This is a genomic window from Psychromonas sp. SA13A (genome assembly GCF_011378715.1).
Taxonomy (GTDB): domain Bacteria; phylum Pseudomonadota; class Gammaproteobacteria; order Enterobacterales; family Psychromonadaceae; genus Psychromonas.
This window is the reverse complement of record NZ_WTKU01000004.1, coordinates 57,672-173,014: the sequence shown is the minus strand read 5'-3', so window position 1 is coordinate 173,014 and position 115,343 is coordinate 57,672. Positions and strand designations below refer to the sequence as shown.

Here is a 115,343-nt window from a genome sequence, read left to right as displayed (position 1 = left end):
GCGACGGTTTGGCCCACCACTGGTATTAAAAATAGAATTAAACAACCTAAAATACGAGGCAAGAAATATAGCCATTTTTGGCATTCTCGTTTAAATATTCTTGGTAAATCTTTAAATAAATCCTGCCAACCTTCATCATTGATAGGTTTATTGGTTAATAACATTTCAGTCTTTTCAGCTAACAAACCATTGAATGGTGCCGCAATTAAGTTGGCAATAGTCGAAAATATAAATGAGAATAAAAATAAAATAGAAAAAATAATGATTGGCCAAAGCACATAGGATAACCAAGTTAAAATAGATGGAAGCTCCTGCATGTAAGCATCTATCCAGTCGGTAATGCTAGAAAATAAAAACCAGAATGCACTGGCGAAGATCAATACATTAATAAATAATGGAATGAGTACAAACATTCTTAGTTGGGGATGACGAAGAAGTTGTACACCTTTAAATAAATACCCTATGCCGGATAATGGCTGATGAATTAAACGTTCATTGTTCATGATTAAACCTTGTCATTGTTATATCAGACGATATTACCTTGTATAGCGGTTATCATTCAAGATACAAAAATCAATGCTTGTTGATAGTAAATGGACATAAAGTGTAAATATTCGCTAATAATTGATCTCTTTTATAAATTCCTTAGCAGTTTTGCAAAAAATTAGTGGCAAATGATAGACGCACAGCTTGATACAAGGTAATTTAAGGGTCATAAAGTTATCTATGATCAATCAAGAGAATCAATAATGCAGCACTTTCAACCTATTCTTATTGCAATTGGTATTTTGGCTATTGCCGGCGTATTAATTCATGGTTTTTTACTCAACAGGAAAAACAAGTTAGCCTTGCTCGCGGAACAAGAAGAGAAATATGATGAATTGGAAGAAGGAGACGAATCCTTTAATGATCAAGATAAACAATCATCTAACTCATTCAATCGTGAACGTGACTTTGATTCAATGGCTTTTTCTTCACATCTTTCAGACGATAAAGATCAGTCAGAGGTGATCAATTTTAATATTGATGCACAAGAAGACAATAACGATACCGACCCTATTGTATTTCAAGACGAAAAAGATCAAGTGATTGATAAACTTGAGCCTGAAAGCAAACAACAGCCTGATGTAAATAACATCACCAGTGTTGATCAGATCATCAGTGATATTGAATTAGCAAATAAAGATGACATTAAAGCTACTGACCCTAAACAAGCTATCGACGCTAAGCAAGTAAGTGAAACTGCGCAAACTAGCCAAGTTGAACAAAAGCTGCCCGATGAATTATTTATTTTTAATATCGCTGCCAAACAAGGCGAACGTTTAGGTGGTCATGAGCTATTGCAATTCTTTTTAACATCGGGTTTTCGTTATGGAGATATGAATATCTTCCATCGACATGAGCATTCAGACGGTACTGGTGAAATATTATTTAGCATCGCTAATATGATGGCACCGGGCACCTTTGATTTAGATTATATGGAACAATTTAATTCTCCTGGTATTTCATTTTTCTTTACCGCCCCAAATGATAAAATTAGTGTAAATAAATCCTTCGATATGATGTTGCGGGCAGTAGAGCAAGCTGCAGAAGAATTTGACTGTGAAGTTTTAAATGAAAAAAGAGAGAAATTTACCCCTGAACAATTTATGGAGTATCGTCAGCGTTTACAACAATACCAATAACATTGAAAGGGCATTTACCACTTTCTAGAAGAACCTCGTTTACGAGGTTTTTTTATTAGTAAAAACAAATAAATAAGAGCAAAGATTGATGAGTGATAATAAGCAAACAGTAGAACAACAAATACAACAACTAAGCGAATTATTAGAGGAATATAATTATCAATATTACGTACAGGATGCTCCTTCGGTACCTGATGCGGAATATGATCGTGTTTTCCAAGCTTTACAAAAGCTTGAAATAGAAAATCCTGATTTAGTCTCGATCAATTCACCAACTCAAAAAGTAGGTGGTGCTGCTTTATCAAAGTTTGAACAGGTAACACATCAATTACCTATGTTGAGTTTAGATAATGTGTTTGATAGTGACTCATTAAATGATTTTATGCAGCGTGTGATGGATAAATCCCCTCTAGCTGAAACCGCTTTTTGTATTGAACCAAAACTAGATGGCTTAGCAGCTAGTATCATTTACGAAAATGGTGTATTGGTTCAAGCGGCAACTCGAGGTGATGGTCTAACTGGCGAAAATGTAACAGAAAATGTTAAAACCATTACTAATTTACCACTCAAGCTTCGAGGGGAGAATATACCCGCGGTGTTAGAAGTACGTGGTGAAGTCTTTATGTTAAAAGCCGGGTTCGACAAATTAAATAAAGGGTTGATTGCCGCAGGTGAAAAACCTTTTGTTAATCCTCGCAATGCCGCCGCCGGAAGCTTACGCCAGTTAGATTCAAAAATAGCTGCTGTACGTCCATTAGCTTTTTATTGTTATGCGGTTGGAGTTTTTGAAGGTGAGTTAGCGAACAGTCAATATCAACGTATTGAGCAACTAAAGGCTTGGGGCTTACCCGTTTCAAGCGAAGTAAAACGTGTTATAGGTAAAGATGCTTGCCATGATTTTTACGACAAGATTGCACAAAAAAGAGCGTCTTTAACTTATGAAATAGACGGTGTTGTTTATAAAGTGGATGATATTGCTCTACAACAAAAAATGGGGTTTGTTGCTCGTGCTCCGCGCTGGGCTACTGCCTATAAATTTCCGGCTGAGGAAGCTGTAACAGTTGTAGAGAATGTAGAATTTCAAGTCGGGCGTACTGGTGCTATTACGCCGGTTGCGAAGTTGAAGCCAGTTTTTGTTGGTGGTGTGACAGTCTCTAATGCAACGTTACATAATAAAGATGAAATTCAACGCTTAGGGATTTTGATTGGCGATGTTGTTGTTGTAAGACGAGCAGGTGATGTGAATGTCATGTTCCCTCATTCCTCCAATATTTCCTCAAGTAGAAACTCTTACTTTAATTCTTGTTCCGCTCATTAATAGGTATTGTTCCATGTCAGAAGTAAAATTAAATAAAGAACAATTATTAGTTATTGATAAACTGGATATTAATATTGAAGGCGAAATTAATTCTTTGGAATTACTGTTTGAGCGTTCGATGAATGATATTTCATTAGAAGATTTATTAATTATCCTTAAAGTATCAAATGCTCTATACCGTTCTAGTACTCGAATAATTGATGATGACGATTATGACTCATATATCGCAGAATTAAAGAATAGAGATCCTGATCATTCTTATTTATCAACTATTGAACCTGAAATATTAGTAGAAAGTAAAACAGTAGCTTTACCCGAGAAAATGTTATCTACAGATAAAGCATATTCATTTGAAGCAATAAGAAAATGGACTGATAGGTTCTTAAAAGCAGCAGAAGAAATTGGTGTTATGGAGTCTGAAATCCAAATAAGAGTAACGCCTAAGTTAGATGGGTATGCAGCATACGATGATGGAATATCTCTTTATACTCGTGGCGATGGAATTAGAGGCCAAGATATTACCCGAGCTTTTAATAAAGGACTTCAAGTTGCAAATTCGGGATCTAGAGGTTTAGGGCCTGGTGAAATAGTAATTAAGAAAAGTTATTTTGATTCAATTCTTAGTAAAAAATTTGAAAATTCAAGGAACATTCAAGCGGCTATAATTGCAGAGAAAAAAGTTGATGAATCTATCCAAAAAGCAATAGACGAAGGAGCTTGTGTTTTCTTTCCATTTTCACTAATTGAAAATTGGACTGGCCATTATAAAGAAATTTTAACCGATTTTGATAAAATCGTTGATAAAATTTGGACTTCTGTAGATTATGATATTGATGGAGTAATTCTAGAAGTAACAAATGAAACTCTAAAAGAGCATATGGGGGCTACTCGTCATCACCATAGATGGCAGATTGCCTTTAAAGTGAATGCAGAATCGGCAGAAGTTAAAGTATTAGAAGTAACTCCACAAACATCTAGAACGGGCCGGGTGACGCCAGTAGCTGAATTAGAGCCGACTAAGTTGAGTGGTGCAACGATTAGTCGAGCTACAGTGCATCACTATAATATGGTAAAAACTAATGGTGTTGGTCCAGGTGCAATTGTTCAATTGGTTAGAAGTGGACTGGTTATACCTAAAATTGAAAAAGTGCTTAAATCCGTTGCACCTCAATTAGCAGAAAGTTGCCCTAGTTGTGGAACCCATTTAATTTGGGAATCAGACCATTTGGTATGTCCTAATAAAACGGATTGCCCTGCTCAAACAGAAAATACACTGGTGCACTTCTTCAAAACGCTTGGCAATATTGATGGTTTTGGTCCAAAAGTAATTGAGAAGCTTCATGAGTCAGGAATAAAGAAAATCCATGAAATTTATGAGTTACAGCAATTCCAATTTATAAGTTTTGGCTTCGGTGATAAAACAGCTCAAAACTTAGTTGAACAGCTTAAAATTAGTCGTGAAGTTGAAATAGAAGACTGGAGGTTCCTAGCCGCTTTTGGTGTTAGTCGAATGGGAGGAGGTAATTGTGAAAAGTTATTGCATCACCATACTTTAGACTCTTTATTTGAAGCTACAATAGAAGATTTAGTGAAACTTGATGGATTTGCTTTGGTTAGTGCAGAGGCTGTTGTAGAAGGATTAGCCAATATAGAAGAAGAGTTTCGAAAAGTTCGAGCATTAGGTTTTAATTTGGCAATCACGCCGAAGGCTTCAGAACAATCAGAAGGTGAAACACCTATTTTTGGTAAAATAGTTGTATTTACTGGCTCGATGACTCAAGGCTCTAGAGGGGATATGGAAAAAGACGCTAAAGCATTAGGTGCTAAGGTCGCTAAATCAGTAACAGGAAAAACCTCATTACTTGTAACTGGTGATAAGGTCGGGGCAAATAAAATTAATGCTGCTCGGGACAAAGGGGTTCAAGTTTTATCAGAGTTGGAGTATTTAGATTTAATATCAAAAAAATAAAGAATTTATTTATCCCCTTAAAATATTTAAAGGGATAAATTTAGTTTTCGACTATGTGCGTTTTAGATATTTCAATGAAGATAAAAATTGGATTGTGGAATTTTAACTAGATATATAGCAATAGTATAATTCGATTATACTATTGCACTGAGTATTATTAAACAAGTTCATAATCGTAAATCCCCATCGTCACAATCTATGTAAATATCACCTTCTTAAAAAATCCAAATATAGCCGGAGCATAAGACACTCAATTGAATGTTATTTAAAAAGTAGTGAAAGCATTATTTTATTATGAGACTTAGTAGTAAGATATCAATTTTATTGATTTTAAAATACAATTACATGATGTAAGTTATTATTTATTTTGACTATTAAGGTATATTAGCATAGGTATGTGCTAGCTGTTTTTAGTTGGGTTTTTATATAGAAGGTTAAATATGGATAATGATTTTGTCTTTTTTCAACAACGTAAAAGCTGTAACAATTTGGTTTTGTTTGTGCATGGATTTACAGGCGATAGTCATAAAACGTGGACTAATAAAAGCGAAGTATCATTTCCAAACCTTCTGCTAAAAAATGACTATATCAGCGACCATTTTGACGTGGCTTCTTATGGATATTTTTCGACACTAGTTGATTTATTTGGTATCAATAAAGAAAAATTTCGACGCATAAAAAATTTTTTCAGGAAAAAAACTCATAAAAATGAAAGTAATTTAGAAATAAATGAGTTAGCTAAAAATTTAAGTGGTCATTTAAGAATAACATTATCCCAATATGACAATGTTTACATTATTGCTCATAGCATGGGAGGGTTATTAACTAAATGTCTTATAACAGATGAATTAAAAGAAAATGGTTGGACGAAAGTTAAATTATTTCTATCTCTAGCTGTACCTCATCAAGGTGCTGAGATGGCTGTGATTGGAGGGCTTTTCAGTAATAATTTACAGCTAGGTAACTTAAACCCTGTAAATAAGTTTATCAATAAGCTAAATCAAAAATGGGTAGACTTGGATAACAAACCTACTACAAAGTACTTTTATGGTAGTTATGATGTTGTTGTATCTCAATACAGTGCTGTTGCCATTGATAAAATAGAAAAAGATATAATTAGTGTTGCTGAAGATCATGTTTCAATATCAAAACCAGCGAGCGTTAATTCTATTGTTTATAATAGTGCTTGCCTATTTCTAACAGAATCACATAAGCATAATCATGTTGGAGAGGTCGGCTATCAGAAGTGTATTGAGGAAGATTCATATGATGAATACTTATTCCTTATAAAACTAATTATTGCTGACATAGCAAAAGAATCACAAGATAATGCAAAAGAATTGTTTTTCAATGCAGAATATATGTCGAAACACTTTAATTCACACCATGATAAAAAACAGTTGCAGAAACTTTTTGATAATATTCGTCAGTTATACAAAGATAGCTATGATAAGTACTTATCAGACGAAACTATGAATTCAGGTAAATTACTGGCTGAGGTACATACTAAAATAACATCTGAAGATTCCGGTTTACTCAAAAGCTTAATTTCTACACTTCAGCCTTATCATAAAAAAGGGATGTTGCATCAATTAGCAAATGATCAAAACTCTGATATTTGGTGGGCTTCGAATGAAGCGATTCAATTCAAAGGAATTGATAAATGAGATTACCATTCCTAGATGCTGATGATGATCTTTTTATTAACTTATCAATTGTACTTTTAATTATTACAGCGCTTGGGAAAACTAATAGAGGAGCTTTAAAAGTTAACAACGAAATGCTACATATTTTCTTATATTTGGTTAAAAACCCTATAGTATTAAATAAAGTTTTAATGATTTTAAATAAAAATACTATCCAACTTAATGAGTCTGACAGTTATTCAATCTCTTCAATTTCCCCTAATATTGATCTCTTGTTTGATAGAAATCTCATACAGTCTTTACTTACTATCTTGATATCTAAAAAGCTTATCGAAGTAATTTACAAAAAAAATGATGGTTTTTTTTATATTGCTAGTGAGCAAGGCGTTTTGCTTACATCAAAGTTACAAGATGAATACTTGTTAGATGTTTCTCACAGGTGCGAAAAATTGAAAGGTATTTTAAGTATTAGTAAATCTCTTTTGAATCAATCTATAAATAATACTCTCAGCAAGGAATCTTATTAATGGCAAGTAGCATATTGATAAACCAGCTCATTGTCGTAGGCATAAGAAAAAATTACACCGTTAATTTTCGTGCCGGGGTCAATATTATTTACGGGGATTCTGCGACAGGAAAATCCAGTATCTTAAATCTAATTGATTATTTATTAGGAGCTAAACGTTTTCTTTTGTATCCAGAGATTATATCTACAGGTAGATACGCAGTTCTTGATGTAACCTTAAATGACTTTAGATGCTCAATAAAAAGAGACATATTTGATCCAGCAAAACCAATTGAAGTTTACCCATGTTCATTTGATAAAATAGAACAATTTGCTGCAAATAAGTACTTGCCATCATTTAATCCTATTTCGAAATATCCAGAAATGGAATTTTTTTCGGAGTTTTTAATAAATTCATTAAATCTAACAAATCTAAAAATAAAGCAGTCTCCCAAAAAAGATGAATCATCGCTTGCTCGTTTGAGCTTTCGAGACTTAATTAAATATTGTTATGTTAATCAAGATGACCTAGGTAGCAAAAATTACTTAAATCCAGATAATTACGTATTACAAACCAGAAATGCAGAAGTATTTAAATACATTTTCAATGCATTAGACAGTCAAGTTTCAGAGCTGGAACAAAATATCTCAGAAAAAACTAAACAAATGAATATTCTAATTAGCAAATATACTACTGTTTCTGAGTTTCTAAGAGAATCTGAATTTGGAGATATGCAAAAGTTAGATAAGGATATTGATAAAATCGACGACGAAGTTATTTTAATTCAGGAGAGCATATCGGAGTTAAACAATAGGGTTATAGCTGATAATGATGTATTCAGAGCTATAAAGTCAGTAATGGCTGGAATGGAGTTAGATAAAAGTGTACTCAAGCAGAAAGCCATAGAAAATGAACAAAAAATTGAAAAGTTCTCTCGACTTCAAAATAATTACTTAGTTGATATTAAAAAATTTAATTCAACATTAGCATCTCGTGAATTCATAGGTGAAATACCTGATGAATTATCTTTGTGTCCTGTTTGTGATAATTCACTTGATTTAAAATCCGCTAAACAAAAATTTGAAATAGCTTCCGCTGAAAAAGTAAATCAAGAAATTAACTCCTTAAAAAGAAAAGTAAAAGATACTGAGCATTTAATTAATGAAAGCCGAAAGCAATGGGAATTTAATAAGTTAGATCTAAAGCAACTAGAAGTTAATGTGAGTAAAGCAAGAGAAGCGATCGAACTTAACACTAAGGAGTTAACATCACCTTATTTAGCAGAAAGAGATATGCACGTTAAACAATTGGGTGAAGTTCAACAAAGAAGAAAAGAATTTGTTTCTAGGCTAAAAGTTAGAAATCAACATAATTATTTGAGAACTAAAATCAAGTCTCTAGAAAGTGCCATTATTGAATTAAAAATAGACCTTGAGAAATTAACTGAAAATACTCCATCAATGGCTGATGTTATTTCTAATTTATCTGTCCATTTAAAAAATTATCTTCAGTTTATTAAAATAAAAGATCCTTCAGGAATAAGCCTTACTAGTGATAAGTTTGTCCCTGTAGTCAGGGGCGTCGAATATGGGAATATCCCGTCAGGGGGCCTAAGAACAATTGTAGGGATTGGTTATTTATGCTCATTAATGGAAGAAGCATTAGTAACTGAAATGAGCTATCCATCTTTCCTTATGATTGATACTGTTGGTAAGTATCTAGGGAAGACGAAAACTCATAGTAAATACACTGAAGAGACATCTCAAGGAGAAGACTCTCATGAAGGAGTTTCAGACCCTCTTAAATATCAAAATATTTTTGAATACATAATTAATATTTCAGACCAATATGAACAACAACAACGCATTTGCCAGTTTATTCTTGTAGATAATGATGTGCCGGACCACATTATAGATGAGTTGTCAGGTTTTATTGTGGCTCAGTTTAGCTCAGAAAGAATTGATGGTTTACCCGTTGGATTTATAGATGATGCAACTGTTTGATGTAGTTTACAGATATTTAACAATAAACTAAGTCTCGCACACTTAATGTTGCGCTGAGTTGCAGGGGGATTCAATGTGTTTTTACGTAGATGAAAGCGGTCAAACCGGACTAGAGTTATTTGATGAGAACCAACCTTCTTTATATTACGGAGTCTTAAGGTCAAAAGTAAATATTGATGTGTTAGCTTTATCAAAGGTAAAAAATAAGAAAATTATTACAAGTTTATAGATTACATGCAGCAGATTTAGGGAATGGAATGTTAATAAAAATTGTAGAAGATATTGCCTCTCTACAAAAAAGTATGATATGAAATTCGCTTTGCCAATTATCTATGATTTCATCTGATAACCAAATATCAATACGGCCACGATCACGTAGATTTTGGTTGTACTCGGCATAATTAGATTGTCGATAAGTGTGTTTTTGAAGTGGTGATGTTTGGATAAGTTGTGTTTCTGAGGCATGATTATTAGAACAATAATCGATGAAGTTTGACCATAATAAAGGAAGGTACGCGTCAGTCAATATTCATTATTAACTGAGCGCTTCAACAAAGCCAAGCAATCTAAGGAAACTCAATTTGACCTAAAAGCCAATCATTCAACTTATAATCCAGACAAGTAGGGGAATTAGCGTTTACTAAACGAAGCGTCTCTCGTGGAAAATGTATCGTATAAGGGCAATATTGCTGCTCCTAAAGCTGTTAAATGATCCAACCACTCACCAGCAACAAGCTTGCAAGGGTGGTGATGAATTGAAAAGTGTTTATCGACACTAAGGTTGACTCTGTCGCAAATCATTTGATTTATAAACTGAGGAAGTCTTCCACCTACCACAATTGTGTTTATGTCTAGAACGCTAATTGCCGTTATCAAGATAGGGGCTAATTTTCTTGCTGCGTCATCAACCCAATATTCAATCAGCTCTCTTTGGCGATCATCTATTGAGCTTAAATCAGTCAAGTTTACATCCGTGTCACCATTTGACACAGAAAGTACTTCTTGCAGATCCTGAAGAGAGCAGCAATCAACTAGGTTACGAAGCTTTCCGTTATCGTTAACAGAGGATAATGCCATATCACCAGCACGACCATTTGAACCACGGTACAACTCGCCGTTTAAAATAATTCCACCACCAAAATATAAACCTGTGTATAGGTAAATAAAGTTACTGGTAACCTTGCCGTAACCAAAGAAGTTTTCAGCAATTGTTGCCACTGTCGCCACTCTTTCAACAACGATAGGGCAGCCAACACATCCGATGAAGTAAGCTTTTACATCAATATTCTGCCAAGTGTTAAATTGCTTAGGAACATCTCCATGCTCTAAAGCGCCCATAAGGGAAGAGATGGCAATCCCACAACCTTTAATCCTATCTGCATTAGCGCTGAGTTTTGTTTTCATATCGGCAACAGTGGAGGATACGTAATCAAGGGCTTGCTCTGGGCTAGGGTACATTATCTCTATCGTCGCGCTGTTTAGCACTTCTCCACAGAAGTTAAGCAAAGCAATTGATATATTATCCCGTTCAATACTTACACCTAGCGTATAAAGCGCGTCGGGATTTAGTTTTAAGCTGATAGCAGGCTGACCACGTCGTCCCAACTTTTCTCGACCAGCGTTTAAAAGCAGACCTCTATCGATAAGTTCATCCGTTATCACAGACACTGCTGGGTGACTTAAATTGATAATCTTAGCCAGTTGAGGGCGAGCAATCGAAATGTGCTCTCTCACAATTTGAATAATTCTCTGCTCATTATGAGCTCTCACTAAGGTTGAGTCGGTTCCTTTCTTCACACAATTAATCCCATTGTTAAATTCAGCGATTTATGAGTTTGGCTTAATAGTGGTCGCCCCAACTAATAAGAATAAATGCAGCGTATTTCACCTAATTCACTGACTTATCATATCTTATTTTGAGTTGAAGTCGACCTTGTAAAATTATGATTGTGTAACAGTTTCAGTTTTAGTTTTAGTTTCAGTTTCAGTTTTTGCTTTTTTCATTTTGCTCAAAGTCCGAACCATTGGGTACACAATCGCTACGACGGTAAGTGTCAAGATTGTTAAAGTTATCGGTTGTCCCATTAAGTATTCCGAATAACCATCTCCTGCAAGCATTGATGTCCTTCTCAGATTGACTTCAAACACTGGCCCAAGAACAAAACCAATTGCAAGTGGTGACAAAGGTATATCAGCCTTTCTCATCAAATAACCAAGCACACCAAATATCCACAATTGCCATAAGTCGAGAGTGTATGATTGCACAAGGTACGTACCAACAGAGCAAAGGATTAAGACGGTCGCCAAAAGAGTTGCGTAGCGAACTTTAAGTAACTTAACAAAGATGGGCCCAAGAAAAAAACCAACTGGAAGAAGTATTAGCGCACCCATTAAAAATGCACCGAAAATACTATTTACAATTGCTGAATCGGTAACAAACAACCTCGGGCCAGGGTTTAAGCCTTGAATAAGCATACCTCCCATCATTGCAGCAGTCGTAGGATCTCCCGGTATACCAAGAGCCAACATCGGTATCATGGCACCACCACCTAGCGCAGAGTTTGAAGCTTCGCTAGCGACAATGCCCTCATCAGAACCTTTACCAAATTTTTCAGGCTCTTTGGAAAAATCTTTTGCCACTTTATAGCTCATAAATCCTGCTGTCACACCACCCACACCCGGGATAACGCCAACAAGAACGCCGATGATACTCGAACGTATTAGGCAGAGTTTATGGCGCAGCATTGTCGTTAATCCACTAATCTGAATACCCACCTTGCCAAGTGATTGACTAGCTCTTTTTGGTGACTCAAGTTGTATAATCAACTCAGATACAGCGAATATCCCCATCATAAGAGCAACTTCACTCACACCACCTTGAAGTTCAACATAACCAAAGGTGAATCGTTCAGTGCTGATAAGTGGGTCGTTCCCTATCGTTGCCAAAATTAACCCCAGTAATCCCGCTAGAATCCCCTTAGTAGTTGATCCTTCAGATAATGAAGCTATTCCTGTTAAGCCAAGTAAGGCAAGTGCGGCTGTTTCGGCGGGTCCAAAGTTCAATGCAAAGGATGCAAGCATTGGGGATATTATTATAAGCATAATTGCGCTTATAAAAGTGCCAGTAAAAGATGAAAAAAGTGAGATTGATATTGCTTCTGATGACTTACCCTTTAGAGCCATTGGGTAACCATCAAGTAAAGTTACTGCAGCCTGAGGTGTACCCGGAATACCAAGAAGTGTAGATGATATTGCTCCACCATAATTACCACCTATGAATATGCCAATCAATAAAGAAATAGATGGTAGTGGGTCAAGGTAAAACGTAAAAGGGATTGCCAGTACAACACCAAGTAGTGGACCCATCCCCGGAAGGACACCTACAATAACGCCAAAGGTGACACCTAAAGCAAGTATAAATAAAGAATGGGCATCAAATAGAATGGTAAAAACTTCTGCCAGAGTGGTTAATATGTCCATAATAATTACTCGTATAGAAAGTTAAGAAAGCCTAGTGGTAGGATGATATTGAACCCAAGGTAGACTAGTGTAAAAACAAAAACTGTTAAACCACTCGGTATAGCAAACAACCTAAATTTATTTCGTTCACCAGCCAGCAACATTATTGCGCAAAGTAGAATTGTGCACGAAAAAATAAACCCAAGTGAATCCAGGTTATATGTAAAAAGTGCAAATAGGATAAATGAAAGCGGTAGAAATCGTGAAACTGAGAAAGAGCTTGTTTTTGAGTTGAACATGGACTCAATAGCAATTATCAACCCAATGATAACCATCAAAATTCCAAGAAGTTGGGGGTAACCTTCAGAGGGCATCCCAACGCCCATAGAAAACGGACTTGCCAACTGAGAGCTTAGGTAATACAGCCCAATACCGAACAAAACTGCAATAACAGCGACGGCCAAATCAGTTCTATTTTTTAATTTCATCGTAGACTCCTGACTACTTATTGGCTACTGCTTTTACAGCAGTAGCCAATTTTAGGTTTATTTCTTTATTAGTTTTAGAATCTCAGGTTTCAAAAGGTTGTCGGTGTCTTCCCAAAGCTGCTGGAATTCTTTGTAATCACCATACAAAGGCGTCTGCTTTACTGACTTCATTTTATTAATGTATTCATCTGAGCGAACAGTTTCATCGAATACTTGACGTAAAAAATTAAGTCGCTCTTGTGGTAACCCTTTTGGCACAACGAGACCTGACCAACCTAGACCTGTAGTGCCAAGCCCTAACTCATACCCCTGTTCTTTTGCCGTAGGCAATTCAGGAAACAAGGCTGCTCGCTCAGGCATAAACAACGCAAGATACTTTAACTCATCGCCAAATGTATGTTTTGCACCAATGCCAGTGATTGCGTACTCTGTAACACCTCCAAGTAACGCTTTTAGGTTTTCAGCCTCACAATCGGAGAAGGGAATAGGGTTGAAGTCGTTCATCGTATCTGAAACTTCGTGGAACCTTCGTAAAACTATGTGCGCTAAACCAGTAAAGCCACACACACTCGCGTTTACCTTTTTATCCTTGTCTTTAAGCCACTGAACAAACTCTTGTGCATTGTTTGCGGGGTGATCGCTGCGAACAACAAGCATGAAAAGGTTTGCATTTGTTTGCACTATCGAATCAAAGTCATCGTAAGTGTAACCAATGTTTGGATTGAAAATTGGTGCCATTACTTGTGTTGCAACCCAAGCATTCATAACTGTGTAGCCATCTGGATCTGCCTTTAAAGCTGCAAGTTGAGCTGTCCCGCCGTTTCCACCTTGAATATTTTGCACAACAATCGGTTGACCAAAACGCTTCTCTGCCAATTCTGCAATTATTCGCATAGGTATGTCTCCAGCGCTCCCCGGAGCCCAAGGTTCGATAATTGTAAGGGGTTTTTCAGGGTAAGCTGCCATTGCAGTAACAGCGCTAGTTGCGATTACTGCACATATCGCGTTTCTAATGGTTTTTTTCATTTCAGATATCCTTTTGCTTAGTAGAGTGGTTTGAATGATTTTTATTATTAGTATGCTTAAAGTAATGACTAAGCAATAAATAAATCAACAAGATTTATTTATTGTGAGTGTCGTCTATATTTTAAACATAGTGGCTATTTTTCATCCGTCTATTTGATAAGTTGTGCGTTAACAATAACATTAAGGATTAGCCAATGAATAAGCCTAATATCATTTGGTACTGCACAGACCAACAGCGCTGGGACACTATCTCAGCATTAGGTAACAGTCAGATACGCACCCCAAACCTAGACAAACTAATAAAACGTGGTGTTGGCTTTAAAAACGCATATTGTCAAGCTCCAATTTGCACACCAAGTCGCGGTTCGATGCTAACTGGAAAGTACCCGAACTCAATACCGTTACATCGAAACGGGAATGAGTTTTTTCCTGATGGAGTCCCTCTAGTAACAAAGATTCTCGAAGAAAATGACTACGACTGTGGTCTTGTTGGGAAGCTCCATTTAAGTGCAGCTTTTAAAGACGAAAAAAGAGTCGACGATGGCTATAGGGTATTCCATTGGAGTCACCACCCTTACCCAGATTTTGAAGAAAACCACTCTTACGATGACTGGTTAAGACGTGAAAAAGGAATTGACCCCAAGGAGCTTTATGAGCAGTCAGCTACTTTCTGTGGAGAGGGTGTGCCAAGAGAATTTCACCAAACAAGATGGTGTACAGAGATGGCAATACGATTCATCGACGAAAAGAGAGATCGACCTTGGATGCTCAGTTTAAACCCTTTTGATCCTCATCCGCCATTTGATCCACCTGCAGAGTATTTGAATAAGTACAACCCGGAGGATTTAGATGAGCCACTTTTTCAACCAAGTGACATTGACCATCAAGAGTTGTTTAGATTTATAGATCAGCAAACTCAGGTAGCTGTTGATCCAAGGGGTGATGCATCGCAAGCAACGGAGCAAAAGCCTATAGACAAATCAGAGGCTTCGTATACACCTCCAGATGCCTACAATGGTCGCGAAGTAAAAGCTGCATACTACGCGATGATTGAACTTATCGATGATGAATTTGGGCTACTTGTTGAACATTTGGAAAAAATTGGAGAATTGGAGAATACAATTATCATTTTCCACAGTGACCACGGAGAATTACTTGGTGATCACGGGTTAATTTACAAAGGTGCACGTTTTTACGACGGGCTAGTTAAGGTGCCGTTAATAATCTCGTGGATGGGGAAAACTGTTGAAAATGTCCACAGTGATGCGCTCGTAGAATTGGTTGATTTAGCGCCTACAATCTTAGATTTAGCAGGAATAGACATTCCATACGATATGCAAGGTAAAAGCTTAAAAACTTTATTAACTGGCAACTCTGACGCCCAGTCACACAAACCTCACGTAATGTGTGAATACAATGACTGCCTCGACCTGCCGGATGCCACTCACGCAAGTATGTACTACGATGGTCGCTATAAATTGGTCGTTTACGCTAATCACGATATAGGAGAGCTTTACGATCACAAGTATGACAAAAATGAATTCAAAAACTTGTGGATCAGTGATGAGCACCAAGCGCTCAAAGGTCAACTACTCAAAAAACATTTCGATGCTTATTTAAACACCTCTACAGCTGGTATCAATCGAATTGCCCCATATTAAAAACTAAAAACGGGGGCACAAAGTAAATATTTGTGTGCCCGTAATCTTAGTTTCCAAAAAAATGCTCTTCCAATAAGGTCAACTTATGTACGCTGTAGATGCAAAAATTAAAATTAAAATTAAAATTAAAATTCAAGATGCAGGTCGCTTCCTTTCAAGTATGGTGATGCCAAATATCGCTGCTTTTATTACTTGGGGGCTGCTAAGCGCTTTATTTCTACCCAATGGCTGGATGCCAAATAACACAATTGCGTTGATGATACCGCCTATATCAAACTACCTTTTACCATTACTGCTTGGTTACACGGGTGGCAAGATGGTTGCAGGCGAGCGTGGGGCGATTGTGGGTGCCATTGCAACATTAGGAGTGGTCGTAGGTAGTAATACCCCTGTTTTTGTGGGAGCCATGATCATAGCGCCATCAAGTGCTTATACTATAAAAATTTTCGACTCAATGACTGATGGAAAGGTTAAAAGTGGTTTTGAAATTCTAGTTGGTAATTTTTCCGTTGGTATCATTGGGATGCTGTTTGCGATACTTGCCCTTTTTATCGCAGCACCAGCAACTGAGGCAATCACATTACAAGTGGCAAGTGGAATGGGTTACATAATAGATTCCGGTCTTTTACCTTTGATATCCATACTTGTCGAGCCAGCCAAACTACTATTTTTGAATAACGCTTTAAACCACGGAATTTTTACGCCACTTGGTATTGAGGAAGTAAACAATGTTGGTCAATCAATTTTATTTTTACTTGAGGCAAACCCCGGAGCTGGTTTAGGGATCCTTCTAGCTTACGTTCATGTTGGAGAGAAGCCTCAGAAAGCAACAGCTGGCGCAGCATCTATCGTCCATTTTTTCGGTGGTATACACGAAATATACTTTCCATATGTATTAATGAAACCAAAGCTAGTTGTTGCATTGATTTGCGGGAGCATGTCAGGAATTTGGATTTTAACTATTTTCAATGCAGGGGTTGTATCAATAGTTTCCCCCGGTTCAGCAATTGCAATTCTAATGATGACATCCAAGTCATCACTAGTTGGTGTGAGTTTATCTATTGCTGTATCTGCCGTAGTTTCGTTTGTGATTTCTCTTTTGATTATAATGAGCTCCAAAAAAAAGAATTAAGTTGATTTAATGTGGCTTTGTTTCAGTACTCAATGAATGCACTTTGTCTTTTGACGTAATTAAGCCACTCGTTAGTTATTGGTCATCAGTGGGACTATGAAAAATATTAAGTTAACTTCTCACAAAGTCAAAGGTCACAAGTTAAATGATAATAGCTTTACATTTTACACTTTACACTTTACAGACTATGATTATGTAAAGTGTAAAGTGTAAAGTTAATCTGAGGTGGAATCATGTCTAAAAATAGAAATGATATACAAGCAGTTGTATTTGTAGCTTGCGAGACAATGTTACGCGAGGGAATTAAAGCTAATAATATCACTGGACGAAAAATTTCTGCACAAGATGAAGTCGCATGGTCTCATACAACGGTTACCCCCTTCGTAAGAAAGTGGCATGAACACAGGGCAGAGAAAGAACGAGAAGCCATTAAACTGACACAGATGTCGCAGACTTTCGTAAAAGCTCTCCATAAAGAGGTCGAAGAGAGAGTTGTTGCCTTGCGAGAAATCGATACTGAACAGATGCAAATGCTACAGAATGAATTGCAAGACATGATCGAGACTAATGGAAATGTTGAGCATGAACTAACTGAGACTAAAGAAAGCCTTGCAAAGAAAACTGAAGTAGCATCACAAGCAACTGCACTGGCCGAACAGTGCAAGAAAGACAAGTCGAAATCTGATAATGAACACAAAGCAGCTATTGATGCACTTCAATCTCGCTACAATGAAGATGTAAAAGAGCTTAAGCAGACAATTGATAGTGATCAGTCGAAGTATATTTCTGAGCGTACAGAACTTAAAAATGAAAATAGAGATGCTATTCAAAAACTTACAAAACAGAACGATGAGTTGCATACAGATCTAAAAAACAAAACAGCCGAGTGTGCAGAGGCTAAAGTGAAGTCAGAAAGTTTTGAAAAAATAGCTTCAGAATTAGAAGTAGAGAAAAATAAAACCGACAAACTAAAAGAGGAAATGATAAGGCAGAAAGCAAGCATAGACATTAAGCAACAAGCCCTAACGTCAGCCGAACAAACAACTTTAGACTGCAAGAGCCAGCGAGACAAAGCTCAAGTCGCTAGAGAAACAGTAGCACTTGAGCTAAAAGAGCTACAGCACGTTTATCAAGAAGTTTTGATAAAAATAGCAACTACTAGCAACATACTAGATTCCGATAAAATTCCGAATAAATAAACTTACTAGTAGTAGCTTCTTCTGGGATAAAAGCTCATTGGAATGCCTTTACCCCTTGTAACCATAGGGTGTCTAAGAAATGCTATTGATTACGTTTCAATATTTGAGGAATACTACAGCCCAGGTTTTATAGCATGTTGCCTTGCAGTAGCTGGCTATTCACCATCTACATATTTATACCAGCCAGTGTAGCAATACCCGCATGGTTCATCATCAAACTTACGCATTGAAATAAGTTTTTCTTTTGTCCATTTTTCAAAGAGTGGATCTACATTTTCTGCAAGAAAAACATGTTCTTTTCAAAATGACCATCACTATTATAGTCATAAACATATGTTTCCGATGCAATAGGATCAATAACAATAAATTCATCGTCTTTTAACTTTGCAGTAATATCATCAATGCATAATTAGCGGATTTTAAAAGTGATTTTAATATGATTCATATTAACTCCGATTTTAGGTTATTGGCTACACTATATAACTTTAGTCTAATATAAATTAGAGATGATTCTTACACCACTTAAGCAGATTTAACATTAATTTTTAATGTTAAATAAATTCAATTCGATTGTTTCCAGCTTAAAGCGACCAAATATATTTACCATTTTGTCATAAGATTGAGTAAGCGGGTTTTTATGTTCTTGATGCTGAATTGAATCAAGTGAAGCTGTAAAATCATTAACTTCAAAAAATGTTGTATGTTTAACTTTGTTGTCCTCCAGTGATGCTTCATTGCAATTGTCATCAGGTGATTCACCATCTAGGCTAACATGCATTTTTTCAAATCTCACAATTCCGGCCTCCGCTGACACGTCTTCTCCAACACGATTTGCAAATTCAACAAGTTTAGGCTCAGCCGGCATATACATGACAGCTTCTTGATTAGCAGAACTTGTAATTCGCAATATACGCCCCAGTATTTGTCGATAATGCATTTCAGTTTTGATATTGGTTAGGTGGCAACAGACTTGAAGCCTCGGAATGTTAGTTCCTTCGCTAATCATGCCAACACTGATAATCCACCTTTCGCTACTACTACGATACTGTTTTATAAGATCTACTGATTCAGTTTCTCGGTAAGTAACAACAACTGCATTTTGATTAAAATTATTCGCTAATATGCCTTGTATTTGTTTGGCATGTAGTACAGAAGAGGCAACTATTAGCCCCCCGGCGTCAGGGTTTTCCAATCTTAATTCGTCTAACTTTCTATTTGCACTGGAAATGACATGCTCAATGACTTTTTCATTTTTAATAATGTCAGAGTATGGGAGGATTGAAGTGGATAACAAATCAAGGAAGCTAGTGAAATGCACTTTGTCTTCATTTTCTGTTACTGATATCTTGTCATTATCTATTGCTATAATTTGGGGGATGCGACAAACATTATCAGTTATTGCACTCTCCAGTCCATAGATGTAATCACATTCAATTTCATTCGTAATCCCGCAGTATTGGGATAATACAATTGGAGCAGCATCAGAACGCCATGGAGTACCTGTCAGTGCTATTGAATATTTTGCTTTATCTTGAATATTTAGAATTATTTGTTCACCCCAAGAATTAGCATCGTCAACACAAGATCCCTTGCAATGATGAATTTCATCAAAAATAACAAACACACGAAAACGTTTAAATAAAGACCAGAAATCATTATCTAGAAATTGCATATGTTGGTAGGTTAATGACTGCCCAATAGATCCTATTTTACCCTCAAAACATGCAAGGAATTTAGTTGATAATGACTCTTTAAAGTCATTGGCTACAATACTACTGGGCGAAAAGCAAATAACTAAGTCAATTTCATTATTGCTATACAATGTTTCACCTAGAGATGAAGCCATAAATGTTTTACCCGCCCCAGGCGTTGCTAATCCCAAAAAGTGTTTACCACCAGATTTAAATTTCTTTAAGGCTAGAGTAATACACTCTTGTTGCCATGTTCTTAACTTCATATAGGTAGCTCTATTTTTGTTGCTTAATTAAAATTTCGATGGCTTTTATTTTGCCTAACAAGCGAGCGTTTCTTTCTCTTACTACATTATATTTTTCTAATAATGAATCGTGCATTTTAGGGAACTCATTTCGTAAGTTCTTATATTCTTCAGCTTCCCCTAACCCCTCTAGTAAATCGGATTTATAACCATTTAAACGATTCGATAAATCATCAGAAACAGTATTAGCATTTTTCGTATTTACTGATTCAGCCTTATCAACTGCAACGTATTTGGTTTGTATATTTAATAACTCGACATCAAATAAGTCAGTTTTAACGTAGCTCGTGATACCTTTTTTAGTTGATACTAATTTTTTTAACCAACCCAGATTCACCAACTTTAATAATTCTGAATAAACAAACCGGCGTGCATCTGATTTATCCGTATCTTCATCATTTTTCAGTACTAGATATGCTGTTCGTATTTCAACAGCAGAAAAATGATCCATATTCGGGAAGGATAATATCTTTCCTATGTATTGGTCGAATACCACAATTTTATTCCTACACATTAAACAAAAAAGATAAGTTAAGTTAACAAATATAACACGAATTTACCATATATGAAAAGTTCTTTCCATATATGGTATCGTGGTGATTTCTTTTATATGAGATCATTTCCCTTTTCTGAGAGTCTTGTATAAATGGATGATTTTGCAAAAGTTTTAGGTACGCAGATAAAAATTATCAGGGTTAAAAAGGGGTTTACACAACAAGAAGTCGCTTTAAGAGCAGATCTTACTCCTAGTTATATGAGTAGAATTGAAAAAGGATCTGTATCTACATCGGTTGAAAAACTATGCAGAATTGCTCATGCAATGGAGTGCCTTCCGGCGGAGTTGTTGCCGAGTATTGAATTCACCATTGATAATTAGAATTACATATTTAGCTTATAGAAATTTGAATTCTGAATTATATTTTGGAATTGTTATTAGCGGTTGAAAAAAGATCGATGTGATTTTCACTAACCTTATAGATTTAAGGTATTAAACCCTTTAAAGGTGTGACTCTTTAGCTAAAAGTTTTATCGATGATTTTAGAAACATCTTGAGCAAACAGATCACTATCAATCATTCCTTGCTGGTAACTTTTTACTAGATTTACTACCCTCGTTAAAACCAACCTATGAGGCGAATTTATACCAAGTGGAATACTATATTTCTTGGAATTATATTCCGTTGCTAATTGCACATAAGTACTTAGTGTATCATTTGATGCATGCATTGTGAGTTTTCGCGTTGCATTCATTGCAACACTTAACATATTTGTCATTATTCCTAATTTTGCAATTTGTACTAATTTTTCTGCAACATTTAGTGTAATAAAGCGGTGACGAAATGAATGATTGGAAATATTTTTTAATAAAACACTGTATTTAGATTTATTAACTACGTTCGCGGTATAATTTTTAAGGTAATTTCTTTTTAAAGGTTTACCGTTCTTAATATTTACGAATAATTTATCATGTTTCATTTCTGGAAATTCTTCTTCTATGAAATTAATGTATGACATTAATATTTGAATCGTAGCATTTGGAATTTCTACAGCTCTACATTTGCCTTTATATTTCCCTTTGAGAATTGGTATATTTTCCAATTTAGTATATTCATCAGCATCCTTAAGGGGGCTGTAAATGCTTTTTATGCTTTCTCTACTTATGTCATAGAGTTCGTTGATTCTAGAACCTGTTGCATCTAAAAGGTAAGTTATTGCCTCCCAGCGTAAAATTATCCCTTCACTAGGATTTGGGTGCTCTTTTGTACAATGTATGGCATCTAACCAATGAAAAAGTTGGTCGTCGGATACCATTTCAACATCTGCATCATATGTTCCTAAATATTTAATAGAGTCATGTTCAATATACTCATTTATATATGTCGGAGTAGAATACTTTACAAATTTTATATGGACCTGATACTTTTTATCTGATTTTTCCTCAGATGTAATGAGAAAAAGTTCTTTGTGTTTTTCTTGGACAAATATTAAATATTGTAATGCAGAACGAACATGTTTTTTTATTGTAGCCTCATCGTTCGGGTAGTATTTTTGCAAATATTTAACATAGTTAAAAATTGTTGTATCTTCAATTTTTGTTAAAAGTATTGGCGTTTCAGCTTTGCTTTCAATGTAATTTAAAAATCTAGTTAGGCTTCTGGATTTAGCAACAATTGTTGAACAAACAGGCTTAATACCATAAATATTTACTCCACCAGAGTATTCCATCATAAATTCATTGGCTAACCAATCGAAGGAACCATCTTTATTGGTTATAAATGGATATTCTGAGTCAATAATGGGGCAGGTTATCTCTATAAGTGAAAGATCTGCTTTCTTAGCTCTATGGACCTTTCTCATTTGATAACCTTTAATCTTTTTTTATTAATAATAGATGATTGTTTTCTCAGTAGCTTATGGTAGGTGTCATTATCAAAGTCATTATTTTCAATGAATTGTTTTAATTGGCAGTAGCCTCTGTAGACTTCGACTACATTATTTTTTACTTCCTGTAACTCAATACTTAGTCTTAAATTTTTAGCCTTTAAGCTTTTTTTAGTTTCTTTACGAGAAGGTTGTTCATTTGATTCTAATTTACTTTGATCGTTAATTTCATTTTTTACTATTGCCTGATTTATATTCATAATAGCTTTTTTAAGATCTTCTGTGTAATCAGAGTTTGTAGATGAATTACCTGTAGTATAAGCGTACTTATAGACATAAAGTTCTTCGCATTCCCATTTGCAGACATTTCCTAGTGTTACATTATTATATTTATTCAACGATAGACCATAAGGCAGAACTTTATCCTTAATTGACTGATTAAGAATTTTAGTCTTATTAATTATGCTATTCGTTATTTTTTCTTTATTTTCGATGACTTCCGAAGAGGTTTCACCTTTAATATATTTAGCCATTTAAATTTCCTTCACTGAAATAAAAATAGATATTGTTGTTTGCTAACTTTTTAAAATGAACTTCTTCACCAGTATCCGCAATTCTTTTATTAATAGCTTCATATACAACGTCTTCAAGTTGCAAGTTAAGTTTTATTGAAGTTTTTTTGGACGTATCAATTATTTCTTTTAATTCACGATCCGTCTCAATTGATGACAGTAAAGCATTTGCTTGATTAACTAGATGTACTTTTGCAAGGTCTAACCAATGTTCGTCAGGAGACACTTCTGCATACGAAAAAGTGACCTTTAAAGAGTCTTGTCCAAGCATCCATGCTAATTCCTCAATACCACATTCATTAGTTAAATTGAAATACAAGACTGCAAATATTCTTCTAAGTTGATGTGGTGTACAGTACCAGCGCTCATCTGAAGATAGCGGGGTTTCACACCAATCAGAAAAAATATCTAGAAGTGTTTGGATGAAGTCTTTTCCTACTCCTTTAGAAATGCTGCCTTTTGAATTATTATTGTCAGTAGAAAAGAAACCAAATATGACCATGTTCTCTGTAAATAAGAATGAATCGCTTTCTGGTAGGTTTAAACCTCGTCTGCTATCTAGATAAAGAGATAGCTCTACCGCTTGAATTCCCCAATCATAGACTCTTTCGGGAATTGGCCTGCTAATGGTTTGTGATACTTGTGAATTTAAAGTTTTCATTTGTTCGAAAAATATCTCGTAAGAGTCATCCATTTCTGATGTCACAAAGGAGTTTTTCTTTAATAATTCGATAGATGCTTTTCTTGTAGCAAGAAAGGACGTTGAGAGAATGAAAATAGAAGCAAAACATAGCTGTATAGCTGTGATTAATGTCATGCCATTTCTATTAAATTCATCTTTAAAATCGTCGTTATCATAACGAAATCCAAGTTTTTTAATATTTAAAGGAATTAGTTCAATGGGTAATTTCACCGCATCCTGTATTATTTTATTTTTACTATCATTATTTAATCGGCTGTTTGACAACAATGTTGAATGTTTCAAAAAATACCCGTCAACTTCTTTTAAATATTCTAATAATGGTTTCGCGTAAACTGAATTGAATTCAGCTGCTTTAGCGATTAAATGAAATGCTGTGTCTAAAGGAATTATTGCTGTTTTTCTGAATGATTGAAAAATTTTGAACAATAGCGTTCCATCATTGAACATAGACAATGGAGAGAATGAAAATTTTGATTCTTGAATAACAGATGCTTTAAATAATAGTTCAATGTAATAAATAACATTATCGACAGTCTTGCTGTTTGGCAGATGAAGTTCTTCAATACCTCTTGTTTTATTTGCATCTGCAAACTCTCTTTTAGTAGTTGTTTTTGATATATATAAGGCTTTATTTTTGCTATTTGATATGCGTGACTTAAGTAGTGCAAGGTCTTGTTTAGTAAGACTTAGTTTTCGACGGAGTTTCTCCCAATTTTTTTTTGTTCCTAAAAAATTTGGGTTTGTAACTTCAGCCACAACTGCTGATGTCAGTTCAATTGTTGGAGCATAAGTTTTGATATAGTTAATAACATCATTTTGTGTTAATTGCGCCATACCAAGAATTGCAGGTTGTTTTTCAAGAGAGCGTTTTTCATTTATATAATAAATGAAATTTATTATATAATAATGTGATTGAACTAGTTGTCTGCTTTTTTTAATGTAACCTTGCTCAACGATAAACTTATAAGTTCTTTCTAGATCTTTTTTTAATAAGAGGAAATTATCATTGGTTAGCAAGCAGCCAGGAGCAATGGGTTTGTTGAAATACATTTTTGTAGTACCCGTTTGGGCATTCGATTCATTCTTTACGGTCCAATAATTAGGAGTTGATTCTATTAACCAAGTATAATTTTCAGACTCTTCAGTGCCTAGAACTTTATGTTCTTCATTGTTTTTTTCTGATTTATTAAGCATTATCAATATCCTGACCTAAAGTCCTTTTAGCATTTCTAAGCATTTTTTGAATTGCAATAGGGCCTCGGGCCGCTCTAGCTAAGGCATCTTTGCAAGTATTTATTACTCGTTCATCAGCTTTACATGAATAATTACTGTTTTTAATGAGGTTTATGGCATAAATAAAATTACTTTCAGAACAAATAAAAAACACTTCATTAGAATTTCCGGAACTACTCGGCTCTTTCTTTTTCATTAATTCAAATAACTCTCCTCCAAAATCTATATTTTCGAATATAGCTTGGACTCGGTTTTTATAGTCTTTTTCTGAAATATCTAGAATTTGTAATTTATCATCTAAGGTTGCAGTTGATAATATGAGGTACATTTCTTGAAAATTATTTATTTTTTTTCTATAAATAGCTTCTTGAAGGAACAAAGGGATGTATGTTGCTAATGCTGTTTTAACCTTGTTACCAAGGTATTGGCAAACTTGAATTATGTCACCATTTGTCGATAGATATATATCTACTGCTTTAGATGAACGAATCTTCATTAATGTAACTTTCGGTAGCTCTTCTACATCCGATAAATATCGAGAATAAAATAATGAAAAATTATGATCTGCGGATTTTGGTAGTTCTTTTATTCCATGATTACCTTCAAATAACCATAATCTATTGCTATTTAGATATTCAGAATGCTTAATTCGCGCTTTTAGTGCATATTGAAAACAAAAAGAAGCATTGATATCTTCCAAGTTGATTTTTTCAGGAGAGGCCATATTTGCTAGTTCAGAGGTTCTATTTTGAAGTTTTCGTTGGCGCCATTTTATTACTTTATATTCAACAGAACCGTCTGAAAGAACTCTTATATACTCTGTTTTTTTACCAGTAGGGTTAACTAAGGCTTTATAAAGAGAGGTTGGGTTTACGCCTTCTTCTTCAATAATTATCAGTTGCATAGCAGCACAAATCTCTGCTGTTAAACCATTGGCAAGTAATAGTTTTCTTCGCGTTATTCCACATTCTTTATCCGATTGCGTTATGTTGTAATTCGAAGCAAGGAGAGAAGATGTGGTATCAAATTTCTCTATTATTATCCTTAGACGATTATTCTCAGGAGAGTCATCAAGCATGGATATTTGTGTATGATAAAATATGTTGTAAGCACTTTTTACTACTTTTCTTGCGGTAGATAAGCAAATATCTAAGTTTCTCTTTAAGGACTCATGGTATTTTATTATATATTCTGAACTCGATATGATTTCTGTCTTGGAATGCATATTATGAATAGACAGAGAAGCGATTGTTGGATTGTTTTTTCTAGTTTTATTTGAATTTGCGGGTTTATCGAATCCTTTAGGTAATACGATGCTTTTGCTTATTATCTGGTTACGTTGTAATGCAGTAAATAGTTCTTTTGCTCTTTGGAATGAATGATATTCTGTCGTTGTTTGTTCTTTGTTAAGCGTTAATTCACTTTTGTAATTAAGCAAACCGTTCCTTATCGATTCATCAGTAAAACTTTCATTAATACAATTAATATTTTTTAGAGCTTTGACATAGATACTTAAATAGTTCTTTTCTATTTTTTTGCTAGATAAGTATGTTTTAACGAAAGAATAAAATTGCGTATTAGGACAGAACTTTTCAAGTAATATATGGTGAATCTTCGCTTTATCTTGAGGGGTCATTAAAAATAAATCGGACACATCATCCCAGTTTATCGTATTGCTGTTAAAGAAATACTTATAATCAAATAAAGTAAAAAAGAACACTTTAGCAATTTTAATTTTTGTTATTATCCTTTGTGAATTGGTCTCTTCAACCTCTAAATTATTAATATAGTTCTTTAGAGAATCTAATACAGTTAAATGGTTTGAATACTCATTTAATCTTAGCGTTAAATCGATTGATTTCAGTAAAACAATACACATAGATAATAAACATAGGGTATATGGATTGGATTTGACCGAGAAAAGGACATTACTGAGAAATAACTCTCCTATTTCTTTGTGAGGTATTAAAATAGAAACTTGGTTTTTTCTATTTTCAATATTACGTTTTACAGTTTCATTCTGAGGTGAATTCATCATATTTCCTATCAGTAATGTTTTTATCGAGTCTTAATACTGATAGTAAAAATGATCCTAATCGCCAACAACTTTTTAACAATATGCTGATTTGGCTTAAAATAACGTGATGCTAATCACGGTTTCCTTCTTGTTTTTTTTTGCAAATAGGTATATTTCGTTTTATCTTGAGGCTGGTCTACTTTTATTTGATTTATAAGGTTTTTAATTTCTTTTGTGTATAATCACGCCTATGTGAGGAAAAACGAACATGACATTCTGATGTGATCCCGCAGGTAGCAAGGGTGGTATTAGAACAACGTAATAGTGAGTTAACCCAAGAAATTATTTTTCCTGAAGCGTGTCCTGTTTGTGGCAGTGATGTTGAGCGTATTGAGGGAGAAGCGGTAACACGTTGTACAGGGGGCTTATTCTGCGAAGCGCAACGCAAACAAGCGATTAAACATTTTGCCTCTCGTAAGGCCTTGGATATTGATGGGTTGGGCGATAAATTAGTGGAATTGTTAGTTGACCATAATATGATCAAAGATCCTTCTCAGCTTTTTTCGTTAACCGCTCAACAGCTGGCTAGTTTGCCTCGAATGGGGGAAACCTCGGCGAAGAAACTAGTAAATAGTTTACAACTAAGCAAAAAAACTACACTCGCGCGTTTTTTATATTCCTTAGGCATTCGTGAAGTTGGAGAAGCAACGGCCGCTAATTTGGCTAATCATTATAAAACCTTACCCGCTATCATTGCCGCAGGTATTGAGTCATTAAAAAGTGTTAGCGATGTTGGAGAGATTGTCGCTAAACATCTTTACTATTTTTTCCGCGAAGAACATAACTTAACAGTTGTTGAGCAGTTATTAGCAGCCGGTGTACATTGGCCTAAGATACAAGAAGTTGATCAAAGTGAGTTATCTTTATTAGATAAAACCTTCGTTATTACGGGTAGCTTTGATGCTATTTCGCGCAATGATATTAAAGCGGCTTTACAAGCATTAGGCGCTAAAGTTGCTGGTAGTGTGTCCAAGAAAACAAATACTTTGGTTGCAGGGAGCGCTGCTGGATCTAAATTAACTAAAGCAACGGAATTAGGGATTGAAATTTTAGATGAAGCTGCAATATTAACGTTATTAGGTAAAACAGCCGATTAATAACATTATTTAATGAGAATCTTGTAACTCATTCACAAATAGAAGTTTTATTTGTGAATGATACTTTATATTAGTGTTTGTCGGTGTTAAATATAAAGAAAGGTTGGTTTACGGTAAGTAAAGGAATAAGTATGAAAAAGATTAAAAATGAATCTCAGTTATTACAACATGCCACCAAGCTTGGCGTCGCTTATGCCCTTAAACGAGGTTATGTGGGAATTGATAAAACAACCTCTGCAAAAGATAAGCAAGAATGTATTTACCGATTACTCGTACAAGATAAGCTAATTAACCCATTAAATGAAGGCGATGAAAACACAGCCAATATTCGTCACAAATTAGTGGTGTGGATAATGAAGAATTTGCCTGCAGATCATTCATTATTAAAATAATTATATACAGCATTCGTTGTCACTTGTAGATCATTAACAAGTGACAACAGGTGCTGCTTTTAAAGTGCTATTATCTTTTTATTTCACTTATATGACTTTTTATCTCTCTTATACGAAACGCATTACTTACAAAAAAAAGAGAACGTTATTTAATGGTTGATGCTTTTGCAGGTAAAATAGCAGTGACTGCGACCACTACGAAAATCACAACATAAATAGCAAAACTCAATATCAACCATTGCGGCATCGAGTAACCCATAAATTGCCAAACTATATCTGAACAATCACCAGTAGGGTTAAATAACCAAGGCATAAATTCATGTAATGGTAACCACTCTGGAAAATTAGGGAAAAAATCACAGGTAGCAAAAGGTGATGGATTCATTTGATAATCTACATGTTCAACTGCTAATAGCAATCCCCATACTGATCCAACAGCCCAAACAGAAAAAGCGATTAAACGTACTAATAAATAACTTGGTGCAGAAGCCCCAATTAGGCCCGCGAATATGATAGCTAACATAGTGATACGTTCATAAATGCACATAACACAAGGTTCAAGCTTCATCACGTGCTGAAAATAAAGGGCTGACAACTCTAGCGCCAATGCACTAAATGCCAGTAATAGCCAAGGCCAGCGTCGCAATGAAAGGTTTTTTAAATTGGGTGAAAGGGAATTTGAGCTCAATGGTTTCTCCTAATAGAATATTTCAATCCACGGAGCGACATTGTACTCCTTAAAAGTTCATTATAAACAGCGGATTACTGTGTTAAATGATAAGGTTATAAATGTCAGTGTGATATAGATCACATTTGCTTATTTGCTAATACTGTTTTTCTAAACAGTCAGCATCGAATACAATGAATATGTTAATATGTCGCCATACGATATTGGAAAGTCAAAATACCCATGATAATGAAAGCGAAAGGCCCTGCAGACGTTGCAGAACAATACTTAATTGAGTCTATTTGGAATGGGTCCATTCCGATCCATTCAGAGTTACCAGCAGAAAGATTGCTTGCGGATAAAATAGGTGTCACACGCACTACGTTACGCGAAGTACTGCAACGTTTATCAAAAGAAGGGTGGATCACCATCCGTCATGGTAAGTCCACTAAGGTTAATGATTTCTGGGAAACATCAGGTCTTAATATTTTAAGTACAATAACGCGTTTAGATAAGGAACATCGCGGCGATTTTATTGACCAACTAATGTCTGTACGGACCAACATAAGTACCATTATTTTAAGAATGGCAGCCAAACATAATAGTCAGAGTGTGATTGAGTTTTTAGAGGATATTCCCTCTGCAGATGCAAGCAGCGAGGTCTTTACTGAATTTGATTATCGCTTTTATCACCATGTTGCCGTGTCATCAAATAATATGATTTATGTACTGATCTTAAATGGATTACAGGATTTGTATCGTAAAGTGGGTACTTTTTATTTTTCTAACAGTGAAGCTAAGTTAATCGCATTATCTTTTTATGCTGATATTAAAACAGTATTCGAACAGGGTGATGGTCAGCAAATTATGCAAATAGTGCGAGAATCTGCTTTTGCAAGCGGTAAAATATGGCTACGTTTACGTGATCAATTACCAGATAATTTTTTAGATTAAAGTCGTTTTATTTTTTTTCGTATATGCCATTCAGCATTTTTTATAGTTAGGGTTATTTTCTTGTCAAATAGCAAATTATTAAATCACCTGTCAGGGGTGCAAAAATTATTAGAAGTTGGGATCATTGTTAGCGCATTTGTCGCCATATTCATTACTTTATCCTTATTTACTTTTTCTCCGGTAGACCCAAGTTGGTCGCAGCAGCAATGGGTAGCTGAAATTCAAAATTCTGGCGGCCGAGTGGGCGCTTGGATTGCCGATATTTTATTCTTTGGTTTTGGATTTTTAGCGTATTTAATCCCCGTTATTATTGTCTCTTTTGCATGGGCTATTTTATGGAAGCCGACGTTTAATTTTGATGTCGACTTTTTAAATTTGAGTTTACGTATTGTCGGTTTTATTTTTACCTTCTTTAGCTTAAGTGCCTTAATTGCACTCAACGTCAATGATTATCTGTATTACCCTTCGGGCGGTTTAATCGGAGACATCCTAGCGCAGAGCATGTTGGGCTTTTTTAGCTTATTGGCCGTTAACCTTATTTTGCTTACTTTTTTAATCTCTGGAACAACCTTATTATTCGGATTTTCTTGGATACGTTTAATTGATGGTATCGGTGAGCACACTTTAAATGCCATTGAGTGGTTAGGAAACTTACCTGAGACGATTAAACAAATGAAACAGCAGCGCTCAGAAGGTGATCAAGACCGGTTAGCTGAAAAATACCAATTACAACAACAGAAGTTAGAGAAAAAACAACAAAAGCAAGCTATCAAAGAGCAGAAAAAATTAGCGGCACTTAGCGAGAGAGATACAGATGAAGAAGAGGTTGAAAATATTGATTTTTCAGGTGTTCAGAATGATATAGAACAAGATAATAATTTGTTTATGGGCACTTCTTTTGTAAATGAGAATGATCATGAGTCAGTAGATTTAAGTATTGATAATATTGATTGGCAAGATGATCGCCTCTCGGAACAAGAGGCAGTAAGTGAATCACCTTTAGCCAGTAAACCATTATCAACCAGTCAACCTAAGCAACAATCGCAGATGCCGGCAAAGGCAAAAGTTGATTTCTCTCATCTACCAGAGCATGCACGTCCGCAGGAACGCTTTGTGGTTGATAAAGATATCGCACCTTTACCAAGTATTGAATTACTAGATAGACCTGATAAAAAGATTAATCCTATTTCCCAACAAGAATTGGATATAGCTGCGCGTTTAGTTGAAGCAAAATTACTTGAATTTAAAATTAAAGCGGATGTAGTGAATGTTTTACCTGGGCCTGTGATCACGCGTTTTGAACTGGATTTAGCACCCGGTATGAAAGTCAGTACGGTCAGTAGTTTAGAAAAAGATTTAGCGCGGGCTTTGTCTGCAATGAGTGTGCGTGTGGTAGATCAAATCCCAGGTAAGTCCGTGATTGCATTGGAGCTGCCAAATCGACACCGTGAAATTGTTTATATATCTGAGGTGTTAGATTGTACTAAATTTAATGAAAGTAAATCATCATTGACTATGGTACTAGGTGCAGATATTTCTGGTTTACCTGTGGTGGTGGACTTAGCTAAAATGCCACACCTTTTAGTGGCGGGTACGACGGGTTCTGGTAAATCGGTTGGGGTTAACTGTATGTTAGTCAGTTTATTGTATAAATCTTCTCCAGAAGATCTACGCATGATCTTGATTGACCCTAAAATGCTTGAGCTAAATGTGTATGAAGGTATTCCTCACTTATTAACTGAAGTTGTTACTGATATGAAAGATGCCGCTAATGCATTGCGTTGGTGTGTCGGTGAAATGGAACGTCGCTATAAACTTTTAGCTGAAATCGGTGTCCGTAACCTAGCGGGATATAATACCGCGATTAGAAAAGCAAAAGCTGCAGGTGAGCCTATTTTAGATCCATTATGGAAACCTGGTGATAGCATGGCAGAAAGTGCACCGGAACTAGAAAAATTGCCTGCTATCGTAGTTGTAGTGGATGAGTTTGCCGATATGATGATGATTGTGGGCAAAAAATGTGAAGAGTTAATTACGCGTATTGCACAAAAAGCACGTGCGGCAGGTATACACTTAATTTTAGCAACACAACGACCATCAGTTGACGTTATTACTGGTTTGATTAAAGCCAACATTCCAACGCGAATTGCTTTCCAGGTGTCGAGTAAAATTGACTCTCGAACGATTCTAGGTCAACAAGGTGCTGAAACCTTATTAGGTCATGGTGATATGTTATATATGCCACCGGGTGTGGGTGTACCAACACGTGTTCATGGTGCTTTTGTAGATGACCATGAAGTGCATAAAGTAGTTGCTGACTGGAAAAAACGTGGTCAACCAAATTATGTACAAGAGATTCTAGCCGGAGATGCGGATTTAGATGTGCTATTACCGGGTGAGCAAGCCGAAGGAGAGGATGAAATTGACCCATTATTTGATGAGGTGGTTAATTTTATAACTGAAACACGTAAAGTGTCTATTTCAAGTATTCAACGTCGATTCCGTATTGGTTATAACCGTTCGGCTCGTCTTGTTGATCAATTACAAGCGCAAGGTGTGATTAGTGCGCCGTCAGGGGCTAATAGTAATCGTGAAGTGCTAGCTCCAGCTCCTATTAAGGATTAACATGAAAAAAATATTATTTATTACCGTATGTCTGATTAGCTCTATGTTTCAACTTGCTTCAGCACAAACAGATAGCGAACTATTACAACAAAAACTGGCTAAATTTACGACTATTGATGCTGACTTTGTGCAACAGGTGATCAATCCAAAAGGGGAAGTGATCCAAAAGAGTTTGGGAACATTAACTATTGCACGCCCAGGTAACTTCCATTGGCAAGTGACTCAACCTGATGAAGAATTAATTGTCTCAAATGGACAAGATATGTGGTTATATAGCCCGTTTATTGAGCAAGTCACTATCATGAATTTTTCAGATGCAATTGCAGGAACACCCTTTGCTTTGTTATCAGGAGCAGACTCTGCACAATGGGCTCAATTTAATGTGGTTAAAAAAGACCAACAATTTATTGTTAAAAGTAGCGATCCAAAAGCATCAACGAATACATTCATTTTTATCTTTAATAAAGCCGACAATATCAGTGAATTTGTTGTACAAGAATCACAGGGTCAAAAAAGTGTATTTACCCTGTCAAATAATAAAAACAACAGTACATTTGCAAAGGATTTTTTTGAATTTAAAATACCGAACGGTATTGAGATAGATGATCAACGCTAATGCAAGATTTATTTACTATTGATAATCAATTCAAACCCTTGGCCGCGCGAATGCGGCCAACTAATTTTGACCAGTACATTGGCCAATCCCACCTCATTGCAAAAGATAAACCGCTGCGTAAAGCCTTAGAAGCTGGATTTGCTCATTCCATGATTTTATGGGGGCCACCTGGTACCGGTAAAACCACCTTGGCTGAGTTAATTGCTGAATATTGTGATGCCCATGTGGAGCGGCTGTCTGCAGTTACATCTGGTATTAAAGAAATTCGTGCTGCTATCGATATTGCAAAACAAAACCAATCCGCTGGTCGACGTACATTATTATTTGTCGATGAAGTACATCGTTTTAATAAAAGTCAGCAAGATGCTTTTTTGCCTTATATTGAGGACGGAACATTTTTATTTATTGGTGCAACCACAGAAAATCCATCCTTTGAACTTAATAATGCATTGTTGTCTCGTGCACGTGTTTATCTGTTAAAAAAATTATCACAGCAAGAAATTATTGAAGTGATTGAGCAAGCTTGCGAAGCTGAACACGGCCTTGCTGCGCATAACATTGTATTCGCTGAAGGAGTATTAGATAAGCTTTCACAACTAGTGCAAGGGGATGCAAGAAAGGCGCTCAATTATTTAGAGTTGCTTGCTGATATGGGACAACAAACAAAAGATAAATTGCTGATTGATACTGGTTTATTAATGGAAATAGCCGGTAGAGAAGGCGTTAGCTTTGATAAGCAAGGTGACCTTTTCTACGATCTCATTTCTGCATTTCACAAATCCGTGCGTGGCTCGGATCCCGATGCTGCTTTGTATTGGTATGCGCGCATGTTAGCAGGTGGTTGTGACCCTTTATACGTAGCACGACGTTTATTAGCTATTGCCTCTGAAGATATTGGCAACGCTGATCCTCGTGCAATGCAAGTGGCAATGTCTGCGTGGGATTGCTTTACCAGAATAGGCCCCAAAGAAGGGGAAAGAGCAATTGCACAAGCGGCTGTTTATTGCGCCTGTGCTGCTAAAAGTAATGCCGTTTATAGTGCTTTTGCTAAGGCTAAACAAGCCGTTGAAGCTTATCCCGATCTAGAGGTTCCTCATCATTTACGCAATGCGCCTACTGAATTAATGAAATCATTAAATTACGGTGAAGGTTATCGTTATGCTCATGACGAAGTGGGTGCTTATGCTGCCGGTGAAGTGTACTTACCGGAAGCTTTACAAGGCGTTGAGTTTTACCAACCTGTTGAACGTGGTCTAGAAATTAAAATTGCTGAAAAATTGCGCTATTTAAAAACTTGTGATCAACGCAGTGAAAAACAGCGTTATTAATAATGACCTTGTTAAGGCTCGGACTGAAACTGACATAATTAGAACTGATTTAATGTGGAACAGATTTAAGTGAATAAGTTTGATAAGTGCAAGGCGAATAATGAACAAGCATAGCTGTTGCACTCAGTAAGTTGTTAACAAATAAGAGATGGATAAAAGTTTATTATGAATAATTTATTGCTGAATATCGGCTTCGTGGCTTTTGGTGGTGCATTTGGCGCAACTTTCCGTTATTTAATTGGCATTGGCATAGTTAGTTTCTTTGGAAAAGGTTTTCCTTTTGCTACACTTACGGTCAATGTGATTGGCTCGCTGATAATGGGGTATATATTTCAGTTAGTTCAACAGGGAACAATTTCTACAACGCCGTGGTGGCCATTAATTGGCGTTGGTTTTTTAGGTGCATTAACAACTTTTTCCTCATTCTCATTGGACAGCTTATTGTTGATCCAACAGGGTGAGTTACTTAAGGCACTATTAAATGTGGTATTAAATGTAGTGGTATGCTTATTTGCAGCATATCTAGGTACTTTATTAGTTTTAAAAGGTTAGGAAATAACATGCTAGACGCAAAGTTTTTACGTAATGATATCGAACAAACTGCTGAGTTATTAAAAAAACGTGGTTTTGATTTAGAGGTTAGTTTACTTAGTGAATTAGAAGAAAAAAGAAAATCACTTCAAGTCTCTACTGAAAGCTTGCAATCAGAGCGTAATACGCGCTCAAAAGAGATTGGTCAAGCGGCAAAACGTGGTGAAGATATCAAACCATTACGTGAAGCGATGAATGAATTAGGTGAAGCTTTAGAAAAAGCAAAAGAAGAATTTTCTGTGGTCAGTGATCAACTTAAATCTATTTATGACATGATCCCGAATTTACCCCACGACTCTGCGCCGATCGGGAAAGACGAAAGTGAAAATGTAGAAGTGTTAACCTGGGGTACACCTAAGCAATATGATTTCGAAGTAAAAGATCATGTTGAATTAGGAGAAGCATTAGGCGGCTTAGATTTTAAATCAGCGGTTAAAATCTCGGGTTCTCGTTTTATTGTGATGCAAGGCCAAATAGCAAAATTACACCGTTCTTTAGCGCAATATATGCTTAATCTTCACACTAATGAACATGGTTATACAGAGATGTATGTGCCTTACCTAGTAAATGCTGATAGCTTATACGGAACTGGGCAATTACCAAAATTTGGCGATGATTTATTTAACACAAATCCAGCGACTGAAGAAGGCATTGGCATGTCATTAATTCCAACAGCTGAAGTGCCATTAACAAATATGAGCCGTGATGTTATTTATGATGAAACTGATTTACCCATTAAAATGACTGCACATACACCTTGTTTCCGCAGCGAAGCAGGTTCTTATGGACGTGATACTCGTGGTTTAATTCGCCAGCACCAATTTGATAAAGTTGAAATGGTACAGTTAGTCCATCCAGAAAAAAGTTTTGATGCGTTAGAAGAGTTAACAGGCCATGCTGAGCAAGTTTTAAAGAATTTAGAATTGCCGTACCGTAAGGTTGTATTGTGTACTGGCGACATGGGTTTCAGCGCCACTAAAACTTACGATTTAGAAGTGTGGTTGCCAGCGCAAAATACCTACCGTGAAATTTCATCTTGTTCAAATGTTGGTGATTTCCAGGCGCGTCGTTTACAAGCAAGATTCCGTCGTACCGGTGCTAAAAAGCCTGAACTACTACATACTCTTAATGGTTCTGGTTTAGCCGTTGGACGTACTTTGGTAGCGGTTTTAGAAAACTATCAATGTGCCGATGGCCGTATTGAGATCCCTGCGGTATTACAGCCTTACATGGGTGGTTTGACGCATATTGGTTAATCTAAAATAGGTTGCTCGATTACTTATTAAAAAGAAGCTTCGGCTTCTTTTTTGTTTTTGGCATTCTGCTAATTATTGAGTTAAGGCAGAGTAACAATAGAGTATTGACTAATAATAAGCTATTGAGGCTGAGTAAACACTGACATGCTGTGTTTAACAGGCATGAGTGCTCAGGTTGTTAGGCATTTTTTACTATGCCCGTTACCATTCTAAATTAGATCTGTACTCTAGTTTGACTATTTGACTATTTGACTATTTGACTATTTGACTATTTGACTATTTGGCATATTGAATAGTATTGAGCGTCAATTTTTTATATCGAATATTATCTTGAAAAAACTAATTTATTTGCATTCAGATTAGCTAATATCTAGTTTACCGCTTATTTGGTTTACAGGTATCTAGCTTACAGATATCTAGTTAGCTATATTTTTATAGCTTAATTCTCATCATCATAATCGCTAAGTACTAAGTTAGCGGCTGCGAATGCCGCTGATTCTCTGGTTTTTTCTGGTAAGGCTGTATCATTAGCAATTTGATCTAATGTTTTAATAGCACAGGTAATTGCTTTAGGAACATAGGCGGTGTCACCGCTGCCGATCAGGTTTATTAATTGTTTAGTTTTATCACTGTATGGATACATTTTATCTTCCTAATTAATTGTTTATTATTAACAAGTGATAGGCAAAGTATCACTGATCAAATATCGCCGTAGCAATTTTTATTAGTTCATTTTAGCGGCTAGTTTTAGTAACTCGTTTGCAGCAATTATAACTAACTATCATCCGCAACAACTGATTTTAATCAATGTAGGCACCAGAATTCAATTATTAGTATCCAGTTAATAGTATTTAAATATTCGCACCCAGTTTAGTGCTAGAACTTTGTAATTGGTGTGTAATATCGAAACTAGTAGATCTTTAGTTTCTTTTACCCGTTGATCCTTTCGCTTATTGATATTTGTATATTGAATGGTAACGGGTATAAACAGGCTGAATACGCTATACGCTATACGCTTAATGTTTACAGTAAATAAAACAACTGGTATTTGTTAATTCAGCGTCTGCTTGAATACTTAATCGTGTTTGCTCTGATAGTTCGTTAACCCAAGTCACCACGGTACAGTAATTGTTACTCTGAAGTAATGTTGATAATAGTGATAAATTATCAGCAACTTTATTCGCGTCGATCATCAACATTCTGCTTTTATCAATGCCTGCGTTTTCGAAAAATTGAGTGTTAGGTTTTCCTGGAGGCGCTAGAAATAAAATCCAGCCCTGATCACTGCCTTTTTGTATATGCTCTAGCAATGCTTGGTAATCATTTTGTTGGTATTGCACATTGACGAATGAACTTGAAGCTAAAGGGGGTTGATCGTAATCGTGTAATAAATAGGGAGTAGCTTGTGTTGTTTTAATTAATCTTGATAGCATTGGATTCACCTGTATAAATAAACACTGTATGAAACAACAGTACTTGTGTTTAAACTTATGATCAAGCTTAATTTGTTAACTTTGCTTGTTTTTTGTGTGGTTTGTTGGGTTTTTGAACTGTTTTTGTAGAGAAACAGAAGAAGGTAGTACTTATGATGCTAATACAGTGGCGTTGTTATAAAGGGAGCTAATGAATGGAAAAATGTAAAAAACGATTAAAAAGAAAAGGCGATATGCATCTGCAAATCGCCTTTAAAATCTTATTAGTATTCTAGTAGAGTATCTATTTTATTATTAATGTTTTTATTAATGTTATTATTAAGTTATAGATTGATAACTTAGTAAAGCACCTCAACTGTTTGGCTTACTAATTTAGCGTTAGCGATTGCTTGCTCTATATCTTGCCCACGTGCAATAGCGACTCCCAAGCGACGACTTCCGTTAATATCAGGCTTTGCAAATAAACGCATTTGCGCACCTGGTACTTTGCCTAAAGCATCGGCTACGTTTGAAAACTTAATATCTTGAGAGGTGCCATTCCCTAGAATAACACTTGAAGCAGTGGCACCGTATTGTGTGATTGCTCCGATCGGTAATCCTAGTATGGCTCTTACATGTAAAGCAAACTCGGAAAGATCTTGAGAAATAAGTGTGACTAATCCTGTATCGTGTGGTCGGGGAGATACTTCACTAAAATAGACTTGATCGCCTTTTACAAAAAACTCCATACCAAATAAACCAAACCCACCTAATTCAGTCACTACTTTAGTTGCAATCTCTTGTGCTTGTTGTAGTGCTTTTTCTGACATAGCTTGTGGCTGCCATGACTCACGATAATCGCCATCTTCTTGTCTATGGCCGATAGGGTCACAAAAATGAATACCATCAACAGCACTTACTGTTAGGAGTGTGATTTCGTAATCAAAGGGAACAAATCCTTCAATAATAATACGACCTTTACCAGTGCGGCCACCTTGTTGTGAATAAGTCCACGAGTGATCTAGGTCTGCATCTGTTTTCACAACACTCTGGCCTTTACCTGAACTACTCATTACAGGTTTAATAACACAAGGTTGTCCAATTTCTTTAACAGCCTGTAAAAATTCTTGCTTAGTATCAGCAAAAATATATGGTGAGGTTTTCACTGCTAATGTTTCAGCTGCTAAACGACGGATACCTTCTCTATCCATGGTTAATTTAGTTGCTCGTGCGGTAGGTACAACATTAAAACCTTGGCTTTCAAGATCTAATAATGTGTCCGTTGCAATTGCTTCAACTTCTGGAATGATAAGGTCAGGTGCTTCTAGGCGGATGATCTCAGCTAACCGTTTTCCATCTAACATGCTGACCACATGCGAACGATGTGCAACTTGCATAGCAGGGGCATTAGCGTAGCTATCTGCTGCAATAACTTCAACACCAAAGCGTTGTAATTCGATAGCGACCTCTTTACCGAGTTCTCCTGAGCCTAATAGTAAGGCTTTAGTGGCACTTTTGCTGGTTGCACTTCCTAAAATTGAAACTGTCATTTAATTCACTCTTATATGGATGAAAAGAAGGGGGGTAAATCATATTTTCAACTCATGTATCAACACTGAGTCGCGGTATTATATCCGTTAGACTGGCCACTGTATGTGCAGGATCTATCCATTTTATGGCTTGTTGATTTTGGCATGCTGGATAATAACGGGTATAGTTAACCTCAGTTCTAGATAAGCAAAGCAATACAACACCTTTATTTTCGCGGATTTCTTCGTTAAATTATCTCTCAATAACCAGTTATTGCTTCAATAATTAGCCTGAACTACACAAAACTAACGGCACTGTATAGCCAAAAAATATAATCTTATGATTTTAAATATAATGCCGCTTTCATTAACCAGAATTGAGGTTAGTTAAAAAAAGCCCAGGTTTTAAACTGGGCAGTAAGATGTTGGAACGTTATAAAGTTTGTTCGCCACCAAAAATACCGATTAATGAAGGGACAAGTTGTTTAATCTCCCCGGTCATCAATATAAAATCAGCATCAAAGCGAGCAGCAAAATCATCTGCTTCAATATGTTCATTTTGTTCTTGTAATACATCAGAGAATTTAAGTCGTTTTAAAGCAAACTCTTCACCAATCACAAATGAAATGCTGTCGGACCAATTGAGTGCTAGTTTAGTTACAAATTTATCTGAGTTGATATGGTTTTTAATTTCTTCAGACAATAAATCTTGCTGCTTACAACGAATGATACCGCCGCCTTCTAAGGCTGAACAAAGTTCAGCTTCATCTTCTAGTTGGTAATGGGCTGGAATATTGCCTTCTAATATCCAATCAGTCATTACAACGTCAGTTTGATTTTGTAGCTGTACAGGTACAACAGGTAAGCTACCAAGGGTTTTTCTTAGTAAAGAAATGAGCTCTTCTGCTTTACGTGTACTTGAACAATCGACGTATAGCATATTTGTTTCATTATCTATCCACGCATAAGTCTGTGAAGTACGGCTAAATGCACGTGGTAATAATTGCATGACGATATCTTCTTTTAGACTGTCTTTTTCTTTTTTCTTTAATGCACGGCCTTGTTCTAGCTCGATCGCTTCAACACGTTCATTTAATTGGTCTTTAATCACACCTGCAGGCAGCATTTTTTCTTCTTTTTTAAGACAGATTAAAATTTGCTTTTGATGAATGTGGGTAAACATACTACCGCTTTTCCCCATTGGAAATACCCAGCCTAATTTTGAAATATCTTGGCTTCCACAAGGTTTAAATTTAAATTCTTCTAGGTTTCTTTCTAGTGCATTTTCATCTTGTTCCATTGGACGAGTAAAACGATAAACTTGAAGGTTTTTGAAAAACATGGAATACACCTTAATGTATGGAAAATAAAAGAGAGCATGAGTGTAAATGATTTTACACTCAGCGGCAAAAGTTGCTTAAGGGGCAGTGATATTAATTTTTATCGCAAATTTAAAATTTATTACCTATTGTTTAGTATAAATATGCTTTATTTGTGTTTTTATTGCTATGCTGTTACTTGTTTTCTGTTGATAAAGTTCGTTTAAAGCAAAAAAACACTATATTGAAACTTTTATTTGTCTTTCATCTTGTTAATTGAATGTGACCTGTAAGTTTAATATTACTTTTTCTAAGGTGTCTATTCGTTCACGTGTTTTTAACGCTTAATTTACTTTTTGTATTACCTTGTATAAATATTATCATCATATAATTGTATGAAAATAATAGTTATTTTATTAAAAATGGAATTTTAATGTCTACTATAATTGAGTACTTACCATGCTAAAATCATTGAATGCAACGGAGCTTTTATTAGCAATAATCTTGCTATTTAATTTAGTGTTTATACCTTCTTCATTAGCAGAGTCAGCAACTCCATTAGATGAACTGCCCAGTCTCGATTTTGATGAGTTGATGGCAGCCGATATACAAGTTACCTCGGCGATGAAACGCCTACAAAGTATGTCTGAAACGGCAGCTTCAATTTATGTGCTAACCAATAAAGAAATAGTGCAATCAGGTGTAACATCGGTAGCACAAGCATTAACCCTCGTACCGGGTATGCAGGTTAGAAAAATTGATAATAATCAATGGGCAATTACGGCTCGAAGTGTTGCTGGTCGTTATTCAAGTAAATTGTTAGTAATGATTGATGGCCAAAGTATTTACAACCCTGGTTTTGCTGGTGTTTATTGGGAAGCATTAAATATTCCTTTATTTGATATTGAGCGTATAGAAGTAGTACGTGGACAAGGTGGGCTGTTATGGGGAAGTAATGCTACTAATGGCGTTGTCAATATTATTACTAAGCATAGTGTGGATACTCGAGATACAGTCGTGCAGCTAGCTAGCGGTTCGCACATCGACCATAAGGTTAATTTTAGGGTTGGAGGTGATCTCGCCAATTATAGTTCTTTTAGAGTGTTTGGTAGTGTTGAAGAAGCAGATAAATCAGGGGAAAGTCGTGAGCTTGTTAACCCTAATGACCATAGCAAAAAGAAAACAATTGGAGGCCGAATTGATTTAAACTTAAATGATAATCTTTCTTTTTTAGCTCAGGTTGATTATACACACATCGAACTAGGGCAAAATATCGCTCTAGCCGATTTAACTACTTATACGTCCCATTTGGTAGAAGATGAATATTCACGTGATCATATTCAATTAATGACAAGATTAGAACATCGACTTTCAGCTGATTCTAATCAAATGTTACAAGCATCAATTAGTTCTCAACAAGGTGAACAACGTCATTATCAAGATAAATTTTTAATTACAGATATTGATTACCAAATGAATACACTGCTTAACAATATACAATTTGATTGGGGGCTTAATTACCGTTATAACGACATTGCTGTAGAGGATAGTGATTATGTTAAAAGTATCCATAATATTAATTCTTATTATCATTATGGTGGTTTCGTTCAAGCACAGTTTACATTAATACCCGATACGCTTAAATTAATTGTTGGTAACCGCTCTGAAAAAAACAGTTTTACCGGTTGGGGGCATCAGCCGATGGCTCGTTTATTATGGACACCAGATTCAAATCATACTTTATGGACCGCAATTTCACAGGGGATACGTATTCCTTCTTTTGCAGAATACAATGAAAGTTTATTGGTTTCATCCGTTTACGGCGGATTACGGACAGAGCTGGTTGGTAATGCTAATATAGAAGGTGAAAAATCAGTTTCTAAAGAATTGGGTTATCGTTATAGCGCTAAATCTTGGTGGTTAGATGTTTCTTTGTTTCATACTAGGGCACGAAATGTCTTATCGGTTGATCCAAAAGTTAATTATCCCTTGATAAACCTTGATTTTGTATCTGGCGGTGAATTAACTACCTATGGAGGGGAAGCGATTATTAAATGGCAGCCCTATGACAAATTAAGTACCGAACTAGGATATAGTTATAGTTCTAACAATTATCATTCATCGAAAGGTTTAATTCCTGCTTTAGGTGGCGATTCTTACTTACGTCAACTTATCGCAAAAACCTATTTTTCATTAACATCTACACACTCATTTTCAGCAATTTATCGCCTTGAAGGAGGTGATGCCTATGGCACAAAAGATTATGGCGCGTTGGATTTAAGCTGGCATTGGCAAATATCGCCTACGGTGATGTTATCTGTTACTGGTAATAACTTACTTTACGGTCAGCATTTAGAGCATGCTAATGGTGATGAACTATTCTCAATTGGTACCTACATCGAACCAAGCTATCTAGCTAAAATAACGGCTAAGTTTTAGGTTATCGGCATGTTTAGATTCTTCAAACAAGTTTCTGTAATCGTATTAACCTTGATGCTTATGCTATCAACATCTGCTTTTGCAACAACACGTGAAGATGCAATTAAATCCGGTTTTATTTATAATTTCGCTCGGTACTCTCAAGGTGAATGGTTTCATGAAACGACAGCGAAAAGTTATAACCTTTGTAGTTTTAATTCTGACTTTGTAGAAGCGGCCAAACTTACACTTAAAGATTTAAGCGTGAGGCAAGTTCCTGTTGAGGTTCGTTTTTTAAGGTCTGATATTGAAGACATCAAGGGCTGTCATACCTTATTCATCTCAAAAAATGATATCGCTAAATGGAATGATATTATTATCAAGGATCTTATTCCCAATACCATGTTAGTGGGCGAATTTAATAATTTTATTTTATCTGGTGGTCATATCAATTTTTTTATCGTTGGCGGTAAAGTCCGTTTCGAAATCAATCCCAATAAATTAAAACAAGCAGGTATTAATATGAGTTCTAAAGTACTTCGCTTAGGTCGAATCTATAAAGGTCCATTATAATGCCGTTAAAACGCATATTGTTTAGATCATTGAAAGCGAAACTACTTGCGATGCTGATGTTGGTCGCTTTTTTTAGCACTATTTCAATTGCCGCTATGTTTACTATCTATGAACTCAATGCAGTGACCAAAGCGGAACAATCTAGGCTTAATTCAATCGCTAATATACTGGCACCAAATCTCACTGCAGCTTTGATTTTTGAAGATCAAGCAAGTGCGACAGAACAAATTAAATCTCTTCAGGGGCAAAGTAATATTGTTAGTGCCCAAGTAGAAGATATGAAAGGGAATGTTTTTGTTGCTGTTGTTGCAGAAAAGGACAATACAAAACAAATATTCACGGATTTAATGGTGGTTAAAACAACACTGCAGATGCAGGGTATTGACTATGGTGTATTGACAATAAAGGCCGATTACTCGCTAATTGAAGCGAGCTTATTATTTTTTAGTACTTTTTTATTGGTTATTTTAGTGCTCATTTTAGTGCTAAGCTTTATTTTGTCGTTATTCTTACGTAAAAGCCTCATTTATCCACTTATTCAACTCGCTGCCGTGGCAGACAGGGTGACTAAAACCAGTAATTATAGTTTACGCTCACAGGTGTTATCGACTGATGAAGTAGGTAATTTAGCTTCTTGTTTTAATTTGATGTTAGAAACCATTGAACAACGCGATCACTCTCTGGAAGAAACTGTTCAGCAACGGACAACGGCTTTAAAAGTGGCAAATACCCAATTAACCACTCAGGCTTTCAGTGACCCTCTCTCTGGCCTGCCTAATCGACGTTATATACTAAATAAACTCGCTGACTTGATTGAACATGAAAAAGATAAAAAATTCGCCGTATTAGCATTAGATCTCGATGGTTTTAAAGAAATAAATGACACATTAGGTCACGATTACGGTGATTTATTATTGATTGCTGTGAGTAAATCTATTGCAAGTGTCTTAGGCACTGAAATACTCGCACGATTAGGGGGAGATGAATTTATTATCCTAGTGGAAAATATCATAAGTTTGTCTGATGTAGAGTCCATTTCTATCGATATTCATAATCATTTATCAAAAGGTTTTGTGATCAAAGGTAAGCATGTTTATGTCACCACGAGTATTGGTATTGCTGTTTTTCCTGAGCACGGTGATACGGTTGAGAATATCGTTAAATGTGCAGATCTAGCAATGTATAAGTCAAAGGCGGCGGGACGAAATTGTCATCACTTTTTTAATGCGAGCATGCTCGATGATGTGGTCAAAAAAAGAGAGTTGGTGGAAACCCTACGTCATAGTCTTAAAAACAATGAATTCGAACTTTACTACCAACCTATTGTAGATTTATCCACTAATAAGATCTGTAAAGCCGAAGCATTGATTCGTTGGCATCATCCTCTTCGAGGTTTAGTCTCGCCATTTGAGTTTATTCCCGTTGCAGAAGAGGTTGGTTTAATTACAGATATTGGCGAGTGGGTGGCCAGAACGGCAGCACAGGATCTTGCTGAATTTAAAAAACTTAATGTAGATACTGAGTTTCAGATCAGCATTAATGTTTCTCCTTTACAGTTTAAAGGTAACGGAGAATGGATGAAAAACTGGTTTGAATATATCGCTGAACTTGGTTTAAGTCATGATGCAATAATCGTTGAAATAACAGAAAACTTGTTAATGGAAAGCGAAGAAAATATTCGTTATCAACTGACTCAATTAAGAGATCAAGGTGTCTCTATTGCGATAGATGATTTTGGTGTGGGTTACTCTTCTCTGTCTTATTTACAGAAGATGGATGTTGATATTTTGAAAATTGATAAGTCATTTGTGGATGATTTAGAAACAGAAAGTAATAGTCGTGATTTATGTAAAGTGATGATCATGTTAGCTCAGCAGTTAAATATTCAAGTTGTTGCTGAAGGTATTGAAAACGAAGAACAAAAACAGTATCTACTTGAAGCTGGTTGTCAATTTGGTCAAGGTTATTTGTTCTCTAAACCCATGCCATTTTTGCAATTTCAAGAAAATTACTTTAGCCACCAATCGAGGCTTGATTTAGCAACAGTTAATCCTGCTATTGATGATACTGAATATAAAGTAGAATTAATGAAAAAAGCAATCTAAGCAATGAAAATTAAGCGTTATGCACTTCAATGTTGAATTCGCCACATGCCATCTTTTGCAGCTTGGTAAAATTAATGCGTCTTTTATAATTAATTGCTTATTCAAATAATTTACTGGTACTAACTTAGGCTCCAAATTCAATTTTTTTCTGCAAGTGACTGAAGCCTCCTATCTAATGCAATATTTATTATTGTAAACTATTCGTTTAAATATCAATTTGATGCTTTATGACACTTTATGTGTGATTGTCATATAAATGTCATAATATCTAGTGATAATGACATCATTTAGCACAGACAATAAATAGGTAAACCTAATGGCAAGTCGAATTTTAGTGGTTGAAGATGAGGTCGCGATCAGAGATATGTTGAGTTTTGTATTAGAACAACACGGTTATGAAACACTTGAAGCGGACAATTACCAAGCGGCACTTGACCATCTCCATGAACCATATCCTGATCTGATCTTATTAGATTGGATGTTCCCTGGCGGTAGTGGTATTCAATTACTAAAATTTTTAAAGCAAGATGAGATCCTGCGTCAAATCCCCGTGGTGATGTTAACTGCTCGTGGTGAAGAAGAAGATAAAGTGCGTGGCTTAGAAAATGGTGCCGATGATTATGTTACTAAGCCTTTTTCCCCAAAAGAACTGATGGCTCGTCTTAAGACTGTGATGCGACGTGTTAACCCTACTTCACTCGATGATACACTTAAAGTTGGTAAACTTAAGTTAGACCCTATATCGCATCGTGCAACATTAAGTGATGCACCATTAGATATGGGACCAACAGAATTTAAATTATTGCATTTCTTTATGACACATCCGGAACGTGTTTATAGCCGCGAGCAATTATTAAATAATGTGTGGGGGACCAATGTTTATGTTGAAGATCGCACTGTAGATGTACATATTCGTCGTTTACGTAAAGCATTGTCAGATCATGATCATCTAGTTCAAACAGTCCGTGGAGCAGGGTATCGCTTTTCTACACGCTCATAAAGGATAGATGTTAGCCTGTAAAACGGTTGCCTAAAAATACTATTATCTAAAAAGACAATTCATTTATTACGGAATCACTTAACAAGTGAGCCACCACCTTATATAGAGTGACGCATTTGAAAGTATATACATGGAAGCAGCTATTCTGGGCAATGTGCTTAGTTTATTTTCCGGTTTTAATCTTGGGACTATTAACAGGGTTTTTACTGGAATTTTTATTAGTGACCACAGTGTTACATATTGCCTGGCATTATTATTTTTTAAAAAAGTTAAATGATTGGTTATGGATCAGCAAAAGTACACGTTTACCACCCGGTAAGTCGGTGTGGGAACATGCTTACATTGGTATTCATAATATGCAGCAGCGCCACCGTAAACGCCGCAATAATTTAGCTAGTGTAATTAGTCGTTTCCGTGAAGGTTCTGAAGCATTACCTGATGCGGTGGTGGTATTTAAAAAAGACGGTGAAATCGTGTGGTGTAATCGACTTGCCCAATTTCAACTAGGCTTTAAGTGGCCCGATGATGCGGGAGAGAATATTACCAACTTAATTCGTCACCCTGATTTTGTGGAATATTTACGCAGTGATGCCTATAACGAACCACTAGATTTAGTTTCCCCGATTAATAATGAAAAAGTATTAGAATTTAGGATCATGCCCTATGCCAAAAATCAGCGCTTATTGATTGTGCGTGATGTCACTAGTTATCGTCAAATGGATGAAAATAGACGTCATTTTGTCGCTAACGTTTCCCACGAACTTCGCACTCCACTTACCGTCTTGCAAGGCTATATTGAAATGCTAGCGATGAGCGCGCAAGATGACAAAATGCAATTAAAAACTATTCAAGTACTGGATCAGCAAACTGCACGTATGTGTGCATTAGTTGAACAATTGATGACGTTATCAAAGATAGAGGGTGCGGCGACCTTAGATTTCCATGAAAGTATCAATATGTCTGCTTTATTAACACAAGTTGAAAATGAAGCCGTTACATTGGGGCGTAAAAAATCGCAAACTGTCACTTTTAAAGTTGATCCTAAATTGTCGGTGGTTGGCGATGAAATGCAAGTACGTAGCGCGATAGCTAACTTAGTGTATAACGCCATTAATTATACTCCTGAGCATGGCACTATTAAAGTGATCTGGAAGCGAGTACAGGAAGGAGCTTATTTCTGCGTGATGGACACTGGTGATGGTATTGCTCCTGAACATATTTTACATTTAACCGAGCGTTTTTATCGAGTAGATGCTTCTAGATCCCGTGATACTGGTGGCTCTGGTTTAGGTTTGTCGATCGTAAAACATGCATTATCTCACTATGACAGCAAGTTACATATTGAAAGTCATGTTGGGGAAGGCAGTCAATTTTCCTTTATTATCCCAGACAACTATATTTGTTAAAACTATATTTGTTAAATAGTAACGTTATTTATTGACCGATGATGTTACTTGTTGAGCTATAAATGTTAGGCGAGCTTTATCATGCAGATTTAAGCTATCTTAGATTCAAACTTGAATTCCAGAAGTATTAAATAGCAGGCTCGTTAATTAATGCCTTTTTAGACTTTATATTTTGAACCAATACCTCTGAACTAATGTTTTATTAAAAGAGGCATTGGTTCAAAATATCGACTCTACATAAATTTTTTAATCGATATTGTTTGTAAAATCACTTGATTTATAGTCTTCATGTTTTGCTATAAGATAGCGCTACAGCTAAAACTGCTACCATTACTAATACAGCGTTCAATTCATATAACCAGATTATATATTTGTATTGAACGCTGTATTGCTTTTTATTGATACTGACTGCTGCAAAAGGAAGAGTTTATGTTGCGAATATTTTATTGCTCGGTGATTCTCATTAGCGGCTTATTAACAACGTCTATTCAAGCTCAATCTTTGCCTGATCCCACCTTTAATGCACTATTAAAACAATTTAACCTGCCTGCCTTTACAAGGTATTTGTTTATTGATCCTACATTGAAAGCAAGCTGTGACGATTATCAACCAACGACTCGTAAATGCGGGCAAGGACATTGGTTAGCTGTTAGCAATTTATCAACGGCTAATAAAATGGCGAAAGCAGGGGATCTATTTCTGCTACGTGAAGGACGTTTTAAACAAGCTTTACATGTCACTAAATCCGGGAATGCAAAGGCTTATATCGGGTTTAGCGCCTATAAAAATGAAAAAGTGACACTGTACAATGTTAATTCTATTGATCATGGGGAAGAGTATGGTGCGATATGGTTAGATGAAGTGTCATACATTGTAGTGAACGGAATTAGCGTCGATAAAAGTATTGGTTTTGGTCGTTTTTTAAATGCGCATCATAATATTTTCTCTAATAACAAGTTCACTGGTTCAAGTATTTATAATGATGGTCGAAGTGCTAGCAAACGCGGCGGTCTGTATGTCGCTTTTAGTCACCACAATCAAATCATCAATAACCTGTTTCAAAAAGGCACGGATCTATTATCACTAGTGCATGCAAATTATAACCGTGTACAAGGCAATACAATGAATCTAGCTGGCCATGATGTTTGGAATATTAAATGCGGTAGTTTCAATGTTATTCGAGATAATGTATTCAGTAATAAAAAGCAAAAATTAGGTGCGGTATTCGATTGCGAACAGGGCACCATGAATTGGCATGGTAATGGACGCTTTAAGCAGCAAAGTGCAGTCTTAGATGCAAGCCAATATAACCTTATTGAGCATAATGTGTTTAAAGATGCCGTACGTTATTATTCTGCAAGTGGAGGTAACGGGATCCAATATGCTGGTCAACATGGTTTGATCCGTTTTAATACTTTTTATCATACCAATGTAGGATTCAGCCTTGCTAGCTATCGACCAGAAGCAACCTATAACTATAGCAATCGCATTTATCACAATACTTTTCATGATAACTGGTGTGTTGGTATTGCCATTGGCAGTGAAATAGAAAAATTTACAGATAATCAGTTTATAAATAATATTCTTTGGAATAATCAAGGGCTAGGTGCAAGCCAGTGCAGTGATAATAATGCAAAACAAATACTGTTTCGGCAAAAAGAGGGTGATGAATGGTTTGTTAATAACAATATCGGCAGTCACCTCAATGATAAAGTGATTGGTTTGTGGGGAAATTCTCGTGAGATGAGTGTGTATGACTTTGAAGGCAGCTTTATACCGGTTCGCTTTAAGGATATCTTAGCCAGTGATCCTTTGTTTGTTAATCAAAACCAGCATGATTATAGGTTATCTACGGGCAGTCCGATGGTTGATACTGGCCTGCATCTAAGTGAAATTATAAGCACGACGGGCGAAGGGGATAGTTTTCAAGTACAAGATAGTCAGTTCTTTTACGACGGAGTAGGGATTGCCAATGAAACAGGGGATCAAATTATGGTTCGCTCAGCTTCAATCAACAATAAAAAGCCACAAGTTGCAACGGTTGTAAAAATTGATAGGCTGTCTAATAAGATATACCTAGATAAAAAAATAACTTGGAAAAAAGGCGACTTAATTTCTCTCGCTTATAATGGCCTAGCGCCGGATATTGGCGCGTTTGAATCAAAGTGATCTTTACTTTCATTATGCAGAACATTTACTTATGAGCATCCATTTGATTATCAGCAACCATCTGACTACCAAAAATAAAGGTTAAGTAACCAATGTTGGTTTATTTTATTAAGTCCAATTATTTTATAACTTGGATTCAGAAAATAAGTGCATAAAGCGCCATATTACATACATCAATAAAAGTGAATACTATGAATAACCGTAAACTTGCTAATAAGCTCGATCAGTTTTTAGAAATACATCAATTTAAAGATTATTGTCCTAATGGCCTACAAATAGAGGGGCGTGAGCAAGTCAAAAAAGTGGTGACTGGCGTTACTGCGAATCAGGCGTTAATTGATGCGGCTATTGTGCATAATGCGGATGCGATTTTAGTGCATCACGGTTTTTTCTGGAAGGGTGAAGCACAACAAATTGTTGGCATGAAATATAATCGTATTAAAGCGCTGATAGAAAATGGTATTAATCTTTATGCCTACCATTTACCCTTAGATGTGCACCCTGAATTAGGCAACAATAAACAATTGGCCGAACTACTCAATATTATTGATAGACGACCACTTGAACCTTGGGATAAACGCAGTGTAGGTCGAGTCGGAAAATTTGAAAATGCGATTACGCCACAAGCACTGGTTGAATCTATTACCCAACAGTTACAACGAGCACCCTTATGGATAGATGGTGGTAAACCTGAGATTAAAACTATTGCTTGGTGCACAGGTGGTGGACAGGATTACATTACTATTGCTGCAGAACAAGGGATTGATGCATTTATTAGCGGTGAAATATCTGAACGTACTACGCATATTGCTAAAGAAATGGGTATTCATTACTTTGCGGCGGGGCATCATGCAACTGAACGATATGGAGTAAAAGCTTTAGGTGAATGGTTAGCTGCAGAAATGGATCTTGAAGTGATCTTTATAGATATTGATAATCCTGTTTAATATTCACTTATTTTGCTTAAATATGCGAAAAAAGTGTTTCAAAAATTGAAACTTAGTGTGCTTTTACTTTATTATGCCAGCATGCTTACCCGTTATTATTCAATATCTAAAAACCAGCAAGCTGAGAGTTGAAAAGATTCTAGGCATAAAAGTTAAAGACTGACGAGTATAAATACAATTCGATAATTCATTTAGGGAAAAAAAATGACAACATATAACATTGCTTTACTAGCAGGTGACGGTATCGGTCCTGAAGTAATGAAAGAAGCAGTAAAAGTTTTGAAGTTAGTTGAACAGCGTAATGCAGATGTTAACTTTGAATTAAACGACGTATTATTTGGTGCCGCTGCTTATTTTGCTACTGGTAAAGCATTCCCTGAAGAAACTAAAGCAGCTTGTGACAAAGCTGATGCAATTCTAAAAGGAACCATCGGTTTAAATCACGAAGACTCTAAAAAGATTCCTGTAGACGAACAACCTGAACGTGGTGCTTTATTACCATTACGTCGTCGTTACAATACCTATGCTAACTTCCGTCCTGTTTATTTACCAAAAGGGCTGGCTCACTTCTCTCCGCTTAAAGCCTCTGTTGTTGGTGAAGGCATCGACATCATGTTAATTCGTGAGCTAGTAGGTGGTTTGTACTTTGGCGAAAAAGAAACAGGTATTGATGCACAAGGCCGTCGTTATGTGCGTGAAGTATTAGAATACGATGAAGATCAAATCCGTCAAATCGTTCGTGTTGGTTTTGAAGTTTCAATGAAACGTAAAAAAGTGATGCACAATATCCATAAATCAAACGTTCTAAAATCAAGTGTTTTATGGAATGAAATCGTAGAAGAAGAAAGCAAAAATTTCCCTGAAGTGGAAGTGATCAACATTTTAGTTGATGCTGCAGCGACATACTTATGTCTAAAACCAACTATGTTTGACGTAATGGTAATGGAAAATATGTTTGGTGATATTTTAAGTGACCAAGGTGGTGGTATCTTAGGTTCTTTAGGCCTAATGCCTTCTGCTTGTAAAGGTCCTGAAAAATCTTACTACGAACCATCACATGGTTCTGCGCCAGATATCGCTGGTAAAGGTATTGCAAATCCATACTCAATGATCGGTTCTGTGGCATTAATGTTAGAGATGAGCTTTGGTATGGAAAAAGAAGCTAAAAACCTTTGGAATGCGATGCAAAGCGTATTTGAAAATGGTTACTCAACTTCAGATCTATCTAAGCCAGGTGAAGCAAACTTAGTTAGTACTGCTGAGTTTGGTGATATGGTATGTGAAGAATTGGCGAAAATGCCTGTATAATAATTTTCACAAGTGATTAAATAATTTTAAACCACGTTTTATAACGTGGTTTTTTTTTGGAGAAAGACCATGGCATTAAAGCCAACTATTTTTAAAATGAACATTAATGTGTCTAATTTAGATCAAGATGTTTATGAAACTATTCCGTTAACTATTGCACAACACCCATCGGAAACAACGGAACGCATGGTGACACGTATTCTTGCATTTGTGCTTAATAACCAAGAGTTTTTAAGTTTTACTAAAGGCTTAAGTGAGGCCGATGACCCAGATATTTGGGCTAAAAATTATAGTGATGAATTTTTGTTATGGGTCGATGTGGGTGAACCAGGTTTTGAACGTATTAAAAAAGCCTGTCGTCAGGCTAAAAGCGTAAAGATTTATACTTTTAACACTAAATCTAATGTGTGGTGGAAGCAATCGCTGAAAGATTTCAGCAAGATCAATGCGCAAGTCTATCAATTTGACTTTGAACAAATTCAAAGCTTTGCTTCTCTGGTTGAACGTACTATGGACTTTAGTATTACCCTTACCGACAATGTATTTTATATTGCCGCTGACAAAGGCAGTTGTGAAGTAAACTTAACCACCTTAAAAGGTGAGTAGTGCGGGCTAACCCAATATACTTGCAGGCACCACTGATAACATTTTTGAAGTAATAGCTACTCTAATAAGTCTGTAATTAAATATTGGGTAAGGGATCCATTAATTAAAGGCCGAAATAGCATTAAATAGTTGATTCCTTTTGCAGCCTTTCAATATAAAAGAAGCAACTTAAGCAACAAGATTGTGCCGCTATTTAGTGGAATGGGTATTACATAGGTATAAACATTGCACACTAAGATGGACAGCGTATAATCCGCACTTCTTTAAAATTAACACTGTCCTGAATCCAAGAGTGGTACCCATGAAATTTATCGTTAAGCTTTTTCCTGAAATTATGATGAAAAGTAAACCTGTGCGTAAGCGCTTCAGCAAAATGTTACAGGGCAATATCCGTAACGTACTGACTCGTCATGATGAAGATATTAAAGTGATACTCGAATGGGATAAAATTATCGTTCGTAGTGAAAATGACGATCCTGATAATAAAGCAAAGGTCATTCACTACTTAAAAAGTACGCCAGGTATTGCGTTTTTCTTGGAAGTGACTGAATCTACTTATACTGATATTCATGACATATACGAGCAAACAAAAGCGTGTTTTGGCGATAGTCTTGCGGGTAAAACCTTCTGTGTTCGTGCAAAACGTATTGGTACCCATGACTTTGGATCAAATGAAGTTGAACGTTATGTCGGTGGTGGTTTAAATCAACATACTGAAGCACTTGCTGTTAAATTAAAAAATCCAGATGTGACGGTTAATATCGAAATCAATCAAGATAAATTATTTATGGTTGACCAACGCCATCAAGGTTTAGGTGGTTTCCCACTAGGAACGCAAGAATCAGTGTTGTCGCTTATTTCCGGTGGATTTGATTCTGGCGTATCTAGTTACAAATTATTGAAACGTGGCTCTCGTGTACATTACTGTTTCTTTAATTTAGGCGGTGCAGCTCATGAAATTGGTGTGAAGCAAGTCGCTTATCATTTGTGGGAGCGTTTTGGTGCTTCTCATCGTGTGAAATTTGTTTCTGTACCTTTTGAGCCTGTTGTTGCTGAAATCCTAGAAAAAGTGGATAACGGCCAAATGGGTGTTGTACTGAAACGTATGATGATGCGTGCTGCACGTAAAGTGGCTGATAATTTAGCAATTGAAGGATTGGTAACAGGTGAAGCATTAGGTCAGGTTTCTAGTCAAACACTACGTAATTTATCAGTGATTGACCAAGTGACCGATATGCTGATCTTACGTCCACTAGTTGCAACCGATAAACAAGAGATCATTGATTGTGCACGTGAAATTGGTACTGCAGAAATTTCTGAAACGATTCCTGAGTACTGTGGTGTTATCTCTCAGCGCCCTACAGTTAAAGCGGTGATGAGTAAGATTGAGAATGAAGAAGCTAACTTTGATATGTCATTAATTGATAAAGTTGTCGCTGAAGCACAGACTCTCGATATTAAAGACATTGCAACGGCAGCAAAAGAACAAGTTACTGAAGTCGAATCGGTATCAGGTTTCTCTACTAATGATATTGTGTTAGATATTAGATCTGCCGATGAACAAGAAGATAAACCATTACAGTTAGATGGGGTTGAAGTACAACATCTTCCTTTCTTTAAACTAGGTAGCCAATTTGAAACACTTGCTCAAGATAAAACCTATTTACTGTATTGTGACCGTGGTGTGATGAGTCAATTACAGGCTTTGTATTTGAAAGAAGCTGGTTTCAATAATGTGAAAGTGTATCGTCCTTAACTTTTTACAATGTCATATAAAACGTTATCTAAACTGCGCTGTATTATTCTTTGTTTTGAAATAATTTGATTAGATGGTGAATGTATTAAATACGGTCGATTAAGTGCCGTATTTTTAGCCATCCACACTGTTTATTCACAATTTTGTCCATAAATAATAGGCCTTTACACTGATTCATCGTATGCTGAAATCACTTCATAAGCGCGATTAAAGGATATTAATATGCCAAATTCAATTGATAGTTATAAACTGATCACGGGTAAAGATGATGCTGAGTTTTGCACTCGGATCACTAAAGTATTAAGTGAAGGTTATGAGTTATACGGTTCACCAACCATGACCTTTAACGGTGAGCATGTTGTAGTGGGCCAGGCTGTAATTAAAAGACCATCACAACTGGTGTAAGTGAGTTAATTACTTACTGCTTTATTGAGTCGATAAATATGTTTGCTTATCTTATTGTCTATATTGCTACTTATGTTGCTGATATATATTACCAGTCTAAATAGCAGCTCAATACCTGCATCATATTCAAATAAAGCCTGCTCCTGCAGGCTCTTTTGTATATAGCTATACCTCATAGCTATACCTCATAACCATACCTTACAAATATGCCTTCTAACCATAGTCTTAAACTTTTAACTTTCATTCATTAGTTACTATGTCTTATTTATTTATGCTCTACTTTTGTAGTGTTAGCTATTTTAATCAGCTATTTTCCTAATAGACCATTGTTGTAAAAGACCGAGATACTCATGTAAAGCTACTTGTGATTTGTATAACTGATAAGCCGATGGAATATAATTATAAGCGGGTAGACTATGTGAGTTTTCTTTAGCAAGATACATCGCCGGTGCGGCTATTGGATATTGATTATAATGGCTGAATAAAGCCATGGCTCTGGGCATATGTGTTGCAGAGGTTACTAGCGCTGCTTTTTTACCTTGTATCAGCGTAGACATTTGTTGCGCTTCTTGATGTGTGTCCTTACTGCTATCTAATCGTATGATTCTTTGTTCAGGTATTGCAAATGTTAAAGCCAGTGTTTGTAACAATTGTGCATGACTCTGTGTATCTCCAAAGCCAGAGCCCGAAACGACAATAATGGCATTTGGGTTCGCATAGTAAAGTCGTAATGCTTCACTAAAACGACTTAATGCCGTTGCGGAAAGTTGTCCTGTGATCGGTAAGTTTTTATCATTTATACCCGATGAACCGAGTACTAAAATATAATCCAAAGATTGCTCTGCAACCAGCAGCGGAGGATATTGGCGCTCTAAAGGTTTTGCTAAGTGATAAGCACTTGGCAATAAGCTGAACACAAAGAGAATGATAAAACTAAATAACGCGAGGACTTTAGCTAATAGCTGACGTCGACTAAAAAAAAGTAATAATAAACTGACTAATAATAGTGATAAAGAGAAGGGTAGTGGCATTAATAATCCCCCTATCCATTTTTTTAATATAAATAACATGTTTGACCTTTATTGAATCTTATAATTTCTTTTCAAAACACAATGCATCTTGACCATCAGCGTAATAAGCTAGTTTGATAGTAAACTGCACATAACCTATTTTCTGATATAACCTAATCGCATTACTATTACTTACCTTCACTTCTAAGCTAATCAAATGGCGCTGGTGCTGCAGTGCAACTTGCTCTAGCTGGCGCATCAGTTTTTCACCACAGCCTTGGCCGTGAAAGTCAGGGTGAACTGCTAGTGAATATAAACGAGCCTTGAGGCTTCCTTTACGATAAAGCAATAATCCGTATGCGCTTATTATATTATTTTTTAGCTGCATAATAAGGTCACAGTGTCCCTGTTGTATAAAATAATGAAAATTTCTACGGCTGATCTGATCATAATTAAAATTTAAATTTTCGATGTCTAGTAAGCGTTTAATATCTTCTATTTTGGCCTTACGATACTGCATATTTAACTTTCCTTATTAATCCTTTAGGTTCAGAATCGGCTCAATTATATAGAAGAGGAACTTTTGTGGATAACTTTATTGTAGTCGTTGATAAAATAGAAGATTGGCAACCGTTTTTCCCTACTGAACAAGTGGTGACAACTGATAGTTACTTATTTGATCAACAATACCAAAATGCTAAAAATCTTAGGGTTTTAAACTTATCAAGAAAGTATAAGTATTTGTCTCATGGGTACTATTGTAGCCTTTTAGCGGAAGCGAGAAACCATAAGGTATTACCCAATTTAAAAACAATTAATGATCTCAGTAAAAAGAGTTTATACATTAATGATCTCGATGCGTTACAACAGATTACTACCAATATAAGTAGTAAATTTCTTAAGGTAGATGGTGGCATTAAGAAATTAAGCTTTAAAGTTTATTTCAGTAAGTCACAAATAAAAGGCTTCGATAAGCTAGCTCGTGAAATTTTTGAGTATTATCCATGTCCGATTTTAGAGGTGACATTAATACAAAGTACTATCTGGCAGATTGATTCTGTTGTGCCAGTTAATATCAAAGAACTCTCTGACCTTGAGCAAGACTTTTTTGCTAGTGCTTTAGAAAAGTACAGCAATAGAATATGGCGTACACCAAAAAAACAAAAAGCGTACCTTTATGACCTGGCTATTTTAGTTAATCCTGAAGAAAAACTGCCACCTAGTGACGAAATAGCTATTAAAAAGTTTATGGAATCCTGTGAAAGACACGCTGTCTATTCAGAGTTAATTACCAAAAAGGACTTTTCTAAAATAAATCAATTTGATGGATTATTTATCCGAGAAACAACTTCGATTAGTAACCATACTTATAAGTTTTCAAAAGTGGCTGCCTCGGAAGGGATTGTTGTACTGGATGATCCCAACTCTATTTTAAAATGTACAAATAAAATTTTTATGTCTAATTTATTAGACCGTTTAAAACTGCCAGGTATTCCAGGACGATTTGTCTCAAGTGCTAAAGCATCAGTATTAAATGCACTCATTAAAGAATTTGGTTTTCCGCTGGTGGTGAAGATCCCTGATGGATCTTTTAGTATCGGCGTAAAAAAAGTCGATGATGTTGATGAATTGAAAGTTGTGCTGGAACAGATGCTGAAAAAAAGTGACTTGATCCTGGTACAAAAATTCCTATATACAAAATACGATTGGCGAGTTGGTGTATTAGGTGGCCAAGGTTTGTTTGCTTGTAAGTACTTTATGAGTGAAAATCATTGGCAGATATATAATCATGAAAAAGATAAAGACAGCGACCAATTTAGTGGCGACTCTGTTACTTTACCTTTTGAAGATGTACCAGAAAAAGTTAAAAAAGTTGCAATAACCGCTGCTAATGGCGTTGGACTCGGATTGTATGGCGTTGATTTAAAAGAAGATGAACAAGGTAATGTGTACGTTGTTGAAGTAAATGATAACCCTAGTATCGACCATCAAGTCGAAGATGATTTTTTAGGTGATAAGTTGTATGATCGTATTATTACTTGGTTCATTGAGCAGATGAAATCTAAAAAATAACATTAATTTATGATAAGAGGCAGTTGTATTGATAATACAGCTGCCTATTTTTTTATGGCCATTTTTTTATGCCTGCTTTTTATGTTTGCATGATAAGTAATAAGTAATAAGTAATAAGTAATAAGTAATAAGTAATAAGTGCAATTTTTATGGAAAATGCTGTTAATTCAAATAAGTTACGTTAATTTGGCTAAATAAAGGCAACTTTAAGAATCTCCTTTCCTTTAACAAAAAACCAATAAAAATGAGAATATAGTTTAGTGATTGATCATAATTTTGACCCTATAGCACAGAAATTTATTAATAATATTTATGGAAGCGATAAAGGTGCAATCCGTAAAGAGGTTGTTTGGCGAGAGTTATTAACGTGCATAAAGCTATTAAATAAACCAAAATTACGCATTTTAGATGCAGGTGGCGGTTTTGGTTATTTCAGTCAAAAGCTAGCCGCTTTAGGTCATCAAGTGGTGTTGTGTGATATTTCTGGTGAGTTACTTACTGTTGCTAAACAACAATTAGCGGATAAAGCCTATAAAAATAATGTAACCGTATTACATTGTGCGATTCAAGCTTTAAATGAACATGTCGAGGGACAGTTTGATTTGATCCTAAATCATGCAGTATTAGAGTGGTTAGCTGAACCTGAATTGACCTTACATAGTTTATTAAACTGGCTAAATGACGATGGCTTAGTATCCTTGATGTTTTATAACAAAGAAGCGCAGCGTTTCTTTAATTTAGTCTCGGGCAATTTGAGTTTTGTTGAGTTAGGCATGCCACGAAAAAAGGTAGTGCGCTTATCACCGATCAATCCTTTATTTGAAGCCGATGTACTTGATTGGCTTAAACAAGCAAACATGTCTGTCATTAAAAAAACCGGCGTTCGCGTTTTACATGATTATATGAAATCTGCAGATTTTTCTGAACATAATTTTGAACAGTTATTGGCAATGGAAATGAAGTATTGTCAACGCGAACCTTATGCGTCATTAGGACGTTATACCCACTTTACCATTACTAGGAGTCGTAATGAAACGGTACCATTTTAGAATAAGCATCAGTTACCAAGAATTTGAAAAATTATATCGAGTTCCTAATACTGTAGTGAAAGTACGTAGCGAACAAGGTGCAATGTTGCAATTACCTGCGATGCGTTTTGTCCCTTTTTTTACTCAGCTAGGTGTGCGCGGATATTTTGAGTTACAGTTAAATGATGACAATAAATTTCAAAAGCTTATTTGTTTATATAATTAAGATAATACTACCGATTTATTTTGTGAGTTTTTTGAGCGTTATCACTTGAATTTAAGGACTGTTTTAACAATGAATAATGTTATTTTAAGACCTCATAAATAATTGCGGTAGTATATTTTGATAGCTTATTACTTATTAATAAAAATAGTGATTTACGTAAGTGGATAGCATTTTAGTTTGAAACGCTTTTTATAGTGATATTATTGTTCAATGGTAAAATGTTTATAAAGTGTTCAAAAAGCAAAAATATCGGAATGCTCCTTTGTTATTATTATTTTGTGTCATAATTGAGTTTTTTGTTTTTATGATTAATTAAAACAGCTGCTTATAATTAATTTTTCGTTGCTTTATAGTTCGACAGTGCAATCTTTATTGATGTTATGATCTCTTTATTAACTAACTCATCTTTATTCTATTAACTTCTTGGTTATCTGTTTTTATTTTATGACTTTTTATTTCCCTCGTTATTATTTAAACTTCATTTAATTATTATCGCAGTCATATTGTCAATGATCTTTGCCTTAAAATAGCTATTATGTAATAACAATAGAAATTACGCTTATCTTCAACGTGATAAGTTGATTTTTAATTAATAAAACTGTCATAATTGATAAATTCAAACATTAATGTTTTTTATATATAATAAAACTACGTAACCTACACTCGTTAGTCAGAATATGTGAGAGTAAGTTGATACTTTGGCTTTTAACTGTTTTAAAGTTGAATTAAGATCAAAGAGTTAAATTACTGACTTATGTATATTAAGCATTGAATAACTTGTAAGGCTCTGGAATGAAAAAAGTGTTAACAGTCTTCGGTACACGCCCCGAAGCAATAAAAATGGCGCCTTTGGTTCATGAGCTTGCGGCACAGCCCGGAATTGATAGTAAAGTCTGTGTTACCGCGCAGCATAGGGAAATGCTTGACCAAGTCTTGCAGTTGTTTAACATTAGCCCCGATTATGATTTAAATATAATGAAGCCCGGGCAAGATTTATTCGATGTAACCGAAAATATATTGAATGGTCTCAAGCAGGTACTGGATGACTTCAAACCTGATGTTGTACTTGTTCATGGCGATACAACGACCACTTTCTCTGCCTCATTAGCTGCTTTTTATAAGCAAATTGATATTGGTCACGTAGAAGCAGGGTTACGTACCGGTGATTTATATTCTCCTTGGCCTGAAGAAGCAAATCGAAGATTGACTGGAGTGTTAACCCGCTATCATTTCGCCCCCACCGACTTATCAAAATCCAACTTACTTAGAGAACACGTCCCCAAGGAACATGTTGTTGTGACGGGTAATACTGTTATTGATGCCTTGTTATGGGTTAAACAAAAATTAGAATCGGATACTGGCTTACAGACTTCTTTGGCTGAGCAATTTCCCTTTTTGGATAGTAATAAAAGAATGATCTTGGTGACGGGACATCGTCGAGAAAGTTTTGGTGGTGGATTTGAACGTATTTGTGAAGCACTAGCGAATATTGCGAAAGCACAACCCGATGTGCAGATTGTTTACCCAATGCATATGAATCCTAATGTAAGAGAGCCGGTTAATCGTCTATTGAGTACATTAAATAATGTATTTTTAATTGAACCTCAAGATTATTTACCTTTCGTTTATCTTATGAACCGCTGTTACCTTATCATTACCGATTCCGGTGGTGTACAGGAAGAAGCTCCGTCTTTAGGCAAACCGGTTTTAGTGATGCGAGATACCACCGAAAGACCGGAAGCTATTGAAGCTGGCACGGTAAAATTAGTCGGCACGGACGTTCAACGTATTACTTCAGAAACCATTTTGTTATTAACGGATAATGAAAAATACCAAACAATGGCTAAATCGCATAACCCTTATGGTGATGGTTTTGCATGTGCTCGTATTGTTAAAGAATTATTAAAGGATTAAATAAAATATGCCATTTAAAACTATATCTGTTATTGGTCTAGGTTATATTGGATTACCTACTGCTGCTGTGATTGCCTCTCGTGGTTTTGACGTAATAGGCGTTGATGTTAATGCCGATGCGGTTAATACCATTAATGCAGGTCAAATACATATCGTAGAGCCTGATTTAGACATAGTCGTTCGAAGTGTTGTCACCACTGGCAAGCTTCGAGCAACAACAACTGCTGAACCTGCAGATGTGTTTATGGTCGCTGTGCCAACCCCTTTCAAAGAAGACGCTTCGTCATCTCACTCTCCTGACTTATCTTATATTGAAGCCGCTGCAAATATGATTGCTCCGGTGCTCACTAAGGGTAATTTAGTTATTTTAGAATCAACTTCTCCTGTTGGGACCACTGAAAAGTTAGCGGGTTGGTTAAAGCTGGCTCGACCTGACTTAACTTTCCCTCAAGATAAAGGTGATGCAGCTGATATAAAAGTCGCGCATTGCCCTGAACGTGTTCTACCTGGACATGTATTAACTGAACTTGTTTCAAACGACCGCGTGATTGGTGGAATGTCTGACGCATGTAGCCAATTAGCGACACAATTGTATGAAACATTTGTGCGTGGTGAATGCATCGTTACTAATGCACGTACAGCTGAAATGGCAAAACTGACTGAGAATTCATTCCGCGATGTCAATATTGCCTTTGCTAATGAGCTTTCTGTTATTTGTGATAAGTTAAAAATCAATGTATGGGAGCTGGTGAAGCTAGCTAACCGCCACCCGCGAGTGAATATTCTTAATCCTGGACCGGGTGTTGGTGGGCATTGTATTGCTGTCGATCCTTGGTTTATTGTTGATAGCTGCCCTGAAGAAGCAAAAATAATTAAGCAAGCACGTTTAACTAATGACGCTAAACCACATTATGTTGTGGATCAGATATGTAAAGCAGCAGATGAATTCAAACGCCCTGTTATTGCTTGTTTAGGATTAGCTTTTAAAGCAGATATTGATGACCTGCGAGAAAGTCCTGCGTTAGAAATTGTTAAGGACCTCGTTGCTAAAGGGTTAGGTGATATTATTGCTGTTGAGCCTAATATCAAGCAACTTCCAGCTTCTTTGTCAGAATCTGGTGTGACACTTTCTTCCTTGAGCGATGCTTTAGACAAAGCAAATGTTGTCGTCGTTTTAGTGGACCATAAACAATTTAAAGCAACAGATCGCACTCAGTTCGCAACAAAAGTGGTGATAGATACACGCGGTATTATTTAATTTGTGCATTAAAACGGTTTGTAAGTTGAAATAATACCTATATATAACTACTTTTATTGTTTCAACTTATCGAGAAATGTTTTTTAAAGGGAAGTAAATGCCTGTTCAACACAATGTTAAAGATAATAGTGCGCACGCCTATTCAGCATTATACCGTTGCATTGATTTTGTCATTATCCAATTAACCCTGTTCTTAATTGTTCACTTTAAAGGTGAACAATTAACAGATACTTATTTGGTGGTTGGCTTAATCGCCTCACTTGGTTTTGCATTTTCTGCTGAAAGCCAAATGCTCTATCGTAGCTGGCGAGTGGGGGAGTTCTCTCGTATCACCAGTTATACTTTTTTATCCTGGGTAGCAGGCATTTTTAGCGTTGTTATCTTTCTATTCTTTAGTAAAACCAGTGTGGATATCTCCCGAGTTATTATTGCCACTTGGATCATCATCAACTGTTTTGCTCTTGCGGGTTGGCGAATTCTTTTTTACGTGTTTTTATTCAAACGAAGACGAGCCGGTTTTTACACTAAGAAAGTCGCTATTTTTGGTTTAACATCTTCGGGGGAATTATTAGCTGATGAGCTAATTAATAAACCTGAAACAGGGTTCACTTTGCAGGGTTTTTATGATGACCGAGCCGACCATCGTTCTCCCACCAAGCACAATGACTGTTTATTAGGTAATATAAGCCAAGGATTAGCATCAGCGCAGGCCGGAGAGATTGATGTGATTTATATTGCTCTGCCTCTGGCCGCTCAAAAACGCATTGAGGAGTTGCTTCGGTCATTAGGTGATACGACTGTTGATGTATTTTTAGTGCCTGACTTTTTCACTTTTAATTTAATTAATTCGCGCTTATCTAATGTCGGTTCGATTCAAACCATCAGTGTCTATGAGTCACCAATGACAGGGCCTGCAAGTTTAATTAAACGTATTGAAGATGTGGTCGGAGCAGCATTGATTTTATCTGTGATTGCGATACCGATGTTAATCATTGCGCTGCTTATCAAAAAAGATTCCCCAGGACCGGTTTTTTTCAAGCAAATGCGTTACGGTTTAGACGGTCGCCCCATTAATGTATGGAAGTTTCGTTCTATGAACTCGATGGATAACGGTTCTTTTGTGCAACAAGCGGTAAAAGGGGATCCTCGTGTCACCAAGTTAGGGCATTTTTTACGTAGAACATCGCTGGATGAATTACCACAGTTTATTAATGTGCTATCCGGCAGTATGTCATTAGTTGGACCTCGTCCGCATGCAGTAGCTCATAATGAAGAATATAGAAAGTTAGTTGATTTTTATATGTTACGTCATATCGTCAAACCGGGGATAACGGGTTGGGCGCAAATTAATGGATGGCGTGGTGAAACGGATACATTAGATAAAATGGAAAAGCGCGTTGAGTTCGATTTAGAATATATTAGAACTTGGTCTATTAGCTTTGATATAAAAATTATTTTTATAACGATTTTCAAAGGTTTTGTGAATAAAAACGCCTATTAAATTTCACTCTGATTGTCGACTATTAGTTATCGCTAGTACTTACCGCTATTGCTTGCCGTTAATAGTTAGCGTTTTTTGTATACGAACACTGCTATCAGTAAAAGATTACCTGGCTTATAAAACCAGCTAATCTTTTGCTCGCCTAGCTTGGGCTATTCTTCAAATAGATTTTTATCTATGATCAGATCTCTTGGTAAACTATTTTTAATGCGATTATCGAGTGATTTACCCAAGCCAATAATATAGCCTTGATAATTCAATAATACTTCACCTTTGCTATTTTTAGTATCGATATCATGGATATCTCTACCTTGAAAGTATTCCCGTGCTTGATGCGGTAAGAGGCTAACCGATGACGTTGTTTGTTGGCCATAACAGGAGGCGAATTCATGAGTACATTTGAAGCCTGATTTTCGTCCCTTGCCAAATTGCTCGGCAATTTTTATTCCTAATCTAGAAAAACGTAACTCATTTATCAAAGGAACTATGTTTTCTGGAAATAACCAAAATTCATCATCTCGTTGGTATAAAACACCTTCTATTTCAGTGATACCAAATTGTTCCTGAAAATAGTTAAACAATTTTTCTTTAGTTACTACAGCTGCAGGCTGAAAAGGAAACTTACCTAAACGTTTATGCGCTTGAGGTGATTCAACATGACCCGTTTTTTTAATGCTTGCTACAAAGAAACCCTCTGTATCATAAACTTGCGGCCATATATGTAAAAAACCTTGCTCTGTTACTGTTTTATCCGCACCTTTAAATAAATCTATTAATGATAAGAATTCAACTTGTTCAGGGTAGCTTTCTTGCAGGTACAAACAAACCTCTTGGTTTTCTTCTAGGCTTAAAGTACAGGTTGAATAGACCATTACTCCACCGGGCTTAAGCGCCTGAAATGCACTTTCAATGAGTGTTTTCTGGGTCCCTGAAATGCTTTCAATCGCACCTTGATTCCAGTTTTTCATTGCTTGTTTATCTTTTCGTACAGTGCCTTCACCGGAGCAAGGGGCATCTAATAAAATAGCGTCAAAAGTGTTAGGTAACCATTGTCCAAATACGCTTGCATCAAAGTGTGTCAAAGCAACATTTTTAATACCACAACGCTGTATATTTGCGTGCAACATCTTGATCCTGCTTGACGAGTATTCATTAGCAATGATCAAGCCCTGATTGTTCATTGAGGCTGCTAATTGTGTTGTTTTGGATCCTGGTGCGGCGGCTGCATCTAATAAAGTAGATTGTGCTGAACCTTGAAAATGGTGGGTAAGTGCTGACACCGGCATCATTGAACTTGCTTCTTGCACATAGAATAGACCTGCCAAATGCTCAGCACTATTACCTAAAGGGCATTGTTGCTCATCAAGTTCTATCCAAAATCCAGTTTTACACCAAGGGATAGGTGTTAATTGCCAATTTTTATTTTCAGCAATGACCAAAAAATCATCAACACTAATCTTAATCGTGTTAATGCGGATCGCTCGTCGTAAAGGGCGGCGGCAACTGGACACTAAATCCTCAACATTTAAATGAGAAGGTAAAATGGTGCTCATTTTGTCGATAAATGCTTGTGGTATAAACGTATTACTATCCATTTCAATCCTCAAAGAGTGCCCATTAATATCAATTCACTTACGTCACCGAACATTAGGTTAAAGATCATTTTTATTGGCTAATAAAGTTAATACCTGTACTGCTCTCAATGCCAATAGCTATCTATTGGACAAGTGAATACCTTAACTTTTTCATCAGATAGACTGATCGCTTCTGTAAGCACAATGCTATAAAAATGTGCGCAAGATAACATAAAGTTAAATTAATTACCGTTGGGAATTTTCATTTTCCATTGTAACCACTCATCCTCTATTTCTATTTGCAGTTTAAAACTAGAGAAAGCATTGCTTGCTGGTTGTAATTTTTGGTCATCTGGTGTGCTCATATTAATGCCACCCTTAAGCAATGAAGACAGTGATGTTGATTTTAATGCTGCACCTGTAATACCAATGTCTAAGTTGAAACCAGAAGCCGGCCAAAATACGCTATTAGTACGGATTAAATGGGCATATTGAGGATATATGTTAATAATGATTTCAACACCCGATGCGTTGCTATTTAAACGTTTATCGATGACTTCCCCAATTTGTATTTGACGATGATAAACCGGACTTGAAATATCAGTAGAACCGGCATTATTCGCTAATAAAGTGATTGGCAGTCCGGTTTGATGCTGCGCTAATAAGGGTTCATTCGTTTCGCCCTTAAAGCTTGCCATTAAATTGCCTTTACCAGGTGATACATTAATAAATACACCACTGATTAGAGTGTCTAAGTTTTTAGTACCAGATAATGAAATATTACTGCGCACAATCCAGAATCGACTCCCTTGCTTAGCTATTTTATTAAAATATTGAGGCTCTATATCCAATGTGACAATGACTTTATTGTGCTTGTTAAGTTTAAGCTGATTGACTTCACCGACCACTAAACCTTGAAGTTTTACTTTATTACCCGCTTTTAGATCAAAGGCATCGTCATAGGTAAGCGTTAATTGTTTAGGAGGGTTGGTTGCTTGTTGGAAGCTATCAAATAAACGATATTGGCCAGTGCTCACTTTATTAGCGATCGCTTTTGAAGAAAGCTCAAGTGCTATACCGCCTGCAGCTATAGCTAACAAAGAGTCTGTATTGATATTGATACCGGACAGGCTCGCATCGACCTTAATACCACTAATATTCCAAAATACGGTGCTATCTGAAATTAAATGTTTGAACTGAGGATTAATTTTAAGGCTAGTTTGCATTAAGCTTGAATCATGCAGTGCTAAGGCACTTACTTCACCGACTTGTAATTTATGATAATAGACCGGAGAACCGACACTAACAGAAGGCAACTCTTTACTTAATAATGTGACATTAAGTGGCGAAGCAAATGCATTTTTACCAAGCTTAGCTGTCTCTTTAGATGAATATAAATAAAAAGTTTTATTAAACGGGGATGATTTATTATTCTTTGAAACTTGCTTCTCTGAGGCCTGCTTTTCTAGCACTCGCTGGCTATTATATAAGGTAATACCTCCTTGGATAATCTTTTGTATCGGTTTACTATTTAGTTCAAGCCCAGTTAAGGATGCTTTAAAATCTAGCCCACTTGATAAGTGAAATTTGCTTTGTTGGTTGATCAAATAAGTAAATTTATTTTTTATATTGAGTAACACCTTAATATGTTGGCTGTCTTTGCTCAATTTTAGTGTGCTTATTGTGCCAATTTTTAGGCCTTTATAGGTGACGGGGGCTCCTTCAGTCAAACCATCAGCATTATCAGCGGTCAGTGTGACTGATGTTAACTCGTTGTTTGAATCTTTATGTTGCGCTAATAAAAATTCCGATTGTGGCGTTTCTTGTTGGTACTGTTGACTGTGCGTAAAGCTAATATAATCACCGGTAATAACATTGCCTAGGTTTTCTATTTTAGAAAATGAAAGGGCGGTTTTTTCTACCCAAAATTGTGCGTTTTCGGTCATCATTTCGGCAAATGCAGGGTTAATCGTCGCTTCAGCTAAAAATAATTGACTATTGCTGTCGTAACGAATCTTATCTATTCGGCCAATACCATGCCCTTTAAATAAAATGCCAGCTCTGTTTGGTAAATTATGGGTGTCTTTTAATTTTAATAAAATAGACAAACCTTGTTCGCTGTCGTGAATATTATCAAATAACTGATATTGCTTATCAGCTTTCGGTGGCGAAGATGAAGCCGGGCTATTAAAAGTAATGCCTCCCGCAATAAGTGCAGTTAAACTATCTAGTTTAAAATCAATACCTGCACGTGACAGGTTGGCATTTAAACCACTGATATTCCAGAAGCGACTTTGCTGCTTGACCAGGTGGCTATATTTACTTTCAATGAATATTTGAATATTGATAAATTGTCCTGACTTATCAATGCGAACGCGGGCGACTTCCCCAACCTGTATCTTCTTGTAGAAAATCGGTGTACCCACATTGATTGATGCTGCACTTTTACTTTTAAGGGTTAGTAATAATGCATTATCAGGAATACTAATAGGTTGTTCATCAGTAGCAATAAATTCGTTTTCTGGCTCACCTTCACCGGGCAATAAATTGATATAGCTACCTGAAAATAAAGTATCTAAACCTGATATTGAAGTTAATGAAGCTTTTGGTGAAACTAACCAAAATTGACTTTTCTCTTTCAATAAAAACACCGCATGAGATTCTATTTCTGCAATAACATTAACGCCATCTACTTCGTCAAGCTCTACTTTCTTTACTGTTCCAACAATGACACCTTTATATCGTACTTTCGTTTTATCAACGATAATACTGTCGGCACGCTTAAAGTGAATAGTGACTTGTTCATTTTTATGGGTAATATTTTGAAATAGAATCCAGACGCCTAATAGGGCTGCAATACAAGGCAAAAACCAAATCGGGGAAATTGAGCGTGACTTAGCAATAATAGCTTGGTCAGAGGGGTTATTTTGCATTGGTATTAGCATCCCATATTAAACGAGTATCAAAACTCTGCGCAGCAAATAAAGTGGTGATAACCACAACGGTAAATGAAGTAGCGGCGATACCTGGGTAAACAGATAAAAAATTTCCTTTATCGAAAACAGCTACCATGATTGAGATAACAAATAGGTCCAATACTGACCAACGTCCTATCCAGTCGACTATTTTGAAAGCAAAAAGTTGTTTTTTAGGGGGAAACTGCCATTGAAAGTGCACCGCAAGTGAAATGAAAGAAAGTGCAACAATCTTTAAAATAGGTACTAGGATAGAGGCAATAAAAACAATAAGGGCAATGCCTATCATACCACTATCAAATAAGCTGATTATACCTGAAAAAATAGTATCAGGATAAAGTGTACTATTTTTTAGTAAATAGGTAATAGGGTATAGGTTGGCTGGAATAATAAAAACTATCGCGGTCAGCAACAAAGCCCACATTTTTTGTTGGCTATGCTTAATGCGCACTGAGATTGGGCTACCGCAATAAGGGCAATGCGTTGTGTTAGCTGAAATTAAAGAGTCCATGGTGCAGACCTTACATAACTGCCTACCTTGTTGCATAGCGCTGATGCCGGGTTTTAGTAGATCACTCATTACGCAAATATTCCCAATATTTTGTATTACTGTATTCACAGAGCATAGACATGTTTAGTATCAGTAACGCCACAAAAAAATACAGCCCACTATTAAAATAGACATCTGCATAACTAATTAATTTAAATACCGCGACCATAAAGCTAACTAGATACACCTCTAACATTGACCAATGGAATAGAATACTTGTTAACTTAAGTACTGGATTTAATAAAGAAGGGCGTTTGTTGAATACGACGCAGCCGCTACTAAAAGTAATACATAAAGTTAACAATACTGGTGCAACCACCGCACAAAATAACACCACAAAAGAGACGATAGGGGCAATATCAATCATCATAATTGCGCCCTGTAATAGATTAGCTTCTTCCGTAATACCTAATAAATGAATAGATATTAGGGGGGATGAAAAGGCTGGAATACAGATCAATAACGCTGTTATTGATAAGGCAAACAACTTATTCGCATTGACAGCTTTGTTTTTGTAAAGAATACGCTCACAGCGAGGGCACTTTGCAACATAGCCGGCGGCTAAAGTTGGTTTTTGTGATACTAAGTCACAGTGACTGCAAATAATTGTCTGCATTGTTTATTATCAATAATTTAACATTCACGGAGAATAGCAAACTAATTTTAAGATGACAAAAGTTGCATTCTATTACAAATAGTTTTACTGTATATAAAACCATGTTTAATTAGTTATTAAAAGAGGCCACCGTGGCAGTCATCATTAAATACATAGTAGAAAGAAAAGGTGTTGAAAAAATGACCTTTACCAGTAAGAAAGAAGCGGATGCATACGATAAAATGCTCGATAGCGCTGATCAAATTGCATTGTTCTTAAGCCAGAGTCCAGTTTCATTGGATGATCAGCAACTGGAAGAGTTAGGGTTATATGTTGCAAGTAATAAAGATGTATTACAAAACCTATTCAAGGGACAATTGTTTGACCAAGAGACGATTGACAAAGCCGACGCATAAAAATAGATAGAATTTAGGGGAGTATTGATAAATTAACCTTCAATACCTTTTATTGTGCTCCTTAATACTCTAAAATACTTTCCTCAATTTTAACAAATACAAATGCTTTTTGGTTGGAAGCATCACTGTGAGGAATTAGCATGCCAATTATTACTCTTCCCGATGGAAATCAACGTCAATTTGACACTACTACTTCAATTATGGATATCGCAGCAGATATCGGCCCCGGTTTAGCGAAAGCTTGTATTGCAGGTCGCGTTAACGGACAACTTGTTGATGCTTGTGACCCTATTGAACACGATGCAGAAGTTTCAATCATCACCAATAAAGATGATGAAGGTTTAGAAATATTACGTCACTCTTGTGCTCATTTGTTAGGCCATGCAATTAAACAATTGTATCCACAAGCAAAAATGGCAATAGGACCAACCATTGATAATGGTTTTTACTATGATATTGATCTTGATGTAACCATTAATGATGAAGAGTTAGCTAAAATTGAAAAACGCATGCAACAGTTAGTTAAAACTAACTATCAAGTTGTTAAAAAGAAAGTCAGCGTTGATGAAGCTATTGCTGTATTCACTGAACGTAATGAACCATACAAATTAGAAATTCTTGAAGGTATTGATAAAGAAGATCGTCCTGGTTTATATCATCATGAAGAATATATCGATATGTGTCGTGGTCCTCATGTACCGATGATGAAATTTAGCCAATGGTTTAAATTGATGAAAGTATCAGGCGCATATTGGCGTGCTGACTCTGATAATAAAATGCTACAGCGTATCTACGGTACAGCTTGGGCAGACAAAAAACAGTTAAATGCTTATTTAAAACGTCTTGAAGAGGCTGCTAAACGTGACCACCGTAAAATTGGTAAGCAGTTAGATCTTTATCATATGCAAGAAGAAGCGCCAGGAATGGTGTTCTGGCATCCAAATGGTTGGACTATCTTCCGCGAGCTTGAAAGTTACATTCGCGAACAGACCGTAGCTTTTGGTTACCAAGAAGTAAAAGCACCACAGATTCTAGATCGTTCTTTATGGGAAAAATCGGGTCATTGGGATAAATATAAAGATGGCATGTTCTGTACTTGTAGTGAAAACAGAGATTATGCAATCAAGCCAATGAACTGTCCTGGTCACGTACAAATCTTTAATCAAGGTTTAAAATCGTACCGAGATCTACCATTACGTTTATCTGAGTTTGGCTCATGTCACCGTAACGAGCCATCAGGTTCTTTGCATGGTTTAATGCGCGTACGTGGCTTTACACAAGATGATGCGCATATATTCTGTACAGAAGCTCAAATTCTTGAAGAAGTATCTGCTTGTATCAATATGGTATTTGAATGTTATAAAACATTTGGCTTTGAAGATATTGTGGTTAAATTATCTACTCGTCCTGAAAAACGTGTTGGTGATGACGCTACATGGGATAAATCTGAAGCAGCTTTAGCAAATGCATTAGATGAAAACGGTGTTAAGTTTGAGTACTTGCCAGGAGAAGGTGCTTTCTATGGTCCAAAAATAGAATTTACCTTGTATGATTGTTTAGGTCGTGCATGGCAATGTGGTACAATACAGTTAGATTTTTCAATGCCGGGTCGTTTAGACGCAACTTATGTTGGTGAAGATAACGAACGACATACACCAGTGATGATTCACCGTGCAATCCTTGGTTCTTTAGAGCGTTTCATTGGTATCTTAACTGAAGAGTATGCAGGTATTTACCCAACTTGGTTATCACCTCAACAGGTGGTTGTGATGAATATTACGGACAAACAGTCTGATTTTGTCACGGAAGTAGTAAATAAATTGAAAAAATCGGGTGTTAGAGCCATTTCGGACTTGAGAAATGAGAAAATAGGCTTTAAAATCCGCGAGCATACATTAAAGCGCGTTCCTTACTTATTAGTTGTGGGTGACCAAGAGGTCGAAGCAAATGAAGTTGCAGTAAGAACACGTAAGGGTGATGACCTTGGTAAAATGCAGGTTAATGATTTTGTTGACCATGTAAAACAAGAAATCATCGCACGATCATAAATCACTTGGAGGAATTTGTTATAAAAGGTGCAAAAAAAGCCCCGCAAACGGGCAATAAACATCGTTTAAACGATGAAATAACTGGTACTGAAGTACGTCTTTCTGATTCAGAAGGTAAGCCGGTAGGTATTGTTTCTTTAGAAGAAGCAAAAAACATGGCATTTGACGCAGATTTGGATCTAGTAGAAATTAGCCCAAATGCTGAGCCGCCAGTTTGTCGCATCATGAACTATGGCAAATTTCTCTTTGAAAAGAGTAAATCCGTTAAAGAACAACGGAAGAATCAGAAACAGGTTCAGTTGAAGGAAATAAAATTCCGTCCTGGGACTGATGATGGCGATTATCAGGTAAAACTACGCAGCCTGATACGCTTTCTTGAAGAGGGTAACAAAGCCAAAGTAACGCTACGTTTTCGTGGTCGTGAAATGGCGCATCAATCACTTGGGATGGAATTACTAAATCGCGTTAAAAACGATTTAGCTGAAATCTCAACTGTCGAATCCTTCCCTAAGCTGGAAGGTCGTCAAATGGTGATGGTACTTGGCCCTAAACGTGCTAGCTAAGGCATAAAGTAGTATTGATGTGCGAATGTGAGAATATTCGCACTATTTACTCGCCTTACTGGTTTAATTTAATATTTTAACAATGCGGAGTTCGCAATGCCTAAAATGAAATCTAACAAAGGTGCTGCAAAGCGCTTTAAAAAGACTGCTTCTGGTGGTTTTAAACGTAAGCAATCTCACTTACGTCATATCCTTACTAAGAAATCTACTAAACGTAAACGCCATCTACGTGCTCAAAGCATGGTAGCTAAAGTAGACGTACCTAGTATTAACAGAATGTTACCATTCGCTTAAGTAAGGAATATATAAAATGCCAAGAGTAAAACGCGGTGTACAAGCTCGTGCACGCCATAAAAAAGTCTTAAAACAAGCTAAAGGTTATTACGGAGCTCGTTCACGTGTTTATCGCGTAGCAGTTCAAGCAGTAACTAAAGCTGGTCAATACGCTTACCGCGACCGTCGTCAACGTAAACGTCAGTTCCGTCAACTATGGATTGCACGTATTAACGCTGCATCTCGTATTAGCGGATTATCTTACAGCCGTTTCATCAATGGTCTTAAAAAGGCTTCTGTTGAAATCGATCGTAAGATCCTAGCTGACATCGCTGTATTTGATAAAGCAACATTTGCTCATTTAGTAGAAGTTGCAAAAAAAGCGCTAGCTTAATCATTATTGATTAACATAATTGAAGAAGGAGGCATTTTGTCTCCTTTTTTTTGATCTAAAATTCCTCCCCATCTTTCTCTACTTTGATTACATCATCTAAACCTTACCTTACTGGCAGATATGACTTTTACTTCAGTAACAATCTCAAGCTTTTATCTATGAGATTTATCTGCAATATTTGTAACGCAATGCCTTTTCTTTACAAAATTTAAAACCTGCAAGAGATGCGTTTTAACCAGCAAAATTGATTGGTTATTTAATGCAGTTACTATAAATGTCAGTATCAATAAGGTTGTCATATAACTGTCACATAAGAGCAATATAATCGTCCACATCAATTATGTTGGAGATAGTAAATGGAACGTGATTTAGCGACCACGCTGCAAGCGAATAAAAAGCGAGTGGTTAAGGATAAGTTGGTTAAATATGGTGTAACAGGAGGCGGCACATTGGTGCTTGTCGCATTGTTATTAATTTTTGGGTATTTATTGTATGTCGTATTGCCTATTTTTGCACCCGTGAGTATCGAACAAACACAATCCTTTCAACGTCAAGATTCAACAAAAATTTATGCATTGGGTCTGGATGAGCAAAATGAAGTTAGCTACCAGCTGGATGAACAAGGTTTATTAAGCTTTTATTCATTGAGGAAAAATGATTTAGGCGAAAACTTACTACAGTACCAAGCCTTAACTAATACTCAGCATATTGCTAAAACAATGGCGTCTACGGGTATTTATGCAATCAGTAATGATCGAGGTGAAGTGAAGATTGTTAAACCAAGTTTTGTGACATCTTATCCCAAAGATAAACGCTTAATTACGCCTGAAGTTAGTTTCCCTCTTGGTGAAGATAATTTTATTGTTTCTGAAGATAAGCAAGCATTAACGCATTTAGCTTTTGAGATAAATCCTGAATATGCCGGTTTAGCTGCAGTACAAGGTAATGGCGAAGGGTTGTTTCTACTATTAACCGCTGAAGAAAATATGATGACCGATGAAACGGTTTGGGAGCAATCGTTATTTAAATTACCTTCATTTCCTCAACAAGTAGATCAATTACTATTAACACCTAATCTGAGCAAATTATTTGTACGTAGTGGAAATGATTTGTTGGTTTACGATGTTTCCGAAACTAACAATATACATATCACTGCGGCACTTAAAATCAATGCAAAAGGTAGTAATGTTAGTCATATGGCTTTACTAACCGGAGCTAGTTCATTGTTAGTCGCTAATGATAACGGTGTGATCAGCCAGTGGTTTGAAGTGTTAAGTGATAATAAACGTGAATTTACTTTCATTCGTGATTTTAAATCATCATCAGCGGTGACTAGTATTGTTCCTGAGTTTTTCCGTAAAGGTTTTTTAACCACGACAGCTTCCGGTGACTTATCTATTTTTCATACCACAGGCGAAACTGAGTTATTAACTGAGTCTATTACTGAAGCAGGTAACTTAATCGTAGCTATCTCTCCGCGTGCGAATGCAATCCTCAGCGCAGATAGCAAGTCTATTACACTTTATCATGTTGAAAATGAACATCCTGAGATCACTTGGTCTGCATTATGGCAAGAAGTTTGGTATGAGGGATATCCTGAACCGCAATATGTGTGGCAGTCGACATCTGCAAGTGATGACTTTGAAGCAAAAATGAGTTTAGTACCGATTTCATTTGGTACCATCAAAGCAGCATTCTATGCCATGTTATTTGCTGTGCCCATTGGTATTTCAGCGGCTATTTACACTGCTTACTTTATGGCGCCAAGCATTAGAACTTATATCAAACCTACCGTAGAAATCATGGAAGCATTACCTACGGTTATTTTAGGGTTTTTAGCAGGCCTATGGTTAGCACCTATTGTTGAAAGCCAATTACCTGGGATCATATTATTATTAATTACCTTACCTGCTAGCGTGTTAGTAGCAGCCCTGATTTGGTCGAATTTACCCAAGTCATTAAGCGATAAAATCAGCGAAGGTGTGTTACCGCTGGTCCTATTACCTATTTTGGTGGCTGCGGGTTATTTATCTATGTCCTTTAGCGATACGCTTGAATTATGGTTATTCAATGGTGATACGCGTATGTATTTGACTAATGAATTAGGCATTAATTTTGACCAACGTAACTCGCTTATTGTTGGTATTGCGATGGGGTTTGCAGTTATCCCAACCATTTTCTCGATTGCTGAGGATGCTATTTTTAGTGTACCAAAGAGTTTAACAATGGGGTCATTGGCGTTAGGAGCAACACGTTGGCAGACTCTTTCTAAAGTGGTTATTTTAACCGCTAGCCCAGGTATTTTTTCTGCGGTGATGATGGGTATGGGACGCGCAGTGGGTGAAACTATGATCGTACTAATGGCGACGGGTAATACCCCGATTATGGATTGGAACATCTTTGAAGGTATGCGTTCTTTATCAGCGAATATTGCTGTTGAAATGCCTGAATCTGAAGTGGGTAGTTCACATTACCGCGTCCTATTCCTAGCCGCATTTGTATTGTTCATCTTCACCTTCTTTTTCAACACCATTGCTGAGTTTGTTCGTCAGCGTTTGCGTGAAAAATATTCAAGCCTATAAATAGGAGTTAGTTATTATGGGTAAGTGGTTTAAATCAGGCACACCGTGGATTTGGATGACCGGTGGCGCTGTAAGTTTGAGTTTGATTGCTGTAATAGGGTTGTTCTTATTAATCGGATGGAGAGGATTAAGTTTCTTTTGGCCTGCTACTGTGTATGAGTTTGATATGCAAAATGAGCAAGGTCAAAAATCAGTATTAATAGGTGAAATATACGACACTGAAAGTGTACTAAAGCAACAGTTACTTGATGCAGGGGTGATCGGTCTTGAGAACGAAGGCGATTCTTTGCAACGCTTTTTGATTAAAATAGGTAACCGTGAGTATGTTGATTTGGATTTCCAATGGATATTGGAAACTATTATTAAAGATAAAAAAATTGCCAACGATATTGTTGTGTTTGAAAGAACCAAAAACGGTAATTTTTATGGATACCTTGACGCTATCAATGAGGGTAAGCAGAAGTTAAATATTGAAAAAAGTGGCTTGGTTGATGAGTTAAATAAGCGCATTGAACGTGCGCTTGAATTTCGAGACAAAGAGCATGCATTGCTGACTGGTGATATTGGGCGTATCAACTACGACTTAGATCGAATTCGCTTAAATAAACGAAAATTAGAGCTTGATGGTAGTTTAACAGCACAAAAGGTCGCTGAATTTGCTGCTCAAAGTGATAGCTTACGCGCCGAGTACTTAGCATTAGAAAATGAGTTATTTGATTACCGAGATCAAGCTAAACGCGATAGTGTGGTAGTGAAAGATATGACTGGGCGTTTAGTAACGATGCCGTTATCTTATATCTTAGATTTCTATCAACCTAATGACATGAGCTTTATGCAGAAAGTAGGGCATTGGTTCCATCAGGTTTATAAGTTTGTAAGTAGCGACCCGCGAGAAGCTAATACCGAAGGTGGTGTTTTCCCTGCTATTTTTGGTACCGTATTCATGGTGATGTTAATGGCTGTGATCGTTACCCCATTTGGTGTGGTTGCTGCTATTTATCTGCATGAATATGCCGGAAAAAATAATATTACTAAATTTATTCGTATTGCTGTGATTAACTTAGCGGGGGTTCCGTCAATTGTTTACGGTGTATTTGGTTTAGGATTCTTTGTGTATATCTTAGGTGGCAGTATTGACCAGCTACTTTACCCAGAAGCATTACCAACACCTACTTTTGGTTCTCCTGGTGTATTGTGGTCAGCGTTAACTTTGGCTATTTTGACCTTACCCGTGGTAATTGTGTCAACTGAGGAAGGACTAAGCCGCATCCCAAGTACACTACGCGAAGGTTCATTAGCATTAGGCGCAACCAAGTCGGAAACGTTATGGCGTATTGTTATTCCAATGGCGAGCCCTGCTATTATGACGGGACTGATCTTAGCCGTTGCTCGCGCCGCGGGTGAAGTAGCTCCTTTAATGTTGGTTGGTGTGGTGAAGATAGCGCCCACGTTACCTGTAGATGGCAATTTCCCATTCTTACACTTGGATAGAAAGTTCATGCACCTTGGCTTCCACATCTATGATGTTGGTTTCCAAAGTCCAAATGTAGAAGCGGCAAGACCACTGGTGTATGCCACTTCATTCTTATTAGTGACTGTGATTATTGGCTTAAATTTAGCGGCCATTTCAATCCGTAATAATTTACGTGAAAAATACCGCTCATTAGAGCATTAAAAATAACAATATAATACGCAGCCAGCGTTGATAATAGTCGCGCATGGCTGCACATGATCAATGACACATTTTAAAAACAGACACAGTCTTGTGTGTGAATAAAGATTAGGAAAGACAATGATTGATTTATCAAATTTAAATGTAAAAGGTAATGATTTAAGTGCTTTAACCGCTGAAAATACAGCATTGGAGATTAAAAACTTAGATCTGTTTTACGGTGACAAACAAGCGTTACATAACGTATCGATGAAAATACCAAAGGGTAAAGTCACCGCATTTATCGGACCATCGGGTTGTGGTAAATCAACGTTATTACGTTGTATTAATCGCATGAATGACCTCGTAGAGATTTGTCGTGTAGACGGTAATATAGAGTTACAAGGCATCAATATTTATGATAAATCGGTAGATGTTGCATCTTTACGTCGTCGTATAGGCATGGTATTTCAGCGTCCTAATCCTTTTCCAAAGTCAATTTATGAGAATGTGGTATATGGCTTACGATTACAGGGGATAAACGATCGTCGTACACTGGATGAAGCCTGTGAAACATCACTGCGTGGTGCCGCTTTATGGAATGAAGTGAAAGATAGGCTACACGATAATGCCTTTGGTCTTTCTGGTGGGCAACAGCAACGTTTAGTGATTGCTCGTGCTATCGCAATTGGACCAGAGGTGTTGTTATTAGACGAGCCTACCTCTGCCCTAGACCCTATCTCTACACTAACGATTGAAGAACTGATTACTGAGCTTAAGAAAAAATTTACCGTGGTGATTGTGACACATAACATGCAACAGGCGGCGCGTGTCTCGGATCAAACCGCCTTTATGTACATGGGTAAATTGATTGAATACTCAGATACGAATACATTGTTTACTTCACCAAAACAAAAACAGACAGAAGATTACATCACCGGTCGTTACGGTTAGATAAGGAAAAAAAATGGAAAACTTAAACTTAAACCGTCATATTTCAGGACAATTTAATAGTGAACTGGAAAGTGTGCGTAACCAAGTTATGCAGATGGGTGGACTCATTGAACAACAGTTAGGCGATGCTTTATCAGCAATGGCAGATAATGATTTAGAGCTAGCGCGTAAAGTAATAGTTAAAGATAATGAAGTGAATCAATTTGAAACCAAAGTGGATCAAGATTGTTCACGAATCATTGCTAAGCGCCAGCCAGCCGCCAGTGATTTACGCTTAATACTGACCATTATGAAAACGATAACTGAGCTTGAAAGAGTGGGGGACAGTGTTGTTGCGATTGCTAAAATGGTCATTGAGAATCACGGTAAAAAAGTGCCTTCATTAATTGGGCTAGAGAACATGGGGCAGATTGTATTAAAAATGTTACATAATGCTTTAGATGCTTTTACTCGTTTAGATATTAATACTGCTATTGCTGTGCATAATGAAGACAAAAAAGTAAATCGTCAGTACGAGAGTATCCTACGTGAACTGATGACTTTTATGATGGAAGATCCGCGTTCTGTACCCTTTGTATTAAATGTATTAGCCTCTGCACGTGCTATCGAACGTATTGGTGATAGATGCCAAAATATCTGTGAGCAAATCGTGTACTTAGTAAAAGGGATTGACGTTCGACACGCAACAGAAGAAGAGATCAATTCATTGATTGAGTAAAGCTCGACAGATTATCCCACAAGCGTTGCTATTTATAAAAGCGAAGTTGAATGTATTCAGCTTCGCTTTTATATTTCTGCTGCTTTTAAAATCGAGAAACCTTTTCAGCCCATGTGGCATCAGGTATACTGCGCGTTTTATTTACTGGAACCGTTACATGAAAGTTGCTGATTTTTCTTTTCACCTTCCTGAAGAATTGATTGCGCGTTACCCAACGCCGGAGCGTACCCATAGTCGCTTACTTTCATTACAGGCAAACGCGGGCGAATTAAGCCATTTAAACTTTACTGATATTATTGATTTAGTGAATGCTAATGATTTACTTATCTTTAACGATACACGGGTTATTCCAGCGCGTTTATTTGGTAGTAAGGAAACGGGCGGTAAAATTGAGGTGCTAGTGGAGCGGGTATTAGATGAGAAGTCTTTTCTAGCCCATGTTCGTAGCTCAAAATCACCTAAACCAGGTTGTCAGTTATTATTAGAAAATGACGTTAAGGCTGAAATGGTGCAGCGTCAAGGTCCATTATTTGAAATTAAAGTGGACAGCAATGAGACGGTATTACAAATTTTAGAGCGTATTGGCCATATGCCTTTACCCCCTTACATCGATAGACCCGATGAAGATGCCGATAAAGAACGCTACCAAACGGTATATAATAAAAATCCCGGCGCTGTTGCTGCGCCAACTGCGGGATTGCACTTTGATCAAGCCATTTTAGATAAGTTAACGGCAAAAGGAACCGATTTCGCCTTTGTTACCTTGCATGTGGGGGCTGGGACTTTTCAGCCAGTTAAAGTTGATAATATACTCGATCATCAAATGCACAGCGAGTATGCAGAGGTATCGCAACAAGTTGTGGATAAAATTAATGCCACTAAAGCGGCGGGTGGCAGAGTGATTGCGGTTGGCACAACGTCGGTACGTTCCGTGGAAAGTGCTGCTAGTGTTACCTTAGCAAAAGGGCTGGCGCTTGCTCCTTTCTTTTCTGAAACCAGTATCTTTATCTATCCGGGTTATCAGTTCCAGGTAGTTGATGCCATGATCACTAATTTTCACTTATCGGAATCAACTTTATTAATGTTGGTCAGTGCTTTCTGTGGCAAAGAAAATATAGATAAAGCTTATCAAACTGCGATTGAAAACAAATACCGTTTCTTTAGTTATGGCGATGCAATGTTTTTAACTAAAAAAACTAACTAAAAATTAACTGAAAACTAATTAATAAAGCCTTAAAAAGAGCTTTTTAAGCTATTAATCTAAAAAAGTAAGACATTAAAACTCAAATCAATGACTTAGATCAAAGGTCATGATTCAGTTCGTTTTAATAATTGTTCAATCAAAAATCAGACTGTTTCTCTGATAAGGAAAACCATGAAATATGAATTAATAACAACCGATGGTCGCGCTCGTCGTGGCCGTTTAACTTTTGAACGCGGTACTGTGGAAACACCTGCGTTTATGCCTGTTGGCACCTACGGTACGGTAAAAGGCATGACGCCTGAAGAAGTACATGAAACAGGCGCAGAAATATTGTTAGGCAACACATTCCACCTTTGGTTACGCCCAGGACAAGAAGTGATCCGTCAACACGGTGATTTACACGACTTTATGAATTGGAGTGGACCAATACTAACTGACTCAGGTGGTTTCCAAGTATTCAGCTTGGGTAAAATGCGTAAAATCAAAGAAGAAGGTGTTTACTTTAGAAGCCCTGTTAATGGTGACCAAGTATTTTTATCTCCGGAAGTTTCCATGGATATCCAGTATGACCTAGGTTCAGATATCGTCATGATCTTCGATGAATGTACTGCGTATCCTGCAACAGAGCAAGAAGCAGACGTGTCAATGAAGCTTTCTCTACGTTGGGCTGAACGTAGTCGTCAACGTTTTGATGAGTTACAAAACCCCAATGCATTGTTTGGTATTATCCAAGGTGGCTGTTTTGAGCACTTACGTGATGTGTCGTTAGATGGTTTAACTAAGATTGGCTTTGATGGTTATGCTATCGGCGGGCTAGCAGTCGGCGAGCCAAAAGATGATATGCACCGTATTTTAGAATACATTGCACCTAAGATCCCTGAAGATAAACCGCGTTATTTAATGGGCGTGGGTAAACCTGAGGATCTTGTAGAAGGTGTGCGTCGTGGTGTGGATATGTTTGACTGTGTAATGCCAACAAGAAATGCACGTAACGGTCACTTATTTACTACCGATGGTGTGATTAAAATTCGTAACGCAAAACACCGTGAAGATACTAGCCCACTAGATGCAGAGTGTGATTGTTACACTTGTAAAAACTATACGCGCGCTTATTTATATCATCTTGACAAGTGTGGAGAAATACTTGGAGCTCGTTTAAACACGATCCATAACTTACGTTATTACCAACGTTTGATGAAAGGTTTGCGTGATGCCATTTCAGCAGGTACATTAGACGAGTTTGTTGATATATTTTATAAGCGAATTGGAAAAGAAAAACCAGTTCTAAATAATTGATAACACAATACAATTACCATACTATTACATAGTTTAATTTTTATACAATAAAGGATATAACATGAGTTTATTTATCTCTCAAGCACATGCAGCAGCGGAAGGTTCGGCAGAAGGCGGCGGCATGCAAATGATTTTTATGTTAGTTGTTTTTGCAGCTATCTTCTACTTTATGATCTACCGCCCTCAAGCGCGTCGCACTAAAGAGCATAAAAACCTGATGGAAAGCATCAGCAAAAACGATGAAATACTAACATCTGGTGGCCTAATTGGTCGTGTTGTTAAAATCAGTGCTGAAAGTGAATACGTTCAAATAGAGTTAAATGAAAATAACACTATCGTAATCAAAAGAGATTTCATTTCAGCGGTACTGCCTAAAGGTACGCTTAAATCAATCTAAATAAGAAGGGCAGGTTATCCTGCCTTTTTTGTTCTCTTTACCTTTAGCATCAAATAAAGGACATTATTGTGTTAAACAAATACCCTCTTTGGAAATATTTACTACTTGGGTTTATCGTTTTATTTACTCTCGTTTATGCTGCACCCAATCTCTATGCAGAAGACCCTGCTGTACAAGTTTCTGCAACACGTGGTGCTAAAGTTGAACTATCTACTTTAGACAAAGTTCAAGATATTTTAAAACAAGTTAATATCTCACCTAAATCAACCGCATTAGAAAATGGTCAAATCTTAGTGCGTCTTTCTTCTAGTGAAGATCAATTAATTGCTCGTGAAACTATCAGCGCACAAATAGGCGATGGTTTTGTGACAGCATTAAATTTAGCCCCATCGACACCTGCTTGGTTAGAAGCGATTGGTGGTGGTCCTTTAAAACTCGGTCTTGACTTACGTGGCGGTGTACATTTCTTAATGGAAGTGGACATGGATGAAGCGATCAGTAAAGAACAAGATCAAATGGTACAAGACTTACGTGCTGAATTACGTGAGCAAAAAATACGTTTTCGTGGTATCGAAAAAGCATCTACTGAAACCGGCGTAATATTGCGTTTTACATCGCAAAAGATTTTAGATAGTGCAATTGATTACTTAAAACCGATCAACCCAGGTTTTGTGTTTAGCGAAAAAGAAAATAACGGTGCTTTCTACTTAACTATTAGCATGACAGAAGAAAAATTAAAGTCTGCAAAAGAAGATGCATTGCAACAAAATCTAAGTATTTTACGTAACCGTGTTAATGAGTTAGGGGTTGCAGAGCCGCTTGTTCAGCGTCAAGGTGTAGACCGCATTGTGGTTGAATTGCCGGGTATTCAAGATACGGCGCGTGCCAAAGAAATACTAGGTGCAACGGCAACGCTAGAATTCCATCCTGTTGATTCTGATACTGATTTATCGGATGCTTTGGCGGGTCGAATTCCAGCTTCTTCAGTTTTATATAAAGAGCGCGATGGCACTCCTGTTGTTATCAAGAAAAAAATTATCTTAACGGGTAATCACATTGTTGATGCTCAATCGAGTGCTGATGAATATGGACGTGCACAGGTAAATATTTCTTTAGACTCTAAAGGTGGCAGTAAAATGTCACGTTTTACTAAAGATAATATCGGTAAGCCGATGGCCACTTTATTTATTGAATATTTACCAACGGGTAAAAAGAAAGCCAATGGCAAATCAGAAACTAAAAAACGCATAGAAGTCGCTAACGTAGCCACTATTCAAGCTCAGTTAGGGCGTAGTTTCCGTATCACTGGTTTAGATAATACTGCTGAAGCGCATAACTTAGCGTTGTTATTACGTGCAGGTGCATTAACCGCTCCGATTCAAATCGTAGAAGAACGTACGATTGGTCCAAGTCTAGGTCAGCAAAATATCGATAATGGTATGAAAGCAATGATCTATGGGTTGTTAGCCGTGGTTATCTTTATGTTTATTTACTACCGTAAGTTTGGTGCGGTTGCAAATACTGCATTGATACTTAATCTTGTGATGATTGTTGGTTTGATGTCGATGATCCCAGGGGCAACATTAACCTTGCCGGGTATTGCAGGTATTGTATTAACCATTGGTATGGCTGTTGATGCTAATGTACTTATTTTTGAACGTATTCGTGAAGAGTTACATGCTGGTAAGTCGGTTCAACGTGCTATTAATGAAGGTTATGCTAATGCATTCTCTACCATTGCGGATGCGAATATTACCACCTTTATTACCGCCGTTATTTTGTTTGCTGTAGGTACTGGCTCAATCAAAGGTTTTGCTGTGACACTGGCAATCGGTATCTTAACTTCAATGTTTACTTCTATCTTCGGTACCCGTGCAATTGTTAATGCACTATGGGGTGGCCGCAATGATATTAAAAAACTTTCAATCTAAGCAGGGTCAACTATGTTGGAATTAATTAAATCGAAGCAAACCATTCGCTTCATGAAATATGCAAAGCCTGCAACTTGGTTATCCATTTTATTAGTGGTTATCTCGGTAGGGTCATTAAGTACAAATTGGATAAATTGGGGATTAGATTTCACCGGTGGAACATTAATTGAGGTTGGCTTTCAACAACCTGCTAATTTAGAGGATGTACGTTTAACCTTAAGTGAAGCTGATTTTCCCGATGCTGTTGTACAGCATTTTGGTAGCAGCCATGAAGTGATGGTTCGTTTAGCACCACGTGAAGGTGTTAAAGGGCAAGTGATCGGTAATCAAGTGTTAAACGCACTAACAGCTGGTGATTTCGGTGATGTGGATATGCGTCGCATAGAGTTCGTTGGGCCAAATGTGGGGGATGAGCTGGCTGAGAATGGTGGTATTGCTATCATCATCGCACTTATCTGTATCATGTTATACGTGAGCATGCGTTTTGAATGGCGATTAGCGATGGGCTCTGTATTAGCCTTGGGACACGATATCATCATCACGTTAGGTGTTTTCTCGTTATTCCAAATTGAATTTGATCTAACAGTGTTAGCGGCTTTATTAGCTGTAATAGGTTACTCACTCAATGATACGATCGTAGTATTTGACCGTATTCGTGAAAACTTCAGACTCATTGCAACAGCAACACCTGAAGAGATTGTTGACCAATCTTTAACACAAACATTAAGCAGAACAATCATTACATCAAGTACGACTATTTTTGTATTAATTTCTTTGTTTGTTGTCGGTGGGGCGCTCATTCACGGATTTGCGACTGCGTTGTTAATTGGTATCTTTGTTGGTACTTATTCTTCAATTTATGTCGCCAGTGCGTTAGCGATTAACCTTGGTATATCGCGTGAACACATGATCCCTGAAGTGATTGAAAAAGAAGGCGCTGATCAAGACGCTCTGATGTAATTGATTTTATAGCCCGTTTACATCAATTTAAAAAGCACTGCATGGCAGTGCTTTTTTGTATCCGTTAACTTGCTTTATATTATGGGTTTATTGCATCGGGTTTATATAATTGGTTTTAAAAAAGATATGACAAACTAAAGCTAATATAAATAATGCTCTTATCAATAAACCTCTTATCAATAAACCTCTTATCAATAAACCTCTTATCAATAAAGTGCCGAACAATAAAGGGCTACATAATAAAAGATAAAGTGCGTGAATATGGTGATAGCCTATTGCCTATCTGTAACAAATTTAAGTCATCAGCCACTCTTTTATTGTAAATATATTGTCATCAATACGCCTTATTCCGTGAAAAATAGTGATTATTTATTGAATATAATGGGTAAAACTTTACATTATCAATGATATGGTACACTCTTGAAAATCTTGTTTATAAGGGTTCAACGATGCGATTATCTTTTAATAAATGGGCTATTGTCCTGTCTTTTGCCACATTGACTGCGTGTTCAAACAATCAACATGAAAGTAAAAGTTATACTTTAAAAGCTACCGGTAACGGTAATTCAGTCTTTCCTCTCGCGACTCCGCTACAAATAACATACCAAGATGAAGTCAAATTATTACGTATTAATCAATTAATTGCCGACAAAGATAAAGTCGATGATAAGCAACGCGCTGCTTTATTGTATGAGCGCGGATTAATTTACGATCGAATGGGACTTAATGCGCATAGTCGTTATGATTTCACTCAATCGATTCAGGTTGATCCAACCTTTGCTCAATCCTATAACTCATTAGGTGTTTACCTATTAATGGGTGAAGCCTATGACGAAGCTTTCGACGCGTTCGATTCAGCGATTGAACTGTCCGATAAAATGCAATACAGCTACCTTCACCGAGCCATAGGTTTATCACTAGTGGATCGGTATGATGGTGCGCAGAAAGATATAGAGCATTTTTACGAGCTTGATAAAAGTGACCCTTATCGTTCATTGTGGCGTTATATTATTAATGCGCACGTGGATCAAAAGCTAGCGGAAGGGCAATTGAAGGAAGTACAACCGGAAGAAGAAGATAAGCGCTTTGCATGGGCGATTATTGATGTTATCAACGGCGATTTATCTGAAAAAGACTTTTTTGACAATATCGCAAATGGTGTAGAAACAAATGATGAGTTAGCACAGCGTTTATGTGAAGCTTATTATTACTTAGCACATTGGCATATGAATAATAATAACCTTAACAAAGGCATTTATTATTTAAAATTAAGCGTTGCAACCAATGTAAAAGATTTTATTGAGTATAAATATGGTTTGATTGACTTAAGCCACATTCAAGAAAAGCTACAGACACAAGCGTTAAAAGCCATTGCTGTACAGCAGAATAATTCTGAGCAACCTTTATAGTCTGCTTTGAGGATTTAAAAAATCAGCTAGAGCATTGAAAAATATTAGATTATTGCCAATTATCTAGCTGAATAACTTTCTACTTATTTTTCTAATTAAGCTTTCTAATTCACTCATCAAGCAACTTTAGTTAATACTAGTTAAAGTTGCTTGAATACAGCTAATTCAGATACTTATTCTTACAGGTCATATAGTTTCTATCGACCTAAAGTATCTTTGAAATGTTGGTAATTAAACTCGTTTAACAGATCGATACGACCATCAACTCTTTGAAAATAAATACTTGGCATTTTTAAACCATTAAACCAGTTTAGTTTGACCATGGTGTAACCCGCACTGTCTTCAATATGTAGCTTTTGACCTATTTTTAAGGGTTGTTCAAACTGTGTTTCACAAAACTGATCACCCGCCAAACAAGAGCATGAACCAATCACATAATTGTATGCAGCACCTTGTGTTGCTTCTTTAATCGACGCAGGTTCGTTATAAATTAGTGTATCTAAACGATGCGCTTCGGTAGCACTATCAACGATGGCAGTTTTCTTGTCATTTTCAACAATATCAATCACACTCACCACTAAATCTGCAGTACGCGTAATAATGGCTTCACCTGGTTCAAGATAAACTTGTAAATCATGTTTTTTAGCGAAGTTTTTTAGCGCTAATCCTAGTTTTTCGATGGGGTAACCCGGGTAAGTAAAGAATATACCGCCACCTAAACTAAGCCATGAAAGCTTATCTAAGTAAGTTGAAAATGTGCTTGAGATATGGTCAAGGACAGCAATAAAGGCATCAGTATCTTTATTTTCGCAGTTCATATGAAACATAAACCCATCAACTTTATCGAGTACATCTACACTTAAAAGCTGTTGTTTAACGCCCAGACGAGAATAAGGGCGTGCTGGGTTGGCTAAATCTTGTCCTGCAACACTCATTTCGGGGTTGATACGTAAACCAAGCGATGCATTGTCTTTACAAGCTGTGTAATGCGCTTCAAGTTGTGATAACGAATTAAAAATGATCTTATCTGCAAGGGGTTTAACCGCTTCTATATCTGCAGCTGAATAACCCACGCTGTAGGCGTGCGTTTCACCACCAAAGGTTTCATGGCCTAACTTTACTTCGTAGGGGCCAGAACTAGTTGTTCCGTCTAAATAAGGTTTAATAGTATCGAAGGTACCCCAAGTAGAAAAACATTTTAAAGCCAGCACTAATTTAGCGCCTGATATTTCTTTCAACTGCTTCGCTTTTTCTAGGTTATTGATCAAAGCTTGTTCATTGATCATAAAGTAGGGCGTATTGAGGTGTTGCTGTTGTAACGACATGACGCTTTCTCGACGGGTAAGGTATTTAAAAAACAAAGGCGAAGTTTGAACTTCGCCTTGATAGATAAGTTAGTAACTGCAGTCTATTTGACCTCAAGCTCCATTACTTCCCAACTCAAACCAATTTTAGGCATTAATTCTAAGAAATGATCTGGGTTTAGTTGTTCAACGTTGTATAGACCTTTATCGCTCCATTTACCTTGGAAATAAAGTAAAGCGGCTGTGATAGCTGGCACACCAGTAGTGTACGAGATAGCTTGGTGTTCTACTTCATTATATGACTCTTTATGGTCACAAATGTTGTAAATAAAGACACTTTTAGCTACGCCATCTTTTTTACCGCGTAACCAAGTACCAATACAGGTTTTACCTGTGTAGCCAGGTGCTAGTGAGGTTGGGTCTGGTAATATTGCTTTTAATACTTTAAGCGGTTCAACAGTAATACCATCACAGGTTGTAACAGGTTTTGTATCTAATAAGCCGATAGTACGCATTACGTTGAAGAAGTTTAAGTAGCTGTCTGAAAAGCCCATCCAAAACTCAATACGTTTTGCTGGAATGAACTCTGCCATTGAACGTACTTCATCATGTGCCATAGAATAAACTTTTTGTTTACCGACAACTGGGAAATCAAATTCCATCATACGGCTATGGCAAGGAACTTGGTTCCATTCTCCATTTTCGTAGTAGAAAGAGTCACCTTGAATTTCTAACATATTTGTTTCAGGGTCAAAATTAGTTGCAAATTTTTGGCCATGGTCGCCTGCATTAACATCCATAACATCTATGCTATCGATTTCATCGAATAGGTGTTTATGAGCGTAAGTAGCAAATACACTTACTACACCTGGATCAAACCCAGCACCTAAAATACCTGTAATACCAGCTTCTTTGAAACGATCGGCAAAAGCCCATTGTGGATCGTATGCTTCAGGCACTTGTTGACCTGGGCTACAAAGATCAGTCGCAACAGACGTATCTAGATAAGCCGTTTTAGTCTGTACACATGCTTCCATGATCGCCACGTTCACCCATGGAGGACCTGCATTGATCACTAGATCGGGTTGTACTTGATTAATCAAAGCAATCAAGGCTGAAATATCGTCGGCATCAATCGCTACAGCGTTGATAGTTTTGTTGCTGTCTTTAAGATTATTACGACCTTTGATTGAGGTAATAATCTTTTCGCATTTAGAAATAGTGCGAGAGGCAATAGTAATATCGCCGAATACATCATTATTCTGTGCGCATTTGTGTGCTATCACCCATCCTACGCCACCGGCGCCAATTTGTAGTACAGACATTTTTTTAGTCCCTATTCATTAAATTTTTATTGCTTAGCTAACTACTACTTAACCTTAAGTTAGTGTTAGTAATCTCATGTGTGCTCTGTACTGCTTAATTAACAGTTAGCTAGTTTGTTGTTAACACAACTAACAAGCTAACTTTATTGTTAACCGTATGTAATTAGAACGGATTAACTACTTTTCTATTAACCTATTAACCTATTTACTTATTTTTTCTATCTATATATTCATTTCTTGATAATCGCTTGCGTTGCGTTTTCTATTTTTACGATTAAGGTATCAAAATCATGCAAGGTTAAACAAGGGTTTAACAGTGTGAATTTTAACGCTAATTGCCCATTAACTTTTGTTTCAGCAATCACTGCTTCACCACTTGTTAATAGTTTCAAACGCAATTTTTGATGTACTTGATCAAATTCCAGATCAGTTAACTCACCCTGTATAACCGGCGATAAACGGAACAACACGGTTGATAATACTGGTGTACAACATAATTCAAAGTGCTTATTTTGATCAATTTTTACTGCAACTTGCTGTGTTAAGTCTAATAAATAATCGTAAAACTCTCCGAGCTGTGTTGCTCCGACAGCCTTGAGCGTCATAAATAGCTTTAATGCATCAAAACGCTTTGTCGTTGCAATGCTTTTATCAACCAAATTAGGTAACTCATCACCTTCACGATTTAGATAATCTGCATGGTGCAACAAAGTATTAAAGTTAGCTTTATCTTTAATAAGCAGGGCACCACAACTGATTGTTTGGTAAAATAGTTTATGAAAGTCTACGCTGACAGAGTCGGCAGATTCAATACCTTTCAAACGAGATTTATGTACTTCGCTAAGTTGTAGCGCTGCACCATAAGCACCATCGACATGCGACCAACAACCTGCTGCACGAGCAATTTCAACCACCGTTTGTAAATCATCAATTGCACCATGATCCGTCGTACCCGCCATTGCTACGACAGCAAAAGGTAACAAATCCTGTGCTTTTAATGCATCAATGGTTAGTTGTAATTCATTAACATCGATTTGGCCTTGCACATTGGTTTTAACTAACACCACACTGCGTTCGCCCAATCCCATTAATGATGCAGACTTTTGTACAGTAAAATGGCTTTTATCTGAACAGATGATACGCATTTTCTGTGCGTAATCAGGTAAACCATCCTGCTGAACATCATGTTTTGATTGCTGATAAGCAAACCAATCGCGAGCCAGTAGTAAACCCATTAAATTACTTTGCGTGCCACCACTAGTGAATACACCATCAGCGCGTTCACCTAATTGGTAAGTTTTACACAACCAATCAACCATTTGCTGTTCAACAAAAGTCGCAGCGGGAGCTTGATCCCATGAGTCCATTGATTGATTTAATGCGGCAATAAAATGCTCTGCCACAATTGATGCAATCAACGGTGGAGTATGCAAATGTGCAATCGTATGAGGATGTTGCACTAATAGAGAATTTTTAGCGATCAATTCATTGGTGGTTGCTATTACTTCTTGCAAAGGAGCTGCTTGCGAAAAATCCACCGCATTAATCTGCTGTTTTAATAACGTAGGTTCGACACCTGAATATGCATTTTGTGAATGCTTAAACAAGGCATTGATAGCATCTTGTGTTTGCTGGGTCGCTTGCTCAAAAGCTTGGTTTTCACCAAGCTGAGCGAAATAATTTGACCAGTTATTAGCTTGGGTCATTATTGTGCTTCCACCGCAATTTTGATGGCTTTTGCCATTGTCGTTGCAACAAATTCTATTTGCGTTTCACTAATGATAAGTGGTGGCAAGAAGCGTAATACCGCTCCACGACGGCCACCTTTTTCAATGATCAAACCTAACTCTAATGCTGCGCGTTGAATTGCAATTGCTAATGCTGGATCTGCTTCGGCTTGACCCAAGCTATTTAATACACCCGGTTTAACTATTTCAATACCATTCATCAAACCACGCCCACGTACTTCACCAATTTGTGGAAAGTCAGCTTGAATTGCACGTAATGCAGCACGAAGTTGTTCACCACGTTGCAATGCATTGTGAGCAAGGTTATCACGTTGAATAATTTCTAATGTTTTTGCACCACTAGCCATCGCAAGTTGGTTGCCTCGGAAAGTACCTGTGTGCTCGCCTGCATTCCAACAGTCAAATTTTTCATTAAATAAAATGATCGACATTGGCATACCGCCGCCAATGGCTTTAGACAAGATAAGTACATCAGGTTCAATACCTGATTCTTCAAACGCAAAGTGGTCACCACTGCGGCCAATACCACATTGAATTTCGTCAAAAATCAATAAAATGCCATGTTCAGTTGCAATACGACGCAATTCTTGTAGCCATTTTTTGGGAGCGGGTAATACGCCACCTTCACCTTGAATTGGTTCAACGATGATGGCAGCAGGTTTAGTGATACCTGATTCATCATCACATAAGACAGATTCAAGATAACGAATGCTTTGCGCAGCGCCTTCCTCACCACCTAAACCAAATTTACAACGCAAGTTGTATGGGAAAGGCATAAAATGTACGTCTGACATTAATCCAGTGCGACGACTTTTAGAGCTTAAGTTACCCGTTAAAGATAAAGAACCATTAGTCATACCATGGTAAGCACCGTGAAATGAAATCATGGTATTACGCTTGGTGTATAACTTAGCTAGTTTGATAGCGGCTTCTACTGCATCAGCGCCAGATGGTCCACAAAATTGAATACGCGCTGTTTTAGCAAAGTTAGTCGGTAGAAATTGCATCACCGCTTTGATGAATGCATCTTTGCTAGGTGTTGTTAAATCCAATGTTTGGTAAGGCACACCGGCATTGATTTGGTTAATCAATACTTGGTTGATTTCACTGTGGTTGTAACCTAAGGGTAATGCACCAGCGCCCGCTAAACAGTCTAGATATATTTGTCCTTTAGTATCCTCAATAATCGCACCACGGCCACTTTTGATAGCAATAGGTAAACGTCTAGGATATGAACGAACTTCAGATTCATAATGTTCTTGGCTTAATAACATTTCATCTGGTGTTAAGTCATACGGTGTTGTAATAACAGGGACTTCTAGTTCGTTTGTTAATTTGCACTCCGGTGCTAAATTAAGGACGTTTTGCATTATACGCTCCACTAATTGGAAATAAATAAAGTACGAAAATTGGTTTATCAGCAGATAAACAGAATTGTGTAAATAAGGTATAGCAATAAATTTAATTACGAATATACGTTGCACTACAAGATTTTAAGCGTCTTAGCTCAAGGTTCTACTGTGCGTCCAGGATACTGTAATAAGTATTGATTTTGAGGTGTAAAATAACGATTCAAAGGTTCAGATGAGTCAATGTAAGTGTGTTGCATTGTTTGAGCCTCCGTGTTTGGTTAGTCGTTATAATAAAATAGGTTGAGTGTTAAAACGCGCGCATTTTATCATCCATTTTTGCTATAGCAAGGGTAAAAACTAACTAAAATTAACCTTTTTTATTAACATACTGATTAATAATTATATTTTTTATATAAAGTGTAAAAAATAAACACTTTAAACGCACTCGAGGTTTCCTATCTTTAACACTACCCAATGTTGGGTTATTTGGGTATTCTCCGCACATAAATAGTAATAAATTGGGGGTAATAGTGAGTAACATAAAACAGATATTAGTCGTTGATGATGATCAAGATATTAGAGAATTATTAGCACAGTACCTTTCGAAAAATAGCTTTGATGTGATCACCGCTGCGGAAGGCATTGAAATGGATTCGTTATTAACACAACATACACCAGACTTAATTATTTTAGATATTATGTTACCAGGTGATGACGGATTTACGCTGTGTCAACGCATCCGTCAGCATTCGAATGTACCGATTATAATGCTCACAGCAAACTCCGATGAAATGGATAGAGTATTAGGTTTAGAGATCGGTGCTGATGATTATATTGCCAAGCCTTTTAGTCCTCGCGAATTGTTAGCACGTATTAAAGCGTTATTAAGACGCACTCATTTTTCTCAACAACAAAATAATGAGCAAAAAAATCAAGAAAGTAAGCGTTTTTATTCTTTTGCTCATTGGCAATTAGATACACAACAGCAAGTGCTAATAGATGATCATCAAAATGTATTCACATTAACTGGGGCGGACTTTCAATTGTTAATGTTATTTATTCACAGTAACAAGCAGCCTATTTCTAGAGACCAAATATGCCAAGCATTACATGGTCGAGATGCCTTTGCTAATGAGCGTGGCATTGATGTTCATGTCAGTCGTTTACGACATTTTTTAGGTGATGATGCCAAAGCTCCGAATATAATTAAAACCGTGCGTGGTAAAGGTTATCTATTTATTGCACCGCTCAAAAGTGCTGATTAATGTCGATGTTTAAATTGTTTTTTCGCTCACTTATATCGCGCATGTTATTACTGACGATTTGCTCTGTTGTCGCAGGGCAAGCTATTAGCAGCTTTTTTTGGGTTCATCAGTTCTCAGAGAGTGAAAAAAAATCGGTGATTGCTAATGCTCAACATCTCGCTGAAAGTGCGCTAAGTACCGTCGTATTTTTTAATGATTTACCCCTTAAATATCGTCATCTTGTGCTCGAGCAATTGCGGGGCATGGGAGGGAGTCGTTTTTTTGTTTCTCTGAACAGTGAAAAAATAGACATTAATCCTATTCAAGATAGCAAATTGAAAAGGCAAGTCATTGCAACCGTTAGTGAAGTATTAACAACGGGTATCGCTGGTGATAAGAATTTGGAAATTGAATTCTCGTCTCCAGATGATTTACACGTATTAAAGAATGATATCCTATTAAAGGATCTGCCTCCGTCATGGGGCGCTTATTCGCTCATTATCCCTACTGCTGAGCCTCCTATATTGGTGTTGCAAATAGAAGTAGAAAGTAATGAGTGGCTATATCTTGCCGCGATTTTACCTCCCCCTTATTTACTTTCGGATAATCAGTTGATCTCAGCGCAACAGATTTTGACCCTGTTCTTTACAACATTATTATTATTGTTATTTATCTATTTATTATTTAGGCAACAAACTAAACCCTTACAGAAATTAGCGAAGGCTGTCTCTGTAATGAGTATTGACCTAGACCAAGCGCCACTTAAGGAACACGGGGCCACCGAAATCGTTGATGCAACACGTGCTTTTAATCGTATGCAACAAAAGTTACAACGTTACATACAAGATCGCGAATTGTTATTTCGCTCTATTTCACATGATTTAAAAACGCCCATTACTCGTTTGCGATTGCGTGCCGAATTATTAGATGATGAGCAACAAACAGAGCGCTTTAACCATGATTTAGACGATTTAGAGATACTGGTAAAAGGCGCGATACAAAGCGTTCAAGACACAGATATTCATGAAAATATTCAGTATGTTGATGTGCTTAAGTTATTATTACAAATTAGTGAAAATCGTAGTGAAAAAATCGTGATCCAACCGGCTAGTATTTCTCCTTATCAAGGCAAACCTTTAGCGTTAAAACGTTGCTTATCTAACCTAATTGAAAATGGCGTTAAATATGGCGGCAAGGTTAATGTGCAAGTGATTGACAGTGATGAAAAATTAGAAATTATTATTCAAGATAATGGGCCTGGTATTCCAGAACATGAACTAAAAACCATCTTTCAACCCTATAAGCGCTTGCATAATGATGACCAAGGACATGGACTTGGACTGGGTATTGCGCGTAATATTATTCATGCTCATAATGGTGATTTACATCTGATCAATCGTGAGCAGGGTGGGTTGGAAGTTGTGATTATCTTCCCGCGCAATTACAAAAAATAAATTGAATGGTCATCTGACCCTAACTTAAAACGCTGGGTGAAAATAGCAATTGCGATTAATGAGACAAATGAAACTGAAAAAAATACTGCCGTTAATTCCTCTATTGTTGAGTATGCCAAGCAATGCAAACTCTTTGGAGGTATTGCACTGGTGGACGGCTCCCGGTGAGTTTGAAGCACAAAAGGTACTGAAGCAGGCATTAGCAAAACAAGGCATAAGCTGGCAAGACTTTGCGATTGTGGGCTCTGGCGGTGGCAGTGCGATGCGAGTATTACAAATGCGTGCATTATCCGGTAATCCACCCGATGCAGCGCAAATCAAAGGTCCTGACATTGCTGAATGGTCAAAAATAGGCATGTTAAAAGAAGTTGATAATATATTAAATAACAAATTATGGGACAAAAATATTCCAGATGTGGTGAAGCAAACTATCACCTATCAAGGCCACTATATGGCATTGCCACTGAATATTCATCGCGTCAATTGGTTGTGGTTAAATAAGGCTATTTTTGATCAACTTAACCTCTCTCCCCCTACTACATGGGATGAGTTCTTTAGTATTGCAGATAAAATCCAAGCGGCAGGTTATATTGCACTGTCTCACGGCGGTACAAGTTGGGAGGATAATTTATTATTCGAATCGGTTGCGTTGTCGATCTTAGGAGCTGAAAAATACAAACGTGCTTTTGTAGAGTTTGATGAATCGATTCTTATTTCCTCTGACATGATCGACGCGTTTAGATTGTTTAAACGGTTACATCAATATGTCGATAAAGGTATGGTCGGTAAAAATTGGGAAATTGCCAGTCAAATGCTTACCGATAAAAAAGCTGGCATGTTATTCATGGGTGATTGGGCAAAAGGCTTATGGCACACTTCTGGTAAAGTGGCTAATGAGGATTACTTGTGTGTGGATGTCCCTGAAAGCAAAAACTTGTTTAGTTACAATATTGACAGCTTTGTTTTCTTTAAAAAGCAACATCAAAATGGTGATAATTTAAATACGGAAATATTAGCAAATACACTTCTCTCAGAGCAATTACAGCGTGATTTTAATATTGATAAAGGTTCTATTCCAGTGCGAACGGATATTGATATTAGTGATTTTGATGCCTGTAGTCATAAATCATACAGTGACTTTAAACAGTCCGCTTTAGTCCCTTCTTTTTCTCAAAATATCGCTACAAGCAGCTTTTTACAAAGTGAAATGAGGAAAGTGATCAGTACTTATTTTAAGAGTGACAATCTCAGCGCTGAACAAGTAACTAAACAGTTAGCGTTAGCCATTAGAGCCGTTAATAAAAAGTAAGTTAAGCTCGTGACCATTCAATATGCAAAAATAAGTCAGTCGAGAGGCGAACAGATTCAAGCATCAAGTTGAACATATAACGGGCTAAGTCGAGCTTTCATTCCTATCTATAACAAAACTATAACAAAAATATATAACAGCCTATAGCTACCAATAACACTAACCAATAACAAAAACAAAGCTAAGGTTCATTTTAACAAGCATAAATGACTAGCTATTTGCTTTGCTTAAATTGCTATTTGGCATTGTCTAAATGTCCGAGCTAGGCCTTGAATAATGCATATGAGTAGTAACTGAAATATATATAAGCCATAGAGGACACAAAGAGATAAAATCCATAAATAAAACCAATAGACAAAAAAATAGGCATCTCGAAGATGCCTATTTTATATTGGGTAGAAACTTGTGCCTTAAGGTTATTTACCTAAGTAAGCTTCCATATCTGTTTTTAAGTTATCTGATTTAGTACCAAAGATAGCTTGTACACCATTACCAGAAACGACCACTCCAGCAGCACCTAGTTTTTTAAGACCAGCTTGGTCAACAAGTGCAATATCAGCAACACTAATACGTAAACGTGTGATACATGCATCTAAGTTAACGATGTTTGCTTTACCGCCAAATGCAGTAACTAATGCAGAAGACATTTCTTCATTGTTTAATTTAGCCGTTGTAGCTTGCTCTTCATCTTCACGACCAGGTGTTTTTAGGTTTAGAGCACGGATCACGATGCGGAATAAAGAGTAATAAATTGCTGCATAGATAAGGCCAACAACAATAAAGTAGATAAGTTTTTGTGAGTTAGCTGAAAGTACCAAGAAATCGATTAAACCATGTGAGAATGATGTACCGTGAACCATACCTAACATGTTAGTTACAACAAACGCTGAACCAGCTAGTAATGCATGAATAGCGTATAATACAGGAGCAACAAACATGAATGAGAATTCGATTGGTTCAGTAATACCTGTTAAGAATGATGTTAAGGCAGCAGATACCATGATACCCATTACTTTTGCACGATTTTCTGGTTTTGCAGAGTGTGCAATAGCAATAGCAGCGGCTGGTAAACCAAACATTTTAAACATGTAACCGCCAGCTAATTGACCAAAACCATTACCAGCAGCACGAGAAGCATCATCAGCAGATAAGTAACAAGTTAAAATACCGTTTAATTGCTCACCGCTTGAATTAACACAAGAACCTGCTTCGAAGAAGAAAGGTACATTCCAGATATGGTGTAAACCAAATGGAATTAATGAACGTTCAACCACACCGTAGATACCAAAAGCTACCGTTGGGTTTTGGTTTGCAGCCCAGTGAGAGAATGAAGCAATACCTGCACCAATTGGAGGCCAAATGATTGATAAAATAGCACCCATGATAATTGCCACAAAACCCGTCATAATCGGCACTGCACGTTTACCCGCAAAGAAACCTAAGTAGTCAGGCAATGTGATGTTGAAAAAGCGATTATACATCGCAGCAGCAATACCGCCGGCAACGATACCACCTAATACGCCTGTGTTCGCGCCTGGTGCTAGTGTTTCAATAGTTTGCATCATGATGAAATAACCAACTGCAGCAGCAAGACCGGCTACACCATCATTTTTAGTAAAACCAAGTGCTACACCAATAGCAAATAGTAACGCCATGTTACCAAATACTGCGCCACCGGCTTGTTCCATCAGTTGTGATACAACATCAGGTAGGATACTAAATTTAGCAGCACCTACACCCAATAAAATACCTGCAATAGGTAACACTGATACAGGAAGCATTAAAGACTTCCCTACTTTTTGTAAATTCCCAAATATATTCATAGATTACTCCAAGGTGGTTAAGTTTTGATAAAATATCTGTAGCGATATTTGATGACGGGAGTGTAGCGATCGAAATTCAAAAAAAATGTGTAGATGATCACATAAAATAAGAAGTTACGTTTACTTACATTGTAGATAGTGCTGTTGCAATATGTTACAAATTAAAATTTGAAACAGCCTTTTTTATAGTCTAAGGATATCGCAAGTTAATGATGTTTATTGCTGCACAAAGTGTTTATAAAAAAGTCATATTTGAAGAGGGTGGCTGAAAGTAATTATAGGAGAAAATTTAGGGGTTATAGGTTATAGGTTATAGGTTATAGGACTAGATAAGCCTCTAAATATTTCCCGCTTAGAGGAGGCATAGACTAAACGGGAAATTTATTTTTAAGACGCTAGATTTGTATAATTACTTTATTCCAGTAAAAATCTTATAAGTAATTAATTTTAAATGAATAAATATAATCACTACATAATATTTTTATATTGGCACTTGTTAGTTGCTACTTGGTACTTGCTAAGTTAGCCTCTTACTACCATTACACGGAACTTTCTGCCTTTTAGTTTTCCTTCGCTCAGTTTTTTAAATGCAACTTTTAGTAATGCTCGATGAACTGCAACATAAGACCAGTTATCGGCAACGTAAATTTTACCTACTTGTTGTCCGGTAATACCATCTTGGCCGGTTAATGCACCCACGATATCACCTGGGCGAATTTTTTGTTTTTTCCCACCTTCAATACGAATTGTGATCATCTCTGATGGTGGTGGTGTTACTTCAAGTAAAGAGGCATCGGGTAGCGGGCTAGCACTGATATTACGGTCTAGAATATCTTCTAATAACTTAATACGGTAATCATCTTTATTGCTAAAGAAAGTAAAGGCTAATCCTTTGCTACCTGCACGACCGGTGCGCCCAATACGGTGAACATGTACTTCTTGGTCATGAGCAACATGGAAGTTGAATACCGCACTTAAATTATCAATATCTAATCCACGAGCAGCAACATCGGTTGCGACTAAAATACGTGCACTTTTGTTGGCAAAACGGATCAATGCTTGGTCGCGATCTTTTTGCTCTAAATCACCATGTAATGCAATGGCACTATAGCCTCGGTTAGCGAGTTCTTCAGCAACTTCAGTGACTTCTCGCTTTGTATTACAAAATACAACAGTAGATTCAGGTTGGTGACGATTCAATAACAAGCGTAACGCGATCATTCTTTCTTGGTTATTTTGTACCGAATAAAATGTTTGCTCGATAATGTTATTATCGTGTGTGGTTGCAACAGTTACTTGCTTTGGTGCATTCATAATACGCTGTGCAATTTTTTGTATCTGCTCAGGGTAAGTGGCACTAAATAGGAGTGTTTGGCGTTGTTTCGGGCTGTGCTCTATGATGCTATCAATGGCGTCTTGAAAGCCCATTTCTAACATTCTGTCCGCTTCATCAAGAACTAATACGCTGACATGCTCAAGGTTTAAAGAACCTCTGCTTAAATGATCTTGAAGTCGACCAGGTGTACCTACGATAATATGAGCACCGTGTTCTAAAGAAGCTGCCTGTGGGCTCAGTGGCGTACCACCACATAGTGTCATTACTTTGATGTTATGGATTGACCTTGCTAGTTTTCTAATATCAGTCGCTACTTGATCTGCTAATTCACGAGTAGGACATACAACTAATGACTGGATCCTAAATTGTTTTACGTTTAAACGGTGTAAAATACCCAACGTAAACGCAGCTGTTTTACCTGAGCCCGTTTTACCCTGCGCAATCACATCTTCTCCATTTAGAATTAATGGTAAAGATTGAGCCTGTATTTCAGTCATCTTTAGGTAGTTTAAAGAGTCTAAATTGCTTAATAGGCTGTTTGATAGTGGCAAGGATGCAAAAGAGGTTTCACTCACGATAATAATTTCCTGATAGGGTAATGATAATGATCGCTACCATAACAGTTTGTCTGCTTAGTCACAAAATAATGTTGTAAAAATAAGCCGCTAAAATGCCACAATAACCAGTAAACTTCGCTATAAAATTTCTAAAAGTTGTAAAAGTTTTAAAGAACATTGTTTTCAAAAATAGTTTAAAAAAACTCAGCAAATTGGTTATTGATAGCAATAATGGTCATTGTGGTCGTTGAAAATAAAATAAACGCTGTTTATAACAGGCGAGTAACAACAATAAAAATAGACTCCAGTATTGTAAACTACCTCCGCCGCTTGAGCTTTTTGAAACAGAAGCATTAGTAAAAACTAAAGTAGGTGCGGTGATATCATTACTATCCACTTCACCTGGTTTTTGAAAACGGATATTGTGGATAAATGCTTTATCAGACCCACTGTTAATACTACTATCTTTTGAGTATTGCCAAGTAACAAGGTTGGTTGTGCCTGATAATGAGTAGGTTTTTGATGAAAATTGTTGATCGCCCGAAATGCTATCCATTTCAACGCCGTTAATCAGTAACGTTAATGTATCGTAGCCATCTTCGGAACTGACTGCCCAATCAAAATGTAAAGTTCCTTGCCCTGATATAATAGCAACAAATTGAGTTTGTTGATTCGCGTTGATAGCGGGTGAGCTTAAATAGTTAACATCATTGACAACTAACCAAGGTGATGAGTTTGATTGATACCACCTAATTTGATTATTATTAGGCAGTGATACCGCATCTGCACTGACTTTACGCATGGCGATTGCCGTTAATAATATAGGCGGATTAGTGATTGTACTAACACCTGTTTCAATCTCAATATTGGCTGAATCTTCACTATTATAGGAGCCGCTATTAGGGCTATAGGTTAAGTTTAATGTGCAGGTTGCTTGCGTCGCTAAATTGTCACAATTGTTACTTTCTAATTCAAACAGAGTGTCATTTGTAAGAGAGAATATAGGAGCAAACGATTGTTCTGACTGGTTTTGTATCAATATTTCAAAGGTATTACTTTCATCAATATCTGCCACAAAATAGTGGGTATCTGTGAGTGCTGTAATGCCTGTGATGTTAGACTCTATCCAATCTTGATAGTTAGATACTTTAGTATAAACACCCGCCGTCTGAGGTTGAGCGCATCCTTGACCAAAACTGACAATACCAATTTGTTGAACAGTTTCGGTGGCCGATTCAACTAATAACGGTCCGCCACTATCACCTTGGCAAGAATCTAAACCACCATTGTTCACATCACCCGCACAGATCATGTTATCTGTAATGTTTGGCATGACACTACTGCAACTTTGTGAAGATAAAAGTGGCAGTGTTACCTGCCTAAGGATACTTGGGTAGCTTACGGGTATATCTTGACCCTCGCCTTTAGAGGCATAGGCAATAGTAGATCCCCATCCGATAGCAGTAGCCATAATATTATCTACACTAATAGATTGTGCTGTTTCTAAGCTAGATAAACGGCTAACGGTTTGCTGTGTTAACGTTTCAGATAGTTTTAATAAAGCGATATCATTATTAAATGTTTTTTCATTAAAAGCAGGGTGGATGATAATTTTAGTTATATTTGTGGAAGTGGTACTAGGGTTGGAAGATAAATTATATTCACCCACGGTGGCAATGATCTTACTTGCTGTTTGATCAATAACACAATGTGCAGCAGTCAGTACCCATTGTTTATCGATTAAAGTACCGGCACAAAAATGTTGTTTACTTGACTGGTATTTTAAACTAACCACCCAAGGGTAATCAGACTGTTCTGAAACCTGATCTCCACCGACGATTCGACTAGATATTTGAGACTCATCAGCCAATACATAAAATGATGGTAATAATAAAAACCAAAGGCTAAAAAGGTTATACAGTTTATATTTTTTCATTTTATCTCTGTCCACGTTAAGGCAATTAATGCATGTAAAGTGTATGTAAATTACTTCTGCATATACTTTTTCTATGACTTTATTATGAATTTTATTGGCTGAATTAAGCCTCAAAACTTAATTGTATTAATAATTATATATTTAATCTTTCTATAGGGTGGGAGCGTCATAGTGATGTGGTTGGTCACTATAAACACACACATTATGATCCTCAACCAAACCTGCTTCATCGACACATTGTTGTTGAAAAAACGCAAGGATCTCTTGACGTTGGCAATGAGCTTCAAAGGCGGCTTTATTTTCCCAAATTTCATTAAAAACCAGTGGAAAGCTGTCGCCCGAAGCAAACTCATTTTCTATTTTTCTGGTCACGAGATATTGTAAACAACCATCTTCTCTTAGTGTATTTGGCTCAAGAGATTGCAATATTTTGAATAGTGCTTCTTCTTTGCCAGGTTTGGCTTTAAACATGGCGATACAATAAATTTTTTGTGACATGGATTATCCTGATTGAATTCAAATAATAAGAGTAATAAATTAAAACGATATTACTGATTAGTCCTTTAATTAACAACTTTATAGCAAGACTAATTAATAAAAAAGCACTTAGCTATTTCTTTGTGAGTGCTTTTAGGGACGTAATACTTTTATTTCATTGGTAAATAGGGATGCAAAGGTTAAGTTGGCTTGAGGTCATGGTGACATAAGCATGTGTAACGATAAGCATAAAAATACTGCAAATTAATTGCGCTTGTCTGACAAGAATCTTAATTGCAGAGATGATCCTATGGCTTTATGAACCTATGACCTGAGTAGATAAGGGTTACTGGAAGCTATTAATTTCGATAAATAAACAAGATTTGAAAAATGCATAGTCAATGAGATATTTAAGTTCGATTAAGCTGATTCTTTAACCGCTTCAACAGTTAATAAGCCCACTTCCATTTTTACGATACTCACTTCAGTACCTGAAGTTAGGGGCTGTTTTGCTTTAACTTGCCAATCAATCCCTGAGTAACGATGGGTGATCCTTTTCCCCACTGTTAAATCTTCTGATAAAGTAAACTGGTGACCTATCATGTCATTGTTAACTTGATTTAACGTTACATTATTTTGCATACGTTTCATCGGTTTCCAACTGATCACCGCGACAATACTAGAGATTATGGCGATCGCTAACAATGCACTCAGTATCGTTTCCGATAGTATTCCTAGTAGCATCAATAAACCTGTAATTATTGTACCAATACCAATAAAAAATAGTACAAAGGTTGAGAAACCTAATACTAGTACTTCGGTTGCTAACATGATCAACCCTAGTACTATTAACATTTCTGGCAGATGAGAAAGTAAGTAGTCCATAATTAGCCTTTATTTAAGCTATTAATAATGGTCATAGCTTGTGCAACCATTGATGCCGCATCATTGCCACTATCAGGTAATAACACCACAGATGATTCTTTTGCGATCGCCGCTTTTGCTTCAATTGCTTTAGTCGCCAAATCGAGTTGAATCGCTTTTTGACCTTCCTCTGTATTAGCCGCTTCACCGACCATACGTAAAGATTCTGCCTGTGCTTTTGCAACGGCAATAATTGCTTGTGCTTCACCTTGAGCTCGTAATACTTGCTCTTCTTTTTCCGCTTCAGCGTTTAAGACAACAGAACGTTTTTTACCTTCGGCAACGTTAATAGCAGCTTGACGATCACCCTCAGACTCTAAAATTTGAGCACGTTTAATACGTTCTGCTTTCATCTGTGTTTCCATCGCTTCCATTACTGTTTGCGGTGGTACGATATCTTTTATCTCATAACGTAAAACTTGAATGCCCCATGGGCCAGATGCCTCATTAATAGCTGCAACTATGTTGGTATTGAGTACATCACGTTCTTCAAAGGTTTTATCTAATTCCATTTTACCTAGTTCAGAACGCATAGTTGTTTGAGATAACTGCGTTACTGCAAACACATAATCATCTACGCCATAACTGGCCTTCACCGGATCTAATACTCTGAAATACAAAACACCATCGACACTAAGAGAAATATTATCGCGTGTGATCGCACTTTGACTCGGTACATCGACAGCTTGTTCTTTTAAAGATCGATCAGCACCAATACGATCAATAAACGGAATAATAAAATTAAGGCCTGCTTCTCGAGTTGATTGGTATTTACCGAATCTTTCAATCATGTAAGCCCGATTTTGTGGAACAAAAATGATTGATGACTTTAAAATAACGAACACTAACACAAGAATAAAAACTTCAATTCTTAAAAAGTACTCAAACAAAATATCCATAGTAAATCCCGTTTTAGAAATAAATCAGTTAACAATCAATAGTCTTAAAATAGCAGGTTGCTTGGCACATTCATACTCTATTTACTTAGACATATAACATAATGGATTGTATTGCTTGGTTTAGTATTGAAGATGATCACGTTTTTAATGAAGGGGGAGGTTAAAAATTATTTAACTAGGGTATGACAAAGTAATTTATTACTATGTAAAGCGCCGTGTAAAGTGATATATAAATTGCGGTGTAAAGAGAAGCCGGTTTAAAAACCGGCTTCTTAACAGGTAGGGTTATCTGAGTTGATTTAATTTACAGTCTGTACATTAACTTAAGCCTACATTTAACTTAGATCTACATTTAGCCTAAATCTTTCATTAAAACCAGAACCTGTATTAAAATTATGCACGCCCCATAAATTTCTTCTCGGCAGTGTTCACACGTATTTTATCACCAGTAGAGATATGTTCAGGTACTTGTACGGTTAAACCAGTAGATAAAATAGCTGGTTTAGTACGTGCAGTCGCAGAACCGCCTTTGATTGATGGGTCTGTTTCTACGATAGTTAAATCAACACTGGCAGGTAATTCAACACCTACCGGTGCGCCATCAACTATAACCACTTGTAGGCCCTGTGTATTTTCATCAATAAACAAAACTTCATCAGCTATGCTTTCTTTGTTTAAGTTGTATGGTGTGTAGTCTTCATTATCCATGAATACTAACTCATCACCATCAAGGTATGAAAACACAACATTACGACGAATTAAGTCAGCCAGTGTTAACATATCGCTGTCTTTAAACGTTTCGTCGGTTTTTGCGCCAGATACTACATCGTACATACGCATGCGGTATAAACTACCACCTGCACGCCCCTGAGGTACTGAACGTTCAATGTCTTTGATAATGTAAACACTGTTGTTAAATTCAACAGCTGTATTTTTTTTGATATCACTTGCCTTAGGCATATTATATTTCCTTTATATAGTGCTTATATACATCGTGCAGGTTTAGGTAAACCGGCAATTTTAGTCGCTTGTTTCGCTGGGCCGTCTGGGAATAATCGGTATAAATAACGGCTATTTATTTTCTCTGCGCCGTACTTGTTTTGCATCGCCTTTACTAATGCACGTATTGCCGGAGAGGTATTAAACTGCTCATAAAAATCGCGTACAAAATAGATAACTTGCCAATGCTCGTCGCTCATGGTGATATTTTCTAATTCTGCGATAGCAGCCGCTAGAGATACATCCCACCCGTTAGCATCAAGTAGGTAACCCTGCGTATCTGTTGCTATTTCTTGACCGTTAAATATCAAGTTTAATTCCTCTAAATAGTGAACGCTTAATGGGTGCAAAATTCTATATCAAAAATATTCAGTTGCCTATTCAAAAAATATTAATCTGACACTTTACTTTCAATTTGTTGCAGCAGTACCTGAATATCCATGGCGGTAAAAGCAATTAAACGCAATTGTTCAACGATTAATTTGGATTCATCTGACAAGCCTTGTTTATAGGACTCAAAAGACTCAATCTCAATTTTATCAATAGCCGTCTGTTTTAACTCTGGGCGGTACGTATATAAAATTTGTTCTGCTGTACTATCAAACAGACGCTGTAATACTACTAAATCTTCATTGGTCTCTATTTTATGGCGATGTGAAGACAGTGCTGCCATATAGCAGTTAAGTGCATCACAACGGTTTACTAACCCATACATCTCTTGTTTAAGGTGCTGTTTGGAACTTGGCTCAAACAGCATGCTTTGCCAAGCCGTGGTTAAACCTGCATCAGCTTTAAATGAAGCAAAGCGGGTTTGTCTAAAAATCATACTTTCGCTACGCCCAAAGCGGTACTGTTGAGATATTTGCTTGAAATAACGACTGCTATTAAGCAGTAAGCCATTGACCATCGCAGGAAAACGTTTGAACTGCCAATCAGGATAAATAACACTGATCGCTATTGCACTTAATACACAACCTATGATGGTTTCATAGATGCGCTCATACAACACATCGACTCCGGAAGGAGCCAGTAAGTTAGTTAAGAACATGACAAATAAGGTGATAAAAATAACCGCTAAACCATAGTTTGTTCTGACGTAGTTAATGAATAAAAAGGCGGACAAAATCATTAATACAATTTGTACTGGGTTATTTTCGATCAGAATGAACGCCGGAAAGCACATTAAAATACCGAGTAGCGTGCCAAAACTTCTTAAAACTAAACGTTTACGTGTCTCACTAAAACTAGGCTGGCAAACAAACAGCACCGTCGATAAAATCCAGAAGCCGTTATGAAGTTCGAATTGCACTTGAATTAAATAGGCAAACACCAGGGATAAACTAATCCGTACCGCATGCTTATATACGCCAGTTTTTTGAAGATAAGCATTGTGAATGCTTTTCCAGAATGAGTTTTTAGGTTGTTGCTCATTATCAACGATAATCGGATAGCTATGTCCTGATTTATTAAGTTCATGCATATCCCCCAAAGATACAAGTAAGCAATCTATGCCTTCGAGGTTGTCGTAAATAGCTTGCAGCGCTTGCATGGCCTCTTGGTTATTATCAAATAATTGCAGTTTTTGCTTTAACAAATAAAGTTGGTCTGAAAGGGCATGAATGGTCCACTTCAGACGCCTTGAGTGTTGATATTGCTTTTTGTCATTGATGCTAGCACCGAGCATATGACAATCATCACTGAGTTGTAAAAACAGTTGATGGAAGCCTTCGAGAATTTGACTACGGCCAAAGGTATGTTCTAGTTGACTATATAAGTATTGGCTAGCGCTAATACGTTCATGTATTTGCTCTGCGACTAAATAGTATTGGTTTAATAAACTTAATTCACGCTGGTGGTTATTAGCTTGGTATTGGCCACGGATCATATCTCGTGATGATTCTAATCGCACCATGATGCTGATATTAAGCTGAGCTAATTTTTGTCGTGTTTCAGTGATGGCTTTTCGCGAATTACCTTTCTGAGCATCAAAGAGGTCTGATTTTTGATGCTGATAACGACTGATTGCATAAAATAGCTGTGCCAGTTGTTCTCGAATAGTGCGGTTAGGGCTAAAATGAGACCAAAAAATAGCAAATAATCCGTACCACAATACACCGATGGCTAATAACAATGGTTGTTCAAACCAAGCAACATTATCTCGATGTCCTATCATGGTGTAGATAGCAATTAAAATGGCACCAAAGCCAATTTTGCTATAATGCATACCTAAACTTGCCAACATCATAAATGCAAAGGAAGATGTGCCTAAACCAATGGCAAAAAACAACGGGTAGGGTAGTAGCAATTCGACACTGGATGCGGCGATAAAAAAGCAGGCGATGACGGTTGCAATAAACTTTTGTCTATCTTTAGTATTCTCATCTACCTCTACAATGGCTGATGCCATTACGCCTAAACATAGTGACAGTGAAATAGCTAAATTCGATTGTTCAAAGAATCCAATATCGAGGTCAAATATGGCAGGGATAAAAGTACAGGTCATTGCAATCACGACTCTAAACCCAGAGTGGGCATTCGAGTCAGAAATTAAGCGTCTAACCATCAACGTTAAAGGGTTTTGCATAGATGACTTCTCATGGTTTCAATACTCAATAACCTAAAGTGGGGTGTTGTTCTTCAAATAACTCTTGAGCAACATATTATTGAATACTTATATTAATATCAGCCTATTTTTCAAGTAACTAAATACGTTAACTAAAAAAACAACTAATTTTGATTTAAAGTCAGGATATTACCTTAAAACCCTAACTCTAAGTTACTAAATTTTGTATCTTTGATGTGACATTTTAAGTGACTTTTGCGACAATAGCGTGGAATTTTTTTAACTAAAAAGAGTAATGTTTGATGTCTGCACAAATCATAGATGGAAAAGCGATTGCCGCTGCGATTACCGATAAAGTAACTGCGGGCGTAAATGCACGGAAAGAAAAAGGATTACGCGTACCTGGACTTGCCGTTGTATTGGTAGGGGGCGATCCTGCTTCACAAATATATGTACAAAGTAAGCGCCGTACCTGTGAAAAAGTAGGGTTTACTTCGAAAGCTTATGATTTACCAGAATCAACTTCTCAAGAGACATTATTAGCATTAATAGACGAGTTGAATGACGATAAGACCATTGATGGTATTTTAGTGCAATTTCCATTGCCAGACGGGTTAGATGAAACATCAGTAATAGAGCGTATTGCGCCTAACAAGGATGTGGATGGTTTTCATCCTTATAATGTCGGTCGTTTAGCGCAACGTATTCCCCTATTAAGATCTTGTACTCCACGTGGCATGATCTCTATGATTGAAGCGATTGGTGTTGATATTCGTGGTATGCACGCCGTAGTTGTTGGTGCCTCAAACATAGTAGGTCGTCCGATGACGTTAGAGTTATTATTAGCGGGATGTACCACTACAACCTGCCATCGTTTTACTAGAGACCTCGAATACCATGTTCGTCAAGCTGAAGTTTTAGTGGTTGCACGTGGACAAGCCAACTTTATTCCCGGTGAATGGGTTAGAGAAGGTGCAATTGTATTAGATGTAGGTATTAATCGATTAGAAAATGGTAAAATAACCGGTGATGTAGAGTTTGATGTCGCTAAAGAAAGAGCGGCATGGATATCACCAGTACCTGGTGGTGTTGGGCCGATGACAGTAGCAACATTAATTGAAAATACGTTGTTCGCTTGTAATGAATTTCACTCGTAGACGGCGTAAATATTGTTAATTAATGTTTAAGTTTATGTTTTAGAAATAAAAAAGACTGCAAATGCAGTCTTTTTTATACGAATTTTTGTAAATATTATTACAGGTTATCTAGGTATTTTTCTGCATCTAGTGCAGCCATACAACCTGTTCCTGCAGAAGTGATCGCTTGACGGTAAATATGGTCAGACACATCACCGGCGGCAAAAACACCTTCGATAGAAGTTTGAGTAGCATTACCTTCGCTACCTGTGTGTACTTTTAAGTAACCATGATTCATGTCTAATTGGCCTGCAAACATATCTGTGTTTGGCTTATGACCAATGGCAATAAACACACCCATTACTGCAAGTTCTTCGGTTTTGTCAGATAATGTATCTTTTAAACGTAATCCTGTTACGCCCATATCATCACCTAATACTTCATCTAAAGTACGGTCAGTATGTAAGATGATATTACCGTTTTTAACTTTTTCATTTAATCGATCTAAAAGAATTTTCTCAGAACGGAAACCAGTACGGCGATGTATTAAATGTACTTCAGAAGCAATATTTGACAAGTATAATGCTTCTTCAACAGCCGTATTACCACCGCCAACAACCGCCACTTTTTGGTTACGGTAAAAGAAACCATCACAGGTTGCACAAGCAGAAACACCACGACCTTTAAATGCTTCTTCAGAGTCTAACCCTAAATAACGAGCAGAAGCACCCGTTGCAATGATCAACGCATCACAAGTGTAAGTACCTGTATCGCCTTTTAATGTGAAAGGACGTTTAGTTAATTCAACTTCGTTGATATGGTCAAAAATAATTTCCGTATCAAAACGTAAAGCATGTTCTTTCATGCTTTCCATAAGACCAGGACCTGTCATATCCGCTGCGCCGCCAGGCCAGTTTTCTACTTCAGTTGTTGTTGTTAATTGTCCACCTTGTTGCATACCCGTGATCATAACTGGGTTAAGGTTTGCACGTGCGGCATAAACTGCGGCCGTGTAACCTGCAGGGCCAGATCCTAAAATTAACAATTTTTTATGTATAGTTTCGCTCATATCGTTACCTTGAATAATAAAAAGACTAGCCAGTTGTATTTTTTAAACTGCGCTAATTAATAATTGATAAAGTTTATTAATACTAAACTTTTGAAGTGACAATTTCAGTAAAAAAAAACGGATATCTCATCGAAATATCCGTTCTTATTGATAGGTAATAACTACTAAACTATAAAGACGTTTTTACCATTTCGCTACTAGCACGGTTACTTGCAAATGAACTACCAGCTTGTTGTGAAGCTTTCACAATTGCTTGACGTTCAGTTGCAGCTACAATTTGAATCTCTTTAGTTAAATCTAAAGGCTCTGAAATTGTTTTAACCATAGCTGAGGTTGATTTACCCTTAGCGTTGCTGACTGTGCCGTGAGAACTTGAGGTTGATTGATTACTAACAACCTGAGCAACTGTCTCCACAACAGGCGCAGTTTCAACTTCTTCTGCCTTAACTTCGGTTACCTCAACTTCAGTTTCTTCAACCTTAACTGCTTCAGCTTGCTCGGCTTCAGTTTCTTCAACCTTAACTGCTTCAGCTTGCTCAGCTTTAGTTTCGTCAACCTTAGTTTCCTCTGCCTTAGGCTCTTCAACATTTGCAGCTTCAACTTCTACAGTGTCAACTGCATTAGTTTCTTCTGTAACAGGTTGTTCGCTGTTCGTTGTTGCTAACTGCTCAGCGGCTTCTGATTTAACGGCTGCAGGTTTTTTTGTAACCGGTAAGATCTTTTCAGCTGCCGTTACAGGCACTTGTTGAACACTTTTTTGTAGTTGTTCAGCTTCCTGTTGAGGCGCTTGCTTATCCGCAATGTTATTAACATTTTCGGCAACAGGTACAGTGGCTTGTACAGAATTTTCTTCAATTGCTTGATCGTCTGATTCAGGGTAACGGCTAGTTACTGCTACTTCATCTACATTATCTTGGTTACGTTTATTATTACGTTGTCCATTGTTACGTAAGTAACGTGAACGACGGCTAGGGATCGCAACAGGAGTATGTGCTTCTTGATTCGCTTGCTCAGATGTTTCGTTCTCTTTTAGGTCTTTAGCATCATTAGCAGCAGGTGTTTCTGTTGCTGGAGTTTGCTTAGTCTCTTCAGGAGATTTTTTAACCTTAGCTTTCGGTTTTTTCGTTTCTACTGCTGGTTGATTATTTGCTTCAACTTTTACATCAGCAATATCTGCACTTTCTACACTTTCTACCTTGCTAGTTTCGACTGTATTTTCAGGCTGTTGAACACGAACTTTCTTACGCATGTTACGACGTTTACGACGTGCGACGATAACTTCTTGGTTATTACCTTTGTCGTTATTATCTTGAGCCGGTTTTGCTTCGTTCTCGTATTTTTTAGTCTGTTGTGTTGCTTTGCGATCTGGAGACTTACGATTAGTGCGGCGATCAGTACTGTTGTCCGTTGTTTTATCGTTACGATCAGTGCGGTCGTTACGAGGATTGCGGTTACGGCTTTGATTGCTTTTAGTATTACGTGGGTTACGCGTATTACTAGGTTGCTCTTTTTTCTCTTCTGGTTTAGGAGAAGTTTCTGCTTTTACTTCTGGTTCTTTTTTTGAATCATCACTAAAGAATTTTGCAATAGATTGCACTATCTTAGTGAATAAAGAAGTCGTTGGAGCAACTACAGCTTGTGGTGCGGCTTTTGTTTCAACAGCAGCTGTTTCTTTATTTGGCGCACTAAAGCCTGTTAATAAAGGTTCCTCGATCTCATTACTTTCTATTTGAGCGATATTAGGAATATAAACTGTGTGTTGTTTTTCAAGTGCATCGTAATTGATGTCTTCTTTACCATCTTTACGCGTACGCTTCACTTCAAAATGAGGAGTAAGCAGATTTGCGTCTGGTATGATGTAAACTTCACAATTATGACGATTTTCGATTTTAGCAACTGATTTTCGTTTTTCATTTAACAAATAAGCAGCGACGGCAACCGGTACACGCGCTTGAATTTGAGCAGTGTTTTCTTTTAGACCCTCTTCTTCAATCAAACGTAGGATTGCAAGAGATAAAGAGTCATTATCACGAATTGTGCCTTGGCCATGACAGCGCGGACAAACGCGTGATGCTGATTCACCTAAAGAAGGGCGAATACGTTGACGAGACATTTCCATTAGACCAAAACGAGAAATTCGGCCTAATTGAATACGCGCTCTATCCTGACGTACAGATTCACGCATTCTGTTTTCAACTTCACGTTGATGACGAGCTGGTGTCATATCGATGAAATCGATAACTACTAAACCACCAAGGTCACGTAAGCGTAATTGGCGAGCGATCTCTTCAGCAGCTTCTAAGTTGGTATTAAATGCTGTTTCTTCAATATCGCCACCACGTGTTGCACGCGCAGAGTTGATATCGATAGACGTTAGTGCTTCAGTTGGGTCAATAACAATTGAGCCACCAGAAGGTAAACGAACTTCACGTTGAAAAGCAGATTCAATTTGGCTTTCAACTTGGTAATGTGTAAATAGTGGGATTTCACCTTGGTATAGTTTAAGGCGATTAACGTAATCAGGGCGGATCATTTCGATATGATTTTTGGCTAATTCAAAAGTCTTAGCATGGTCAATCACAATCTCGCCAATATCACGGCGAAGATAATCACGAATTGAACGAACAATAACGTTACTTTCACGATGGATTAAAAAAGGAGCTGCTTTGGTTTTAGAAGCTTGATCAATAGCTTGCCAGTGATTAACCAGAACGTTTAAATCCCATTCTAATTCTTCAGCTGATTTACCAACGCCTGCGGTACGTACAATCAAACCCATACCATTTGGTAATTTAAGGTCAGATAATGCTGCTTTTAATTCAGTACGCTCATCACCTTCAATGCGACGTGAAATTCCGCCAGCTCTTGGGTTATTTGGCATTAGGACTAAATAGCTACCTGCTAAACTAATAAAGGTAGTTAGTGCTGCACCTTTATTACCACGTTCTTCTTTTTCGATTTGAATAATTACTTCTTGGCCTTCTTTAATAACATCTTTGATGTTAGGGCGGCCTTTGAATGAATATCCTTCTGGAAAGTAGTTTCGAGCAATTTCTTTAAGTGGTAAGAAACCATGACGTTCAGCGCCGTAGTCTACAAATGCTGCTTCTAAACTTGCTTCAACACGTGTTATTTTACCTTTATAAATGTTTGCTTTCTTTTGTTCGTGACCTGGACTTTCGATATCAAGGTCGTACAGTTTTTGCCCATCAACGAGGGCTACACGTAACTCTTCTGCTTGAGTTGCGTTGATTAACATTCTTTTCATTTGTGAACTCTTGTTTTATTTTTTTCGTTATTTTTATATGTACTAACTGTTTTTGCATGCTTGACCTCATGTCTGGTTATACAATCTCTCGACTGGAAGTATTCTGAGGTGCGTTACAAAGCGGATACAAAAAAGTGTTAAATCAAAAATAATTTAACACTGCAGCGTTACATTCTAATCATTTGATTTGCTTTCGTAAATGCTATGCCTACTAGCGCTTTTAAAATCATAAAATCACGAGGCATTAACTTTGTTATTGTCGCATTTATATCTACTTACAAGCAACAAAGTTTTTACATATTATGTGATTAGGCGTGATAAACTTAACGAATGGAACAGATAAATCACTCAGTACGCATTATTGACATCGCTCAAGAAAATGCACAACAACGTATCGATAACTTTCTTCGCTTACACCTTAAGGGCGTGCCTAAAAGCATGATCTATAGAATTGTACGCAAGGGAGAAGTTCGTGTTAATAAAAAACGCATCAAACCCGATTACAAACTACAGGTAGGCGATAGTGTTCGTATCCCGCCAGTAAAAGTGGATCCGGAAAATGCATTACCGTCCCCTAAACTCAACAGCATCAAAAATTTAGAGTCAGAGATTGTGTATGAAGATGATGGTTTAATCATTCTTAATAAACCTTCTGGACTTGCGGTTCATGGTGGCAGTGGTCTAGATTTTGGTGCAATTGAAGGGTTACGCGCCTTACGTCCCGAAGCCCGATTCTTAGAGTTGGTACATCGCCTTGATAAAGCCACGTCAGGTTGTTTATTAATTGCTAAAAAACGCAGTGTATTACGTGCGTTACATGAACAACTTCGTCAAAAAACCATGAAAAAGCAATATTTTGCTTTAGTAAAAGGGCAGTGGAATATAAAAGACCGCTTAGTCCGTGAGCCGTTATTAAAAATACCTCAAGATTCTGTGGTTAAAGTGAGCCCATTAGGGAAAGCTTCAGAAACACATTTTAAAATTGTTCAGCGTTATGAAGGCGCAACCTTAGTTGAAGCGAGTCCTGTTACCGGACGAACGCATCAAATACGTGTTCATGCGGCATGTAAAGGACATAATATTGCCTGTGATGAACGTTATGGCGATAAAACTTTTGATAGTAATATGAAGTCATTAGGTTTAAACCGATTATTTCTACACGCTGCGCATATTACTTTTTTCCATCCTGTGCTAGAGAAAAGAATGACGGTGAGTGCACCTCTTTGCCCGCGTTTAGAAGAATTATTAGGTAAATTACAGCGAAGCTAATATGAAACATCCATTAATTATTTTTGACTGGGATGGGACCTTAATGGATTCCATCGATAAAATTGTGCTGTGTATGCAGCAAGCAGCAAAAAATCAACAACAAGTTGTGCCTACAGAACAGGCAGTTAAGAATATTATTGGTTTAAGTTTATTAAAAGCAATGCAGCAGTTGTTTCCCTCGTTATTATTATCACAGCAAGCTTCACTGGTTGAGGCTTATCGTGAGCAATATAATACAATGCATCATATCGATACCCCTTTTTACGACGGAATCGCAGAGTTATTAACTCATCTGAAAGTACAGGGTTATGTTCTTGC

General features: G+C 36.9%; 92 protein-coding genes and 2 pseudogenes (2 of these 94 cut by a window edge). 57 read left to right on the top strand and 37 right to left on the bottom strand.

Translation table 11 applies throughout. From position 1 onward, the window contains the following. Positions 1 to 503: the 5' portion of a sulfate transporter CysZ gene (gene cysZ, locus GQR44_RS06090; protein ID WP_166370320.1), read on the bottom strand. Its footprint begins 265 nt before the window's first position; only the first 503 of its 768 coding nucleotides appear in the window; it begins with the start codon at positions 501 to 503; its stop codon lies off the left edge, out of view. Between the two features lie 246 nt (positions 504 to 749). On the opposite strand from cysZ, the gene zipA reads away from it, so the two are divergent. The 7 genes and pseudogenes from zipA to GQR44_RS06055 all read left to right on the top strand — a co-directional run bounded on the left by zipA (position 750) and on the right by GQR44_RS06055 (position 9,356). Beyond that, positions 750 to 1,685, top strand: coding sequence for a cell division protein ZipA (zipA, locus tag GQR44_RS06085; protein ID WP_166370318.1), 936 nt, complete (start codon positions 750 to 752; stop codon positions 1,683 to 1,685). Between the two features lie 88 nt (positions 1,686 to 1,773). Next, a pseudogene (gene ligA / locus GQR44_RS06080) lies at positions 1,774 to 2,928 on the top strand (NAD-dependent DNA ligase LigA); the annotation flags it as partial. Between the two features lie 88 nt (positions 2,929 to 3,016). Continuing rightward, positions 3,017 to 4,972, top strand: a complete 1,956-nt coding sequence (locus GQR44_RS06075) for a helix-hairpin-helix domain-containing protein (RefSeq protein WP_166370316.1) — start codon at positions 3,017 to 3,019, stop codon at positions 4,970 to 4,972. 440 nt (positions 4,973 to 5,412) lie between these two features. Then, positions 5,413 to 6,639 carry an ABC-three component system protein gene (locus GQR44_RS06070; protein WP_166370314.1) on the top strand — a complete coding sequence of 409 codons (1,227 nt, stop codon included), beginning with the start codon at positions 5,413 to 5,415 and terminating at the stop codon, positions 6,637 to 6,639. Further along, positions 6,636 to 7,145: an ABC-three component system middle component 4 gene (locus GQR44_RS06065; RefSeq protein WP_166370312.1), complete on the top strand. Its 510-nt coding sequence runs from the start codon at positions 6,636 to 6,638 to the stop codon at positions 7,143 to 7,145. Before GQR44_RS06070 ends, GQR44_RS06065 begins: the two co-directional genes overlap by 4 nt. Beyond that, the gene (locus GQR44_RS06060; RefSeq protein WP_166370310.1) at positions 7,145 to 9,127 is read left to right on the top strand and encodes an exonuclease SbcC; all 1,983 of its coding nucleotides are present in this window, start codon (positions 7,145 to 7,147) and stop codon (positions 9,125 to 9,127) included. Before GQR44_RS06065 ends, GQR44_RS06060 begins: the two co-directional genes overlap by 1 nt. A gap of 73 nt (positions 9,128 to 9,200) precedes the next feature. Beyond that, positions 9,201 to 9,356 (top strand): hypothetical protein, encoded by a 156-nt coding sequence (locus tag GQR44_RS06055; protein ID WP_166370308.1) that lies wholly within the window; start codon positions 9,201 to 9,203, stop codon positions 9,354 to 9,356. A 401-nt stretch (positions 9,357 to 9,757) separates the two neighbouring features. Here GQR44_RS06055 and GQR44_RS06050 read toward each other — a convergent pair whose 3' ends face one another. From GQR44_RS06050 to GQR44_RS06035, 4 genes are all read right to left on the bottom strand, one after another. Then, positions 9,758 to 10,924 carry an ROK family protein gene (locus GQR44_RS06050; protein ID WP_166370306.1) on the bottom strand — a complete coding sequence of 389 codons (1,167 nt, stop codon included), beginning with the start codon at positions 10,922 to 10,924 and terminating at the stop codon, positions 9,758 to 9,760. A gap of 144 nt (positions 10,925 to 11,068) precedes the next feature. After that, positions 11,069 to 12,607, bottom strand: a complete 1,539-nt coding sequence (locus GQR44_RS06045; RefSeq protein ID WP_166370304.1) for a tripartite tricarboxylate transporter permease — start codon at positions 12,605 to 12,607, stop codon at positions 11,069 to 11,071. A gap of 5 nt (positions 12,608 to 12,612) precedes the next feature. Next, complete coding sequence (locus GQR44_RS06040) at positions 12,613 to 13,074, bottom strand: tripartite tricarboxylate transporter TctB family protein (protein ID WP_166370302.1); 462 nt, start codon at positions 13,072 to 13,074, stop codon at positions 12,613 to 12,615. A 57-nt stretch (positions 13,075 to 13,131) separates the two neighbouring features. Then, positions 13,132 to 14,100, bottom strand: coding sequence for a tripartite tricarboxylate transporter substrate binding protein (locus tag GQR44_RS06035; protein WP_166370300.1), 969 nt, complete (start codon positions 14,098 to 14,100; stop codon positions 13,132 to 13,134). A gap of 194 nt (positions 14,101 to 14,294) precedes the next feature. Between GQR44_RS06035 and GQR44_RS06030 the strand changes: the two genes are divergently transcribed. From GQR44_RS06030 to GQR44_RS06020, 3 genes are all read left to right on the top strand, one after another. Further along, a complete protein-coding gene (locus tag GQR44_RS06030) occupies positions 14,295 to 15,761 on the top strand; it encodes a sulfatase-like hydrolase/transferase (RefSeq protein WP_166370298.1) in 1,467 nt (488 codons plus the stop codon). Positions 15,762 to 15,846: 85 nt separating this feature from the next. Further along, positions 15,847 to 16,893 carry a PTS transporter subunit EIIC gene (locus tag GQR44_RS06025; protein WP_166370296.1) on the top strand — a complete coding sequence of 349 codons (1,047 nt, stop codon included), beginning with the start codon at positions 15,847 to 15,849 and terminating at the stop codon, positions 16,891 to 16,893. Positions 16,894 to 17,126: 233 nt separating this feature from the next. After that, entirely contained in the window at positions 17,127 to 18,092 is a 966-nt protein-coding gene (locus GQR44_RS06020; RefSeq protein ID WP_166370294.1) for a hypothetical protein, read from the top strand. Positions 18,093 to 18,630: 538 nt separating this feature from the next. Here GQR44_RS06020 and GQR44_RS06015 read toward each other — a convergent pair. Beyond that, entirely contained in the window at positions 18,631 to 20,049 is a 1,419-nt protein-coding gene (locus tag GQR44_RS06015; RefSeq protein ID WP_166370292.1) for a DEAD/DEAH box helicase family protein, read from the bottom strand. Positions 20,050 to 20,059: 10 nt separating this feature from the next. Beyond that, positions 20,060 to 20,584: a hypothetical protein gene (locus GQR44_RS06010; RefSeq protein ID WP_166370290.1), complete on the bottom strand. Its 525-nt coding sequence runs from the start codon at positions 20,582 to 20,584 to the stop codon at positions 20,060 to 20,062. A gap of 150 nt (positions 20,585 to 20,734) precedes the next feature. Here GQR44_RS06010 and GQR44_RS06005 point away from each other — a divergent pair, with 150 nt between their 5' ends. Further along, positions 20,735 to 20,965 (top strand): helix-turn-helix transcriptional regulator, encoded by a 231-nt coding sequence (locus tag GQR44_RS06005; protein WP_166370288.1) that lies wholly within the window; start codon positions 20,735 to 20,737, stop codon positions 20,963 to 20,965. Between the two features lie 136 nt (positions 20,966 to 21,101). Here the strand turns inward: GQR44_RS06005 and GQR44_RS06000 are convergent, their stop codons facing one another. From GQR44_RS06000 to GQR44_RS05985, 4 genes are read right to left on the bottom strand one after another with little or no spacing between them, the layout of a single operon-like run. Then, positions 21,102 to 22,445, bottom strand: coding sequence for a site-specific integrase (locus GQR44_RS06000; protein WP_166370286.1), 1,344 nt, complete (start codon positions 22,443 to 22,445; stop codon positions 21,102 to 21,104). Further along, positions 22,442 to 23,002: a hypothetical protein gene (locus GQR44_RS05995; protein WP_166370284.1), complete on the bottom strand. Its 561-nt coding sequence runs from the start codon at positions 23,000 to 23,002 to the stop codon at positions 22,442 to 22,444. The genes GQR44_RS06000 and GQR44_RS05995 overlap by 4 nt, the downstream gene beginning before the upstream one ends. Then, positions 22,995 to 24,938 carry a hypothetical protein gene (locus tag GQR44_RS05990; protein WP_166370282.1) on the bottom strand — a complete coding sequence of 648 codons (1,944 nt, stop codon included), beginning with the start codon at positions 24,936 to 24,938 and terminating at the stop codon, positions 22,995 to 22,997. Before GQR44_RS05990 ends, GQR44_RS05995 begins: the two co-directional genes overlap by 8 nt. Then, a complete protein-coding gene (locus GQR44_RS05985) occupies positions 24,931 to 27,012 on the bottom strand; it encodes a hypothetical protein (RefSeq protein ID WP_166370280.1) in 2,082 nt (693 codons plus the stop codon). Before GQR44_RS05985 ends, GQR44_RS05990 begins: the two co-directional genes overlap by 8 nt. Positions 27,013 to 27,272: 260 nt before the next feature. On the opposite strand from GQR44_RS05985, the pseudogene GQR44_RS05980 reads away from it, so the two are divergent. Together GQR44_RS05980 and GQR44_RS05975 are read left to right on the top strand one after the other, a co-directional pair. Next, positions 27,273 to 28,151 (top strand): annotated as a pseudogene (locus GQR44_RS05980) (helix-hairpin-helix domain-containing protein); the annotation flags it as partial. Positions 28,152 to 28,282: 131 nt separating this feature from the next. Beyond that, positions 28,283 to 28,543, top strand: a complete 261-nt coding sequence (locus GQR44_RS05975) for a DUF5062 family protein (protein WP_166370276.1) — start codon at positions 28,283 to 28,285, stop codon at positions 28,541 to 28,543. A 145-nt stretch (positions 28,544 to 28,688) separates the two neighbouring features. Here GQR44_RS05975 and dsbB read toward each other — a convergent pair whose 3' ends face one another. Further along, positions 28,689 to 29,231 carry a disulfide bond formation protein DsbB gene (dsbB, locus tag GQR44_RS05970; RefSeq protein ID WP_166370274.1) on the bottom strand — a complete coding sequence of 181 codons (543 nt, stop codon included), beginning with the start codon at positions 29,229 to 29,231 and terminating at the stop codon, positions 28,689 to 28,691. Positions 29,232 to 29,453: 222 nt separating this feature from the next. Here dsbB and fadR point away from each other — a divergent pair, with 222 nt between their 5' ends. The 6 genes from fadR to serS all read left to right on the top strand — a co-directional run bounded on the left by fadR (position 29,454) and on the right by serS (position 36,580). After that, positions 29,454 to 30,164 (top strand): fatty acid metabolism transcriptional regulator FadR, encoded by a 711-nt coding sequence (gene fadR, locus GQR44_RS05965; protein WP_166370272.1) that lies wholly within the window; start codon positions 29,454 to 29,456, stop codon positions 30,162 to 30,164. Positions 30,165 to 30,224: 60 nt separating this feature from the next. Next, a complete protein-coding gene (locus GQR44_RS05960; RefSeq protein ID WP_166370270.1) occupies positions 30,225 to 32,789 on the top strand; it encodes a DNA translocase FtsK in 2,565 nt (854 codons plus the stop codon). A 1-nt stretch (position 32,790) separates the two neighbouring features. Next, positions 32,791 to 33,405 (top strand): outer membrane lipoprotein chaperone LolA, encoded by a 615-nt coding sequence (lolA, locus tag GQR44_RS05955; protein ID WP_166370268.1) that lies wholly within the window; start codon positions 32,791 to 32,793, stop codon positions 33,403 to 33,405. Next, a complete protein-coding gene (locus GQR44_RS05950; RefSeq protein ID WP_166370266.1) occupies positions 33,405 to 34,733 on the top strand; it encodes a replication-associated recombination protein A in 1,329 nt (442 codons plus the stop codon). The genes lolA and GQR44_RS05950 overlap by 1 nt, the downstream gene beginning before the upstream one ends. A gap of 165 nt (positions 34,734 to 34,898) precedes the next feature. Then, positions 34,899 to 35,285, top strand: coding sequence for a fluoride efflux transporter CrcB (crcB, locus tag GQR44_RS05945; protein ID WP_166370264.1), 387 nt, complete (start codon positions 34,899 to 34,901; stop codon positions 35,283 to 35,285). A gap of 8 nt (positions 35,286 to 35,293) precedes the next feature. Continuing rightward, entirely contained in the window at positions 35,294 to 36,580 is a 1,287-nt protein-coding gene (serS, locus tag GQR44_RS05940; protein ID WP_028869924.1) for a serine--tRNA ligase, read from the top strand. Positions 36,581 to 37,019: 439 nt separating this feature from the next. Here serS and GQR44_RS05935 read toward each other — a convergent pair whose 3' ends face one another. The 4 genes from GQR44_RS05935 to rdgC all read right to left on the bottom strand — a co-directional run bounded on the left by GQR44_RS05935 (position 37,020) and on the right by rdgC (position 40,863). Then, entirely contained in the window at positions 37,020 to 37,223 is a 204-nt protein-coding gene (locus GQR44_RS05935) for a YaeP family protein (RefSeq protein ID WP_166370262.1), read from the bottom strand. A gap of 373 nt (positions 37,224 to 37,596) precedes the next feature. After that, positions 37,597 to 38,013 (bottom strand): SulA-like leucine-rich domain-containing protein, encoded by a 417-nt coding sequence (locus GQR44_RS05930; RefSeq protein WP_166370260.1) that lies wholly within the window; start codon positions 38,011 to 38,013, stop codon positions 37,597 to 37,599. 338 nt (positions 38,014 to 38,351) lie between these two features. Continuing rightward, positions 38,352 to 39,542: a formate-dependent phosphoribosylglycinamide formyltransferase gene (gene purT, locus GQR44_RS05925; protein ID WP_205962980.1), complete on the bottom strand. Its 1,191-nt coding sequence runs from the start codon at positions 39,540 to 39,542 to the stop codon at positions 38,352 to 38,354. 412 nt (positions 39,543 to 39,954) lie between these two features. Continuing rightward, on the bottom strand, positions 39,955 to 40,863 hold the full coding sequence (rdgC, locus tag GQR44_RS05920; protein WP_166370258.1) for a recombination-associated protein RdgC: 909 nt from the start codon (positions 40,861 to 40,863) through the stop codon (positions 39,955 to 39,957). Positions 40,864 to 41,299: 436 nt separating this feature from the next. On the opposite strand from rdgC, the gene GQR44_RS05915 reads away from it, so the two are divergent. The 11 genes from GQR44_RS05915 to GQR44_RS05865 all read left to right on the top strand — a co-directional run bounded on the left by GQR44_RS05915 (position 41,300) and on the right by GQR44_RS05865 (position 55,533). Beyond that, complete coding sequence (locus tag GQR44_RS05915; RefSeq protein ID WP_166370256.1) at positions 41,300 to 43,279, top strand: TonB-dependent receptor; 1,980 nt, start codon at positions 41,300 to 41,302, stop codon at positions 43,277 to 43,279. Positions 43,280 to 43,288: 9 nt separating this feature from the next. Beyond that, positions 43,289 to 43,831, top strand: coding sequence for a YfiR family protein (locus GQR44_RS05910; protein WP_166370254.1), 543 nt, complete (start codon positions 43,289 to 43,291; stop codon positions 43,829 to 43,831). Next, a complete protein-coding gene (locus GQR44_RS05905) occupies positions 43,831 to 45,936 on the top strand; it encodes an EAL domain-containing protein (protein WP_166370252.1) in 2,106 nt (701 codons plus the stop codon). The genes GQR44_RS05910 and GQR44_RS05905 overlap by 1 nt, the downstream gene beginning before the upstream one ends. A 316-nt stretch (positions 45,937 to 46,252) precedes the next feature. Further along, positions 46,253 to 46,936, top strand: coding sequence for a phosphate regulon transcriptional regulator PhoB (phoB, locus tag GQR44_RS05900; RefSeq protein WP_166370250.1), 684 nt, complete (start codon positions 46,253 to 46,255; stop codon positions 46,934 to 46,936). A 107-nt stretch (positions 46,937 to 47,043) separates the two neighbouring features. Beyond that, complete coding sequence (phoR, locus tag GQR44_RS05895; protein ID WP_346774324.1) at positions 47,044 to 48,342, top strand: phosphate regulon sensor histidine kinase PhoR; 1,299 nt, start codon at positions 47,044 to 47,046, stop codon at positions 48,340 to 48,342. Positions 48,343 to 48,771: 429 nt separating this feature from the next. Further along, entirely contained in the window at positions 48,772 to 50,511 is a 1,740-nt protein-coding gene (locus GQR44_RS05890) for a NosD domain-containing protein (protein WP_166370246.1), read from the top strand. Positions 50,512 to 50,702: 191 nt separating this feature from the next. Beyond that, on the top strand, positions 50,703 to 51,458 hold the full coding sequence (locus tag GQR44_RS05885) for a Nif3-like dinuclear metal center hexameric protein (protein ID WP_166370244.1): 756 nt from the start codon (positions 50,703 to 50,705) through the stop codon (positions 51,456 to 51,458). A gap of 204 nt (positions 51,459 to 51,662) precedes the next feature. Next, positions 51,663 to 52,766, top strand: a complete 1,104-nt coding sequence (gene leuB / locus GQR44_RS05880; protein WP_166370242.1) for a 3-isopropylmalate dehydrogenase — start codon at positions 51,663 to 51,665, stop codon at positions 52,764 to 52,766. Positions 52,767 to 52,835: 69 nt separating this feature from the next. Next, positions 52,836 to 53,372, top strand: coding sequence for a YaeQ family protein (locus GQR44_RS05875; RefSeq protein ID WP_166370240.1), 537 nt, complete (start codon positions 52,836 to 52,838; stop codon positions 53,370 to 53,372). Between the two features lie 301 nt (positions 53,373 to 53,673). After that, the gene (gene thiI / locus GQR44_RS05870; protein ID WP_166370237.1) at positions 53,674 to 55,128 is read left to right on the top strand and encodes a tRNA uracil 4-sulfurtransferase ThiI; all 1,455 of its coding nucleotides are present in this window, start codon (positions 53,674 to 53,676) and stop codon (positions 55,126 to 55,128) included. Positions 55,129 to 55,350: 222 nt separating this feature from the next. Then, positions 55,351 to 55,533, top strand: coding sequence for a DUF1737 domain-containing protein (locus GQR44_RS05865; RefSeq protein WP_205962979.1), 183 nt, complete (start codon positions 55,351 to 55,353; stop codon positions 55,531 to 55,533). A gap of 299 nt (positions 55,534 to 55,832) precedes the next feature. On the opposite strand, the gene GQR44_RS05860 is transcribed toward GQR44_RS05865, so the two are convergent. Both GQR44_RS05860 and GQR44_RS05855 read right to left on the bottom strand, forming a co-directional pair. After that, positions 55,833 to 56,603, bottom strand: a complete 771-nt coding sequence (locus GQR44_RS05860; RefSeq protein ID WP_166370235.1) for an ElyC/SanA/YdcF family protein — start codon at positions 56,601 to 56,603, stop codon at positions 55,833 to 55,835. A gap of 19 nt (positions 56,604 to 56,622) precedes the next feature. Next, complete coding sequence (locus GQR44_RS05855; protein ID WP_166370233.1) at positions 56,623 to 57,063, bottom strand: N-acetyltransferase; 441 nt, start codon at positions 57,061 to 57,063, stop codon at positions 56,623 to 56,625. A 65-nt stretch (positions 57,064 to 57,128) separates the two neighbouring features. Here GQR44_RS05855 and GQR44_RS20035 point away from each other — a divergent pair, with 65 nt between their 5' ends. From GQR44_RS20035 to GQR44_RS05825, 6 genes are all read left to right on the top strand, one after another. Next, positions 57,129 to 58,616: a RimK family protein gene (locus GQR44_RS20035; protein WP_166370231.1), complete on the top strand. Its 1,488-nt coding sequence runs from the start codon at positions 57,129 to 57,131 to the stop codon at positions 58,614 to 58,616. Positions 58,617 to 58,876: 260 nt separating this feature from the next. Continuing rightward, on the top strand, positions 58,877 to 59,665 hold the full coding sequence (locus GQR44_RS05845; protein ID WP_166370229.1) for a methyltransferase domain-containing protein: 789 nt from the start codon (positions 58,877 to 58,879) through the stop codon (positions 59,663 to 59,665). Then, the gene (locus tag GQR44_RS05840) at positions 59,646 to 59,870 is read left to right on the top strand and encodes a DUF2835 domain-containing protein (protein ID WP_166370227.1); all 225 of its coding nucleotides are present in this window, start codon (positions 59,646 to 59,648) and stop codon (positions 59,868 to 59,870) included. The genes GQR44_RS05845 and GQR44_RS05840 overlap by 20 nt, the downstream gene beginning before the upstream one ends. 792 nt (positions 59,871 to 60,662) lie before the next feature. Continuing rightward, positions 60,663 to 61,784 carry a UDP-N-acetylglucosamine 2-epimerase (non-hydrolyzing) gene (wecB, locus tag GQR44_RS05835; RefSeq protein ID WP_166370225.1) on the top strand — a complete coding sequence of 374 codons (1,122 nt, stop codon included), beginning with the start codon at positions 60,663 to 60,665 and terminating at the stop codon, positions 61,782 to 61,784. 7 nt (positions 61,785 to 61,791) lie between these two features. Next, complete coding sequence (wecC, locus tag GQR44_RS05830; protein WP_166370223.1) at positions 61,792 to 63,042, top strand: UDP-N-acetyl-D-mannosamine dehydrogenase; 1,251 nt, start codon at positions 61,792 to 61,794, stop codon at positions 63,040 to 63,042. A gap of 97 nt (positions 63,043 to 63,139) precedes the next feature. Further along, entirely contained in the window at positions 63,140 to 64,543 is a 1,404-nt protein-coding gene (locus tag GQR44_RS05825) for an undecaprenyl-phosphate glucose phosphotransferase (RefSeq protein ID WP_166370221.1), read from the top strand. A 152-nt stretch (positions 64,544 to 64,695) separates the two neighbouring features. Here GQR44_RS05825 and rsmF read toward each other — a convergent pair whose 3' ends face one another. From rsmF to GQR44_RS05805, 4 genes are all read right to left on the bottom strand, one after another. Continuing rightward, positions 64,696 to 66,138 carry a 16S rRNA (cytosine(1407)-C(5))-methyltransferase RsmF gene (gene rsmF / locus GQR44_RS05820; protein ID WP_166370219.1) on the bottom strand — a complete coding sequence of 481 codons (1,443 nt, stop codon included), beginning with the start codon at positions 66,136 to 66,138 and terminating at the stop codon, positions 64,696 to 64,698. Positions 66,139 to 66,359: 221 nt separating this feature from the next. Beyond that, positions 66,360 to 69,050, bottom strand: coding sequence for an MlaD family protein (locus GQR44_RS05815; protein WP_166370217.1), 2,691 nt, complete (start codon positions 69,048 to 69,050; stop codon positions 66,360 to 66,362). Then, positions 69,040 to 69,672, bottom strand: coding sequence for a paraquat-inducible protein A (locus GQR44_RS05810; RefSeq protein WP_166370215.1), 633 nt, complete (start codon positions 69,670 to 69,672; stop codon positions 69,040 to 69,042). Before GQR44_RS05810 ends, GQR44_RS05815 begins: the two co-directional genes overlap by 11 nt. Beyond that, on the bottom strand, positions 69,665 to 70,258 hold the full coding sequence (locus GQR44_RS05805) for a paraquat-inducible protein A (protein ID WP_166370213.1): 594 nt from the start codon (positions 70,256 to 70,258) through the stop codon (positions 69,665 to 69,667). The genes GQR44_RS05810 and GQR44_RS05805 overlap by 8 nt, the downstream gene beginning before the upstream one ends. A 131-nt stretch (positions 70,259 to 70,389) precedes the next feature. On the opposite strand from GQR44_RS05805, the gene GQR44_RS05800 reads away from it, so the two are divergent. The 15 genes from GQR44_RS05800 (at position 70,390) to nlpI (ending at position 87,033) form a co-directional block, all read left to right on the top strand. Continuing rightward, positions 70,390 to 70,653: a YebG family protein gene (locus tag GQR44_RS05800; RefSeq protein WP_166370211.1), complete on the top strand. Its 264-nt coding sequence runs from the start codon at positions 70,390 to 70,392 to the stop codon at positions 70,651 to 70,653. A 140-nt stretch (positions 70,654 to 70,793) separates the two neighbouring features. Beyond that, entirely contained in the window at positions 70,794 to 72,701 is a 1,908-nt protein-coding gene (thrS, locus tag GQR44_RS05795; protein WP_166370209.1) for a threonine--tRNA ligase, read from the top strand. A gap of 5 nt (positions 72,702 to 72,706) precedes the next feature. Further along, the gene (gene infC, locus GQR44_RS05790) at positions 72,707 to 73,264 is read left to right on the top strand and encodes a translation initiation factor IF-3 (protein WP_205962978.1); all 558 of its coding nucleotides are present in this window, start codon (positions 72,707 to 72,709) and stop codon (positions 73,262 to 73,264) included. A gap of 96 nt (positions 73,265 to 73,360) precedes the next feature. Next, positions 73,361 to 73,558 (top strand): 50S ribosomal protein L35, encoded by a 198-nt coding sequence (gene rpmI, locus GQR44_RS05785; protein ID WP_025564055.1) that lies wholly within the window; start codon positions 73,361 to 73,363, stop codon positions 73,556 to 73,558. 16 nt (positions 73,559 to 73,574) lie between these two features. Beyond that, a complete protein-coding gene (gene rplT, locus GQR44_RS05780; RefSeq protein ID WP_025564056.1) occupies positions 73,575 to 73,931 on the top strand; it encodes a 50S ribosomal protein L20 in 357 nt (118 codons plus the stop codon). 356 nt (positions 73,932 to 74,287) lie between these two features. Continuing rightward, on the top strand, positions 74,288 to 76,513 hold the full coding sequence (locus tag GQR44_RS05775; RefSeq protein ID WP_166370207.1) for an ABC transporter permease subunit: 2,226 nt from the start codon (positions 74,288 to 74,290) through the stop codon (positions 76,511 to 76,513). Positions 76,514 to 76,526: 13 nt separating this feature from the next. Beyond that, positions 76,527 to 78,188 carry a phosphate ABC transporter permease PstA gene (gene pstA / locus GQR44_RS05770; RefSeq protein ID WP_346774325.1) on the top strand — a complete coding sequence of 554 codons (1,662 nt, stop codon included), beginning with the start codon at positions 76,527 to 76,529 and terminating at the stop codon, positions 78,186 to 78,188. Positions 78,189 to 78,305: 117 nt separating this feature from the next. Next, the gene (gene pstB / locus GQR44_RS05765) at positions 78,306 to 79,118 is read left to right on the top strand and encodes a phosphate ABC transporter ATP-binding protein PstB (RefSeq protein WP_166370203.1); all 813 of its coding nucleotides are present in this window, start codon (positions 78,306 to 78,308) and stop codon (positions 79,116 to 79,118) included. A gap of 13 nt (positions 79,119 to 79,131) precedes the next feature. Continuing rightward, positions 79,132 to 79,836 carry a phosphate signaling complex protein PhoU gene (gene phoU, locus GQR44_RS05760; protein WP_028867646.1) on the top strand — a complete coding sequence of 235 codons (705 nt, stop codon included), beginning with the start codon at positions 79,132 to 79,134 and terminating at the stop codon, positions 79,834 to 79,836. Positions 79,837 to 79,993: 157 nt separating this feature from the next. Next, complete coding sequence (queA, locus tag GQR44_RS05755) at positions 79,994 to 81,040, top strand: tRNA preQ1(34) S-adenosylmethionine ribosyltransferase-isomerase QueA (protein WP_166370201.1); 1,047 nt, start codon at positions 79,994 to 79,996, stop codon at positions 81,038 to 81,040. A gap of 171 nt (positions 81,041 to 81,211) precedes the next feature. Continuing rightward, positions 81,212 to 82,336: a tRNA guanosine(34) transglycosylase Tgt gene (tgt, locus tag GQR44_RS05750; protein WP_166370199.1), complete on the top strand. Its 1,125-nt coding sequence runs from the start codon at positions 81,212 to 81,214 to the stop codon at positions 82,334 to 82,336. A 61-nt stretch (positions 82,337 to 82,397) separates the two neighbouring features. Further along, the gene (gene yajC / locus GQR44_RS05745; protein WP_166370197.1) at positions 82,398 to 82,733 is read left to right on the top strand and encodes a preprotein translocase subunit YajC; all 336 of its coding nucleotides are present in this window, start codon (positions 82,398 to 82,400) and stop codon (positions 82,731 to 82,733) included. Positions 82,734 to 82,801: 68 nt separating this feature from the next. After that, a complete protein-coding gene (gene secD / locus GQR44_RS05740; RefSeq protein WP_166370195.1) occupies positions 82,802 to 84,664 on the top strand; it encodes a protein translocase subunit SecD in 1,863 nt (620 codons plus the stop codon). A gap of 12 nt (positions 84,665 to 84,676) precedes the next feature. Continuing rightward, complete coding sequence (gene secF / locus GQR44_RS05735; protein ID WP_166370193.1) at positions 84,677 to 85,624, top strand: protein translocase subunit SecF; 948 nt, start codon at positions 84,677 to 84,679, stop codon at positions 85,622 to 85,624. Between the two features lie 449 nt (positions 85,625 to 86,073). After that, positions 86,074 to 87,033: a lipoprotein NlpI gene (nlpI, locus tag GQR44_RS05730; protein ID WP_166370191.1), complete on the top strand. Its 960-nt coding sequence runs from the start codon at positions 86,074 to 86,076 to the stop codon at positions 87,031 to 87,033. Positions 87,034 to 87,230: 197 nt separating this feature from the next. Here nlpI and nspC read toward each other — a convergent pair whose 3' ends face one another. The 4 genes from nspC to GQR44_RS05710 form a co-directional block, all read right to left on the bottom strand. Continuing rightward, positions 87,231 to 88,358, bottom strand: coding sequence for a carboxynorspermidine decarboxylase (nspC, locus tag GQR44_RS05725; RefSeq protein ID WP_166370189.1), 1,128 nt, complete (start codon positions 88,356 to 88,358; stop codon positions 87,231 to 87,233). Positions 88,359 to 88,441: 83 nt separating this feature from the next. Then, positions 88,442 to 89,662 carry a carboxynorspermidine synthase gene (locus GQR44_RS05720; RefSeq protein WP_166370187.1) on the bottom strand — a complete coding sequence of 407 codons (1,221 nt, stop codon included), beginning with the start codon at positions 89,660 to 89,662 and terminating at the stop codon, positions 88,442 to 88,444. 230 nt (positions 89,663 to 89,892) lie between these two features. Beyond that, positions 89,893 to 91,368, bottom strand: a complete 1,476-nt coding sequence (locus GQR44_RS05715) for an aspartate aminotransferase family protein (protein WP_166370185.1) — start codon at positions 91,366 to 91,368, stop codon at positions 89,893 to 89,895. After that, the gene (locus tag GQR44_RS05710) at positions 91,368 to 92,780 is read right to left on the bottom strand and encodes a diaminobutyrate--2-oxoglutarate transaminase family protein (protein WP_166370183.1); all 1,413 of its coding nucleotides are present in this window, start codon (positions 92,778 to 92,780) and stop codon (positions 91,368 to 91,370) included. Before GQR44_RS05710 ends, GQR44_RS05715 begins: the two co-directional genes overlap by 1 nt. 512 nt (positions 92,781 to 93,292) lie before the next feature. On the opposite strand from GQR44_RS05710, the gene GQR44_RS05705 reads away from it, so the two are divergent. The 3 genes from GQR44_RS05705 (at position 93,293) to GQR44_RS05695 (ending at position 96,769) form a co-directional block, all read left to right on the top strand. After that, a complete protein-coding gene (locus GQR44_RS05705) occupies positions 93,293 to 94,027 on the top strand; it encodes a response regulator transcription factor (protein WP_166370181.1) in 735 nt (244 codons plus the stop codon). Then, entirely contained in the window at positions 94,027 to 95,460 is a 1,434-nt protein-coding gene (locus GQR44_RS05700) for an ATP-binding protein (RefSeq protein ID WP_166370179.1), read from the top strand. Before GQR44_RS05705 ends, GQR44_RS05700 begins: the two co-directional genes overlap by 1 nt. 67 nt (positions 95,461 to 95,527) lie before the next feature. After that, positions 95,528 to 96,769, top strand: a complete 1,242-nt coding sequence (locus GQR44_RS05695) for an ABC transporter substrate-binding protein (protein WP_240923571.1) — start codon at positions 95,528 to 95,530, stop codon at positions 96,767 to 96,769. A 416-nt stretch (positions 96,770 to 97,185) separates the two neighbouring features. Here the strand turns inward: GQR44_RS05695 and ptsG are convergent, their stop codons facing one another. The 9 genes from ptsG to GQR44_RS05650 all read right to left on the bottom strand — a co-directional run bounded on the left by ptsG (position 97,186) and on the right by GQR44_RS05650 (position 108,304). Continuing rightward, a complete protein-coding gene (ptsG, locus tag GQR44_RS05690; protein WP_166370177.1) occupies positions 97,186 to 98,592 on the bottom strand; it encodes a PTS glucose transporter subunit IIBC in 1,407 nt (468 codons plus the stop codon). 522 nt (positions 98,593 to 99,114) lie between these two features. Next, entirely contained in the window at positions 99,115 to 100,503 is a 1,389-nt protein-coding gene (gene dbpA, locus GQR44_RS05685; RefSeq protein WP_166370175.1) for an ATP-dependent RNA helicase DbpA, read from the bottom strand. A 217-nt stretch (positions 100,504 to 100,720) separates the two neighbouring features. Continuing rightward, positions 100,721 to 102,421, bottom strand: coding sequence for a serine protease (locus GQR44_RS05680; RefSeq protein ID WP_166370443.1), 1,701 nt, complete (start codon positions 102,419 to 102,421; stop codon positions 100,721 to 100,723). 150 nt (positions 102,422 to 102,571) lie between these two features. Next, positions 102,572 to 102,919, bottom strand: coding sequence for a putative quinol monooxygenase (locus GQR44_RS05675; RefSeq protein ID WP_166370173.1), 348 nt, complete (start codon positions 102,917 to 102,919; stop codon positions 102,572 to 102,574). A 399-nt stretch (positions 102,920 to 103,318) separates the two neighbouring features. Then, positions 103,319 to 103,783 (bottom strand): NfeD family protein, encoded by a 465-nt coding sequence (locus GQR44_RS05670; RefSeq protein WP_166370171.1) that lies wholly within the window; start codon positions 103,781 to 103,783, stop codon positions 103,319 to 103,321. A 2-nt stretch (positions 103,784 to 103,785) separates the two neighbouring features. Then, positions 103,786 to 104,721: a slipin family protein gene (locus tag GQR44_RS05665; RefSeq protein WP_166370169.1), complete on the bottom strand. Its 936-nt coding sequence runs from the start codon at positions 104,719 to 104,721 to the stop codon at positions 103,786 to 103,788. A 393-nt stretch (positions 104,722 to 105,114) separates the two neighbouring features. Further along, positions 105,115 to 105,681, bottom strand: coding sequence for an elongation factor P-like protein YeiP (gene yeiP, locus GQR44_RS05660; RefSeq protein ID WP_166370167.1), 567 nt, complete (start codon positions 105,679 to 105,681; stop codon positions 105,115 to 105,117). 23 nt (positions 105,682 to 105,704) lie between these two features. Then, entirely contained in the window at positions 105,705 to 106,031 is a 327-nt protein-coding gene (locus tag GQR44_RS05655) for a TusE/DsrC/DsvC family sulfur relay protein (protein WP_166370165.1), read from the bottom strand. 80 nt (positions 106,032 to 106,111) lie between these two features. After that, positions 106,112 to 108,304, bottom strand: coding sequence for an FUSC family membrane protein (locus GQR44_RS05650; RefSeq protein ID WP_166370163.1), 2,193 nt, complete (start codon positions 108,302 to 108,304; stop codon positions 106,112 to 106,114). 281 nt (positions 108,305 to 108,585) lie between these two features. On the opposite strand from GQR44_RS05650, the gene folD reads away from it, so the two are divergent. Beyond that, positions 108,586 to 109,440, top strand: a complete 855-nt coding sequence (gene folD, locus GQR44_RS05645; protein ID WP_166370161.1) for a bifunctional methylenetetrahydrofolate dehydrogenase/methenyltetrahydrofolate cyclohydrolase FolD — start codon at positions 108,586 to 108,588, stop codon at positions 109,438 to 109,440. Positions 109,441 to 109,537: 97 nt separating this feature from the next. On the opposite strand, the gene trxB is transcribed toward folD, so the two are convergent. Together trxB and rne are read right to left on the bottom strand one after the other, a co-directional pair. Next, complete coding sequence (gene trxB, locus GQR44_RS05640) at positions 109,538 to 110,488, bottom strand: thioredoxin-disulfide reductase (protein ID WP_166370159.1); 951 nt, start codon at positions 110,486 to 110,488, stop codon at positions 109,538 to 109,540. A gap of 169 nt (positions 110,489 to 110,657) precedes the next feature. Next, positions 110,658 to 113,756, bottom strand: coding sequence for a ribonuclease E (gene rne / locus GQR44_RS05635; protein ID WP_166370157.1), 3,099 nt, complete (start codon positions 113,754 to 113,756; stop codon positions 110,658 to 110,660). 330 nt (positions 113,757 to 114,086) lie between these two features. Here rne and rluC point away from each other — a divergent pair, with 330 nt between their 5' ends. Both rluC and GQR44_RS05625 read left to right on the top strand, forming a co-directional pair. Further along, positions 114,087 to 115,025, top strand: a complete 939-nt coding sequence (rluC, locus tag GQR44_RS05630) for a 23S rRNA pseudouridine(955/2504/2580) synthase RluC (protein ID WP_166370155.1) — start codon at positions 114,087 to 114,089, stop codon at positions 115,023 to 115,025. A 1-nt stretch (position 115,026) separates the two neighbouring features. Beyond that, positions 115,027 to 115,343, top strand: partial view of an HAD-IA family hydrolase gene (locus GQR44_RS05625; RefSeq protein ID WP_166370153.1) — the 5' end (the start) only. The gene runs 328 nt beyond the window's last position; 317 of the gene's 645 nt are visible here — the first part of the coding sequence; it begins with the start codon at positions 115,027 to 115,029; its stop codon lies off the right edge, out of view.

Excerpts from the sequence above, each read along its gene's own strand:
- GQR44_RS05890 (WP_166370246.1), top strand. The coding sequence starts at position 48,772 with ATGTTGCGAATATTTTATTGCTCGGTGATTCTCATTAGCGGCTTATTA.
- GQR44_RS05865 (WP_205962979.1), top strand. The coding sequence starts at position 55,351 with ATGCCAAATTCAATTGATAGTTATAAACTGATCACGGGTAAAGATGAT.
- crcB (WP_166370264.1), top strand. The coding sequence starts at position 34,899 with ATGAATAATTTATTGCTGAATATCGGCTTCGTGGCTTTTGGTGGTGCA.
- GQR44_RS05950 (WP_166370266.1), top strand. The coding sequence starts at position 33,405 with ATGCAAGATTTATTTACTATTGATAATCAATTCAAACCCTTGGCCGCG.
- GQR44_RS05665 (WP_166370169.1), bottom strand. The coding sequence starts at position 104,721 with ATGGATATTTTGTTTGAGTACTTTTTAAGAATTGAAGTTTTTATTCTT.
- rdgC (WP_166370258.1), bottom strand. The coding sequence starts at position 40,863 with ATGTTTTTCAAAAACCTTCAAGTTTATCGTTTTACTCGTCCAATGGAA.
- GQR44_RS05815 (WP_166370217.1), bottom strand. The coding sequence starts at position 69,050 with ATGCAAAATAACCCCTCTGACCAAGCTATTATTGCTAAGTCACGCTCA.
- GQR44_RS05885 (WP_166370244.1), top strand. The coding sequence starts at position 50,703 with ATGAATAACCGTAAACTTGCTAATAAGCTCGATCAGTTTTTAGAAATA.
- GQR44_RS05990 (WP_166370282.1), bottom strand. The coding sequence starts at position 24,938 with ATGCTTAATAAATCAGAAAAAAACAATGAAGAACATAAAGTTCTAGGC.
- serS (WP_028869924.1), top strand. The coding sequence starts at position 35,294 with ATGCTAGACGCAAAGTTTTTACGTAATGATATCGAACAAACTGCTGAG.
- GQR44_RS05935 (WP_166370262.1), bottom strand. The coding sequence starts at position 37,223 with ATGTATCCATACAGTGATAAAACTAAACAATTAATAAACCTGATCGGC.
- GQR44_RS05715 (WP_166370185.1), bottom strand. The coding sequence starts at position 91,368 with ATGACCCAAGCTAATAACTGGTCAAATTATTTCGCTCAGCTTGGTGAA.
- thiI (WP_166370237.1), top strand. The coding sequence starts at position 53,674 with ATGAAATTTATCGTTAAGCTTTTTCCTGAAATTATGATGAAAAGTAAA.
- GQR44_RS05975 (WP_166370276.1), top strand. The coding sequence starts at position 28,283 with ATGAAAAAGATTAAAAATGAATCTCAGTTATTACAACATGCCACCAAG.
- rne (WP_166370157.1), bottom strand. The coding sequence starts at position 113,756 with ATGAAAAGAATGTTAATCAACGCAACTCAAGCAGAAGAGTTACGTGTA.
- GQR44_RS05995 (WP_166370284.1), bottom strand. The coding sequence starts at position 23,002 with ATGGCTAAATATATTAAAGGTGAAACCTCTTCGGAAGTCATCGAAAAT.
- nlpI (WP_166370191.1), top strand. The coding sequence starts at position 86,074 with ATGCGATTATCTTTTAATAAATGGGCTATTGTCCTGTCTTTTGCCACA.
- pstB (WP_166370203.1), top strand. The coding sequence starts at position 78,306 with ATGATTGATTTATCAAATTTAAATGTAAAAGGTAATGATTTAAGTGCT.
- GQR44_RS05675 (WP_166370173.1), bottom strand. The coding sequence starts at position 102,919 with ATGTCACAAAAAATTTATTGTATCGCCATGTTTAAAGCCAAACCTGGC.
- GQR44_RS06045 (WP_166370304.1), bottom strand. The coding sequence starts at position 12,607 with ATGGACATATTAACCACTCTGGCAGAAGTTTTTACCATTCTATTTGAT.
- GQR44_RS05670 (WP_166370171.1), bottom strand. The coding sequence starts at position 103,783 with ATGGACTACTTACTTTCTCATCTGCCAGAAATGTTAATAGTACTAGGG.
- folD (WP_166370161.1), top strand. The coding sequence starts at position 108,586 with ATGTCTGCACAAATCATAGATGGAAAAGCGATTGCCGCTGCGATTACC.
- zipA (WP_166370318.1), top strand. The coding sequence starts at position 750 with ATGCAGCACTTTCAACCTATTCTTATTGCAATTGGTATTTTGGCTATT.
- fadR (WP_166370272.1), top strand. The coding sequence starts at position 29,454 with ATGATAATGAAAGCGAAAGGCCCTGCAGACGTTGCAGAACAATACTTA.
- secF (WP_166370193.1), top strand. The coding sequence starts at position 84,677 with ATGTTGGAATTAATTAAATCGAAGCAAACCATTCGCTTCATGAAATAT.
- lolA (WP_166370268.1), top strand. The coding sequence starts at position 32,791 with ATGAAAAAAATATTATTTATTACCGTATGTCTGATTAGCTCTATGTTT.
- GQR44_RS05650 (WP_166370163.1), bottom strand. The coding sequence starts at position 108,304 with ATGCAAAACCCTTTAACGTTGATGGTTAGACGCTTAATTTCTGACTCG.
- GQR44_RS05775 (WP_166370207.1), top strand. The coding sequence starts at position 74,288 with ATGGAACGTGATTTAGCGACCACGCTGCAAGCGAATAAAAAGCGAGTG.
- wecC (WP_166370223.1), top strand. The coding sequence starts at position 61,792 with ATGCCATTTAAAACTATATCTGTTATTGGTCTAGGTTATATTGGATTA.
- yajC (WP_166370197.1), top strand. The coding sequence starts at position 82,398 with ATGAGTTTATTTATCTCTCAAGCACATGCAGCAGCGGAAGGTTCGGCA.
- phoB (WP_166370250.1), top strand. The coding sequence starts at position 46,253 with ATGGCAAGTCGAATTTTAGTGGTTGAAGATGAGGTCGCGATCAGAGAT.
- thrS (WP_166370209.1), top strand. The coding sequence starts at position 70,794 with ATGCCAATTATTACTCTTCCCGATGGAAATCAACGTCAATTTGACACT.
- trxB (WP_166370159.1), bottom strand. The coding sequence starts at position 110,488 with ATGAGCGAAACTATACATAAAAAATTGTTAATTTTAGGATCTGGCCCT.
- purT (WP_205962980.1), bottom strand. The coding sequence starts at position 39,542 with ATGACAGTTTCAATTTTAGGAAGTGCAACCAGCAAAAGTGCCACTAAA.
- rsmF (WP_166370219.1), bottom strand. The coding sequence starts at position 66,138 with ATGGATAGTAATACGTTTATACCACAAGCATTTATCGACAAAATGAGC.
- rluC (WP_166370155.1), top strand. The coding sequence starts at position 114,087 with ATGGAACAGATAAATCACTCAGTACGCATTATTGACATCGCTCAAGAA.
- GQR44_RS06030 (WP_166370298.1), top strand. The coding sequence starts at position 14,295 with ATGAATAAGCCTAATATCATTTGGTACTGCACAGACCAACAGCGCTGG.
- GQR44_RS06025 (WP_166370296.1), top strand. The coding sequence starts at position 15,847 with ATGTACGCTGTAGATGCAAAAATTAAAATTAAAATTAAAATTAAAATT.
- GQR44_RS06015 (WP_166370292.1), bottom strand. The coding sequence starts at position 20,049 with ATGAAGTTAAGAACATGGCAACAAGAGTGTATTACTCTAGCCTTAAAG.
- GQR44_RS05825 (WP_166370221.1), top strand. The coding sequence starts at position 63,140 with ATGCCTGTTCAACACAATGTTAAAGATAATAGTGCGCACGCCTATTCA.
- GQR44_RS06035 (WP_166370300.1), bottom strand. The coding sequence starts at position 14,100 with ATGAAAAAAACCATTAGAAACGCGATATGTGCAGTAATCGCAACTAGC.
- yeiP (WP_166370167.1), bottom strand. The coding sequence starts at position 105,681 with ATGCCTAAGGCAAGTGATATCAAAAAAAATACAGCTGTTGAATTTAAC.
- GQR44_RS05905 (WP_166370252.1), top strand. The coding sequence starts at position 43,831 with ATGCCGTTAAAACGCATATTGTTTAGATCATTGAAAGCGAAACTACTT.
- wecB (WP_166370225.1), top strand. The coding sequence starts at position 60,663 with ATGAAAAAAGTGTTAACAGTCTTCGGTACACGCCCCGAAGCAATAAAA.
- GQR44_RS05915 (WP_166370256.1), top strand. The coding sequence starts at position 41,300 with ATGCTAAAATCATTGAATGCAACGGAGCTTTTATTAGCAATAATCTTG.
- GQR44_RS06070 (WP_166370314.1), top strand. The coding sequence starts at position 5,413 with ATGGATAATGATTTTGTCTTTTTTCAACAACGTAAAAGCTGTAACAAT.
- GQR44_RS05700 (WP_166370179.1), top strand. The coding sequence starts at position 94,027 with ATGTCGATGTTTAAATTGTTTTTTCGCTCACTTATATCGCGCATGTTA.
- GQR44_RS06005 (WP_166370288.1), top strand. The coding sequence starts at position 20,735 with ATGGATGATTTTGCAAAAGTTTTAGGTACGCAGATAAAAATTATCAGG.
- GQR44_RS06075 (WP_166370316.1), top strand. The coding sequence starts at position 3,017 with ATGTCAGAAGTAAAATTAAATAAAGAACAATTATTAGTTATTGATAAA.
- GQR44_RS06055 (WP_166370308.1), top strand. The coding sequence starts at position 9,201 with ATGTGTTTTTACGTAGATGAAAGCGGTCAAACCGGACTAGAGTTATTT.
- phoU (WP_028867646.1), top strand. The coding sequence starts at position 79,132 with ATGGAAAACTTAAACTTAAACCGTCATATTTCAGGACAATTTAATAGT.
- GQR44_RS05695 (WP_240923571.1), top strand. The coding sequence starts at position 95,528 with ATGAAACTGAAAAAAATACTGCCGTTAATTCCTCTATTGTTGAGTATG.
- GQR44_RS06040 (WP_166370302.1), bottom strand. The coding sequence starts at position 13,074 with ATGAAATTAAAAAATAGAACTGATTTGGCCGTCGCTGTTATTGCAGTT.
- GQR44_RS06020 (WP_166370294.1), top strand. The coding sequence starts at position 17,127 with ATGTCTAAAAATAGAAATGATATACAAGCAGTTGTATTTGTAGCTTGC.
- GQR44_RS05875 (WP_166370240.1), top strand. The coding sequence starts at position 52,836 with ATGGCATTAAAGCCAACTATTTTTAAAATGAACATTAATGTGTCTAAT.
- rplT (WP_025564056.1), top strand. The coding sequence starts at position 73,575 with ATGCCAAGAGTAAAACGCGGTGTACAAGCTCGTGCACGCCATAAAAAA.
- GQR44_RS05805 (WP_166370213.1), bottom strand. The coding sequence starts at position 70,258 with ATGCAGACAATTATTTGCAGTCACTGTGACTTAGTATCACAAAAACCA.
- GQR44_RS06000 (WP_166370286.1), bottom strand. The coding sequence starts at position 22,445 with ATGAGAAAGGTCCATAGAGCTAAGAAAGCAGATCTTTCACTTATAGAG.
- leuB (WP_166370242.1), top strand. The coding sequence starts at position 51,663 with ATGACAACATATAACATTGCTTTACTAGCAGGTGACGGTATCGGTCCT.
- GQR44_RS05985 (WP_166370280.1), bottom strand. The coding sequence starts at position 27,012 with ATGAATTCACCTCAGAATGAAACTGTAAAACGTAATATTGAAAATAGA.
- GQR44_RS05720 (WP_166370187.1), bottom strand. The coding sequence starts at position 89,662 with ATGTCTGTACTACAAATTGGCGCCGGTGGCGTAGGATGGGTGATAGCA.
- tgt (WP_166370199.1), top strand. The coding sequence starts at position 81,212 with ATGAAATATGAATTAATAACAACCGATGGTCGCGCTCGTCGTGGCCGT.
- GQR44_RS05680 (WP_166370443.1), bottom strand. The coding sequence starts at position 102,421 with ATGAAAAAATATAAACTGTATAACCTTTTTAGCCTTTGGTTTTTATTA.
- GQR44_RS05840 (WP_166370227.1), top strand. The coding sequence starts at position 59,646 with ATGAAACGGTACCATTTTAGAATAAGCATCAGTTACCAAGAATTTGAA.
- GQR44_RS05930 (WP_166370260.1), bottom strand. The coding sequence starts at position 38,013 with ATGCTATCAAGATTAATTAAAACAACACAAGCTACTCCCTATTTATTA.
- GQR44_RS05910 (WP_166370254.1), top strand. The coding sequence starts at position 43,289 with ATGTTTAGATTCTTCAAACAAGTTTCTGTAATCGTATTAACCTTGATG.
- GQR44_RS05855 (WP_166370233.1), bottom strand. The coding sequence starts at position 57,063 with ATGCAGTATCGTAAGGCCAAAATAGAAGATATTAAACGCTTACTAGAC.
- ptsG (WP_166370177.1), bottom strand. The coding sequence starts at position 98,592 with ATGAATATATTTGGGAATTTACAAAAAGTAGGGAAGTCTTTAATGCTT.
- GQR44_RS05710 (WP_166370183.1), bottom strand. The coding sequence starts at position 92,780 with ATGCAAAACGTCCTTAATTTAGCACCGGAGTGCAAATTAACAAACGAA.
- nspC (WP_166370189.1), bottom strand. The coding sequence starts at position 88,358 with ATGTCGTTACAACAGCAACACCTCAATACGCCCTACTTTATGATCAAT.
- GQR44_RS06065 (WP_166370312.1), top strand. The coding sequence starts at position 6,636 with ATGAGATTACCATTCCTAGATGCTGATGATGATCTTTTTATTAACTTA.
- rpmI (WP_025564055.1), top strand. The coding sequence starts at position 73,361 with ATGCCTAAAATGAAATCTAACAAAGGTGCTGCAAAGCGCTTTAAAAAG.
- GQR44_RS05810 (WP_166370215.1), bottom strand. The coding sequence starts at position 69,672 with ATGAGTGATCTACTAAAACCCGGCATCAGCGCTATGCAACAAGGTAGG.
- queA (WP_166370201.1), top strand. The coding sequence starts at position 79,994 with ATGAAAGTTGCTGATTTTTCTTTTCACCTTCCTGAAGAATTGATTGCG.
- GQR44_RS05860 (WP_166370235.1), bottom strand. The coding sequence starts at position 56,603 with ATGTTATTTATATTAAAAAAATGGATAGGGGGATTATTAATGCCACTA.
- GQR44_RS06060 (WP_166370310.1), top strand. The coding sequence starts at position 7,145 with ATGGCAAGTAGCATATTGATAAACCAGCTCATTGTCGTAGGCATAAGA.